At 68.3% G+C, this 115343-nt stretch carries 86 protein-coding genes and 1 tRNA gene (2 of these 87 only partly in view); 62 read left to right on the top strand and 25 right to left on the bottom strand.

Annotated elements, in window-relative coordinates; all coding sequences use genetic code 11:
• The 31 genes from RVX_RS16310 to mutY all read left to right on the top strand — a co-directional run.
• Positions 1-294 carry the 3' end of an iron-containing alcohol dehydrogenase family protein gene (locus tag RVX_RS16310; RefSeq protein ID WP_116307695.1) on the top strand. 783 nt of this gene lie to the left of the window's left edge, so only the last 294 of its 1077 coding nucleotides appear in the window; its start codon lies off the left edge, out of view; it ends in the stop codon at positions 292-294.
• A gap of 327 nt (positions 295-621) precedes the next feature.
• The gene (locus RVX_RS16315) at positions 622-1815 is read left to right on the top strand and encodes a DegT/DnrJ/EryC1/StrS family aminotransferase (RefSeq protein ID WP_116307694.1); all 1194 of its coding nucleotides are present in this window, start codon (positions 622-624) and stop codon (positions 1813-1815) included.
• 7 nt (positions 1816-1822) lie between these two features.
• Entirely contained in the window at positions 1823-3751 is a 1929-nt protein-coding gene (locus RVX_RS16320; protein WP_116307692.1) for a cytidylyltransferase domain-containing protein, read from the top strand.
• Complete coding sequence (locus tag RVX_RS16325; RefSeq protein WP_116307690.1) at positions 3748-4443, top strand: cytidylyltransferase domain-containing protein; 696 nt, start codon at positions 3748-3750, stop codon at positions 4441-4443. Before RVX_RS16320 ends, RVX_RS16325 begins: the two co-directional genes overlap by 4 nt.
• Before the next feature lie 233 nt (positions 4444-4676).
• Entirely contained in the window at positions 4677-5741 is a 1065-nt protein-coding gene (locus RVX_RS16330; protein WP_116307688.1) for an N-acetylneuraminate synthase family protein, read from the top strand.
• Between the two features lie 238 nt (positions 5742-5979).
• Positions 5980-7662 carry an LIC12162 family transferase gene (locus tag RVX_RS16335; RefSeq protein WP_116307686.1) on the top strand — a complete coding sequence of 561 codons (1683 nt, stop codon included), beginning with the start codon at positions 5980-5982 and terminating at the stop codon, positions 7660-7662.
• Positions 7663-7801: 139 nt separating this feature from the next.
• Positions 7802-8473, top strand: a complete 672-nt coding sequence (locus RVX_RS16340; RefSeq protein ID WP_116307684.1) for an acyltransferase — start codon at positions 7802-7804, stop codon at positions 8471-8473.
• 185 nt (positions 8474-8658) lie between these two features.
• Positions 8659-10194: a lipopolysaccharide biosynthesis protein gene (locus RVX_RS16345; RefSeq protein ID WP_116307682.1), complete on the top strand. Its 1536-nt coding sequence runs from the start codon at positions 8659-8661 to the stop codon at positions 10192-10194.
• A 269-nt stretch (positions 10195-10463) separates the two neighbouring features.
• Positions 10464-11243, top strand: a complete 780-nt coding sequence (locus RVX_RS16350; RefSeq protein WP_116307680.1) for an HpcH/HpaI aldolase family protein — start codon at positions 10464-10466, stop codon at positions 11241-11243.
• Between the two features lie 171 nt (positions 11244-11414).
• Positions 11415-12329, top strand: a complete 915-nt coding sequence (locus RVX_RS16355) for an NAD-dependent epimerase/dehydratase family protein (RefSeq protein WP_116307678.1) — start codon at positions 11415-11417, stop codon at positions 12327-12329.
• Between the two features lie 431 nt (positions 12330-12760).
• Positions 12761-13531 (top strand): 3-deoxy-manno-octulosonate cytidylyltransferase, encoded by a 771-nt coding sequence (locus RVX_RS16360; protein ID WP_116307674.1) that lies wholly within the window; start codon positions 12761-12763, stop codon positions 13529-13531.
• 10 nt (positions 13532-13541) lie between these two features.
• Complete coding sequence (locus RVX_RS16365; RefSeq protein WP_116307672.1) at positions 13542-14150, top strand: acyltransferase; 609 nt, start codon at positions 13542-13544, stop codon at positions 14148-14150.
• A gap of 168 nt (positions 14151-14318) precedes the next feature.
• Entirely contained in the window at positions 14319-15224 is a 906-nt protein-coding gene (locus RVX_RS16370; RefSeq protein ID WP_116307670.1) for a phosphoglycerate dehydrogenase, read from the top strand.
• Positions 15225-15564: 340 nt separating this feature from the next.
• Positions 15565-16206 (top strand): HAD family hydrolase, encoded by a 642-nt coding sequence (locus tag RVX_RS16375; RefSeq protein ID WP_116307669.1) that lies wholly within the window; start codon positions 15565-15567, stop codon positions 16204-16206.
• A 92-nt stretch (positions 16207-16298) separates the two neighbouring features.
• Positions 16299-18293, top strand: coding sequence for a TIGR04326 family surface carbohydrate biosynthesis protein (locus RVX_RS16380; protein WP_116307667.1), 1995 nt, complete (start codon positions 16299-16301; stop codon positions 18291-18293).
• Positions 18294-18551: 258 nt separating this feature from the next.
• Positions 18552-19868: a DegT/DnrJ/EryC1/StrS family aminotransferase gene (locus tag RVX_RS16385; protein WP_116307666.1), complete on the top strand. Its 1317-nt coding sequence runs from the start codon at positions 18552-18554 to the stop codon at positions 19866-19868.
• Between the two features lie 153 nt (positions 19869-20021).
• On the top strand, positions 20022-23189 hold the full coding sequence (locus RVX_RS16390) for an EAL domain-containing protein (RefSeq protein ID WP_116307664.1): 3168 nt from the start codon (positions 20022-20024) through the stop codon (positions 23187-23189).
• Between the two features lie 436 nt (positions 23190-23625).
• Positions 23626-24408 (top strand): glucose-1-phosphate cytidylyltransferase, encoded by a 783-nt coding sequence (gene rfbF, locus RVX_RS16395; RefSeq protein WP_116307662.1) that lies wholly within the window; start codon positions 23626-23628, stop codon positions 24406-24408.
• A 186-nt stretch (positions 24409-24594) separates the two neighbouring features.
• The gene (gene rfbG, locus RVX_RS16400; protein ID WP_116307660.1) at positions 24595-25704 is read left to right on the top strand and encodes a CDP-glucose 4,6-dehydratase; all 1110 of its coding nucleotides are present in this window, start codon (positions 24595-24597) and stop codon (positions 25702-25704) included.
• Positions 25705-25729: 25 nt separating this feature from the next.
• Positions 25730-26179, top strand: coding sequence for a dTDP-4-dehydrorhamnose 3,5-epimerase family protein (locus tag RVX_RS16405; RefSeq protein ID WP_116307658.1), 450 nt, complete (start codon positions 25730-25732; stop codon positions 26177-26179).
• 157 nt (positions 26180-26336) lie between these two features.
• Entirely contained in the window at positions 26337-27470 is a 1134-nt protein-coding gene (locus tag RVX_RS16410) for a DegT/DnrJ/EryC1/StrS family aminotransferase (protein WP_116307656.1), read from the top strand.
• A 150-nt stretch (positions 27471-27620) separates the two neighbouring features.
• On the top strand, positions 27621-28595 hold the full coding sequence (locus RVX_RS16415) for a glycosyltransferase family 2 protein (RefSeq protein ID WP_116307654.1): 975 nt from the start codon (positions 27621-27623) through the stop codon (positions 28593-28595).
• Positions 28596-29399: 804 nt separating this feature from the next.
• Complete coding sequence (locus RVX_RS16420; RefSeq protein ID WP_116307652.1) at positions 29400-29738, top strand: DUF6693 family protein; 339 nt, start codon at positions 29400-29402, stop codon at positions 29736-29738.
• A 319-nt stretch (positions 29739-30057) separates the two neighbouring features.
• Positions 30058-31311: an FUSC family protein gene (locus RVX_RS16425; protein WP_116307650.1), complete on the top strand. Its 1254-nt coding sequence runs from the start codon at positions 30058-30060 to the stop codon at positions 31309-31311.
• Between the two features lie 56 nt (positions 31312-31367).
• Positions 31368-31664 carry a SemiSWEET family sugar transporter gene (locus RVX_RS16430; protein WP_116307648.1) on the top strand — a complete coding sequence of 99 codons (297 nt, stop codon included), beginning with the start codon at positions 31368-31370 and terminating at the stop codon, positions 31662-31664.
• A 126-nt stretch (positions 31665-31790) separates the two neighbouring features.
• Positions 31791-32603 (top strand): ZIP family metal transporter, encoded by an 813-nt coding sequence (locus RVX_RS16435; protein ID WP_116307646.1) that lies wholly within the window; start codon positions 31791-31793, stop codon positions 32601-32603.
• 157 nt (positions 32604-32760) lie between these two features.
• Positions 32761-34722: a heavy metal translocating P-type ATPase gene (locus tag RVX_RS16440; protein ID WP_116307644.1), complete on the top strand. Its 1962-nt coding sequence runs from the start codon at positions 32761-32763 to the stop codon at positions 34720-34722.
• A gap of 348 nt (positions 34723-35070) precedes the next feature.
• Positions 35071-35817: a glutamine ABC transporter substrate-binding protein GlnH gene (gene glnH / locus RVX_RS16445; RefSeq protein ID WP_116307642.1), complete on the top strand. Its 747-nt coding sequence runs from the start codon at positions 35071-35073 to the stop codon at positions 35815-35817.
• A gap of 239 nt (positions 35818-36056) precedes the next feature.
• Positions 36057-36728, top strand: a complete 672-nt coding sequence (locus RVX_RS16450) for an amino acid ABC transporter permease (protein WP_007525002.1) — start codon at positions 36057-36059, stop codon at positions 36726-36728.
• Positions 36729-36911: 183 nt separating this feature from the next.
• The gene (locus RVX_RS16455; RefSeq protein WP_172596663.1) at positions 36912-37640 is read left to right on the top strand and encodes an amino acid ABC transporter ATP-binding protein; all 729 of its coding nucleotides are present in this window, start codon (positions 36912-36914) and stop codon (positions 37638-37640) included.
• A gap of 176 nt (positions 37641-37816) precedes the next feature.
• The gene (gene mutY / locus RVX_RS16460) at positions 37817-39103 is read left to right on the top strand and encodes an A/G-specific adenine glycosylase (RefSeq protein ID WP_116307638.1); all 1287 of its coding nucleotides are present in this window, start codon (positions 37817-37819) and stop codon (positions 39101-39103) included.
• A 137-nt stretch (positions 39104-39240) separates the two neighbouring features.
• On the opposite strand, the gene RVX_RS16465 is transcribed toward mutY, so the two are convergent.
• The 4 genes from RVX_RS16465 to RVX_RS16480 all read right to left on the bottom strand — a co-directional run bounded on the left by RVX_RS16465 (position 39241) and on the right by RVX_RS16480 (position 45604).
• Entirely contained in the window at positions 39241-41754 is a 2514-nt protein-coding gene (locus tag RVX_RS16465) for a GtrA family protein (protein ID WP_116307636.1), read from the bottom strand.
• 14 nt (positions 41755-41768) lie between these two features.
• Positions 41769-42890 carry a glycosyltransferase family 2 protein gene (locus RVX_RS16470; RefSeq protein WP_230404761.1) on the bottom strand — a complete coding sequence of 374 codons (1122 nt, stop codon included), beginning with the start codon at positions 42888-42890 and terminating at the stop codon, positions 41769-41771.
• Positions 42891-43178: 288 nt separating this feature from the next.
• Positions 43179-44405 carry an ABC transporter ATP-binding protein gene (locus RVX_RS16475; protein ID WP_116307634.1) on the bottom strand — a complete coding sequence of 409 codons (1227 nt, stop codon included), beginning with the start codon at positions 44403-44405 and terminating at the stop codon, positions 43179-43181.
• Positions 44390-45604, bottom strand: a complete 1215-nt coding sequence (locus RVX_RS16480) for a phosphotransferase (protein ID WP_230404760.1) — start codon at positions 45602-45604, stop codon at positions 44390-44392. Before RVX_RS16480 ends, RVX_RS16475 begins: the two co-directional genes overlap by 16 nt.
• Before the next feature lie 524 nt (positions 45605-46128).
• On the opposite strand from RVX_RS16480, the gene RVX_RS16485 reads away from it, so the two are divergent.
• From RVX_RS16485 to RVX_RS16505, 5 genes are all read left to right on the top strand, one after another.
• Complete coding sequence (locus tag RVX_RS16485; RefSeq protein WP_007525016.1) at positions 46129-46470, top strand: TraR/DksA family transcriptional regulator; 342 nt, start codon at positions 46129-46131, stop codon at positions 46468-46470.
• Positions 46471-46611: 141 nt separating this feature from the next.
• Entirely contained in the window at positions 46612-48555 is a 1944-nt protein-coding gene (locus RVX_RS16490) for a glycosyltransferase (protein WP_230404759.1), read from the top strand.
• Between the two features lie 112 nt (positions 48556-48667).
• Positions 48668-50035, top strand: a complete 1368-nt coding sequence (locus RVX_RS16495) for a protoporphyrinogen/coproporphyrinogen oxidase (RefSeq protein ID WP_116307628.1) — start codon at positions 48668-48670, stop codon at positions 50033-50035.
• A 36-nt stretch (positions 50036-50071) separates the two neighbouring features.
• Positions 50072-51142 carry a M24 family metallopeptidase gene (locus RVX_RS16500; RefSeq protein WP_116307626.1) on the top strand — a complete coding sequence of 357 codons (1071 nt, stop codon included), beginning with the start codon at positions 50072-50074 and terminating at the stop codon, positions 51140-51142.
• 305 nt (positions 51143-51447) lie between these two features.
• Positions 51448-51924, top strand: coding sequence for a DUF4911 domain-containing protein (locus RVX_RS16505; RefSeq protein ID WP_116307624.1), 477 nt, complete (start codon positions 51448-51450; stop codon positions 51922-51924).
• Positions 51925-52038: 114 nt separating this feature from the next.
• On the opposite strand, the gene RVX_RS16510 is transcribed toward RVX_RS16505, so the two are convergent.
• The 4 genes from RVX_RS16510 to RVX_RS16525 form a co-directional block, all read right to left on the bottom strand.
• Positions 52039-53505 (bottom strand): deoxyribodipyrimidine photo-lyase, encoded by a 1467-nt coding sequence (locus RVX_RS16510; RefSeq protein WP_230404758.1) that lies wholly within the window; start codon positions 53503-53505, stop codon positions 52039-52041.
• A 68-nt stretch (positions 53506-53573) separates the two neighbouring features.
• Positions 53574-54377: a response regulator gene (locus tag RVX_RS16515; RefSeq protein WP_116307843.1), complete on the bottom strand. Its 804-nt coding sequence runs from the start codon at positions 54375-54377 to the stop codon at positions 53574-53576.
• 378 nt (positions 54378-54755) lie between these two features.
• The gene (locus RVX_RS16520; RefSeq protein ID WP_116307621.1) at positions 54756-55724 is read right to left on the bottom strand and encodes a DNA polymerase III subunit delta'; all 969 of its coding nucleotides are present in this window, start codon (positions 55722-55724) and stop codon (positions 54756-54758) included.
• 187 nt (positions 55725-55911) lie between these two features.
• Positions 55912-57198 carry an adenylosuccinate synthase gene (locus tag RVX_RS16525; protein ID WP_116307619.1) on the bottom strand — a complete coding sequence of 429 codons (1287 nt, stop codon included), beginning with the start codon at positions 57196-57198 and terminating at the stop codon, positions 55912-55914.
• A gap of 379 nt (positions 57199-57577) precedes the next feature.
• Here RVX_RS16525 and RVX_RS16530 point away from each other — a divergent pair, with 379 nt between their 5' ends.
• A complete protein-coding gene (locus tag RVX_RS16530) occupies positions 57578-59206 on the top strand; it encodes a transglycosylase SLT domain-containing protein (RefSeq protein ID WP_116307617.1) in 1629 nt (542 codons plus the stop codon).
• Here the strand turns inward: RVX_RS16530 and RVX_RS16535 are convergent.
• A complete protein-coding gene (locus tag RVX_RS16535) occupies positions 59126-59503 on the bottom strand; it encodes a hypothetical protein (RefSeq protein WP_116307615.1) in 378 nt (125 codons plus the stop codon). The genes RVX_RS16530 and RVX_RS16535 overlap by 81 nt on opposite strands.
• Before the next feature lie 369 nt (positions 59504-59872).
• On the opposite strand from RVX_RS16535, the gene RVX_RS16540 reads away from it, so the two are divergent.
• From RVX_RS16540 to RVX_RS16610, 15 genes are all read left to right on the top strand, one after another.
• On the top strand, positions 59873-61165 hold the full coding sequence (locus tag RVX_RS16540) for an IMP cyclohydrolase (protein ID WP_116307613.1): 1293 nt from the start codon (positions 59873-59875) through the stop codon (positions 61163-61165).
• A gap of 545 nt (positions 61166-61710) precedes the next feature.
• A complete protein-coding gene (locus tag RVX_RS16545) occupies positions 61711-63918 on the top strand; it encodes a ribonuclease catalytic domain-containing protein (RefSeq protein ID WP_116307611.1) in 2208 nt (735 codons plus the stop codon).
• Positions 63919-64061: 143 nt separating this feature from the next.
• Positions 64062-64781: a glycerol-3-phosphate 1-O-acyltransferase PlsY gene (gene plsY, locus RVX_RS16550; protein ID WP_116307609.1), complete on the top strand. Its 720-nt coding sequence runs from the start codon at positions 64062-64064 to the stop codon at positions 64779-64781.
• Positions 64782-64868: 87 nt separating this feature from the next.
• Positions 64869-66347 carry a threonine synthase gene (thrC, locus tag RVX_RS16555; RefSeq protein ID WP_230404757.1) on the top strand — a complete coding sequence of 493 codons (1479 nt, stop codon included), beginning with the start codon at positions 64869-64871 and terminating at the stop codon, positions 66345-66347.
• A 419-nt stretch (positions 66348-66766) separates the two neighbouring features.
• A complete protein-coding gene (gene hpsG, locus RVX_RS16560; RefSeq protein WP_116307607.1) occupies positions 66767-69238 on the top strand; it encodes a (2S)-3-sulfopropanediol dehydratase in 2472 nt (823 codons plus the stop codon).
• A gap of 68 nt (positions 69239-69306) precedes the next feature.
• Positions 69307-70209 (top strand): (2S)-3-sulfopropanediol dehydratase activating enzyme, encoded by a 903-nt coding sequence (hpsH, locus tag RVX_RS16565; protein ID WP_116307605.1) that lies wholly within the window; start codon positions 69307-69309, stop codon positions 70207-70209.
• 677 nt (positions 70210-70886) lie between these two features.
• Positions 70887-71726: an amidohydrolase family protein gene (locus tag RVX_RS16570; protein ID WP_116307603.1), complete on the top strand. Its 840-nt coding sequence runs from the start codon at positions 70887-70889 to the stop codon at positions 71724-71726.
• A gap of 28 nt (positions 71727-71754) precedes the next feature.
• Positions 71755-72522 (top strand): SDR family NAD(P)-dependent oxidoreductase, encoded by a 768-nt coding sequence (locus tag RVX_RS16575; RefSeq protein WP_116307601.1) that lies wholly within the window; start codon positions 71755-71757, stop codon positions 72520-72522.
• Positions 72523-72580: 58 nt separating this feature from the next.
• A complete protein-coding gene (locus RVX_RS16580; RefSeq protein ID WP_116307599.1) occupies positions 72581-73585 on the top strand; it encodes a TRAP transporter substrate-binding protein in 1005 nt (334 codons plus the stop codon).
• Between the two features lie 67 nt (positions 73586-73652).
• The gene (locus tag RVX_RS16585) at positions 73653-74159 is read left to right on the top strand and encodes a TRAP transporter small permease (protein WP_116307597.1); all 507 of its coding nucleotides are present in this window, start codon (positions 73653-73655) and stop codon (positions 74157-74159) included.
• Positions 74160-75458 carry a TRAP transporter large permease gene (locus tag RVX_RS16590; protein WP_116307595.1) on the top strand — a complete coding sequence of 433 codons (1299 nt, stop codon included), beginning with the start codon at positions 74160-74162 and terminating at the stop codon, positions 75456-75458. It begins immediately after the preceding gene.
• A 193-nt stretch (positions 75459-75651) separates the two neighbouring features.
• Positions 75652-77031 (top strand): sigma-54 interaction domain-containing protein, encoded by a 1380-nt coding sequence (locus RVX_RS16595; protein ID WP_116307593.1) that lies wholly within the window; start codon positions 75652-75654, stop codon positions 77029-77031.
• A gap of 226 nt (positions 77032-77257) precedes the next feature.
• Positions 77258-77857: an IMP cyclohydrolase gene (locus tag RVX_RS16600; RefSeq protein ID WP_007525076.1), complete on the top strand. Its 600-nt coding sequence runs from the start codon at positions 77258-77260 to the stop codon at positions 77855-77857.
• A gap of 322 nt (positions 77858-78179) precedes the next feature.
• The gene (gene hflX / locus RVX_RS16605) at positions 78180-80000 is read left to right on the top strand and encodes a GTPase HflX (protein WP_116307591.1); all 1821 of its coding nucleotides are present in this window, start codon (positions 78180-78182) and stop codon (positions 79998-80000) included.
• A gap of 1476 nt (positions 80001-81476) precedes the next feature.
• A complete protein-coding gene (locus RVX_RS16610; protein ID WP_116307589.1) occupies positions 81477-83189 on the top strand; it encodes an FAD-dependent oxidoreductase in 1713 nt (570 codons plus the stop codon).
• 145 nt (positions 83190-83334) lie between these two features.
• Here the strand turns inward: RVX_RS16610 and RVX_RS16615 are convergent, their stop codons facing one another.
• Positions 83335-84234, bottom strand: coding sequence for a DMT family transporter (locus RVX_RS16615; protein ID WP_116307588.1), 900 nt, complete (start codon positions 84232-84234; stop codon positions 83335-83337).
• Between the two features lie 340 nt (positions 84235-84574).
• Positions 84575-85477, bottom strand: coding sequence for a methylated-DNA--[protein]-cysteine S-methyltransferase (locus tag RVX_RS16620; protein WP_230404756.1), 903 nt, complete (start codon positions 85475-85477; stop codon positions 84575-84577).
• Between the two features lie 358 nt (positions 85478-85835).
• On the opposite strand from RVX_RS16620, the gene RVX_RS16625 reads away from it, so the two are divergent.
• Positions 85836-86099 carry a hypothetical protein gene (locus RVX_RS16625; protein WP_116307584.1) on the top strand — a complete coding sequence of 88 codons (264 nt, stop codon included), beginning with the start codon at positions 85836-85838 and terminating at the stop codon, positions 86097-86099.
• 174 nt (positions 86100-86273) lie between these two features.
• Complete coding sequence (locus RVX_RS16630) at positions 86274-87905, top strand: glycosyltransferase (protein ID WP_116307582.1); 1632 nt, start codon at positions 86274-86276, stop codon at positions 87903-87905.
• 80 nt (positions 87906-87985) lie between these two features.
• Here RVX_RS16630 and RVX_RS16635 read toward each other — a convergent pair whose 3' ends face one another.
• The 13 genes from RVX_RS16635 to RVX_RS16695 form a co-directional block, all read right to left on the bottom strand.
• Positions 87986-89023 carry an extracellular solute-binding protein gene (locus RVX_RS16635; protein WP_116307841.1) on the bottom strand — a complete coding sequence of 346 codons (1038 nt, stop codon included), beginning with the start codon at positions 89021-89023 and terminating at the stop codon, positions 87986-87988.
• A 38-nt stretch (positions 89024-89061) separates the two neighbouring features.
• Positions 89062-89841: a spermidine/putrescine ABC transporter permease PotC gene (gene potC, locus RVX_RS16640; RefSeq protein WP_116307580.1), complete on the bottom strand. Its 780-nt coding sequence runs from the start codon at positions 89839-89841 to the stop codon at positions 89062-89064.
• A 1-nt stretch (position 89842) separates the two neighbouring features.
• Positions 89843-90814, bottom strand: coding sequence for a spermidine/putrescine ABC transporter permease PotB (gene potB / locus RVX_RS16645; protein WP_116307578.1), 972 nt, complete (start codon positions 90812-90814; stop codon positions 89843-89845).
• The gene (gene potA / locus RVX_RS16650; protein WP_116307576.1) at positions 90801-92000 is read right to left on the bottom strand and encodes a spermidine/putrescine ABC transporter ATP-binding protein PotA; all 1200 of its coding nucleotides are present in this window, start codon (positions 91998-92000) and stop codon (positions 90801-90803) included. The genes potB and potA overlap by 14 nt, the downstream gene beginning before the upstream one ends.
• A 799-nt stretch (positions 92001-92799) precedes the next feature.
• Entirely contained in the window at positions 92800-93732 is a 933-nt protein-coding gene (locus tag RVX_RS16655) for a polysaccharide deacetylase family protein (protein ID WP_116307574.1), read from the bottom strand.
• Between the two features lie 3 nt (positions 93733-93735).
• A complete protein-coding gene (gene aroE, locus RVX_RS16660; protein ID WP_420192387.1) occupies positions 93736-94668 on the bottom strand; it encodes a shikimate dehydrogenase in 933 nt (310 codons plus the stop codon).
• Between the two features lie 252 nt (positions 94669-94920).
• On the bottom strand, positions 94921-95802 hold the full coding sequence (gene hisG, locus RVX_RS16665; RefSeq protein WP_007525108.1) for an ATP phosphoribosyltransferase: 882 nt from the start codon (positions 95800-95802) through the stop codon (positions 94921-94923).
• A complete protein-coding gene (gene hisI, locus RVX_RS16670) occupies positions 95802-96203 on the bottom strand; it encodes a phosphoribosyl-AMP cyclohydrolase (protein WP_116307572.1) in 402 nt (133 codons plus the stop codon). Before hisI ends, hisG begins: the two co-directional genes overlap by 1 nt.
• 235 nt (positions 96204-96438) lie before the next feature.
• The gene (gene tsaA, locus RVX_RS16675; protein WP_116307570.1) at positions 96439-97581 is read right to left on the bottom strand and encodes a tRNA (N6-threonylcarbamoyladenosine(37)-N6)-methyltransferase TrmO; all 1143 of its coding nucleotides are present in this window, start codon (positions 97579-97581) and stop codon (positions 96439-96441) included.
• Positions 97582-97819: 238 nt separating this feature from the next.
• Complete coding sequence (locus RVX_RS16680; RefSeq protein WP_116307569.1) at positions 97820-98878, bottom strand: thiamine-phosphate kinase; 1059 nt, start codon at positions 98876-98878, stop codon at positions 97820-97822.
• A 30-nt stretch (positions 98879-98908) separates the two neighbouring features.
• On the bottom strand, positions 98909-101239 hold the full coding sequence (locus RVX_RS16685; protein ID WP_116307567.1) for an ATP-dependent helicase: 2331 nt from the start codon (positions 101237-101239) through the stop codon (positions 98909-98911).
• Between the two features lie 99 nt (positions 101240-101338).
• Positions 101339-102883: an alkaline phosphatase family protein gene (locus RVX_RS16690; protein WP_230404753.1), complete on the bottom strand. Its 1545-nt coding sequence runs from the start codon at positions 102881-102883 to the stop codon at positions 101339-101341.
• Positions 102884-103016: 133 nt separating this feature from the next.
• Positions 103017-103205, bottom strand: coding sequence for a tautomerase (locus tag RVX_RS16695; protein ID WP_230404749.1), 189 nt, complete (start codon positions 103203-103205; stop codon positions 103017-103019).
• Positions 103206-103503: 298 nt separating this feature from the next.
• On the opposite strand from RVX_RS16695, the gene RVX_RS16700 reads away from it, so the two are divergent.
• Together RVX_RS16700 and RVX_RS16705 are read left to right on the top strand one after the other, a co-directional pair.
• Positions 103504-103992, top strand: coding sequence for a hypothetical protein (locus RVX_RS16700; RefSeq protein WP_116307565.1), 489 nt, complete (start codon positions 103504-103506; stop codon positions 103990-103992).
• Positions 103993-104250: 258 nt separating this feature from the next.
• A tRNA-Leu gene (locus RVX_RS16705) sits at positions 104251-104337 on the top strand.
• A gap of 68 nt (positions 104338-104405) precedes the next feature.
• On the opposite strand, the gene RVX_RS16710 is transcribed toward RVX_RS16705, so the two are convergent.
• The gene (locus tag RVX_RS16710; protein WP_116307563.1) at positions 104406-107912 is read right to left on the bottom strand and encodes an AAA domain-containing protein; all 3507 of its coding nucleotides are present in this window, start codon (positions 107910-107912) and stop codon (positions 104406-104408) included.
• Positions 107913-108598: 686 nt separating this feature from the next.
• Here RVX_RS16710 and RVX_RS16715 point away from each other — a divergent pair.
• The 6 genes from RVX_RS16715 to RVX_RS16740 form a co-directional block, all read left to right on the top strand.
• Entirely contained in the window at positions 108599-109117 is a 519-nt protein-coding gene (locus RVX_RS16715) for a helix-turn-helix domain-containing protein (protein ID WP_172596637.1), read from the top strand.
• Between the two features lie 118 nt (positions 109118-109235).
• Positions 109236-112283 (top strand): M16 family metallopeptidase, encoded by a 3048-nt coding sequence (locus RVX_RS16720; RefSeq protein ID WP_172596636.1) that lies wholly within the window; start codon positions 109236-109238, stop codon positions 112281-112283.
• A complete protein-coding gene (locus RVX_RS16725) occupies positions 112280-113176 on the top strand; it encodes an ABC transporter ATP-binding protein (protein ID WP_116307557.1) in 897 nt (298 codons plus the stop codon). The genes RVX_RS16720 and RVX_RS16725 overlap by 4 nt, the downstream gene beginning before the upstream one ends.
• Positions 113177-113226: 50 nt before the next feature.
• Entirely contained in the window at positions 113227-113895 is a 669-nt protein-coding gene (locus RVX_RS16730; RefSeq protein ID WP_116307555.1) for a hypothetical protein, read from the top strand.
• Positions 113892-115196 carry a DUF4857 domain-containing protein gene (locus RVX_RS16735; RefSeq protein WP_116307553.1) on the top strand — a complete coding sequence of 435 codons (1305 nt, stop codon included), beginning with the start codon at positions 113892-113894 and terminating at the stop codon, positions 115194-115196. Before RVX_RS16730 ends, RVX_RS16735 begins: the two co-directional genes overlap by 4 nt.
• A gap of 31 nt (positions 115197-115227) precedes the next feature.
• Positions 115228-115343, top strand: partial view of a TonB-dependent receptor plug domain-containing protein gene (locus tag RVX_RS16740; protein WP_116307551.1) — the start only. It continues 2458 nt past the right edge of the window; the window shows 116 of its 2574 coding nt (coding positions 1-116); its start codon is at positions 115228-115230; the stop codon falls past the right edge of the window.

A 115343-nucleotide genomic window follows, 5' to 3' on the forward strand; every position in this document is an offset into this window, starting at 1 on the left:
ATCTCCGCCGGCCTCTCCGTGGTGCTGCACACCCACCACGGCATCGCCAACTGCTACGCCCTCAGCGTGCTGGGCGAATTCTACCCCGAAGACTACCCCAAGTACGCCCGGATGATCGAACGCCAGGGCGTCAACCTGCCCAAGGGCCTGTGCGCCAACCTCTCCGACGACCAGATGAAGGCCCTGGTGGCCTCGTCCGTGGTGCACGAAAAGCCGCTCATCAACGCCCTCGGCCCCGACTTCCGCAAGATCCTCACCGACGAGAAGGTCATCTCGCTGTTCAAGGCCATGTAGGGCCGCCTTTCCGGATTCTGAAAGAAAAGCATAACCGGGGGAAGGGACCCTTTGGAAAGGGTCTCCTTCCCCCGGCCCCCATCCCCCCAAACTTTTTAATTGGGGTAGATGGGCGAATGGGAACAAGCCGCCCCGAAAATGGCGTACACCACGCGCGAGGCGACGCGGCACCCACCACACCCACCCGCCTCCTGACCGATATCCGTTCCGGATCGCACGCAGTGCGAACCGGAACGGCATGAGGGGTCAAGGGGTCGCGGACCCCTTGCGGGGGTACGGGGGCAGCGCCCCCGTTCTCAACACCTTGCGTTGCAGGAGCATGGACAGATGGATATCAAGGTGAATTTCAGCGGCCGCGCCCTCTACTACACGGAGGACGAGATTGCCGTGGTGGCCGAGGCCATGCGCACGGCCGAGACCCTGACCCAGGGCCGGTACATGCAGGAGTTCCAGCGCAAGTTTGCGGACTACCTGGGCGTGGAGCACTGCTTTGCGGTGATGAACGGGGTGTCGGCGCTGGAGTTGTCGGCGCAGCTGTGTCGGTTCAAGCCAGGCGACGAGGTGGTCATTCCCTCGCACACGTTCACGGCGTCGGCGTATCCGTTCCTGAAGAAGGGCGCGAAGCCGGTGTGGGCGGACATCGACCTGAAGACCCGCGTGGTGACGGCGGAAAGCATCGAAAAGGTGCTCACCCCACGCACCAAGGCCATCGTGGTGGTGCATCTGTACGGCTATGTGGCGGACATGCCCGCCATCATGGAGCTGGCGCGTTCGCGCGGCATCCTGGTGGTGGAGGACACGGCCCAGTCGATCGGCGCGGACGTGGACGGCAAGATGTCCGGCAGCTTCGGCGACTTCGCCATCTACTCCTTCCACTCGCACAAGAACCTGACCACGCTGGGCGAGGGCGGCATGCTGGTGGTGCAGGACCCGGAACTGGCCAGGCTGGTGCCCGGGCTGCGCCACAACGGGCACTGCGGCTTCGACTACGAGCGGCCCGACTACTGGGTGCCCGCCATGGGCAACGTGGACATGCCCATGATCGACGGCGAGATGCTGTGGCCCAACAACTACTGCATCGGCGAGATCGAATGCGCGCTGGGCATCAAGCAGCTGGAGCGCATCGACCGCATCAACGCCGAAAAGCGCGAACGCGCCGTTCGCTTCATCGACGCGCTGGCCGACTATCCGGAGCTGGAGTTCCACCGGGTGGACACCACCCGGCACAACTACCATCTGCTGGCGGCCCGCATGACGGGGAACGACTCGGCCAACAAGCGCGACGCGTTCATCCGCACCATGTTCAACGACAAGGGCGTGAAGTGCGTGGTGCAATACTACCCGCTGAACCGCTACCCGTTCTACCAGCGCCTGGGCTACGGCGCGGCCGACTGCCCCAATGCGGACACGTTCTTCGACAACATGATCTCCTTCCCCTTCCAGCACTGGCTGACCGAGGCGGAATTCGACTACATGCTCGCCGCCACCAAAGACGTGCTCAACGGGCTGCGCAGGGGTTAGCGGCACCATGACCGCCCCCCGGCGCTGCATCGTCATCCCCGCCATCAAGAAGAATGCGGTCATCCCCGACCAGCTGGTGAAACGGCTGGCCGGGGTGACCCTGATCCAGCGCGCCATCGACACGGCCCGGTCCGTGGCCGAGGCGGCGGACATCGTGGTGGTCACCGACAGCCAGGAAATCGCCCTGGTCTGTGAGCGCAACGGCGTGCGCCACCACTACAACGCCAGCCTGCGCTTCACCTCGCTGGACATCGTGCGCGAACTGCGCGGCGTGCTGGAAGAACTGGCCGCCACCTACCCGTACCTGGTCATCTATCGGGCCAGCTGCCCGCTGCTGACCGGGCACGACATCGACGACGCCTTCGACCGCTTCGTGCGCGAAGGGGCCGACGTGCTGGTGACGGTGAAAAGCATCCGCCAGCGGGTGTGGGAAAAGCGTGACGGCAGCCTGGACGCCATCCTTGCGGATGAAGGGCCGGAAGACGGGGCGGACGACAGACCAGAGGACGGCCCCCAGCAGGACCGCGCCTCCGGCGACAGACCCTCCCCCAGCCGTGAAGTCTACGTGGAAAGCAAGGCCCTGGTCATGCTGCGCGCAGCAGCCCTGGCCCCCGGCGCGACACCCCGCGTGATGCCCTACTTCCTCAACGACCGGGCCATCGAGATCAACAGCTACCAGGACTGGTGGCTGTGCGAAAAGCTGCTGGAGCGGCGGCACATCGTGTTCGTGGTGGCCGGGTATCCTGCCATCGGCATGGGCCACGTGTTCCGCGCCCTGATGCTGGCCCACGAGATTTCCGACCACAAGATCACCTTCCTCTGCACCCGCGACAGCGAGCTGGCGGTCAAGAACATCGCCGCGCGCGACTACCGCACCTACATCCAGCAGACGGACGACCTTGCAACCGGGCTCGCACAAGACGTGCTGCGCCTTGCGCCGGACCTGGTGGTCAACGACATCCTGGACACCGACGCCAGCTATATGCTGCGCCTGAAGGCCGCCGGGGTGCGCACCGTGAACTTCGAGGACGAAGGCCCCGGCGCGGCCCACGCCGACCTTGTGGTCAACGCCCTGTACGAGGAAAAGCACGAAGACCCGCGCCTGCTCTACGGCCACCGCTACTTCTGCCTGCGCGACGAATTCATCGCCGGCGAACGCAACCCGTTCCGGCCGCAGCCCCGGCGGGTGCTGGTCACCTTTGGCGGCACCGACCACTCCGACTTCACCCGGCGCACCCTGGACATCATAGAGCCGCTGTGCCGCGAGCGGGGCATCACCATCAGCATCGTGGCCGGGCCGGGCTACGCCCACCGCGAGGCCATGCTGGCGCACGTGGACGCCCTGAACTCGCCGCTGGTGGAATTCACCCACGCCACCAACGTCATGTCGCGCAAGATGGAAGGGGCGGACATCGCCATCTGCTCCGCCGGGCGCACCGTGTACGAGCTGGCGCACATGCGCGTGCCCGCCATCGTCATGGCCCATCACGAGCGCGAGGCGCGCCACACCTTTGCCCGCGCCCGCAACGGCTTCGCCTACCTCGGCGTCATGCACCCCTTCCGCGAAGGGGCGTTGCGCCGGGCCTTCGCGCGCATGCTGGACGAAGACTTCCGCCGCACCCAGCACGGCCGCATGCAGCGGCTGGACTTCACCCGCAACAAGGCCGGGGTGGTGGCGCGCATCGGCGCGCTGCTGGCCCCCGCGCAGGCCGGGGCCGCCCCGCGCCGCCCCTCGTACATCGACGAGCTGCCCTTCGGCCCGGACTTCGACCTGCGCACCGCGCTCATCGAACAGTCCGCCAGCGTGGAAGGGGCCGTGCCCGCCAACGGGGGTTCCGCTGCTTCCACCAACACCCCGCTTTCGGGCGAGCCCGTGGCACCACCCACGTCAAACAAATCCGGCACGCCGCGCGGCCCCCACGGAGATTCCGCATGAGAACCGTCGCCCTCATCCAGGCCCGCCTGGGTTCCACCCGCCTGCCCTGCAAGACCATGCTCTCGCTGCACGGCCTGCCCGTCATCGACTGGGTGGTGCGCCGCACCCGCAAGGCGCAGCTTATCGACGAAGTGGTCGTGGCCACTTCCGACCGGCCCGAAAACGACGTGCTGGAATACCACCTGTCGCGCCAGGGCGTGGCCGTGTTCCGGGGGCCGGAAGACGACGTGCTGGAACGCTTTCGCCTGGCCGGCGCCGCCCACGGCGCGGAGCAGGTGGTGCGCATCTGCGCCGACAACCCGCTGATCTGGGGACCGGCCATCGACGACCTGATCCGCTTCTGGCGCAGCGAGAACGCCGCCGGGGCCTGTGACTACGCGTACAACCACATCCCGCGTGGCAACAGCTACCCCGATGGCCTCGGCGCGGAAACCCTGTCCTACGCGCTGCTGGCCGACATAGCGGCAAAGGCCACCCTGCCCGCCCACCGCGAGCACTGCCTGTCGTACATCTGGGACAACCCCGGCCAGTACCGCATCCGCACCTTCGACCCGGCCAACCCCGCCCTGCGCCGCCCCGACCTGAAGCTGGACATGGATACCCCCGAAGACTACCGCGCCCTCGCCCTGCTGGACATCCACCCGGACATCACCCCCGAAGAGATCGTGGCCCTTTTTCCGCCCAAGGGGTAAGCCACAAGAATGCAGGGGCGCTGCCCCTGCACCCCGCAAGGGGGCACACCCCCTTGACCCCTTCTTGTAGAGTATTCATTGCACAGGCCTTCCCCGTGCCCCCCACCCCCAATAAAAAGTTTGGGGGGGAGGGGTCCGGGGAGGGAGACCCTTTCCAAAGGGTCCCCTCCCCGGTTACTCTCCCACCCACAAGTTTCTTTCCCACCACCAGTCATTTCACAAGGAGCACGACCATGCGCCTGACCGAAATATTCAGCACCAAGCCTGTGTGCGCGGCGCGCGCGGGCATCCAGCGTCCGTACATCATTGCCGAGGCTGGCGTGAACCACGAAGGCAGCATGGACATTGCCAGGCGTCTGGTGGACGAAGCCTGCGCGGGCGGCGCGCACGCCATCAAGTTTCAGACGTACAAGGCGGCCACGCTGGCGTCCAAGGATTCCCCGGCCTACTGGGACACCACCAAGGAGCCGACCAAGAGCCAGTACGAGCTGTTCACCCGGCACGACAAGTTCTGGAAGGGCGAGTTCGAGGCGCTGAAGAAGCACTGCGACAGCGCGGGCATCGAGTTCCTGTCCACGCCGTTCGACGTGGAATCGGCGAAGTTCCTGAACGACATGATGGACGTGTACAAGATCTCGTCGTCGGACATCACCAACAAGCCGTTCATCGAGTTCCTGTGCGGGTTCGGCAAGCCCATCATCCTGTCCACGGGCGCGGCGCACCTGCACGAGATCGCCGAGGCCGTGGAATGGATAGAGGCCAAGGGCAACCCGCTGGCCCTGCTGCACTGCGTGCTGAACTACCCCACGGACGACGTGAACGCGGCGCTGGGCATGATTCCGGCGCTGCGCCAGCACTTTCCGCAGCACGTCATCGGCTACTCGGACCACACCCTGCCCCGCGACATGAAGGTGCTGGAAGTGGCCACCCTGCTGGGCGCGCGCATCCTTGAAAAGCACTTCACCCACGACAAGACCCTGCCCGGCAACGACCACTACCACGCCATGGACAAGGACGATCTGGCGCGCTTCAACGCCTCGCTCGACCGCATCCTGCCCATGGTGGGGCCGTTCACCATTTCCGCGCTGGAATCCGAGGCCCCGGCCCGGCGCAACGCCCGGCGCAGCCTGGTGGCGGCGCGGCCCATTGCGGCGGGCGCCGTGATCACCCGCGACGACCTGACCTGGAAGCGCCCGGCCCACGGCGTGAGCCCGCGCGAAATCGACGCGGTGCTTGGCAAGCGCGCCCGCGCCGACATCGCGGAAGACACCGTGCTCCAGTGGAGCCATCTGGAATAGGCGGCTGGCGAATCATCCGTTGACGAACCGGACGCGCCGGACACCATCCGGCGCGTCACGGGAGCATCGCGGGCGCGCTACGGGCGCGCACCCGACGCCCAACCGGAGCCTTTCCGATCACTGACCAGCCGTCTTCCGTGTACCGCACAACGCACTGACCGCCCGGCGGGCCATCATCCGGCCCACTCGCCGCCCCGCCGGACCTTCACGAAACACCGCGCCCCGCGCGCAGCCGCACATGACCCAACGCCGTACCCTCGTACTTGCCGTCGCCCCCGACAACGCCGCGCCCGACACCCATCTGATGGCCGGGCCGTGGTGCTTCCACGGGCGCGAGGACGCCTTTCCAGACTGGGACACCCGCTTCACCTTCGGCCCCGACCCGTACGCCACCGGCGACGAGGTGGCCGCGGCCATCGACGAGGCCAACAGCTACGCCATCGCCCGCATCCCCGATCTGGCCCTGCGCCTGGGCGCGCACCACGGCGCGGATCTGCCGCGCGACTTCTGGGACCTGACCCTGTACCCGTGGCTGACCTTGTGCTGCCAGATGCTGCACGAGCGCCAGCGCCGCGTGCAGGACATGATCCGCCTGTGGGGCAACGAGGAACTGGACGTCCCCCTGCTGCCCCGCGACTGCGAATTTTCCTTCGAGGACAGCCACCAGTTCATCCTGGCGGGCGCGCAGGACCAGCTGTTCAACTGGTGGGTGTTCTCGCGCATCCTTGAGCCGCAGTTGCCCGCCGCGTGGCGCGCCATCCATGCCGACCCGGTCGTCCGCCATTCCGGCGCGCCCGCCGAAGGCGGCCTGCGCGCGCTGGCGCGGCGGCTGCTGTACGCGCTGCCGTTCCCGCGCATCAAGGGTTTCTCAACCCTGCAATCGCTGGTGTTCTCCATGGCGCTGGCGGGGCCGCGCACCTGCGAGGACCGCACCATTCCGCTGGCCCAGCTCAAGGGGCGCATGCCGGTATGGCGCTTCGAGCCGGATGACGTCATCCTGCCGTCCATCCCCCGCGCGCTGTGCCAGCAGCGCCTGCCCCGCACCGTGCGGCAGTGCCGCCCGCGCACCCGCGTGGTCAACGTGGCCTCGTACCACGACGACGCCTACCGCATGCGCGTGGCCCTGGACCGCGCCGCCGGGGCGCGGCTGGTGTTCATCCAGCACGGCGGCAACTACGGCCACATCCGCGAATCCGCCGTGGTGCCCTACTACGAGTACCGCCAGCACGCCTTCGTCACCTGGGGCTGGACCAGCCACGCGCCGTTCCGGGGCAACTTCGTACCCCTGCCGCACGGCCAGCTGGACCGCCTCAAGGACAGCCACGCCGACCGCACCGGCGCGCTGGTGCTGGTGGGCGCGGAAATGAGCCTGCTTTCGTACCGGCTGGATTCGCGGCCCCAGCCGCTGCAATGGCTGGACTACCGCCGCGACAAGGCGCGCTTTCTCGCCGCCCTGCCCGACCACGTGCGCGCATCCGCCCTGTACCGGCCCTATTTCCAGACCATGAGCGGCCTGGACGACGGCCCGTGGGTGCTGCGCCGCTTTGCCGACGTGCGCCGCTGCGAAGGCAGCCTGGACGAGCACATGCTGGGCTGCCGCCTGCTGGTGCTGGACCACCACGGCACCACCCTGGAACTGGCCATGGCCGCCAACACGCCCACCGTGCTGTACTGGAACCCCGAGCACTGGCGCGTGGGCCGCGAAACAGCCGCCGCCCTGGCCGAACTGGCCGCCGTGGGCATCCACCACGCCACGCCCGACGCCGCCGCCGCGCACATCTGCCGCATCTGGCCCGACGTGCAAGGCTGGTGGCAGAGCGAAGCCGTGCAGCAGGCCCGCCGCAACTGGTGCGCCCAGTACGCCCTGACCACCCCCGGCAGCATCAACGGCATCTGGCTGGACGCGCTGCGCGGGTTGTAAGAGAATACCAAAAGGCCAAGACTTTCTGGGGGAAGGAACCTTTTAAAAAAGGTTCCTTCCCCCAGACCCCCATCCTCCCAAACTTTTCAGTTGGGGTACGTGGACAGCAGGCGCGAAAGAACGCGCAAAGGTCGGGGACATGGGCGGATTCATCACCAAGGCGCTGCGCAAGGTGCGCGAAGAGGGGCTGACCCCGCGCGACATCGTGTCATACGGTTGCATGGCCGTGCACCGCAACGCATCCTGCCTGTGGGGCACGGTGCGCATGCGGCTGAAGGCCGCGCTGTTCGGCGTACGGCTGGGCCACGGCTGCGAGTGCTGCGGCCCCATCATCCTGCAGCGCTGGCCGGGCAGCCGCATCGAACTGGGGCGCGGGGTGGGCATCATTTCCTCGTCCCGGCGGTGCACATCCGCCACCATCCACGCCCCCACCCGGCTGCGCACCTTTGCGGGCAGCGCCGCCATCCTCATCGGCGACGGCGTGACCATGAACGGCACGGCCATCACTGCCCGCTCGCGCACCATCCGCATCGGCAGGGGGACCATGATCGGCCCCAACTGCGTGATCACCGACTCCGACTTCCACGCCCCTTGGCCGCCGGAAACGCGCCTGACCACCCCGGCCTTCGAGCGCGACCGCGACGTGACCATCGGCGACAACGTCTGGCTGGGCATGCGCTGCATCGTCCTGAAGGGCGTGACCATCGGCGACGGGGCCATCGTGGCCGCAGGCAGCGTGGTCACCCGCGACGTGCCCCCCGCCACCCTCGTGGCGGGAACGCCCGCCCGCGTGGTACGACAACTGCCGTAGCTCCTGCGCCGCCCCTCATTTTCTTTTTCTCCGATGCAGTGTATGCGCTCGCGCATCATACGCACGACATATTTCCCGCTCCCATCACCCCATTTGAAAAGTTTGGGAGGATGGGGGTCCGGGGGAAGGAACCTTTTTCAAAAGGTTCCTTCCCCCGGTAACTCTTCCCCAACCAGCCCCACCCCATGACCCAACAAACCCTTGCCAAGCGATACGCGTTCAAGCTGCTGGCGAACGTGGCGTCCATCCCGGTGTACCTGACCATGGAGGCGGTGCTGCCGCGCGCCCTTGGTCCCACGGGGTACGGCAACTACAGCTTTGCCACGAACATGTTCCAGCAGTTCGCGGGGTTCCTGGACATGGGCACCTCCACCTGCTTCTACAACGCATTGTCGCGACGGCAGCAGGAATTCGGGCTGGTGTCGTTCTACGTGCGGGTGGCGGCGCTGGTGCTGGCCATCACCATGCTGTTCTCGCTGTCGGCGTTCGTGCCCGGCCTTGGACAGTGGCTGCTGCCGGACGTGCCCGCGTGGATCGTGCCGCTGGCGGCCTTGTGGGCGTTTTTGTCGTGGTGGGGCCGGGTGCTGCGGTCCATGAACGACGCGCTGGGGGTGACGGTATCCAGCGAGATTTCGCGCACGGTGCTGAACCTGGCCAGCGTGGCGGGGCTGCTGGCCCTGTTCCTGCTGGGCTGGCTGAACATGGGCACGTTGTTCGCGCACCAGTACGTGACGCTGATCGCGCTGGCGGTGGGCTATGCCATGGTGCTGCGCGGGGGCTGGCCCACGGTCAGCTTTCGCATGGACCGGGAAACGCGGCGGGCCTACACGCGCGAATTCGCGGACTACAGCACGCCGCTGTTCGTGCAGGCGCTGGCGTCCACCGTCTTTCTGGTGGCGGAACGCTGGCTGCTGCAAACCTTCAACGGCAGCGCGCAGCAAGGGTTCTTTGCCCTGTCGCAGAAGGTGGGCATGGCCTGCTTCCTGTTCGTTTCGGCCATGACGCCGCTGGTCATGCGCGAGTTGTCCATTGCCTGGGGCAAGGGCGACCGGACGGAAATGGGCAGGCTGATGGACCGTTTCGCGCCGCTGCTGTTCACGGTGGCGGGATATTTTTCGTGCTTCACGGCCATGGAGGCCCCGGCGGTGGTGCGCATCTTTGGCGGGGCGGACTACGCGGCGGCCATCCTGCCTGTGCAGATCATGGCCCTGTACCCGGTGCACCAGGCCTACGGGCAGCTTGCCGGGTCGGTGTTCTACGCCACGGGCCGCACCCGCACCATGCGCAACATGGCGGTGACGGAATACGTGCTGGGCTTCGGCCTGTCGTGGCTGCTGCTGGCCCCGGCGGACAAGTTCGGCTTCGGCCTTGGGGCCATGGGCCTTGCGGTAAAGACGGTGCTGGTCCAGTTCCTGTCCGTGAACTTCATGCTGTGGGTCAGCTCGCGGATCATCCCGCTGAACTACCTGCGCAACGTGGCGCATCAGACGCTGTGCCTGGCCTTTCTGGCCGGGGCGGCATGGGCCTGCCGCAGCCTGACCATTGCCGCGGGACTGGGGGACGCGCAGGACATCGTGCGCTTCTTCGTTTCCGGCGTGGTCTATTCCGCGCTGGTGGGCGGCGCGGTGCTGGCCGTGCCGCAACTGGTGGGTCTGACCCGGCAGGATCTGCGCGGGCTGGCCACGCGGGCGCTGGGGCGGTTGCGCAAGCCCGGGGCGTGATGCCGGAACAGTACGCCGCGCTCACGCAATACCGGCATATTGCACCCCGCATCGTGCGCGGATATACTGCCACGGCCTGAAAAACCCCCCTGCCAGGCCGCGCGGTGCGGCCCGCGCACGGGGGTCACGGGACACAGGGCGCATCACCGGCAGCAACAGCATGGCCGAAGCGCCCCCGGCCCGCGCGGTTCATCATCGACGGACGCCACCGCGCCCGCCCCACACCATCCGGCGGCATTGCCGCCGCACCGCACGCGAACGCAACCACAATGATCACCGCACGCGACATTCGGGAAAAGATGCGCCGGGGCCAAGCCACCATCGGCACCTGGATGCAGATTCCTTCCACCGACGTGGCCGAAATCCTCGGCCGGTCCGGCTACGACTGGGTGGCCGTGGACCTGGAACACGCCGCCTTCACCCGCAGCCAGTTGCCCGACGCCTTCCGCGCCATCGAGCTTGGCGGGGCCGCGCCCTTCGCCCGCGTGGCAGAAGCCACCCTGACCGACATCAAGGCATCGCTGGATTCCGGCGCGCGGGGCCTGATCTTTCCCATGATCGAAACCCGCGAACAGTTGGACGCCGCCATCGGCTGGGCGCTGTACCCCCGCACCGACGGTCCTTCCGGCGTGCGCGGCGTGGGCTACTGCCGGGCCAACCTGTTTGGCCGCGAGTTCGCGCCCTACGTGAACGAAACCGCCCGCGACACCCTGTTCGTGGCGCAGATCGAGCACATCCGCGCGGTGGACAACCTGGACGCCATCCTGTCCCACCCGCGCCTGGACGCCATCATGGTCGGCCCGTACGACCTTTCCGGCTCCATGGGGCTTACCGCGCAGTTCGACCACCCGGACTTTCTCGCCGCGCTGGACCGCATCGCCGCCGCCGCGCGCGCCCACGACGTGCCCATGGGCCTGCACATCGTGCAGCCCGACACGGCGGACCTTGCGCGCCGCATTGGCGAAGGCTACCGGTTCATCGCGTGGTGCATTGATGCGGTGTTTCTCTACCGCAACTGCTCGTGTCCGCCCGCTGGCGGCGCGGCGTAGTTCCGGCACCTGACTTGTCCCTTCGCTGACTGAAGGGCAGGACAATTCCGGGCCACGGCTCGACGCACAACACAGCAACCGAATCCATACGGCCCGCACCGCGCCCTGATGCGCAGCGGACCACCCCGCCCACCGGCGGCATGGGGCACAGCCCCGAAGGGATGCAGCACAATGAAGATCACCTTTTTCGGCGGGGCCGGGTTCCTCGGCTCCCACGTCTGCGACAAGCTCTCCGACGCCGGGCACGAGGTCACCATCGTGGACCTGCGGCCCTCGCCCTTCCTGCGGCCCGACCAGCGCATGGTTGTCGGCAACATCCTTGACGAGGCCGCCGTGGACGCCGCCATTGCCGGGGCCGACGCCGTGTTCAACTTCGCGGGCATCGCCGACATCGGCGAGGCCAACCGCAAGCCCGTGGACACCGCGCGCATCAACGTGCTGGGCAACGTCATCCTGCTGGAAGCCTGCCGCAAGGCCAAGGTTTCGCGCTACGTGTTCGCCAGCTCCTTGTACGTGTACGGCAAGTCCGGCGGGTTCTACCGGTGCAGCAAGCAGGCCTGCGAACTGTACATCGAGAACTACCAGGCCATGCACGGCCTTGATTACACCATCCTGCGCTACGGCTCGCTCTACGGCCCCCGCGCCGACCGCCGCAACGCCATCAACCGCTTCGTGGCGGAAGCGCTGGAAACCGGGGCCATCACCTACTACGGCAGCGCCACCGCCCTGCGTGAATACATCCACGTGGAAGACGCGGCCCTGTGCACCGTGGAAGTGCTGAAGCCGGAATACGCCAACGAAAACATCGTGCTCACCGGCAACCAGCCCATGCGCGTGGGCGACCTGTTCAAGATGATCGGCGAAATGCTGGGCAAGGACCTGAACATCGTCTACCAGCACGACCCCAACAGCGGCCACTACCAGGTCACGCCCTATGCCTTCATGCCCAAGGTGGGCAAGAAACTGGTGCCCAACCTGACCACCGACCTCGGCCAGGGCGTGCTGCGCGTGATGGAAGAAGTACACCGCGAACTGCACCCCGACATGCACGACGTGGGCGGCTACCTGCTGCCCCGCGAGGAGTAGCGAACGACCTAGATTTGGAGAGGAAGAGCTATCGGGGAGGGGACCTTTTAAAAAAGGTCCCCTCCCCGAGCCCCTCCCCCCCCAAACTTTTTAATTGGGGGGAGGACACTAGTCCCCACGTGTTTCCTACTCGCAAGAATTTCCGCTTATTAATCTGACAATGCCTTTCTTCCTTATACCCCGCAGCGGTCTTCCGCTGCGGGAGGCTGGTGCGGGGACGATGCAAGGAATTACGAGTTTTTGAGCCGGACAAGGCGGCGCGCGATTTTCGCGCGGAGCGTACTTTGGTACGTGAGCAGCGAAAATCAAGCGCCAACGCCGTCCGGCTCAAAAAGACGGATTCTGCAAGCAGCGTATCCGCAGCACCCTGAGCGCCACCACCGCCCCTAACCAGACATTTCCCGGCGCACCGCGCCGCCAAAGGAGCAGCCATGAACATCGTCGCCATCATCCCCGCCCGCATGGGCTCCAGCCGCTTCCCGGGCAAGCCCATGGCCGACATCCACGGCGTGCCCATGGTGGGCCACGTCACCTTCCGCACGGCCATGAGCCCCACCCTCACCGCCACCTACGTGGCCACCTGCGACCAGGAAATCTACGACTACGCCGAAGGCGCGGGCCTGAAGGCCGTCATGACCGGCGACCACCACGTGCGCTGCACCACCCGAACCGCCGAAGCCCTGCTGAAGATCGAGGCCGCCACCGGCAAGCGCGTGGACATAGTGGTCATGGTGCAGGGCGACGAACCCATGGTCACCCCGGACATGATCGACGCCGCCATCGAACCCATGCTGTCCGACCCGTCCATCAACGTCACCAACCTGATGGCCCGCATGGAAACCGTTGAGGAATTCGAAGACCCCAACGAAGTCAAGGTGGTGGTGGACCTGAACTCCGACGCGCTGTACTTCTCGCGCGAGCCCGTGCCCTCGCGCAAGAAGGGCGTCACCGACGTGCCCATGCAGAAGCAGGTGTGCATCATCCCCTTCCGCCGCGACTACCTGCTGAAGTTCAACGACATGCAGGAAACCCCGCTGGAAATCATCGAATCGGTGGACATGATGCGCATCCTCGAACACGGCGAAAAGGTGCGCATGGTGCCCACGGACAAGCGCACCCTCAGCGTGGACACCCCCGAAGACCTCGCCCGCGTGGTGGACATGATGGCCGAGGACACCCTGCGCCTCGTCTACTCGAAGTAACGGAGCCCCCATGCGCGCACGCCTTGCCGCCCTGGCCGAGGAACTCTGGCTGTTCCTGTTCGCGTGGATTCCCACCGTCATCGGCGTGGGCGCGCGTCTTGTCGCGTGGCGGCCATTGTTCCGACACTGCGGCCGGGCACGCTTCGGCCAGTCGCTGACGCTGCAGGGCTGCCGCAACATCTCGCTGGCCGACGGCGTGCGCATCGGCAAGGGCTGCCACCTGTACGCCCGCACTGGCGCGCTGGAGATGGACGAAAACGCGGCCCTCAACGTCAACGTGGTGGTGGACGCCGACGGCGGGCACATCCGCATGGGGGCGCACGTCACCGTGGGTCCCGGCACGGTCATCCGCGCGGCCAACCACAACTTCGACCGCACCGACGTGCCCATCATGTTTCAGGGCCACGAGTACGGCGAGATCACCATCGAGGACGACGTGTGGATCGCGGCCAACTGCACCGTCACCCCCGGCGTGCGCATCGGGCGCGGGGCGGTGGTGGGGGCCGGGGCCGTGGTCACGAAGGACGTGGAGCCCTACACCGTGGTGGGCGGCGTGCCCGCCAGGCCACTGCGCAAGCGCGGCGTGCATGAGCGGGCGGGCACGCCCCCAGACGCCTAGCCGGTCGCGCGAAGCGTCAAGCACACGCGAAACAACAGGCGCACACGCACAACAACAGGCGGGCCACCGGACGGCCTCGCGCCGCCCCGCAGATCAGGACGACAACGACACGCGCGACACACCGCGCGACAGCCAAGGGGCCATGCCCCCGGCAAAGGATAACGCATCATGAAGGTAGCCATCACCACCTCGTCGTTCGCCAAGTTCAGCGACGAACCGCTGCGCCTTTTGCGCGAGGCGGGCATAGAGTACGTGCTCAACCCCACGGGCCGCGCCATCACCGAAGACGAGGCCATCGAACTGTTGCAGGGCTGCATCGGCGTGGCCGCGGGCACAGAGCCGCTGACCCGCCGGGTGATGCAGGCCCTGCCGGAACTGAAGGTCATCTCGCGCTGCGGCACCGGCATGGACAGCGTGGACCGCGCCGCCGCCGCCGAACTGGGCATTGCCGTGCGCAACACGCCCGATGCGCCCACCCAGGCCGTGGCCGAACTGACCTTGGGCTACGCGCTGGACCTGATGCGCCTGGTCAGCCGCATGGACCGCGAACTGCGCGCGGGCACGTGGAAGAAGCGCATGGGCAACCTGCTGGCGGGCAAGAAGGTGGGCCTGATCGGCTTTGGCCGCATCGGCCGCGCCACGGGCAAGCTGTTCGAGGCCTTCGGCTGCGAAGTGGCCTTTGCCGACCCCTTCGCCGCAAGCGACACCAACGCCAGGATGGAACTGGACGCCCTGCTGGCCTGGGCGGACATCGTCTCGCTGCACTGCTCCAAGCCGGAAGGCGGCGGGTACATCCTGGACGAACGCCGCCTTGGCCTGATGCGCCCCGGCACGTGGGTGATCAACGCCGCGCGCGGCGGGCTCATCGACGAAGGCCCCCTGCACGCGCTGCTGGCCTCCGGCCATCTGGCCGGGGCCGCGCTGGACGTGTTCGCCAAGGAACCCTACGAAGGCCCCCTGCGCGACCTGCCCAACGTCATCCTGACCCCGCACATTGGCTCGTACGCCGTGGAAGCCCGCGTGAAGATGGAAACCGACACCATCCGCAACCTGCTGGACGCGCTGCCCAAATAAGCGGCGAACTCATCTCGGATTCGATGGAGGCGCCCCGCCCCCCTGCGGGCGGGCAAAATCATCGCAAACGGGATGGTGGAGTTGTTCCTCATACCCCGCGACGGGTTTCCGTCGCGGGAGGCTGGTGCGGGCGCGATACGCGGAATTACGATTTTTGCCCGCCGGGCCAGGCGGATCGACGTTTTTGAGCGCAGCGTACTTATGTACGTGAGCATCAAAAACGCCGAGCCAACGCCGCCCGGCGGCAAAAGGCGGATTCCGTGTGTAGCGCGCCCGCGCTACATCAGGACAAGCAGTCTGCCAAGGCTTTCGCCACCGCAGCACTGTCCCAAGGAGTACCATGCCCCTTTCCTGCATCGTCTTCGACTGCGACGGCGTCATCCTGGAAAGCGTGAACGTGAAGACCGAAGCCTTCGCCCGCGTGGCCGAACCCTTCGGCGCGGACGCACGCGACCGCCTGGTGGCCTACCACATGGAGCACGGCGGCGTGAGCCGCTACAAGAAATTCGAGTGGCTGTTCAGCGAAGTGCTGGGCCGCGAAATCACATCCGACGAAATGGACGACCTGGGCCGCAAGTACGCGGACTACGCCTTCGAAGGCGTGCTGAATGCCCCCATGGTGCCCGGCGCGTACGACGTGATCACCGCGTGGCACGGCCGCGTGCCGCTGTACGTGTGCTCCGGCGCGCCGCACGAGGAGTTGGTGCACATCCTGACCGAGCGCGGGCTGGCAAGGTACTTCGAGGCCATCTATGGTTCGCCCCCAGGCAAGACCGACGTGCTGCGCCGCGCCGTGGAAAAGGCGGCCGTGCCTCCGGCGGAAGTGGTGATGATCGGCGACGCCAAAACCGACATGACCGCCGCGGAGGCCGTGGGCACGCTGTTCTACGGCCGGGGCGAAGCCTTTGCCGCCACCCCGCATCCGTGGGGGCAGGACCTGACCGGCCTCAACGTGTGGCTGGAAGGCGTGGCAAAGGCCTAGGGGCGCCAATCCATCCTGCCTGCATTCCGGGAGCCGCACGCCGCACCGGCGCGGCTCCCCGCGCCGTTCGCACCCCCCGCAAAGGAGCCTCCGTGACCACCTTCATCCTGCTGGATGGACCAGACGCCCCGCCCCGCCCGCAACCGGCATCCGACGGCCTGCCCCCGGTGGTGGCCCACTGGGCCCGACGCAACGTGCCGCACGGCCATCTTTCCGTGCCCGCGCTGGTGGAGACGCACTTTGCCGACATCCGGCGCGAGTACATCACCTGGGCGCACGAGACGGGGCTGACCCGGCCCGCGCGTTCCACGCGCACCCTTCGGGAACTGCTGGCCGTGGGCGACACCTTCTCGCACTGGTGGTTCACCACGCTTGCCGAAAAGCATCCGAAAATCTGCCGCAACCTGTACGAAGTGACCAAGCTGCGCGCGCTGGAGCTGGCCATAGAGGACGCCCGCGCCGACAGCGTGTGCGCGGTTACCGACGACACGACGCTGGCGAACGTCCTGCTGCGGTTCTGCGCGGCCACCGGCCGCCGGTTCGAGTTGCATCCGACAGGCATGGGGGCCGGAAACGCCGCGGGCGCGGTAGCTCCCGCCGACGCCGCCCCCAGCTCGGCCAAACAGCGGCTGGCCGCCCTGTATTACCGCCTGCCCGCGCCGGTGCAGGCCGTTGCCCGTCTTGGCGCATGGCTGCTGCGCGAAAAGCGCCTGCTGCCTGCCGCGCCCGAGGCCACGGGCAAGGCCAGCCTGCCCGCGCATCCGCGCCCCGGCACCGTGGCCACCTATTTCCCCAACATCGACGTGCAGGCCGCCAAGCAGGGCCGCCTGCGCTCGCGCTACTGGGAAAGCCTGCACGACGCGCTGGACCCGGAACAGAGCGGCGCGCACGGGGTGACCTGGCTGTTCATCTTCGAGCCCACGCCGCACTACTCGCTGGCCGACGCCATCCGCCTGCGCGACGAATTCCGCGCCCGCAAGCAGGACGGCATCGCCTTCCACTTCATCGAGGAATTCCTGACCCCGGGCACCATCGCCCGCGAAGTAGCGCATTACTGCCGCATGGCCTTCCGGGCCGCGCGCCTGACCCGCCACGTGGCCGGGCAGTGCCGCCTGCCCGGTTCGCGCATGGACTTCTGGCCGTACATGGAACGCAACTGGGCGGAATCCACCCGCGGCTGGCTGGGCCTGCAACGCCGCCTGATGCGCGCCGCCTTCCGCAGTTACGCCGCCGTGTGCGCCCCGCAGGAGTGGACCATCTTCCCCATGGAAAACCACCCCTGGGAAAAATCCCTCACCCACGCCATGCACGAGGCGCGGCGCGGACCGGTGTACGGCACCCAGCATTCCACGGTGCGCCCCACCGACCTGCGCTACTACGAGGACGCCCGCGCCTTCGCCGAGCCGGACGCCGCCGCCACCCTGCCGGATCTGCTGTGCTGCAACGGCCAGGGCGCACTGGGACACATGCGCGACGCGGGCATGCCCGCCGAACGGCTGGGCGAGATCGAGGCGTTGCGCTACCTGTACCTTGCCAACGCGACTGCGGCCCCCGCCGCTTCCGCCAACGCTTCCGTCACCGATTCGGGCGACACCCCCGGCAAGCCCACCCTGCTCGTGGTCACCAGCTTCTTCATCGACGAGACCGATAACCAGCTCGACGTGCTGGCCGCCGCCGCGCGGGCCGGAACGCTGGACGGCTACGACGTGGTCGTCAAGCCGCATCCCAACCTGCCCGTGGAAGGCCGCCTTGCCGCGCGCTTTCCCGGTGGCGGCGCGCCCCGCGTGGTGAACACCCCCGTGGCCCAGCTGCTTGTTCCGGGCACCATCGTATGGGCGGCCAACTCCACCACCGTGGCGTTGGAAGCCGCCTACCAGCGGCTGCCCCTCATCGTGCAGACCGCCGCCAACGACTTCAACATGTGCCCGCTGCTGGGCGTGCCCGGCACCGCCTTCGTGGCCACCGCCGACGACCTCGCCGCCGCCCTGGCCCACCCCGCGCCGCCCGACCTGCCCCCCGGCTTCCTGGCCCTGGATCGCGGGTTGCCCCGGTGGCGGCGGTTGCTGGGTATTTCTAAAGAACAATAATTTGCGGGGGAGGGAACCTTTTGGAAAAGGTTCCCTCCCCCGCGCCCCCACCCTCCCAAACTTTTCAAGTGGGGTACGGTGGGGGGGCCGATGCCGTGTTTCGCGTGTCTTCCCCTCCGTTACCGGACACCAAAACCCAATTGAAAAGTTTTGGGGGATAGGGGATGGGGTCCGGGGAAGGGGAAAGGGACCTTTTCCAAAAGGTCCCTTTCCCCTTCCCCGGTTACCTCTCATCTTCCCCTCCCAAGGAGCCGACACATGCTGACCACCATCACCCGCAAGCTGAAGGAACTGACCCGCATGCTGGGTACGCGGCCCTACTACGGGTTCGTGACCGGGCACGGGTATTTGACGGAGGCGCAGGTGGCCGAGGTGCGGCGGGTGCTGGAGTCGCCCACGCAGGCGGCGGAGACGGTGGCGGAGTATGAGCGGCGCTTTGCGGCGGTGGTGGGCGAGGGGCGCGGGCTGGCCACGGCGGGCGGGCGCATGGCCCTGTTCGCCACGTTGCGCGCCCTGGGCGTGGGCGCGGGGCACGAGGTGATCCTGCCCGCGTTCACCTGCTCGGTGGTGGCCAGCGCGGTGCTGCGCACGGGCGCGACCCCGGTGTTCACCAACGTGGACCCGGCCACCTTCGGCACCGACCCGGACGCGGCGGCGAAAGCCATCACCCCGAAGACGCGGGCCATCATCGCGCAGCACAGCTTCGGCATTCCCTGCCGGGTGGGCGAACTGCGCACGCTGGCAGACGGCTGCGGGGCCGCGCTGATCGAGGACTGCGCGCTGACCGTGGGCTCCACGCGCGACGGGGTGGCCGTGGGCAACACCGGGGACGCGGCGTTCTTTTCCACGGACCATTCCAAGCCCATGAACACGGTGGTGGGTGGGTTCTTCTACACCCGCGATGCGGGGCTGTACGACGCGGTGGCCGCCCAGTTGAACGACGCGCCCACCCTGCCGGAAGCACAGCAGCGGCGGCTGTTCGGCCAGTTCCTGCTGGAGCGGCGGCTGGCCCGGCCCGCCAGCTACGGCCTGTACCAGCTGGCCATGTTGGGCAAGTCGGTGCTGCGGCGGCTGTCCGACCCCGGCATGACCTTTCTGGACGACGACTACGTGGTGGAGCGCACGGGCGCGTATGCCTACCCGGCCCGCCTGCCCGCCGTGCTGGCGCGCATCGGGCTGTTCGAGCTGGACCGCTGGCCCGCCGAGGCCGCCCGGCGCGAGACGCTGCTGCAACGCTACCTGACCGCCGCCTACGGAACGCCGCTGGCCGCGCACCTGCCCGCCGCCTATGCCGACCCGGCGCTGCGCATCGTGGCCCACCGGCTGGCCTTCACCCACCCCCGCGCCGACCAGTTGAAGTCGCTGATGGACGCGCGCGTGCACACCGCCTGGACGTGGTTCATGGACCCCATCGTGGGCGCGCGGGCCGGGTTGGCCTCATTGGGCTATGCCGCAGGGGCCTGCCCGGTGTCGGAACGGGTGGGCACGCAGGTGCTGAACTGGCCATGCGTGGTGGAACAGGGGGCGGAAGGCCCGCTGCTGGAATTCTTCGCGCAGGTGGCCAAGCAGGCGTAGCGCCGCCGTCCGGATACACCGGGCGTATCCAAACGCATCCGGGCAGTTGCCCGTTCCCTCGCGGCCCGGCGGCCGCCTGCCTGCCGCTTGACGCTGGACAGCGACTGCATCATGCTCACAGATAGCTCCGACTGCAATTCATAGACGCGACCAATGAACACAGGCGCACGGAACCAGCCTTCGTCCCCGGAAACGCCGGCACATCCTCCCGCCGCAACCGGCCCCCGCCGCAGCCTGCGTGGGGGGGCGGCCTTCGGCCTTACGGCCATCTTCTGCGCGCTGGGGTTGATCTGCGTGCTGGCCACCGGGGCACTGGTGGTTGGCAGGCTGGACGCCTTCGAACACGAACTTGCCGCAGCCAACGCCCGCCGAGCGGTCAACGCGTTGCAAAGCGACGTGCGCAGGCTGGATGCGCTGCTCAAGGACTGGGCCTGGTGGGATGATTCCTACCAGTTCATGGTCGACGTCAATCCCGCCTACATCGAAAGCAACATCACGCCCGAAGTCTTTCGCGACCAGCACCTGGACGCCATAGCCTATATTTCAAGCGACGGTCGGGCGGTCCACTCCGCCGCGCCGGACATTGTCAGCGGCGGCGTGGAAAGGGTCCATCCCGCCCTGCTCGCCTTCATGCGCCAAGCCGTCGCCACGCTGCCCCACACCGTGCAGCATGACGGGCTGTCCGGGCTGGTCCGCATCGGCGATGCCACCTGGATGGCGGCCTGCCGCCCGGTGCTCGATTCGCTGCAAAGCCGCCCCCCTCGTGGTTGGATATGGATGGCCCGTCTGGTCGATGATCCGTACCAGAAGGAGCTGGCCCGGAACACGGAACTGGAACTCGCCCTTGTTCCGGCCCTGCCCGATAACCTGCCCGCCAGCTTGCGCAAACTTGCCGATGCCTTCACTGACGTCCCCATGCGGGACAGGCCCGCACCGGAAACTCCCGTGGTGGGTGTGGACCGCCACACCATCTGGAGCGGCGCGCTGCTGTCCGACCTGAACGGCGGCGCTCCCCTGGCCGTCATCGTCCAGGCCCCCCGCGCCCTGGGCGAAACCGCGCGCAACATCGTGCACAGCGGCCTGCTGGTGGTGCTGACGCTCAGCATCCTTGCGTTGATCGCGGGCCTGCTGTTCCTTGACCGGCGGGTGCTGGCGCGGCTTGCCGCGTTGAGCGAACGAGTGGCCGCCAATGTCCCCGCCGCCAAGCTGGCGGGCATGCCCCAGGGCGGGGACGAACTGGACCGCCTTGCCGAGGTCACCGCCTGGGCCTTCCACGCCATCCGCGAGAACGAGCGGTTCCTGTCCGAAATGCTCGACGCCCTCAAGGTGGGCATCATGCTGGTGGACCGGGAGACGCGCACCATCGTCAGCATCAACCGCCATGCCTGCGCCCTGCTGGGCCGCACCACGGAAGAGGTGGTGGGCAGGCGCTGCCACCAGTTCGTGTGCCCGGCGGAAGAAGGCGCGTGCCCGGTCTGCGACCTGGGCCAGCCCGTGGACCATGCCAAGCGCACCCTGCTGACCTCCGGCGGCGAGATGGACATCCTGAAGTCCGTGGTGCCCATCTCTCGCGAGGACAGGGAATACCTGCTCGAAACCTTCATCGACATCAGCGACCTGGAACATACCCGACGCATGCTGGAGGAATCGGAGGAGCAGTACCGGGCCATGTTCCTGAACACCGGCACGCCCGCCATCCTCATCAACGAGGATACCTCCGTGGCGCTGGCCAACCCGGAATTCCTGCGCCTGGCCCGCGCGGACCAGGCCATGCTGGACCGCCACCCGTCATGGACCTGCTTCTTCCACGAACGCGACGTGCCCCGCATGCTGGGCTACCATGCAGACCGGCGCAACGGCGCGGCCGCGCCGAGGGAATACGAGACCCGGCTTATCGACGCCTCCGGCGGGATGCACCACGTGGCCATGACCGTGACCATGATTCCGCACACCCGCCAGTCCGTGGCGTTCATCCGCGACATCACCGACATGAAGCTGGCCGAGGCCCGGCTGCAGGAACTGGCCTTCACCGATTCCCTCACCGGCCTGCCCAACCGGCTGCGCGGGCTCGACAGCCTCAACGACATGCTGGCCGCCGCCCACCAGCGGCAGGGCGCGCTGGGCGTGCTGCTGCTGGATCTGGACGACTTCAAGCTGGTCAACGATTCCATGGGCCACGCTGCGGGCGACGTGGTGCTGATGGAGGTGGGCACGCGCCTGGCACGGGTGCTGGGGCCGGACGAGACCGTGGCGCGCCTTGGCGGCGACGAATTCATCATCGTCACCGCGTCGCAGGGCGGCAGCGAAGCCTGCGCCGACCTGGCCAAACGGCTCATCGGCGAATTCTCCACGCCGTTCCGTGTGGCGCATGCGGAAGTGTACCTTGGCGTCAGCATCGGCATCGCGGGATACCCCAAGGACGGCGACACCGGCGGCCAGTTGGTGCGCTGCGCAGACCTTGCCATGTACCGGGCCAAGGCGGCGGGCAAGAACACCTACCGCTTCTACACCCCGGAACTGACCCAGGCGGCCCAGCGCCGCCTGGAGGTGGACGCCGAATTGCGGCCCGCCATCGCCTTGGGCCACATCGTGCCTTACTACCAGCCGGTGGTGGACCTGGGCAGCGGCCGCATCGTGGGGGCAGAGGCGCTGGCGCGCTGGCGCAAGCCCGACGGCACGCTGGTGTCGCCCGCAGACTTCATTCCCGTGGCCGAACAGACCGGCCTTGTCACCAGCATCGACCTGGCCGTGCTCTCGCAGGCCTGCCCGCAGGTGCAGGCCTGGACCGAGGCGGGGCTGGGGCGGTTGCGCGTTTCGGGCAACATTTCGGCGCGGCATCTGCAACGGGGCAACCTGCCCGGCGACATTCGCGCCGTTCTCGAGGCCAGCGGGCTGCCCGCCGCGCAACTGGCCCTGGAAATGACCGAAACGGTGTACATGGAGAACATCGACAAGGCGCGGGCCATGCTTGACGCGGTGACGGAGCTTGGCGTGCGCATCGTGCTCGACGACTTCGGCACCGGCTACTCGTCGCTGTCGTACCTGCAATCGCTGTCCTTCGACCTCATCAAGATCGACCGTTCGTTCGTGAAGGATCTGCCCGACGCCTCGTCGCTGGCGCTGCTGCGGGCCATGCTGGGCATAGCGGCCGGGCTTGGCGTCACCTCGCTGGCCGAGGGCGTGGAAACCGTGGAGCAGTACGTGCTGCTGAAATCGCTGGGCTGCGGCCGGGGGCAGGGCTACCTGTTCTCGCCCCCGGTGCCCGCCGCGCAATTCGAGGAACTGCTGCGCGCACAGAAGGCGGGCAAGCGGTTTCCCTAGCGGGTCTTAAGGCGTCGTGGGGCGCGGCCCTGACCGCACGCGCCGAACCGCCGCGAAAATCACGCGCCGCACCTATGGACAAGCGCCACGCGCAAGCGTATCTAGCACGCCACGAAGAAGGGCCGGAAATTCCGGCGGAAACGCGGCGCGCCAGTGCGCCGCGCCGCCCCCGCAAGAACGGTCCCCCACCCGCGCGCGGAACGGAGGTTCCGCACGTCATCATGACGCCACCGCACCCACCCCACCCACTGCACCCGGCCAACAATTCAGGCGCATTCCACGCTTTTCACAGGGCGCGCCGCGTGCGCCGCGCGCACCGTGCGACAGGGCGCCCCCCGGCCCCGGCGGCATCGGCCGCAGGCCGTTCCGCAACGCCGCGCGTTCTGCTATAACGACCCGGACGACGACAGCACATTACCCCATCACGAGGTATCGCATGAAGGTCATCATCATGTGCGGGGGCAAGGGCACCCGCCTGCGCGAAGAAACCGAATTCAAGCCGAAGCCCATGGTCGAGATCGGCGGCCGCCCGGTGCTGTGGCACATCATGAGCATCTACGCCCGCCACGGCCACAAGGACTTCGTCCTGCCGCTGGGCTACAAGGGCGAGGTGATCAAGCAGTATTTCCACGACTACCGCATCCGCAACACCGACTTCACCGTGGACCTCGCCACCGGCGCCATGACCACCCACGAGTGCAACAGCTGCACCGACTGGAAGGTAACCCTGTGCGATACCGGGCAGGAAACCCTGAAGGGCGCGCGCATCAAACGGGTGGCCCAGCACATCGACACCGACCGCTTCATGGTCACCTACGGTGACGGCGTGTCGGACATCGACATCGACAAGCTGGTGGAGTTCCACAAGAAGTCGGGCAAGATCGGCACCTTCACCGGCGTGCGCATGCCCTCGCGCTTTGGCGCGGTGCAGACCGACGCGGACGGCAACATCCTGTCCTGGCAGGAAAAGCCGGTGCTGAACGAATACATCAACTGCGGCTTCTTCGTGTTCAAGCGCGAATTCCTCGACTACCTGGACGAGGACGAATCGTGCGACCTGGAAAAGCAGCCGCTGGAACGCCTTGCCGCCGACGGCCAGCTTTCCATGTACCCCCACGAAGGCTTCTGGGAATGCATGGACACCCTGCGCGACTGGCAGAAGCTGAACGCGATGTGGGACAAGGGCAGTGCGCCGTGGGCCAAGGGCTTCAAGGTATAGTTCAGACGGGCCTTTCGCCCGCTGGCTGCGCCTTCTGAACACTTCTCCGCAGCCCCTTTCCATGGCTGCCCGTCCATAATGAATGTTTAGGGGGATGGGGGTCCGGGGGAAGGGGACCCTTTACAAAGGGTCCCTTCCCCCGGTTCCCTCTCCGCCTCCCCCGTCGAGAATACGGAGAAACATACAATGTTTGCAGATGCCTATCGCGGCCGCAAGGTGCTGGTCACCGGCCATACCGGGTTCAAGGGGTCGTGGCTGACCGCGTGGTTGTTGCAGCTTGGCGCGGAAGTGGCCGGGCTGTCGGTGGACGTGCCCACCAGCCCCGCCAATTTCGATGAGTTGGGCCTTGGCGCGCGCATCACTGACATCCGCGCCGACATCCGCGACCGCGCGGCGGTGTGCAAGGCCGTGGCCGACTTCGCGCCCGAGGTGGTGTTCCACCTGGCGGCGCAGGCGCTGGTGCGCAAGTCGTACGACGACCCGGCGGCCACCATTGAAGCCAACGCCATGGGCACCCTGAACATTCTGGAAGCGGTGCGCTGCGCGCCTTCGGTGCAGGCCGTGGTGTGCATCACCTCGGACAAGTGCTACCGCAACGACGAATGGGTGTGGGGCTACCGCGAAACAGACCACCTTGGCGGCGAGGATCCGTACTCCGCGTCCAAGGGTTGCGCCGAGATCATCGCGCACTCCTACTTCCGCTCGTTTTTCAAGAACGGCGTGCGCTGCGCCACCACCCGCGCGGGCAACGTCATCGGCGGCGGCGACTGGGCGGCGGACCGCATCGTGCCCGACTGCGCGCGGGCCTGGGCCGCTGGCAAGGCCGTGCAGATCCGCAGCCCGTGGGCCACGCGCCCGTGGCAGCACGTGCTGGAACCCCTTTCCGGCTACCTGTGGCTGGGCGCGAAACTGCTGCTGAACGAGCAGGGGCCGTTCCCCCTTTCGGGCGAGGCCTACAACTTCGGCCCGGCGGCAGACGTGAACAACAACGTGGCCGAGGTGGTGGACGCCCTTGCCCCCTACTGGCCCGGCTTCGCCAGCGAAATGGACCGCGCCGGGCAGGCGGGCATGAAGGAATGCACCCTGCTCAAGCTGTGCTGCGACAAGTCGCTGGCCTACCTTGGCTGGCAGGCCACGCTGAACTTCGCCGAAACCATCCGCTTCACGGCGGAATGGTACCGCGCGTTCTACGCGCCGCAGGGTGCCGCCCGTGCGGACATGTACGCCTTCACCATGAACCAGATCGCGGAATACTCCGACAAGGCCGCCGCCAAGGGCCTTGCCTGGGCGAAGTAGCGCCCGACGCGCAAAGGATGCTGCCGTGAACGCCACGACCATCGACGGGGTGGTGACGCTGGACCTGCGCGTCATTCCCACCGAGGGCGGCCCCGTGCTGCAAATGCTGCGGCCCGATTCGCCCATGTTCATGAGCTTCGGCGAGCTGTACTTCTCGGAAGTGGAGCCCGGCGCGGTGAAGGCGTGGAAACGCCATACCCGCCAGACGCAGCACTTCGCGGTGCCCGTGGGGCGGATGAAGGTGGTCATCCACGACAGCCGCCCCGGCTCGCCCACCTTCGGCGTGACCGAAGAATTCCTGCTGGGCAGGCCGGACAACTACCGGATGCTGCGCATCCCCCCGCTGGTGTGGTACGGGTTCAGCGCGGTAAGCGAAACGCCCGCGCTGATCTGCAACTGCGCGGATTTGCCGCACGACCCCACCGAAAGCGAACGCGCCCCCAGGGATACGCCGGACATTCCGTACCGCTGGTAGGCGGCGGGCGGCAGGGTCGCCAGCCCCCCGCCGGTGCATCACGCATCCTTCGGCCCCGTGGTTCCCGCACGGCCACCACGGGGCCTACAGCGAATTTCCCGTCCACAACTTGCCACGCGGCGCTCCCGCGTCCGCGCCAACACCAGAGCGACACGCCATGACCACCCCCGCCTTGCGTCTTTCCCGGTCCATCGTGGGCCAGGCCGAAGCCGACGCCGTCAGCCGCGTCATCCTCGAGGACGGCTACCTCGGCATGGGCAACGAAGTGAAGCGCTTCGAAGAAGACATCGCCGCCTACCTCGGCGTGCCCGCGCAGAACGTGGTCACCGCCAACACCGGCACTGCCGCCCTGCACCTGGCCGTGCAGGCCGCCGTGCAGCCGGGGGCCGAAGTGCTGGTGCAGTCGCTGACCTTCGTGGCCTCGTTCCAGGCCATCAGCGCGGCCGGGGCCGTGCCCGTGGCCTGCGAGGCCCTGCCGGAAACCTGCACCATCGACCTTGCCGACGCAGAGCGCCGCCTGACCAAGCGCACCGCCGCCATCATGCCGGTGCACTACGCCAGCAACCCCGCCGGGCTGGACGCGGTGCACGCCTTTGCCCAGAAGCACGGCCTGCGCGTCATCGAGGACGCGGCCCACGCCTTCGGCTGCCGCCACGACGGCCGCATGATCGGCACTTTTGGCGACATCGCCTGCTTCAGCTTCGACGGCATCAAGAACATCACCAGCGGCGAGGGCGGGTGCATCGTCACCGCAGACCAGGCCGTGGCCCAACTGTGCCGCGACGCGCGCCTGCTGTCCGTGGCCAACGACACGGAAAAGCGCTTCTCGGGCCAGCGCAGCTGGGATTTCGACGTCACCCGGCAGGGCTGGCGCTATCACATGAGCAACATCATGGCCGCCATCGGCCGCGTGCAGCTGGCCCGCCTGCCCGGCGAATTCGCCCCGGCGCGGATGCGCCTGACCGCGCGCTACCGCCAGCGGCTTGCCGGCGCGCCGCACCTGGCCCTGCTGACCACGGACCCCCGCGACGTGGTGGTGCCGCACATCTTTCCGGTGCGCATCCTGGACGACAGGAAGCTCCACGTGGTGGACGCGTTGCAGGCCAAGGGCATTCCCACCGGCATGCACTACAAGCCCAACCACCTGCTGACCTATTACGGCGGCGGCGCGCAGTCCCTGCCCGTCACCGAAATGCTGGGCCGCCAGCTGACCACCCTGCCCCTGCACCCCGGCATGAGCGACGCCGACGTGGATATGGTGTGCGATGCGTTGCTGGAGGCGCTGGCGTAGGGGGCGATTTTTTTGACGCCTCCGGCGGGCAGGGGACTATCGCCCCCTGCACCCCCATCTTTGTCTGCCCGCTTGTGGCAGACAAACACAACTTCCGACAACTCTTCGAAAAAAACCGCCCCCGGTTCCTTCCCTGAGAAACAAACTGCCATGACCGACACCGCCGCCCACTCCGCCCCCCCCGCTCCCACAGTCAGCGTGATCATGAACTGCCTGAACTGCGGCGAACACCTGCGCGCCGCCATCGACAGCGTGTTCGCCCAGACCTTTGACGATTGGGAAATCGTGTTCTGGGACAATGGGTCCTCCGATTACAGCGCGGACATTGCCCAAAGCTGCGGCGACAAGGTGCGCTACTTCCGCGCCGAGCGCACCGTGCCGCTGGGCGCGGCGCGCAACCTGGCCATTGCCCGCGCGCGGGGCGAGTTCATCGCCTTTCTCGACTGCGACGACCTGTGGCATCCGGAAAAACTGGCCCGGCAGGTGGCGCTGTTCCGCGCCAACCCCGCCGTGGGGCTGGTGAGTTGCGACACGGTGATGTTCAGCGGCGACAAGGAACTGAGCCGCCAGTTCCAGGCCGCGCCGCCCGCGCGCGGCAAGGTGTTCCGCGAACTGATGACCACCCAGTGGATTTCCATGTCCTCCGCCGTGATCCGCCGCAGCGCACTGGACGCGCCGGGCATGGGCGGGCACTGGTTCGACGAATCGCTGAACGTGTGCGAAGAGGCGGACGTGTTCTATCGCATCGCCTGGGACTGGGAACTGGACCACGTGGATGCGCCGCTGGCCCGCTGGCGGGTGCACGGCGGCAGCACCACCTTCCGCAAGTTCGCCCAGTTCGCGGACGAGACGGAAGCCATCCTGGCCAAGCACATCCGCATGTACCGCGACTACGAGCGAGACTACGCCGACCTTGTGGCGCTGCTGCGCCGCCGCGCCGCGTTCCAGCGCGGGGTGGCACTATGGCGCGAGGGAAAGGGAAGCGAGGCGCGGGCGGCCATTGCCCCGTATGCAGGGTCTTCGCTGAAGTTTCGGCTATTCAGGATAGCGACGTTCCTGCCCGGCGGGATGTTTGACGCGGTGGCAGGGGTGTATTTCGCGCTGCCATCGTTCTTGAGAAGGTAGGGGCGGCGCGGTGGCGGGCTAAAGACGTGGAGTGGAGAGGAGTAGTGCCCTGATGGGTGCGGCCTCTACGAAGACACGCCAGCCTCCAAGCTCACCTTCGATTTCGTTATGCCTCCGGCGGACAGGGGGCCGTCGTTTCACGGCCCCCTGCCCGTCGGAGACATAGCGAAATCGTGCGGAATCAATAGGGCACAACTGCCTTCGTAGAAGCCGTGCCCAACAACGCCCCCCCAAAAAAACCTTCGCCATGGCGACGAGAGACGCGCGCGCATCGGCGGCACCGGCGGCAGATCGCCCGGAGGCGCACCGCGCCGAAGGGAAGCTGACGCCGAAGGGACGCCGCGCAGGACACCCCACGGTACGTACACACCCCGAACCTTCGCCATGCCACCGGGAGCAGCGCGCACATACGCATTCCGCCGGGCAGATCGCCCGAAGGCGCACCGCGCCGAAGGGAAGCTGCCCGGCAGGGAATGCGGTGCAGGATAAGCCGGGGGTCCAGGAGCTGCGAAGCCCCCCTGGAACGCGGGGGTGCAGGGGGCCGTCGTTTCACGGCCCCCTGCCCGTCGGAGACATAACGAAATCGAGCGGAATCAACAGGGCACAACTGCCTTCGTAGAAGCCGCGCCCAACAGCGCACCCCTTCCCCCTCCCCACCCCATCCCGCACTTCCGCCCCTCCACCCCGCTTGACCTCCACACACGCAACCATGCTATGGTACAACCATTCTTGGATCTTTCCCCCCGGCGCACCGGGCACCATGCGTCCCGCAAACACCCCCCTTCCCCCCTTACCGGAGGCCCCATGTTCCCCTTCACCACCGGCACCTTCCGCACCGACGTCACCATGGTCGAATGCTTCGGCCATGCCGTGCTGTGGTTCCTGATCACCCTGTGCACGCTGGGCATCGGCGTGTTCTTCTATCCGTATGCCCTGGCCAAGTTCATCATCAACCGCACCTACGTGGAGCGAGACGGCGCGCCGCGCCAGCGGCTGGTCTGCGACCTGGACCTGGCCGCGCAAGTGGGCCACGCGCTGATCTGGCTGCTGCTGTCCATCGTCACCTTCGGCCTGGCCTACTTCCTGTACCTGTACGGCGTGGGGCGTTACGTGGCCGCGCACACCCGCATCGAGCCCGCGTAGCCGCCTACGGCCGAAGCTCGCCGCGCACGCCTGCGCGGGAGGCCTTGCCCTTCCGCCCGCAGGCGCAGCGCATCCGGTGCCGCGTCCGCTCGAAACTGGCTCGAAACTGGCCCGCAACCGGCCTCGCGACGGCCACCGGTGCACCACCGCGACATCGTGCCCCACCCCGCTTGCCAGCCGCGCAGCCCCGGCGTATGTGGTGCCCTCCGGAATCGGTCGGAACTGGCGCGGCACGGGGCCGCATCCATATCCACGCCAGCCCCGCGCCCACGCCCCCTACCACCCCCAACTGCCGTCCACGCCAGCGACCGAGACCGCCATGCGTCGCCCCACCCTCGCCGACATATCCCCCGCTCACATCCGCCACGGGCTGAAGACCGGCATCGCCGCCGTGCTCGCCCTGGTGGTGGCCGACGTGCTGCACATCGAATACGGCTACTGGGCCGTCATTTCCGCCGTCATCGCCATGCAGATGAACGTGGCAGACGCCATCGAGATGTGTCTGTACCGATTCATCGGCACGGTCATGGGCGCGGTGATGGGCGTCATCGCCATAATGCTCTTTCCGGACACACCGGTATGGAACGGCGTGGCCCTGTTCGTGACCACCGGGCTGTGCGCCTTTCTCACCCGGTGGGACCCGCGCTACCGCATGGCGGCCATCACCGTGAGCATCGTCATCCTGGCCAGCGCGGGCCATGCCGGGCGCATCGACGTGGGCCTGTTCCGGGTGCTGGAAATCGCCATCGGCGTGGGCTGCGCCTTCGTGGTCACGGTAACGCTGTGGCCGGTGCGCGCGGCGGTGTCCCTGCGGCGCGACCTGGCCTCGCAGGTCGAAAACTGCGCCGACCACATGACCACCCTGGTGGACCGGTTCCTGGCCCGGCAGGCCCACGTGCCCGCAGACCTGCTGGACCCGCTGCTGCGCGCCACCCCGCGCAACCGCGAACGGCTTTCCAAGGTGCGCCGCCACGAATCGCTGATCTACTTCTACGACAACCAGCCGCTGGAAACGCTCTCCACCGTGGTGGAGCGCACCACCGACCATCTGCGGGTGATGCTGCGCAGCCTGAACGCCTGCGACGCCGACGGCTACGACATCATCATGGCCGCCGAAATGCGCGCCCTGGCGGAAACCGTGGCCCACACCCTGCGCCGCATGGCCGCCGCAACCACCGGCGTCACCGGCGCGCGGCCCGGCCTGGCCGGGATGGCGAAACGGTTCGGCCTGGGCGGCACGAACGCCCCTGCCGGAACGGCGGGCGAGGGCGGCACGAGCGGGCCGGACGGGCCGGGCGGTGCGGACGGGGCGGAATCCGCCCCCGGCGAGCGCCCCCGCGCCAACCGCGCGCTGGAAGACGCCATCGCCCGCGCCGACGCCCGACTGCGCGCCCTGCGCGAGGCCGGGGCCACCAGGCGCTTCGACCTGGCCATGCTCACCCAGTTCTACGCGTTCTACTATGCGCTGCGCCAACTGGCCGAAGACGTGAAGGTGCTGGCCGCGCGCATGGACGGGGAAGAAGACGACCATCGCGACCAGCGCAATCTGGGCCCCGGCGACGCCACGCCCTGACCCGCTGACCCGCTGACCCGCACGACAACACATCCCAGCCCCCGCCCGGAGGCCCCATGCCCGCGCCGACCACCGATTCCGCCACCCTGTCCACGCTGGTCGAGGTCATCGGCTACGTGGCGGGCCTGCTGACCTCGCTGGCCTACCTGCCCCAGGTGGTGCGCATCGCCCGCACCCGCTCCGCCGACGACATCTCGCTGCCCACCTTCCGGCTGCTGGCCGTAGGCGTGGCCCTGTGGCTGGTCTATGGCGTGGGCATCGGATCGTGGCCGGTCATGGCCGCCAACGCCGTGGGCCTGGGGCTGATACTGGCCGTGATCTGGCTGAAACTGCGCTACTCCCGCCGGGCGTAGCGCAGGCGTGGGCGGCGCATCACCGTCCCACCGCGCATCCACTGTGGACTACGGCCCGTTTCCGGGTATACTCGGCGCGTTGAAGCCTTCCGGCCGACTTCCCTCCACCCGCAACGGAGACCGGACATGCCCACCGCCTTCGCCGACCTCGATCCCGTCCTGCAGGCCTTCATCGCCGGGCTGTTCACCTGGGGCGTCACCGCCCTGGGGGCCGCGCTGGTGTTCCTGACCAAAAGCTTCTCGCGCAAGGCGCTGGACGTCATGCTGGGCTTTGCCGCCGGGGTGATGATCGCGGCCAGCTTCTGGTCGCTGCTGGCCCCCGCGCTGGAGATGTCCGAGCACCTCGGCCGCTGGTCGTTCGTGCCCGCCGCCGTGGGCTTCGTGCTGGGCGCGCTGTTCCTGCGGCTGGTGGACATGCTGCTGCCCCACCTGCACCTGCACAACCCCATCGAGCACGCCGAAGGCCTGCCCAGCACGTGGCAGCGCTCCACCCTGCTGGTGACGGCCATCACCCTGCACAACATCCCGGAAGGGCTGGCCGTGGGCGTGGCCTTTGGCGCCGTGGCGGCGGACCTGCCCTCGGCCTCGCTGGCCGGGGCCGTGGCCCTGGCGCTGGGCATCGGCATCCAGAACTTTCCCGAGGGCACGGCTGTGTCCGTGCCGCTGCGTCGAGAAGGGTTTTCGCGCATGAAGGCGTTCCTGTTCGGGCAGGCATCCGGCATGGTGGAACCCATCTCCGCCGTACTGGGCGCGGCGGCCGTGGTCTGGGCGCGGCCCATCCTGCCGTATGCGCTGGCCTTCGCGGCCGGGGCCATGATCTTCGTGGTGGTGGAAGAGGTGATTCCCGAGTCGCAGGGCTCGGGCTACGGCGACCTTGCCACCATGGGCGTCATTGCCGGGTTCACCCTGATGATGACCCTGGACGTGGCCCTGGGGTAGGTGAACCCCGGCAGCCATGCCTGCCAGCCCCCTCTTCAAACCCGGCGAGTTTCCCTTTTCATCCGGCCTGTTGCGCAGCCCCCCAGAAATACCTTGACGGTCAAACTATCTTGCACATAAAGAAGTTTGACCGTCAAACATTCTGGAGGCACACCCCGTGATCGGACGCTTCGCCTGCCCCGGCTCCTACCGGGAGCTCATTTCCTCGCGTGAAACCCTGCTCTGCCTGCTGGGCGGCATCCTGGCCGCCGTGTCCTGGGCCACCACTCTGGCGGGCGCGCCCGCATGGCTGGCCGCCGCGCTGGCGCTGGCCGGGGCCGCCATCAACGGCCTGCCCATCGTCAAGGGCGCGGTGGAAGGCCTGCTGGAAAAGCAGGTCAACGTGGACGAACTGGTGTCCATCGCCCTCGTGGCCTCGGTGGCGCAGGGCGAATACCTGTCCGCCGCCATCGTGGCCTGCATCATGAAGGCGGGCTCGCTGATCGAAGGCTTTCTCAGCGACGCCGCCCGCCGCTCCATCCGGGCGCTGGCCGAGGTCACGCCCGACACCGCCACCATCGTCGAGCCGGGCGGCCGCGAGCGCACCGTGCCCGCCGCCGAGGTGCGCGTGGGCCAGCACCTGCGAGTGCGCCCCGGCGAGCGCATCCCCGTGGACGCGGTGATCGTTTCCGGCGTCACCGCCGTGGACGAATCATCCATCACCGGCGAGCCGCTGCCCCGGTCCTGCGTGGCGGGCGACACTGTGCTGGCGGGCACCATGAATTACAACGGCGTCATCGTGGTAGAGGCGCAGCGCGTGGGCGAAGACACCACCATAGGCAAGGTGGTTCGCCTGGTGGAAGACGCAGAGGCCCACAAGCCCAAGGCCGCCCGGCTGGTGGACAGGTACGCCCGGTGGTTCACCCCGCTGGTGCTGGTCTGCGCCGCCGTGGCCTGGGCCGTGTCCGGCGAGACCTCGCGCGCCGTGGCCGTGCTCATCGCCGGGTGCCCCTGCGCCCTGCTGATGGCCGCGCCCACCGCCGCCGTGGCCGCCGTGGGCCGCGCCGCCCGCGCGGGCATCATCGTGCGCGGCGGGCAGGCGCTGGAAGGCGTGGCATCTGCTTCGCTGGTGCTGTTCGACAAGACCGGCACCCTCACGTTCGGCCGTCCGGAACTGGACGAGGTGCTGCCCGTGCCCCCCGGCGGCAAGACGGCCGACGGCGCGCCGCCCATCAGCGCCGACCGGCTGCTGGCCCTTGCCGCCGGGGCCGAGGCGGGCGGCACCCATCCCATCGCCCGGGCCATCGTGGCCGGGGCCGAGGCGCGGTCCATAGCCCCCGCCCCGGCCGAGGGCGCGTTCACCGAGGTGGGCGTTGGCGTGCGCGCCACCGTGGACGGCCACGCCGTGGAAGTCTGCGGCGTAACTGCCGAGGTGGAGGCGGAACTGGCCGAACGCGCCCCCGGCCTTGCGGCCCCGCTGGCCGCCCTGCGCGGGCGCGGAGCCACTGCCCTGCTGGTGCGCGTGGATGCTGCCCCAGCCGGGCTGCTGGCCGTCACCGACACCCTGCGCCCCGGCGCGCGCTCCGCCGTCAGCGGCCTGCGCACTGCTGGCCTGGCCCACGCGGGCATGCTGTCCGGCGACCATGAGACCGCCGCCGCGCGCATCGCGGCCGAGGCGGGCATTGATTACTGGCGCGCGGGCCTGAAGCCCGCCGACAAGCTTGCGGCCATCCGCACCCAGCAGCAGTCCGGGGCAACTGTCATCTTCGTGGGCGACGGCATCAACGACGCCCCCGCTCTGGCCGGGGCGGACGTGGGCGTGGCCATGGGCGGCGCGGGCACCGACGTGGCCCTGGAAACCGCCGACGTGGCCCTGACCCACGACGACATCGGCCGCCTGCCCTTCCTGGTGCGGCTGGCCCGCCGGTCCATCTCGCTGATCAAGATCAACATCGGGCTCGGCATGCTGTTCAACGCGCTGTCCATCCTGGGCAGCGGCTACGGCCTGCTCTCGCCGGTGGCGGCCTCGGTGTTCCACAACGTGGGCTCGGTGATCGTTGTCATCTCGTCCGCCAGCCTGGCCTTCTTCGACGACGGCGAACCCGGCCAGGCCGCCTGCCCGGCCCCGGAAAAGGCCTAGCCGAACACAGCCACAGGGCGAACCACGCCGACGCGCCTGCGGTCGGCGGCACGCCCCGCCCGCGCATCGCCAGAAACCGCACGGGCCGGAAAGGACACCCTTCCGGCCCGTTTGCCATTCCATCCACCTTCGGGAACTGCCTTTTCCGCCCGCCACGGCCAGACGCGACCCAGCCGCAGGCCCGACACGCAGCTCGCAGGGCCGCCCACCAGCCGCCGCTGCGCCCGCGCGACCTTGATTTCCCGCCCGGATTCTGCAATGCCTATCCGGTTCGCGCGCACGCCGCGCGAGCGCACCACGGGCCGTGCGCGCATCAGCGCCCGCGCCGCAACAGACCGGAGGAACCACATGAAGCGTCTCATCCAGATCGCCCTCGGCCTTGCCCTGGTGGCCGCGCTGTGCGCCCCCGCCATGGCCAAGAAGCTCGTCGTCGCGCACGACACCAACTTCAAGCCCTTCGAGTTCAAGGGCGAGGACGGCAAGTACACCGGCTTCGACATCGAACTGTGGCAGGCCGTGGCCAAGATCGTGGGCGTGGAGTACGAACTGCAGCCCATGGACTTCAACGGCATCATCCCCGGCCTGCAGACCGGCAACATCGACGTGGGCATCGCGGGCATCACCATCAAGGCCGAGCGCCAGCAGGTCATCGACTTTTCCGCCCCCTACTACGATTCCGGCCTGATGATCCTGGTGCGCGAAGGCGACGCCGCCATCAAGTCTGTGGAAGACCTGAAGGGCAAGATCGTGGCCACCAAGACCGCCACCTCTTCCGTGGACTTCGTGAAGGCCAGCGCCAGCGCCAAGGAAGTGAAGCTGTTCCCCAACAACGACGGCATGTTCTTCGAACTGATGAGCGGCGGCGCCGACGCCGTGGTGTTCGACATGCCCGTGGTGAAGGAATTCGCCATGACCGCCGGCAAGGGCAAGGTGAAGACCGTGGGCCCGCTGTACCAGGGCCAGTCGTACGGCATCGGCTTCCCCAAGGGCAGCCCGCTGGTGGCCAAGGTGAACGAGGCCCTCAAGAAGGTTAAGGCCGACGGCACCTACGACAAACTGTACATGAAGTGGTTCGGCTACGCCCCCGGCAAGTAGCCCCCGCCACGGCGTCCCCCTATGGGGATGCCACGGGCGCGCCCGCATGCCGCATGCGGGCCTGACCACCTGAACGGATGTGACGGGGATGGCCCACGGGCCATCCCCTTGCCCGTTCCCGCCCCGCGCGTCATGCCCGGGCCGGGCCGCATGCCCCGGCCGTGTCCGCACCGCGCGCCGCACCCGACGACCAGAAGCCGCCCGGCAAGGCTGCCGCGCGGCTTCCCCAAAGGCATTCCATGGCACTGGACTTTCAAGCAAGCGTCATGTGGGAAAGCGTGCCCCTGCTGCTCGGCGGGGTGCACCTGACCATCATCATCACCCTGGGCGGCCTGGCCATCGGCTTTGTGCTGGGCACCGCCACCGGGCTCGCCAAGACCGCGCGCGGCAGGCTGCCCCGCGCCGTGGCCGACATCTATGTGGAGGCCATACGCGGCACCCCGCTCATCGTGCAGGTGATGTTCCTGTATTTCGGCGTGCCGCTGGCCACAGGCATGCGCATTCCGCCGGTGACGGCGGGCATCATCGCCATCGCGGTCAACTCCGGGGCGTACATCGCCGAAATCGTGCGCGGGGCCATCGAATCCATCGACGTGGGCCAGTCCGAGGCGGGCCGCTCCATCGGCCTCACCCGCATGCAGACCATGCTCTACGTGGTGTGGCCGCAGGCCTTTCGCCGCATGATCCCGCCGCTGGGCAACCAGTTCATCATCTCGCTGAAGGACACCTCGCTGCTGGTGGTCATTGGGGTGGGCGAACTGACCCGGCAGGGACAGGAGATCATCGCCGTGAACTTCCGCGCCTTCGAGGTGTGGCTGACCGTGGCCGTGATGTACCTGGTGATGACGCTGAGCATCGCCCGCGTGCTGCGGGTATACGAACGCAGGCTCAACGCCCGCTTCGGCAGATAGGGGTTGCTTCCAAATTGTCCTTTCGCCCGTTGGCGTCGTCAAACTTCGTCTGCCATGTCAGTCGAATACGATAAGAGTATACTCCCTCATGGCAGGCTCGTTTTCCTTGCCAACGAACGAAAATCCTACTTTGGAAACAACCCCTGGAAGGGGGATACAACGATGAAGACATGTGAAACCCCCATGATCGAAATCCGCAACCTGCACAAGACGTTCGGGAAGAACGAAGTGCTGCGCGGCATCGACCTTACCGTCTGTCCCGGCGAGGTGGTGGTGATCATCGGACCGTCCGGCTCGGGCAAGTCCACGGCGCTGCGCTGCATCAACCGGCTGGAGGAAATCACCTCCGGCAAGGTCATCGTGGACGGGCACGACCTGTACGACCCCGCCACCGACATCAACTACGTGCGCACCGAAGCGGGCATGGTGTTCCAGCAGTTCAACCTGTTTCCGCACATGTGCGTGCTGGACAACGTGACCCTGGGCCCCATCCGCGTGCGCCGCACCCCCCGCGCCGAGGCCGACCGGCTGGGCCTGGCCCTGCTGGAAAAGGTGGGCCTGGCCGACAAGGCCACCGCCTACCCGGACCAGCTTTCCGGCGGGCAAAAGCAACGCGTGGCCATTGCCCGCTCGCTGGCCATGCAGCCCAAGGTGCTGCTGTTCGACGAGCCCACCAGCGCGCTGGACCCGGAACTGGTGGGCGAAGTGCTGGAAGTCATGCGCGCCCTGGCCCTGGAAGGCATGACCATGGTCATCGTCACCCACGAAATGGGCTTTGCCCGCGAGGTGGCCGACCGGGTCATCTTCATCGACCAGGGCCGTATTCAGGAGCAGGGGCCGCCGGACGAATTCTTCAGCGCGCCGAAAAACCCGCGTCTGCGAGAATTCCTGGGCCGCGTGCACCACGCGTAGGCGAGCCCTGCCTGGCGGGTAAACAGCCGGGCGCACGACCAGCGTTGCACGTGGTTTCGGCGTGATGCTTCAAGGGGGGAGCCGGACCAGACCGGTTCCCCCCATGCACGTTGCGGGCGTCGGCGTGCAGTTCCGCGCCTTGCCAGCCGCGCCGTGCGTGCGGTACATCCCCGCCCATGCCCGCCCGCGACACCTTCCCCCATTCCGCATGCGCCAGCGCCGCCGCTGGCCGGGCGGATGCCCAACCGGACCCCCAGCAGCACCGGTCCACGCCAGCCCCCGCACCCGCTCCCACGGTCCGACGCAACAGCCCCGCCGCCACCGTCGACACCGGCCAGCCCCGTGAACTGCCCACCGCCGCCTTTGCGGAGGCCTTTGCCACGGCCCTGCTGGACTGGTTTGCCATGCACAAGCGCCCGCTGCCGTGGCGCTTCGGCTACGAGCCGTATTCGGTGTGGATTTCCGAGGTGATGCTGCAACAGACCCAGATGGACCGGGGGGTGGACTACTTCCTGCGCTGGATGACCCGATTCCCGGACGCGGCCAGCGTGGCCGCCGCCAGCGAGGATGAACTGCTGAAGGCGTGGGAGGGGCTGGGCTACTATTCGCGGGTGCGCAACCTGCACAAGGCGGCGAAAGCCCTGGTGGAGCGGCACGACGGCGAACTGCCCGACGACCCGGAGGCCATCCGCGCCCTGCCGGGCATCGGCCCGTACACGGCCGGGGCCATCGCGGGCATCGCCTTCAACCGCGACGTGACATGCATCGACGCCAACGTGGAGCGGGTGCTGTCGCGGGTGTTCGACATCGACACCCCCGTGCGCGCCCAGCCCGCCGCCGGGCGCATCCGGGCGCTGGCCGCCGCGCTGCTGCCCACTGGCCGCGCCCGCGACTTCAACCAGGCGCTCATGGAACTGGGCGCGCTGGTCTGCCGCAAGAAACCGCAATGCGCTTCATGCCCACTGTCCGGCCTGTGCGAAAGCCTGCGCCTGGGCATTCCGCACGAGCGGCCCGTGCCGGGGCGCAAGCAGCCCATCACCCCGCTGGACGTGGCCACCGGCGTGCTGGTGCACGGCAACCGCATCTTCATCCAGAAGCGGCCGGACGAGGGCGTGTGGGCGGGATTCTGGGAATTTCCCGGCGGGTGCGTGGAAAAGGACGAATCGCCGGACGCGGCCATCGTGCGCGAATACGCCGAGGAAACCGCGTTCCGCATTGCGGTGCGCGACAAACTGGCGGTAATCCGCCATGGGTACACCACCTACCGGGTCACCCTGCACTGCTACCTGTGCACGCTGGACGGTGACATGCCCGGGGAACCGCCCGTGCCGCCGATACTGGACGCGGCCACCGAATACCGCTGGGTGGACTTCGCAGCGTTGCCGCGCTTCACCTTTCCGGCCGGGCACCGCAAGCTCATCGACCAACTGGCCACCGACCTGCGCTTCGCGCCGTACCGCTAGCGCATCCGCGCGGGGCCGCATCGTCCCTCTGCGGTACGACTCACGGTCTTCGCATCAAGCCGCACGCACGGGATTCCAAGGGGCGACAGCCCCTTGGCCGCCGGAGGCACCCAAAAACGGACACCCGCATGCGCCGCTTACGGACGGCGGAACACCACGAAGTGCTCCGTCTCGTCCACCGCGCGCCATTCCCGGCGCACCCGTGCGGGCACGGAATAGCGGGTGCGCTCGTACCCGTCCGGCGACACGGTGTCCATCTGGTCGCGCTCCATGAACACCACCACGTCGCGGGCCGCCAGCAGGCCGTACACCTCGTCCACCCGCCCGTTGATCTCGCCGTCCTGCAACCATTCGGCGGGCAGCGCGGGCCGGTCGCCGGTCAGCAGGTAGGCCAGCGGAAAGCCGGGCAGCGTCTTGTAGTTGGCCCCGTAGCGGGCGCGCAGGTCGCGCAGGTCGCGCAGGGTGCCCAGCAGCACGCCGTCCACCTTCACCCCGGTCAGGCGCGGAAACACCGCGCCCGCGTCGTGCGCCAGTTCCGCGCGCGAAAGGGGCCGCTGCGGAAACACGTAGGGATGCTGGTACCCGGCCCGAAACATGACCAGTCCGCAAACCAGGGCCACCCACGCCAGCGTGGCCGCCCGGCCCCCCAGGCGGGCATGCACCAGCATGGCCGCCAGCCACAGCGGCGCGGCAAAGAAGGCCGGGGTCTTGTAGCCCCAGCTGATGCCCGTGGACCACGCCAGCAGCAACCCCGCGCCCAGCAGCACGGCAGCCCGGCCCACGGGGGACACGGCTGGCGCAAAAAGGGATAGGGATGATGCGGGCGCGGCCCCCTCCGCCTGTTTGCCGCCGGACACCTTGCCAGCCCCCTCGCCGGACGCTGCCCCCGGTCCGCCGCCCACCGCGAAGGCCCCGACGAGGTCGCCGGAAAACACCACGCACGCCGCGCCCACGGTCACCAGCAGCAGCGGCCAGTCCGCCCCGTAGCCGATCCACGCCCGCGTGGAGCCCACCGTGTACAGGTAGTCCGCCGCCACCAGCAGCACGTAGAGCACCAGCGGCTGCACGCCGCCGCGCGGCCTGCCGTCCAGCACCGCCCACGCGCCCCACAGCAGCAGCGCCAGCGCGGGCAGGGGCAGATCCTGCGTCAGGTACAGCACGACGCCCGCCTGCAGCGCCTCGCCAAGCCCCGTCTGGCCTGTGGTCATGGCCCGAAAGGCGTCCCACGCCCCGGCAGCATGCAGCAGCCCGGAGAACACGGACAGGACCGCCGCCGCGCCCAGTAGTGCCAGGCAACCGTCGCGCCAGTGCAGCCCGCGCAGGCGCACCCGCAGGGGAACAGCAGCGGCATCGTGCGGGGTTGCGTTCACAGCGTCCGCGCCGCCCCGTCCACGCGCCCCGCGTCCAGCCACCCGCCCGGCCACCAGCGCGGCCACGGCCACGCCCAGCGGCATCAGCGCATACGACTGCTTGGTCAGCGCGCTGGCCGCCGCCAGCACCCCGGCAAGCAGCGGATGCCCCGCCGCCACGGCGTACAGCGCCCCCGCGCCGAACAGCACGCCTTCCACGGTGTGCCACGGCATGGGCGGGAAGGAATGCACCGACCACACGAAGCCCAGCGTGGCCAGCAGCGGCAGGGGTACGCCCAGGCGGCGCAGGTCCACGGCGCGGGCCAGGTACAACGCCCCCAGCCACGAGGCGGCCAGCATTTCGGCGTAGAATCCGGCCTTGCCCGCCAGCACGGAAAACCGCTCCGGCGTCAGCCACAGCCAGAAGGCGTGCCAGTACAGGGAGAGCGGCGGTTTGACGTAGAAGAAGTCGCGGTAGGGCACCTCGCCCTGCAGGATGCGCCAGGCGTGCCCGTAGAAGAAGCCGAAGTCGGTGGTGTCCATGCCGTAGGGCGCATAGACCGCCACGTAGAACGCGGGCACGGCCACGGCGAGAAGACTGGCCAGCCGAGCGGAGGTGAACAACGAACGTCCGCGCGGCGCACCGCGTTCACCGGCGGACAGGGCTTGTTCATCGAAGCACGCTCCGGCCTCGCCGCCCTCACCCCGCCGCCGGAAGCTGTACAGCTTGTGCCCCGCGAAATTGACCACGAACCCGGCCACGATGCCCGCGGCGTGGCAGCCGCCCTCCAGCGCCCGGCCCATGACCGGGGCAAGGACGGCGGCAAGACCCTGAGGCAGCACGGCGCGCCACGCGGCCGGGTCGTGCAGTGGAACGCCCGCGCCGCCCGCCGCCACGGGCCAGCCCGGCAGCAACGGCACGAGCGATTCCGCCACCCGCAGCGCGGCCACGGACACCACCCACACCACGGCCATGCCCGCGTGGGCCACCAGTACGAAGCGCAGGCACATGGCCGCATCCGGCCTGCGCACGCCGAAGGCGCGGCGGTACGACAGCAGGAACACGATGACCATGCCGGTGTACGTGGCCAGCAGCACGCCCGCCTCGAAGCCCACCAGTTCCGACCACGCGAAGCGCGACACGAAGTTGGCCAGCGTGCCGATGATCGATGCCTGAAGATACAGGAAGGCCTGCCGGGCGATGGCGGTATCCGGCGCGCACGGGCCGGGGGCGGGGGCGGCTGGACTCGCGCCCGTGGCTCCGACAGGTCCGGGCGGCGAAGGAAGGGTATCGTGGTCCATGGGGGCGCGGGAGATCAGCCGTGATGCGGGTCGGAACCGACGTGCGGGGCCACTTCGTGCGGGGCGGGGTGCACTCCCCCCGCCAGCGGCGCGCCGCAGGTGGGGCAGCACCCGGCGGGGAGGCATTCCGGGTCTTCAAAGCCCACGCGCCGACGCACCACATACTGCGGGCGTCGCTTGACCTCTTCGTACACCCGGCCGAGATATTCGCCGATGACGCCCAGCGAGACCATGACCAGCCCGCCCAGGGTCAGCAGGGTGACCATGAACGAGGCGTAGCCCGCCACCTGCACCCCGAACAGCAGGGTGCGCCCGGCGATGATGGCCGCGTAGACGAACCCGGCCAGGGCCACCCCCATGCCCAGGTAGCTCCACACCCGCAGGGGCAGCGTGCTGAACCCGGTGATGCCGTCGATGGCGAAATTCCACAGCTTCCACGGCTTCCACTTGCCCACGCCCGCCGCGCGCGGGGCGCGGTCGAAGCGCACGGCCACCTGCCGGAAGCCCACCCAGGTATACAGCCCCTTGGTGAAGCGCACCCGCTCGGGCAGCGCGTTCAAGGCGTCCACCGCCGGGCGCGTGAGCAGGCGGTAGTCGCCCGCGTCGGGCACGATGGGGTTGCCGCTCACCCGGTTGAACAGCCGGTAGAACAGCCGCGCGCTGACCCGCTTGCCCACGGTGTCGCTGTCGCGGGCGCGGCGCACGCCCACCACCACCTCTGCCCCGTCCTCCCACGCGCGCAGGAAGTCGGGCAGCACCTCCGGCGGGTCCTGCATGTCCACGTCCATGGGCACCACGGCGTCGCCGCACGCGGCCTGCAACCCGGCCGCCAGGGCCAGTTCCTTGCCGAAGTTGCGCGAAAGGTCCACCAGCTTCACGCGGGGGTCGCGGGCGTGCTCGTCCAGCAACACCTGCGCGGTGCGGTCACTGCTGCCGTCGTTCACGAACACGAACTCGAAGTCGTAGGGCTCGCGGTCGGCAATGGCCCGCACCGCCCCAAGAAAGATGGGGATGGCGTCTTCCTCGTTCAGCACCGGCACCACCAGCGAGACCATGCGGCGGGACGCGCCCCCGCCCGCAGAGGCCGAACGCGGGACGGACTGCGCGGCGGAACCGCCGGAACAGGCGGAAGACATTGCGGGTCGTGTTTCGTCCATGGGGTGCGGCATCATGCAAGGCCCATAGCCCATCGGGGCGATTCCGGCAATGCGACGAAAATGTAGCGCGGGCCGTCGTAACGTGGCCGGGCCGGAATCGCGGCCCGCGTCGCGGAGCGGGGGCTCGTTGCCGCCTGTCCGTCGCGGCGCGGAAAAGGGCTGCGCACTGCGGCAATGGGAACGGGGCAGATGCCGGACCCCGGCACGGCCGGGCTCGGCCGCGCTGCCGCAATGGCGGCATGCGGATGCAGCGGCCCGCCGAACACGCTACGCCAGTTCCACGCGCACCCGCGTGCCCTCCGGCATGTCCGCGCGCAGGGTGTGCACCACCAGTTCGGGGGCTGCGGCAAGGGGCTGCCCTTCCCCCCGCGCCGACGCCGAAACCGCCCTGCGGGCCGGAACCAGGGTCAGCCGGGTGACCTGCCCGGTGAACACCGCCCGCGCCACCACGGCGGGGCCGTCCGGGTCGGGGATGGCGGCCAGCCCTTCGGGGCGCAGGGCCAGGGGGGCGCAGTCGTCGCCGCCGCCGCACAGGCAGCCCCCCGGCAGGGGCAGACCGAAGGCCGTGCACGCCGGGCCGTCCAGCACGTTCACCGGCCCCAGGAAGCGCGCCACCTCAAGCGAGACGGGCCGCCCGTACAGTTCCGCCGGGGCGCCGAACTGGGCCAGCCGCCCGTGCAGCATGACCCCGATGCGGTCGGACACGGCGAACGCCTCTTCCAGGTCGTGGGTGACGCTGAGGGTGGTCACCCCGTAGCGGCGCACCGTGTCGCGCACATAGGCGGCCGTCTCCAGGCGCAGGGAGCGGTCCAGGTTGGCGAAGGGCTCGTCCAGCAGCAGCAGGGCCGGGTTGCATACCAGCGCCCGCGCCAGCGCCACCCGCTGGCGCTGCCCGGCGGAAAGGTGGGCCGGGTAGCGGTGGGCCAGATCGCCGATGCCGAAATCGGCCAGCATGTCCCCCGCGCGGTCGGCGCGGTCGCGGCGGCCCACGCCCCGCGCGCGCAGGCCGAAGGCCACGTTGTCGCGCACGGTCAGGTGCGGGAACAGCAGGTAGTCCTGAAAGACCAGGATCACCGAAGGGTCGCGCCCCGGGGGCGGGGTGACGGAAAAGCCGCCCGCGTCGTGCGGGTGCAGCCCGGCCAGTACCCGCAGCAGGGTGGTCTTGCCCACGCCGGAAGGCCCGACGAGGCAGGCCATCTCGCCCTGCGCCAAATGGAAGGTCACGCCGGAGAACACGGGGGCCGCCGGTGCGGTGCGCCCGTTGCTCCCGGCCTGTGAAGGAGAAGAAGCCCAGTCATGCCGGCCATGCAGATCGGGCCGGTCATGCAAACCTGGCAGATCGGGCCGGGCCTGCGGCAACGACGCGCGTGCCCCGCGCCGCCCTGCGGCAAGGCCCACGGCCCGTCCAACGGCGGCTGCCACAAGCCCCGCGCCGCCGGACGCGGCATCGCCCTCTCCGTACGAGGCGCACAGCCCCTCTACCGCAAGAACCATGCGATGTTCCCCAGATAGCGTTCGATGGTCCGGAAGGTGTCGGCGTGGGCCAGCGCCCGTCCGCCGCCCGCGTATTCGTGCCAGGCCATCAGGCACCACGACAGGCCGCGCAGCAGCACGGCGCGCACCAGAATGTCCGTCTTCACGGCGCATTCCTCCGCATCGGGCGCGGGGTGGCCCGCCGCGCGCAGGGCCGCCCGGTAGGCGTCCAGAAAGGCCGCGCGCGAGGCCGCGTCGAAGACATGGTCCGCCTTCCACAGGGTGGTGGTGGGCGACAGGAAGTGGCCAAGGTCCTGATAGCGGGTGGTGACCACCGCCTTTTCCCAGTCCACCAGCCATGCCCCGCAGGGGGCGGCAAAATTGCCGGAGGATGCCGCGCCATCGCCTTCGGGCACCAGAAAGTTGCCGGAATTGACCTCGGTATTGGCGATGACCGGGGCCTCGTCCGCGAACAGGTGGCGGGTATCCCCGGCCAGCCGGGCCACCCGGTCGCGGTACCCCAGCAGCGCATGGCGGGCGTGGATCATGCGCGGGGCCAGCGGATGCCCCACGTGGCGGTCCAGCAAGGCCGAACTTTCCGCCACGATGGCCCCCACCGGGTCCGGCTGCGCGGCCAGCATGCCGCGCGGCAGCGCGTGCGGCACCTGGCCCGGCGGGGGCAGCTCCACTGCCGGGGGCACGGGGGCCGCGTGCACGGCGGCAAACACCCGCGCGGCATGGCTGGCGTCGGTTCGGTAATCCAGCGCGCGGCCCGGCAGCCATTGCATCAGCAACGCGCCGCCGGGCGATGATGCGGCGACCGGGGCGTCTGCCCCCCGCGCCTGCCTGTCCGACAGGTCGGGCAGGTCCGGCAGATCGGGCAGCGGCGCAAGGGCCAGCGGGCGGGGGGTGGCCCCGCATGCCGCAAGCGCCCGCAGCGCACGGTATTCGTAGGAAATCTGGTCGGCCAGCCCCAGTTGGCTGCCCGCCGCGCCGCCCCGGTTGCTGCGCAGCACCACCGGCCCGGCCGGGGCACGGATCAGCCAGTTTTCGTGATATTCCCCGGCGGCCAGAAAGGATATGTCAGCTTCCGCTACCGGCCCGCCCAGCGCGGCGGCCCAGGCGCGGGGCGTGGCGGCGTCGGCCTCGTCCGGGACATCGCTCGGGACATCGTTCGGGGTGTGGTTCGGCGTATCGGGCGTGCCAAGCGTGTCCGACATGCAGGGCGCGGACGAAAATATCACGGGCCGGGCGTCGGCGCGCGCCGCGTTTTCCGCAACGCCCCCGTCCCGGTCCCGGACCATGCGCCCGAGAAATGTCGCCACCATCGCCGTCGTCCGCACATCCGCCTCCCGTGTCGATGCCCTGCCATAGCAGGAAGCCGCCGCCCGCTCAACGCAAGCCGCCCCGCCCGGCCCCCGCGCCGGGCGCGAATTTCCCTCCCCCCGCCCGCGCCAAACCCCGTCGCGTGAGGCCGAAGACCATCATGCGCCGTCAAGGGCTTGGAAAGCGCGGGCAAATGGGGTAGGGCTGAATTCTCGTCCGGATTCCCGTGCGGACGAAGTTCCGGCAATCCATGGCAGAACAAGGGCCGTGACGGCTGGTCGGCGCGTGCCGGTCCGCCCCACGGCGGTTTTCTGCGGCGTTTCGCCCGGCGTCGCCGCGCACCGCGCAGCCTTCCCGCGCGCCGCGACGAAACAAGCAACCACCGCCCTTCCCGCTCGCCCCGGAAGAGAGCACCACGATGACGCCCAACGACAGACAAAAACTCCGGGACAGGATCGTCGCCGATCTCGCCCGCATCGCGCAGGACATCGAGGCCCTGAAGGAACTGACCAAGCCGGTCCCCCCCGGCGCGGACGGCATGGACGAGGTGTCGCGCATGGACGCCATCCAGAACAAGAGCGTCAATGAAGCGGCGCTGGCCCAGTTGCGCAACCGCCAGGTGGGGCTGGAATACGCCCTGAAGCGCATCGACGAGGATGACCCCGACTTCGGCTTCTGCGTGGAATGCGGCGAGCCCATTCCGCTGGCCCGGCTCATGGCCATGCCCGAGGCCAGCCGCTGCGTGAACTGCGCGGACTGAACCCGCCCGCGCCGGATTCCGCCCCCTCCTTTTCGCCTCCGCGCGCCGCTCCGGCCAATCTCCCCCGAGGGGCGCGCCACCGGGCCTGCCACGGGGCATCCCGCCCCGCATGGCCCAGAAGTGTCACCGTGACAGGTAACCGTGCCGATTCTCCGTGCCGGGCCAGCACGGCTGGCCACCGACAGGGACGACGCCATGCCGCACGCCTCCCTCGCCATCGCCTGGCAGCGCTTGCCGCTGTGGCTGCGCATCCGCCTCGCGCACGGCAGCGTGGGCTCCGTGCACCGGCTGCGCTGCGCTGCCGACGCCATCGCCCGCTCGCAATCCCCCTCCGCCTCGCCCGACGCCCGCGTCGAAAAGGACACCCTGCTGCGCACCGGCCGCGAACTGCTGCTGGCCGCGTGGGAGGACGACCCATGCAACGGCCAGTTGGCCGGTCAGGCGCTGCTGCTGCACCAACGCATGCCCTGGCTGCACCCCGCGCTGGCCGTCCTGCTGGACGCCGTGCAGGGGGCGTGGCGACGCCCGGCGGACCTTGCCCGCTACGAGCGGCTGGCCGCCCAGGCCGACTGGGTGCGCCTGCAACGCCACGTGGACGCGGAACGCGAAGGCGACCCCGACAACCTGTTCTGGGTGCAGCAGGCCGTGGCCGTGGGCGAGCTGGCCGGAGACCTGGACTGGCTGGCCGATCATCTGGCGCGGGCCGAAGCCCGGCTGGCCCCGCCTTCCGGCAACGCGTCCCCCATCGCCCCGCTGTTCGCCCATCTTTCCGGCTGCCTGGAAGCCAACCGCGCCGCCGGGGCGGACGAGTCCACCGCCGCCAGCCGCCACGCCGCCGCGCTGGCCCGCTTCCGCACCGCCGCCCATGCCGTATCGGGAATGCCGCACGGTGACGTCACGCCCGGCCCCGGCTGCTGGCTGGCCCCGCTGGAGCATGCCGCGCACTGCCTGGCCCGCCTGGGCGACGTGGTCGCCGCCCTGCCCCTGTGGGACGCGGTGCTGGCCGCCCGGCCCTGGCACGCCAACCTTGCCCTGCGCGCCCACGACGCCTGGCGCGGCGCGGACGCCCCGGAGGCCGCGCCCGCCGGGTCCACCGCCGTGCTGCTCTATTCGTGGAACAAGGCGGCGGAACTGGACACCGCCCTCACCCACCTGGCCCCCAGCCTGCCGGACATGGCCCGCATCGCCCTGCTGGACAACGGATCCACCGACGGCACCGGCGACGTGGTACGCGCCTGGGCCGACCGGTTCGGCGCGGACCGCTGCACCGCCGTGCACCTGCCGGTCAACGTGGGGGCCGCCGCCGCGCGCAACTGGCTGATGCGCCTGCCAGAGGTGGCCGTCTGCGACTTTGCCGCCTATCTGGACGACGACGCCGCCGTGCCGCCCGACTGGCTGCGCCGCCTGGCCGGGGCCGTGCGCCGCCAGCCGGACGCCAGCGCCTGGGGCGGGCGCACCCTGGACTGGCACGCCCCGTACGTGGTCCAGTCCGCAGACCTGCACCTGACCGCCCACTTCCGCGCGCCGGAGGGCACCCCGGCGGACCTCGCCCCCTTTGCCGACGACACCCCGCCCACGCCCGATGGCGAAACCGGGCACCCGCGCCCCGACGCCCTGTCGCCCGACGTGGCCTTTTCCCCCGCCCGCGCCCACGCGCTGCCCTTCTCGGTCAGCGACCTGCACGCCCAGGTCACGGACATGGGCCGCTTTGACTATTTGCGGCCATGCATCTCGGTGACGGGGTGCTGCCACCTGTTCCGCACCGCCGAACTTCTGGCGGCCGGGGGCTTTGCCCTGCCCCTGTCGCCCTCGCAGTACGACGACCTGGAACACGACCTGCGCCAGGCCCGCGCCGGGCGCATGGCCTGCTACACCGGCTTTCTGCCCGTGCGCCACATGAAACGCAGCGGCAAGGCCGTGCGCTTGGGCGCGGCCCAGTTCGGCAACGGCCTTGGCAACCGCTACAAGCTTTCCGGCATGTTCGACGCGGCCGAAATACTGGCCATGCGCCGCCGCGAATTCGAGGCGCTGGAACGCGATTTGCTGCGCAAGCTGGCGGCGCTTTCCGCGCGCACGGGTTCCTGACGGCCGTCGGCCGCCATGCGCCCGGCGCACCGGCGCGCCCCGCCCTGCCTTTGCGGCGCATGGGCCACACGGCAACCGCGCGAACGCACCGCGCGCACACGCAGGACACCGCATGCACGTAAAATACCTGATCATCGGCGCAGGCCCCACCGGCCTTGGCGCGGCCCACCGGCTGGCGGAACTGGGCGAACAGTCCGTGCTGGTGCTGGAATGCAACCCCTACGCGGGCGGGCTGGCCGCCAGCTTCCGCGACAACGCCGGGTTCACCTGGGACATCGGCGGGCACGTGGTGTTCTCGCACTACACCTACTTCGACGACCTGGTGGCCGGTCTGCTGGACGGCGAATACCTGGAGCACATGCGCATCGCGCGGGTGCGCATCGCCGAACGCTGGGTGCCCTACCCCTTCCAGAACAACATCCGCCACCTGCCCAAAGACATGCAGTGGGAATGCGTGCAGGCCCTGCTGCCCGGCCGCAGGCCCGAACAGCACCCCGCCAACTTCGCGGAATGGTTCGAATACGTCTTCGGCGCGGGCATCGCCAAATATTTCATGCGGCCCTACAACTTCAAGGTGTGGGCCACCCCCGCCGAACTGATGAGCTACCAGTGGATCGGCGAGCGGGTCAGCGTCATCGACCTGGAAATGGTGCTGCGCAACCTGGTGCTGCAACTGGACAACGTGAGCTGGGGCCCCAACAACCTGTTCCGCTTTCCGCTGCGCGGCGGCACCGGCGAAATCTTCACCCGGCTGGCCGCCCGCCTGGGCGACAGGGTGCGCCTGAACACCGCCGTGGCTTCGGTCGATCCGGCGAGCCGCACCGTACACACCGCCAACGGCGAATCCATCACCTACGAGCATCTGCTGTCCACCGGCCCGCTGGACCTGCTGGTCCGCGACCAGATCGGCGCGGGCCCCGCCGCCGCCATGGTGGGCGACGACCTGCGCGCCGCCGCCGGGCAGCTGGCCCGCAACGGGGTGTTCGTGGCCGGGGTGGGCGTGGACGGCATGCGAGATGACGACACCTGCTGGATGTACTTTCCCGAATCCAACGCGCCCTTCTACCGCCTTACCAACTTCCACAACTACTCGCCCAACAACGCGGCCCGGCCCGGCCACCAGCGCGCGCTGATGGCCGAAACCTCGTGGTCCGCGCACAAGCCGGAACAGCTGGACACCCTGATGGACAAGACCGTGGAGGGGCTTGTAAACACCTCCATGCTCCATCCGGACGAACGGGAGCGCATCGCCTCGCGGTGGTCCATTGCCGTGGACTACGGCTACCCGGTGCCCACCCTGGGCCGCGACGCCGCCCTGCGCACCCTCCAGCCGTGGCTGGAAGCGCACGGCATATACTCGCGCGGACGCTTCGGCGGGTGGAAGTACGAGGCCGCCAACATGGACCATTCGGTCATGCAGGGCGTGGAATGGGCCGGGCGCATGGTGCTCGGCGAAGAGGAAACCACCTACAAGCTGTGATGCGGCCGCCCCCCGGCGTCGCCATCCGAGACCACCATGAATGCACAACGCTACGAGGCGCGGCGCGAAACCCTGCGCGCCGCCATGCGCGCCAAGGGGTTGTCCGCCCTGCTGGTCAGCCACGCGGCCAACCGCTTCTACCTTTCCGGCTTCGAACTGCACGACGTGCAGCTGAACGAGAGCGCCGGGTACCTCATCGTCACCGCCGACGGCAACGACTGGCTGTGCACCGACCCCCGCTACCTCGACGCGGCCCGCCGCCTGTGGCCCGAAGAGCGCGTGTTCATCTATTCCGGCGACGCGCCGGGCCAGATCAACGGCCTGCTCAAGGACAAGGTGCGCGGCGCCGTGGGCTTCGAGGCGCGCGCCGTGACCCTGGACTTCTTCGACAAGGTCTCCCCCGGCCTGACCATGGAGCGGGCCGACGGCATGGTCGAAGAGATGCGGGTGATCAAGGAGCCCGAGGAAATCGAGCTGATGCGCCGCTCGGCCGCGCTGAACCACCGGCTCATGGAATGGGTGCCCACCATCCTCGTGCCCGGCCGCACCGAGGCGGAAATCGCCTGGGACATCGAGAAGTTCTTCCGCGAAAACGGGGCCAGCGAGCTGGCCTTCTCCAGCATCGTGGGCGCGGGCACCAACGGGGCGCTGCCCCACTACGCCCCCGGCGACGTGCAGCTGACCGAAAACTGCCCGGTGCTGGTGGACGTGGGCGCGCGGCTGGGCCTGTACAACTCGGACCAGACCCGCACCTTCTGGGTGGGCGACAAGCCCGCCGACCACTTCACCCGCGCGCTGGAGCAGACCAAGGCCGCGCAGGCCAAGGCCATCGAGATCATGCGCCCCGGCCTGCCCGTGGCCGACGCCTACCGCGCCGCGCGCGCCTACTTTGAAGAACAGGGCGTGGCCGCGCAGTTCACGCATGCCCTGGGCCATGGCATCGGGCTGGAAACCCACGAGCCGCCCAGCCTGAACCCGCGCAACGAAATGGTGCTGAAAACCGGCATGATCGTGACCGTGGAACCCGGCCTGTACTACCCCGAATGGGGCGGCATCCGCTGGGAATACATGGTGCTGGTCACCGAGGACGGGGTGGAGATCCTCTAGCCCCGCCCGCCGACGGAATCCGCAACGCACGCGCCCGGCCCTCGCGAGGGGGCCGGGCGTTTTGCGTGACCGGCGGCAAGAAAACCACGGCCACATGTCGCCGGGCGCACCGCTGGACAATCCCGGGGCAAACTCGGGACGATCTTTCGGCGGGCGGCCGGAGAGAGGCGGACAGGCAACGCGCGGCGAAATGCCACGCTGCCGCCGGGGACCTGCCTTGACAAGCACGGCCCGGCGGGGCACCTCCCCCGTACCGCCGTGCGCGTCCCGCACGGCCCCGCCAACCGCCGCCCGCAGGAGACCCCGTGGCCCGCAAACGCCCCCGCAAGCCCTCCCCGCCGCTGCCGCCGCCGCGCGCATCGTCGCGGCTGTACGCGCGCATCGCACCCCGGCACATCGCCATGTTCCGCTTCCTGCTGGAGGCCCAGGACAACCTGGGCTACATGACCGTGCTCGATCGCGGGATAGGGGGTGGCGGGGGAGACACGGACGGCGGCCCGAACGGCCCGGAGGGTCTGTCCGCCGCCGCCCATGACGGGGCCACGGAACGAAGCGCCGCAGGAACGGGAGCCGACGCGCCGGGCAACGGCACCGTCAGCGGTTCCTCCGGCACGGGGGCCGACGCGGTGCTCAAGATCGTGTTCTCGCCCCACCAGGAACGGGAGATGCGCGCCTTTCTCGACGGCATGCGCGCCACGGTTCCCTTCTCCATCTTCGAATCGCCGCTGCGCGCACAGCCCGGCCTGCCCGGCCAGGCCAGCCCGACCAGCCAGACCAGCTAGATCGGGCAGACACCGCACGACAAACGGCCGGGCCGCGCCATATGCGCGCCCCGGCCGTTTCATGCCTGCATTTCCCTCACCGGGCTTCGGCCGCATGACCGCCCGGCGTCCTGCTCAAAACAGCGTGCCCTGTTCCCCCTCGCCGCCGCGCAGGGCCTGCATGCGCCGGATGTACGCGTTCACGTCGAACTTGGTGCGCGCGCCGTTGTAGGTCATGGAGCGGATGGAGCCCTGCACGGGCCGTTCCCCCCACGGGCGATCATGCACCCCTCCTGTTGACCAGGCGATGCCGGTGTAGCCGTTGCTGTCGCGCCCATCCAGAAAGTAACGGTCGTTCAGGGCCACGGCCGCGCGCACGGCGTCTTCCGGCGTGGGCGACCACAGCAGTATCTGCTTGGCCCAGTACATGCGCAGGTAGCCGTGCATGCGCCCCGTGACCACCATTTCCGTCTGCGCCGCGTTCCACAGCGGGTCGGCCGTGCGGGCGGCGGCAAGCTGGCCCTCGTCGTACAGGGCCGGGCGCGCATCGTGGCGGTGCTTGTCCAGGGTGGCCCGCGCCCAGTCGGGGAAGCAGGTGGTGGCGTCGTAGTCCTGCGCGTGCAGGCAGAAGTTGTCGGCCAGTTCGCGCCGCACGATCAGCTCTTCCAGGAACGCGTCGCGGCACTCGTCCGGCGCGTCCCCACGGGCCTGCGCCGCCAGGGCCGCCCGCTGGGCGGACAGCATGCCGAAGTGCAGGTACGGCGAAAGGCCGGACACCCCGCCCGCGTTGGGGTCGTTGCGCAAATGGTAACGATGCAGACGGGTGCGGACGAAGTCGCCCAGCGCGGCATGGGCCGCATCCTCGCCGGGCTCCACGGCGGGGATGCCCGGCAGCGGCCCCACCTCGCCCACGGCGCGGTCCACGGCAAGGTTGTCGCGCAGGGCCGCCCAGTCCACGTCCGGTACGGGCAGCGTCCAGCGCACGGGCGGCGCGGGGGGCAAGGCAGGGAGGGGAACAAGAAATTCCGGCAGCAAGCGGTGGATTTTCGGGCGCAGGGTGCGGGCCGCGTATTCCCGCTTGGGCGAGGCCACGCGGCAGGGCACCACGTTGCGGCCGTCCACCTCGTGCAGGGGGCAGAACCCCGCCAGCCCCCGCGCGGCGGAGGCCAGCCACGCCCGCTTCACCCGCAGCACATCGAAATCGGTAACCACCAGCGACGCGCCCACCGCGCGGGCGTAGCGCACCGCCTCTTCCGGCGGGTTGCCGCGCAGCACCACCAGGGGAATGCCCGCCGCCGCAAGATGACGCTCGGTTTCGGCCATGCCGCGCAGCAGAAAGCCGAACTGGCGGATGGTGGCCCCCAGAAAGGTGTCGGCCAGACACCACACCACGGCCAGCGGCGCGCCCAGCCGGGCGGCCTGCGCGTGGGCGTGCAGCAGCGCCCAGTTGTCGCGGGCGCGATGCTCGCGGTGCATCCAGTACAGCACCGGGCCACGGCCACTATCCCGGCGGGCGGCGCTGTCGCCATGCAGGACCGCGACGCGGCGGGGGTCCACCACCGGCAAACGACCCGATTGCGGATATGTGTCCTGCGGCGCCATGACATCCTCCCCTTGCCGGAGGGCTGCCGCCCGGCGCTCCCTGTTCCGGAGCGTGCCGCGCGGACGGTTCAGCGCGTTTCCAGCGTCTCCATGCACGACCGGAGGTCGCAGATCATGTCCAGCACGTCCATGTTGTGGTTGACGCGCCAGTAGAACTCCTCGACCTCGAAGGGCTTGGTCAGAAAATCGTTGGCCCCGTTCTTCAGGAACTGGGCCGTCAGCGGCCCGGACCCCACCGAGGACACCCCGATGATGGCCACCCGGTCCATCTTGTGGCGGACGCGCAGTTCGCGCACCAGTTCGATGCCGTCCATGTTGGGCATCTGATAGTCGGTGATCACCAGGCGGATATGGGGGTTCTCCTCGAACACGGCCAGCGCCTCCACCCCGTCCGCTGCGTCCAGCACGCGAAAGCGCTGCACTTCCAGCAGCTTCTTGATCTGGGCGCGTTGGGTGCGCGAATCGTCCACCACCAGCGCCGTGATGAACTGGTTCTTGAACACCCGTTCCAGGCTGGCCACCATGGGGTCCATGTCCTGGATGGAGCCCTTGAAGAAATAGTCCACCACGCGCCGCTCGATGAACCGGCGGCGGATTTCGTCATTGAAGGTGGCGGTAAGCACGATGGACGGCACCTTCCAGGCAAGGCACAGGTCCACGGCCTCGCCGTCGGGCGCGTCCGGCAGGTTCAGGTCGATGACGGCGATGAAGACCTGCTGGCCGTGGTCGCGCAGCAGGGTTTCCGCCTCTTGCATGGAATGGGCGATGAGCGTGTCGAACTGGGTCAGCGCCTGGATTTGCTTGCGGATGATCTTGGACTGCACGTTGCTGTCCTCGATGATCAGCACCGTGCGCGGCGCTTCTGCGGTCATGTTCATGCGGCCTCCCCGGCGCGGTGAACGTCTGTATGAATGGCCGGATGCTACACGCTCGGCAGGGGGCGCGCAATGCCGCGCGGGCCGCGCCCGGCAAAAAGCGCGCAGAAAAATCGTTATGTTACAAAGCGTTGCCATCAGTCCGCATACGGGCATTCCCTGCCGGGCACGGCGGGGCGGACCGAGGCCCGCGAGCGCTGACGCCCGCCCGGCGGGGGATACGGCGACAGCGTGAGCCGGGGAGGAATGAAAAACGGGGAAGACCTGTTTCGCCCTCGAAGGCAGCCCCGCAAACGATCAGGCTTGGCGGTGCATTCCCGAAGCAGGGGGGGGCAGGCGGGGGCTGCCCGCACGAAAGGGACTATCCGGGGCTGTCTACCGCACGCCCAGGAACAACCGCGTGGCCAGCCAGTCCATGACCAGCGCGGGGTTCACCGGGCTGGGGCTGAGGGACAGCGCCTCCTGCGCGGCGGCCAGGGCCTCGTCGCAGCGGCGCAGCCGGGCCAGGTCCATGCGCTCGGCCAGCAGGCGGCCCAGGGGGTCTGCGGCGCGCCCGGCCAGCACGTCGGCCAGGGTACGCTGGCAGTGCAACACCACGGCGGCGGCAAGGGGGGCGTCCAAGTCGCCCTTGCGGGACGTGCGTTCCATCCAGCCGCCGCCGGTCTGGATGAACTCCACCAGCGCATCCAGCCAGCCGCGCACCGCCGGGGACGGCGGGGCGGCGTCGGTGGGCCAGGCCAGGGTGAGCACGAAGCTGCGCGACACCAGCGTGGGCAGCAGCCGTTCGCGCTGGGGGGCCAGCAACACGAAGCAGGTGGTGGGGCGGGGTTCCTCCAGCGATTTCAGCAGGCCGTTGGCCGCCTCCACGCGGGTGTGGGCGTCCACCAGCACCACCACGCGCCTGCGGGCCTCGCGCGGGGGCTCGCCCAGCAGGCCGCGCAACGCGCGCACGTTGTCTATGGAAAAGGAACCTTCTTCGGCGCTGGGCTTGTTGCCGTCCAGCACGATGAGGTCGCGGTGGCCGCCCCCGGCCATGCGCAGGCACGACGGGCAGGCCAGGCAGGGGCGCGCGCCTTCCGTGCCATCGCCGTCTGGGGCCTCGCAGTTCAGCAGCGCGGCCCAGTACAGGGCCAGGGCCATGCGCTCCGGCGCGGCGCCGCCCTCGGCCAGCACCACCTGCGGCGGCGCGGCGGCCAGCGCGTGCAGATGGCCCACGGTGCGCTGGTGCCGGTGGGCCAGCAGCGGGGCCACGGCCTCGCGCGGGTCTTGCGGCGCGGGCGGGGCATCCGTTGCGGCGGCAGCGGCGCGGCCGCGCTTGGGTGCTGCGGTGGTGTCGTTGGCCATGATGGTTCCGATACTGGTGTGAAGCGGGTTCCGGACGGACGGGCCATGCTACCCGAAGGCGCGGGGGGCCGTCCATGCCTGTTGTCGGCCCCGGCCACGGGGCCACGCCGCCGCGCGATGGCGCGCCCGCAATGAAAAAGGGGCGGCACGGGCCGCCCCTTCATGATGGATGCTTGTGCCGCCGGAGCTACCAGCCCCGGCTGATGGTCTGGTCGCGCTCCGGACCCACGGACACCAGGCTCACGCGCACGCCGGTCAATTCCTCGATGCGGGCGATGTAGGCGCGGGTGGGCGCGGGCAGGCTTTCCCAGGTGGTGCAGCCGGTGATGTCGTCGTCCCAGCCGGGCATGGTCTCGTAGACCGGGGTGACGTGGGCCATGCCGTTCTGCTCCTGCGGGGCCACGGTGATGGTGGACCCTTGGTATTCGTAGGCGGTGCAGATCTTCAGTTCCTTCAGGCCCGACAGCACGTCCAGCTTGGTCAGGGCGATGTCGGTGGGGCCGTTCAGGCGCACGGCCTCGCGCAGCACCACGGCGTCCAGCCAGCCGCAGCGGCGCTTGCGGCCCGTGGTGGCCCCGAATTCGTGCCCCTTCTGCTGCAGGTAGTCGCCGGTGTCGTTCAGCTGCTCGGTGGGGAAGGGGCCAGCGCCCACGCGGGTGGTGTACGCCTTGACGATGGCCACGATGCGGTCGAGCCTGGTGGGCGCGACGCCGCTGCCCGCAGAGGCGTTGCCCGACACCGTGTTGGACGAGGTGACGAACGGGTAGGTGCCGTGGTCGATGTCCAGGTGGGTGCCCTGCGCGCCTTCGAACATCACGTGCTGCCCTGCCGCCCAGGCCGCCTCGATCTCGGCGGTGACGTCGGCCAAGTGGGGCACAATGCGCGGGGCCACGGCCATGACTTCATCGAACACCGCGTCCACGGTCATGGCTTCGCCGCCGTACAGGCCGACCAGCAGGGCGTTCTTTTCCAGCAGTGCGGCCTCGATCTTGGCGCGCAAAAGTTCGGGCATGCCAAGGTCGGCGGCGCGGATGCCGATGCGCGACATCTTGTCCTCGTAGCAGGGGCCGATGCCCCGGCCGGTGGTGCCGATCTTGGATTCGTTGGACTTGTGGCGTTCGCGGGCCACGTCCAGCGCCTTGTGATAGGGCATGATCACATGGGTCTTGCGGCTAATCATCAGCCGCGCCGGAGAAACGTCGATGTCCTTGCCGCGCAGGGTTTCCACCTCGCGACAGAACACCTCGGGGTCGAGCACCACGCCGTTGCCGATGAGGCATTTCTTGCCCGCGTGCAGGATGCCCGAAGGAATGAGGTGCAGGATGTACTGCTTTTCGCCCACCAGCACGGTGTGCCCGGCGTTGTTCCCGCCCTGGAAGCGCACGATCACGTCGCACTTGCGGGTCAGCAGATCAACGATCTTGCCCTTGCCCTCATCGCCCCACTGGGCTCCCATCACGACCACGTTTGACATTTCCCACTCCTTGTGACATTGAGTGCCACCCTGCGGCCATAGGCGCTTGCCGAAGGCACGCAGAAAAGGCATCATGTCTTATCCCGTGACTTCTTGGAAGTCAACGAAACTGCTGCCGATCCGGCATCGGCGGCAAAAAATCGCCCGCACGCGGACACGCAGGAACCTTTCGGCGGGGCCAAAGCCCTCCGAAAAACGGCGCGCAGCGCCGCTTCCGCAACGCCGCACAACCCACGGCCCGACGGCCACCCCCGCGCACGGAAGCCCGGCCCGCCACAGGCGCACGCCCCTTCCGCCCCCCGACCGCACCGGCCTTCGCGCACCCGGCCACGCATCTTCTCCGCCTCGCTGCTCTCCCCCCGTCGGTCCACCGTAGCCCATGCACGATCATATCTTTACCACCAGGGAACGCTTTGCGCTGTTCGGCCTCGCCATTGCCCAGGCGTTCCTGCTGCTGCTCATCCTGCTGCCCGCGCCCCGCCATTCCGAGGTGCTGCGCGTGGCCGCTCCCGCCCGCGAGCGCGTGCAGACGCGCCTTTCGCCCTATGGTCCCGGTTTTGAACAGGAACTGCTGACCGCCTTCTGCACCCGCTACGGCTACGAACTGCGCTGGGTGAAGGCCGACGACCGGGCCGAGGCCCTGCGCCTGGTGGCCGACGGCTACGCCGACGTGGCCGTGGGCTTTGGCGCGGTTGCCGGCGAGGACGGCGAGTCCCGACCCGGCCCGGCCGCGCTCGACGCGGCTTACGGTGACGGCGCGGCGGCCCCGCCCCCCGACGCTGCCGAAGCCGACGCGGGCGACGCCCCCGGCTTCACCCTGGCCACGCTGCTGGCCCGGCTTGCACCGGGCGCGGACAAGACTCCGCCCTCCGGCCTGGTGGCCAGCCCCGCCTATGACCATGCCCGCCCGGTGCTGGTGCGCTGGCCCGAGGTGGACCCCGCCACTCCCGCCAACGCCGTGGACCGCGACAGGGGCGACGGCCTGCGCTCGGCCCTGCTGCTGACCAGTTGGGAAACGCCCGGCGGCCCCGTGTTGCCGGGGCTGCTGCACCCCGCCGGAGGCCCGGCCACCTCCAACGCCCCCGGTACCACCGACGCCCCCCGGCACGCGGTGATCGCTGGCGACTCATGGCGGCTGTGGCAGCCCTTCGTGGCCGAGCCCACGGCGGGTCGGGCCACGGGCAAGCCTCTCTCCTACCGCTGGCACTGGCGCGGCGACGACGCCCCCCTGGCCCCCCGGCTGGCGGAATTCTGGCGGATGCGCATGGCCCCGGCAGACACCCTGCTGGACGACCTGACCGAGCGCTACTTCGGCTTTCTGCCCGAATCGCTGGGCATGCCCGACGACGGCGATTACGCCGGAACCTCCGGATATGCGGACATCTTCGACCTGATGGACCTGATGACCGTGGTGGCCGAAAAACTGCCCAGCCACGCCCCCGCCATCAGCCGCGCGTCCGCGCAAAGCGGCATCGACCCGCTGCTGCTTTCCGCCGTGATCTTCCAGGAATCGCGCTTCGACACGTCCGCCCGCAGCAAGACCGGGGTGCGCGGCATCATGCAGCTTACCCAGAGCACGGCCCTGCTGCTGAAGGTGAACCGCATGAACCCCAGCCAGTCCATCCGGGGCGGGGCGCGCTACCTGCGCATGCTGTGGGAAAGCCTGGACGACCTGAACCTGGACCCGTGGGACCGCTGGTTCTTCACCCTGGCCGCCTTCAACCAGGGGCCGGGGCACCTGCGCGACGCCATCAGGCTGAACCGCGACCTGGGCGGTTCCGGCCGCACCTGGCGCGAACTGAAGGACACCTTTCCCAAACTGGCGCGGCCCCGCTACCACGTCCGCACCCGGTACGGGTACTGTCGTGGCTACGAGGCCGTGGCGTTCGTGGAAAGCGTGCGCTACTACTATTACATACTCAACGGGCTAGTCGCCCTCTCGCGGCCGGAAGCTGAGCACCTTGCGCCGCTTCTGGGCACCGTTCCCGTCCGCTGGCCCTCCGTCTAGGGCGGGGTCGTTCTTGTCCGCTCCGGCTCCGGGCACCGGCTCAAGGTTGAAGGCCATGCGCGGGGGCACGCCCAAGGGTTCGCCCTCGGGCCGGGCCGCGGCGGCCCAGTGGTGGTTGAAGAGCTGGTTCTTCCAGCGCACCGCCTGGATCAGGCAGAGCACCAGCGACGCCTCTTCCCACCGCTTGGTGGGCTCGAAGCGGTCCACCACGGCGGCGTAGCGGTCCCACAGCGACATCAGCGACGCCTCGTCGTAGGCGTTCAGTTGCTGTGCCAGCTTTTGCAGCATGCGCTCCATGGGGTCATCGCTCCTTCATGCGGGGTGGTGTGGGGGCGGCCGGAACGCCGAGCGTCCGCGCCATTGCAGTGGCCGCGCCGTGCCCCCGCAGGCTACGCCAATCCGGATGCCGGTTCAAATGGAAATTGCCCGCCCTTGCGGGCTGTGCTAGCATTCCGCCTGTCGCAGCCCGGAAGGCGACCGCGCCCCGCCCCGTGGCGGGGCGTTGCGCATGCCGCAGCAGTTTCCGCCCCCGATAACGCCCTTTCCGCCCGGCCTCGCGGCCGGGCGCAGGCCCGCCGTACCCGGCACGCCGCACCCGGCCGCAGTCCTGCCGCCCCGGATGCGCCCCGCGTGGCCGGGCCGCGCCGCCCCCTGCCGGAGCCCGTCATGACTTCGCCGAAGCCCGCCAGCCTCAAGGACATGTACCGCACCCTTCAGGACGATCCGTTTCCGGATTCCCTTACCCTGACGCTGGGCGACACCACCCTGACCTACCGCAAGCGCACCTGGACCATCGACGGTGAACGCAAGGGCCTGCGCTACGGCGAAAACCCCGACCAACCCGCCGCCCTGTACGAACTGGCCGAAGGCGGACTGACCCTTGGCGGCGTGGCCTTTCGCGCGGCCGGGCAGGGCCTGGTTTCGGCCATCGCCGAAGAACACATGGTGCAGGCGGGCAAGCACCCCGGCAAGACCAACCTGACCGACGTGGACAACGGGGTGAACATCCTGCAGTACCTGGCCGCGCGCCCCGCCGCCGTGATCCTGAAGCACAACAACCCCTGCGGGGCCGCCTGGTCCAATGATGGCGTGGCCGACGCGCTGGACAAGGCCTACCGGTGCGACCGCATCGCCGCCTTCGGCGGGGCCGTGGTGGTCAACCGTCCGCTGGACCGCGCCGCCGGCGAACTCATCGCCGCCAACTACTTCGAGGTGGTGGCCGCGCCCGACTTCGAACCCGGTGTGCTGGAGTTGCTGCAAACCCGCAAGAACCTGCGCATCCTGCGCATGCCCGGCCTGGCCAAGCTCGAACATTTCGCCGACGCGCCGTTTCTGGACATCAAGAGCCTGACCGACGGCGGCATGGTCATCCAGCATTCGTTCCGCAACCGCATCCGCACCGTGGCCGACTTTCTGCCCGCCGAAGCCACCAGCAAGGACGGCGTCACCGTCACCGCCCGCGCCCCCTCCAAGCAGGAGGCCGACGACCTGCTGTTCGCCTGGGCCGTGGAATCGGGCGTCACGTCCAACTCGGTCATCTTCGTGCGGGGCGGGGCCACCGTGGCCATCGGCACCGGCGAACAGGACCGCGTGGGCTGCGTGGAACTGGCCATCCACAAGGCCTACACCAAGTACGCAGACTCGCTGGCCTTCGCCGCGCACAACTGCTCGCTGTACGACCTGAAGCAGAAGGCCGCCAGCGACCCGGCCCTGGCCGACTCGCTGGCCGACATCGAACGCCGCACCCGCGATGAACGGGGCGGCCTGCCCGGCACCGTGCTGGTCTCCGACGGGTTCTTCCCCTTCCGCGACGGCGTGGACGTGGCCCTGGCCCAGGGCGTCGCCGCCATCGCCCAGCCCGGCGGCTCCATGCGCGACCACGAGGTGATCATGGCCGTGAACGAGGCCAGCCCGCAGGTGGCCATGGTGTTCACGGGGCAGCGGTCGTTTAAGCATTAGGGCGTGCCCGCAACGTGTTCTTTCGCCCGCTGGCTTCGTCAAACTGCGCCTGCCACTCCGTCGAATACGAAAAGAGTATACTCCGTCATGTCAGGCTCGTTTTCCTCGCCAGCGAACGAAATCTCCACGTTGCGAACACGCCCTCCCGTGCGCCACACCTGACGCAGGCAAAACCAAGACAACCCTTGTCCTGAAATTGCCTTTCTTCCTTATACCCCGCAGCGGTCTGCCGCTGCGGGTGGCTGGTGCGGGGGCGATGCAAGGAATTACGAGTTTTTGTGGCCGGGCAAGGCGGCGCGCGATTTTCGCGCGGAGATCGGCAGCCGTTGGACGAGCGCAACGCGCGAGTCATACGGATGGCGAAAGCAACGCTGTACCGGCGTACGTGAGCAGCGAAAATCAAGCGCCAACGCAGCCCGGCCCAAAAAGACGGATTCCGCCCGCAGCGCACCCGCGCTGACAGGACGCACAGCGCTGACATAGCGCGCCTGGGGCAGCCCAACAACCAACGCTCCGGCCTCACTGAAACAAACCAAGCGGGAAACATGGCGGCACCATCCGGCATCGTGCGCTACCCCGGCCCGGGGTGCATCGTGGAATTCATGCAGGGCAACCGCCCCATAACGGCCTGGGTGCTCGAAGAGCAGGCAGGCAAGCTGCGCCTGCTGCTCGCCAACCGCCGCGAAACCAAACTCACCGCCAACCGCCTGCTGCCCTGGTCCGGCCCGGTCTACTCCGGCGACTACGGCCGCCAGCAGATCATCGACCTGCTGGAACTGCACCGCCAGCGCCGCGACGACCGCGAAACCACGCTCGACCCGCTGGACCTCTGGACCCTGGCCCAGGGCGAGGTGGACCGCGCCTCGCTGGAATGGTTCGCGGAACTGCTGTGGGAAACGCCCGAGGTGGACGATCTCGCCGCCCTGGGCCGCGCCATGCTGTCCTGCAAGACCCACTTCAAGTTCCAGCCGCCCGACTTCGAGGTGTACACCGCCGAAAAGGTGAACGCCCGCATGGCCGAGCAGGAGGCCACCCGCCAGCGCGAAGCCCTGGTGGCCGCCGGACACGAATTCGTGCGCATCCTGTGGGACGTGCACTCGCGCCGCCGCACCCTGCCGCCGGAAACATCGCCGGAACGCCCCGCCCCGGACATCGCCGAACAGCTGGCCGCGCTGGTCATGACCCGCCTGGCCGACCCGGACGACCACGACTCCGAGGCGGTCTGGAAGCAGGTGACCAAGGGCCTGCCCGACGACCCGCACCTGGCCCTGCACCTGGCCAAAACCTGGGGCCTGGTGCCCGAACACCACAACTTCTGGATGGACCGCGCGGGCTACGACCCCGGCAACGGTTGGGCCGCCCACCACGCGGGCGACATCGCGGCCCTGCGCGGGGCCGTGGAGTCCGCCCGGCGCCAGCCGCTGGCCACGCCGTTCGTCTCCATAGATTCGGCCACCACCCGCGACATCGACGACGCCTTCCACATCGAGCCGCGCGGCGACGGGGGCTTTCGCCTGTGGCTGGCCCTGGCCTGCCCGGCCCTGGCCTGGCCCTACGGCAGCGAACTGGACAAGGCGGTGCTGCGCCGCGCCACCAGCATCTACCTGCCGGAAGCCACCCACCACATGCTGCCCGAGGAACTGGGCATCGGCTTCTTCAGCCTGCTGGCCGGGCAGGACCGCCCCGCGCTGATCCTGGCCATGGAAGTGGCCCCGGACGGCGAACTGCAATCCTGCGTGCCCAGCGGGGCATGGGTGCGCCTTGCCGCCAACCTCACCTACGAGGCCTGCGAGGCATGCCTTGCCGCCGTGGCCCCGCCCGAGGCGGCCCCGAACCCCGACGACGACCTGATGGCGGCCATGCTGGCGGGCGATGCGGACGCCACGGACGACGCAGGCGACGCCACCGCCGCGCCCCTGCCCCTGCCGGACAACGCGGCCGCGCCCCATGCGGAGCAACTGGCCGTGGCCGACAGGCTGGCCCGCGCGCTGCAGTCCCACCGCATCGGGCGCGGGGCGGTGATCATCGAGCGCGACGACCCGAAAGTGACGTTGTCCGGCGAGGGCGCGGCCACCGTCGTGGAGATCGTGGACCAGCCCGCCGCGCCCCGCAGCCAGTCCATCGTGGCCGAGATGATGATCCTCGCCAACGCCGGGGTGGCCCGCTGGGCCGGTGAGAACCGCGTGGCCCTGCTGCACCGCACCCAAGACGTGGGCATCCCCCGCGAATACGCCGGGGTGTGGCGCGCCCCGCACGAGGTGGCGCGGGTGGTCAAGGCCCTGGCCTCGTCCCTGCTGGAAACCTCGCCCCGGCCCCACGCGGGCATCGGGGTGCCCGCGTACAGTCCGGTCACCTCGCCGCTGCGCCGCTACCCCGACCTGATCAACGAAACCCAGGTGCTGCACGCGCTGGCCACCGGGCAGGGCCGCTGGACCCGCGAGGAACTGGACGCCATGCTGCCCCTGCTGAACGCCCGGCTGGACGCGGCGGGCCAGGTGCAGCGTTTTCGCCCGCGCTACTGGAAGCTGCTGCATTTCCGCCAGAAGGGCGACAAGACCTGGTGGTCCGCCGTGGTCACCGAAGAAAACGACGCCTTCGTCACCGTCAGCCTGCCGCGCGAACAGCTGTTTTTGCGCGGGCGGCGCGCCACTTTCGGCGACAAGGTGAACCCCGGCCAGCACTTCCGGGTGCGGGTGGGCAAGATCCATCCGCTGAACAACGAAATCCAGATACTGGACGCGGAAGAAGAGTGACGGCATTGTGACCCGGCGCGGCCCGCGTTGCGGCCCAAGCTGCGGCCCAAGTCGCGAAAAGGACGCGCAGCCGAACCCGATGACGGCGCACGATACCGCGACGACATTCCACCCACCCGCCAGCCCCCGCAGGAGGCACGACCATGGGTAACCTGCTTTGGATCGCCATCGCCTACATCATGGGCTCCATCCCCTTCGGGCTGGTGTTCGCCCGCACCTTCTGCGGGGTGGACCCGCGCACCGGCGGCAGCCGCAACGTGGGGGCCACCAACGTGGCCCGGCTTTGCGGCACCAAGTGGGGCGTGGCCACCCTGGTCTGCGACGCGCTGAAGGGCGCGCTGCCCGTGGCCATAGCCCTGTCGTTCAGCGATTCCACGTTCTTCCACAGCCTGACGGCGCTGGCCGCCCTGCTGGGGCACCTGCATTCCTGCTTCCTGGGCTTCAAGGGGGGCAAGGCGGTGGCCACCACGGTGGGCGTGTTCATTCCGCTGGCCTTCTGGCAGCTGGTGCTGGCGGGCATTGCCTGCATCGCGGTCATCTGGCGCTCGGGCTTCGTCTCGCTGGGTTCGCTGACCCTGGTCACGGCCCTGCCGGTGTTCCTGCTGGTGTACGGCAAGTGGAAACTGCTGCCCCTGGCGCTGGTGGTCATGGCCCTGGTGTACTGGAGCCACCGCGAGAACATCGGCCGACTGGCGCGCGGCGAGGAAAAGCCCTGGCAAAAGAAGCACCACGATGCGGCGCCCACCGGCTGCGCGGCTGACGACGCCACTCGCACCGCTTCGACCGCCCAGGCAGACGGCCAGGCCCCCTGCGGGTGCGGCTGCGCCGCGCACGGCGAACCCGGCGCCACGCCGGAAAAGTAGCTTTCACGGCGCCGCCCCGGCTTTGTCGCCGGTGCCACGGCAGGCGCCACAACTGCTGCATTGCACGATTTCAAGGAGACCGGCCCCATGCCCTGTCCCACATCCTGTCCCGCACCCGGTCACGACTTTCCGGCCGCGCGCACGCGGATGGAGTACGTCTGCCTCGGCTGCGGAGAGCGCCGCGGCATCGACGAACTGCTGTACACCTGCCCCAGTTGCGGCGGAGTGTACCTGCTGGAAGACCTCGATTTCGACAAGCTCGCGGCCCAGCGCTCCGGCCCCGAATGGCGCGCCCTGTTCGACGCCCGCGCCGCCACCCGCACCACCGCCCTGCGCGGCATCTTCCGCTTCTATGAGTTGATGGCCCCGGTGCTGGAGGAAGAGGACATCGTGTACCTGGGTGAAGGCAACACCCCCATCATCGAGGCGGCCCCCGTGCTGCGCGATGCAGTGGGCATTCCCTTCGCCTTCAAGAACGACGGCCAGAACCCCAGCGCCTCGTTCAAGGACCGGGGCATGGCCTGCGCGTTCAGCTACCTGAAGGCGCTGGTGCGCAAGCACGGCTGGGACGAGGTGCTGACCGTGTGCGCCTCCACCGGCGACACCTCGGCCGCCGCCGCGCTGTACGCCTCGTACGTGGGCGGGCCGGTGAAGTCGGTGGTGCTGCTGCCGCACGGCAAGGTCACCCCGCAACAGCTTTCGCAGCCGCTCGGCAGCGGTGCCACGGTGCTGGAAATCCCCGGCGTGTTCGACGACTGCATGAAGGTTGTGGAACACCTTGCGGAAAATTACCGGGTGGCCCTGCTGAACTCCAAGAACAGCTGGCGCATCCTGGGGCAGGAATCCTACGCCTTCGAGGTGGCCCAGTGGTACGGCTGGGACATGAAGGGCCAGTGCGTGTTCGTGCCCATCGGCAACGCGGGCAACGTCACGGCCATCATGGCGGGCTTCCTGAAACTGCTGCGCCTTGGGGTCATAGACGCGCTGCCACGGGTCATCGGCGTGCAGTCGCACCATGCCGACCCGGTGTGGCGCTACTACAGCCAGCCGGACCCGGCCACCCGCACGTACGCGCCCGTCACCGTGCAGCCCAGCGTGGCCCAGGCCGCCATGATCGGCAACCCGGTATCCTTCCCGCGCGTGCAGGCGCTGGCGGACAGGTTCATCGCCGAAGGTGGCGAGCGCGCCTTCAGCGTGGTGCAGGTGACCGAGCAGGAGATCATGGACGCCATGATCCGGGGCAACCGCCACGGGCACATCGCCTGCACCCAGGGCGGCGAATGCCTGGCCGGGCTGATCAAGGCCCGGGAACTGGGGCTGGTGTCGCCGGGCGAGCACGCCGTGCTCGACGCCACGGCGCACAGCCTGAAGTTCGCGGGCTTCCAGGACATGTACTTCACCAACAGCTTCCCGCCCGAATACGGCGTGACCCCGGACCCCAGCCTGGCCAACGCGCCCGCGCTGGTGGTCAGCCCGGACGACAAGGCCCGCCTGTCGCCCGAGGCCTACACCCTGGCCGCCGCCGAGGCGGTGGTGGCCAGACTGGGGCTGGCGAAAAAGGCGTAGCGCCGGGCGCGGGGCCACGCGCCCCGCCGGTTGCCATCACGCCCGCGCACGCAACGCGGCGCACGGAGTTCCTCCGTGCGCCGCGTTTTCATTCCTGCCTCCCTCACACCCCTCTCCCACACCCTGCCGTGCAGACCCCTCTGGCAACGGTCGCGTTTTTGCGACCCATCCGTCTTGTGCCATTCTGCACAATTCTAATCATGGGCCTGGAATGATTATTAAAAAAATCATCGCGCCGCATTTCTGCAACATCCGACGCTGCGACCCCAACGGGCAACACCCCGGAAAAATGCACGCAATATTCTGGAATAAAACACTTTACATGCATGGCACGCTCAATGCTTATGCCCGGCCAGTTCATGCATGTGCCGTGCATCCGCAACATCACTCACATGGGCCATGGCCCAGGGAGACCCTACATGACCACCTGCTGCCTTTCCCCCCAGGAAGTGCGCCTGCAGAGCCCGGAACCGAACAAGGCCGGGCGCGAGCGCGTCTACGGCATTCTCGAGACCTTCCAGTACCAGGTTCCGTTCATCGACGTGGAGCGCGCCCGCTACTTCACCGAATCCATGCGCACCACCGAAGGCCAGCTGCTGGCCCTGCGCTGGGCCAAGGCGCTGAAGAACTGCGCCGAGAAGATGACCGTGTACATCACCCCCAACCAGCTCATCGCGGGCCGCGCCGGTCAGTTCGGCCGTTACGGCATCTTGTACCCGGAAATCGACGGCGACTTCTACGGCGTGGTCATGCGCGACCTGCCGAACCGCGCCAAGAGCCCGTTCCGCATCTCGGACACGGACATCAACATCATCCTTGATGAAATCGCCCCCTACTGGGAAGGCAAGACCTACCACGAGCACCTCAACGGCGCCCTGCCCGAGGAACTGCGCAACGTCACCTACACCGACGACTCGGGCCTGAAGTCCAAGTTCGTGGTCAGCGAAACCTCTTCCTACCGTTCCGCCCTGCAGTGGGTGCACGACTACGAAAAGGTGCTGCAACGCGGCATGCTGGACATCCAGGCCGAAATGCGGGCCCGCATGGAAAAGCTGGACCCGGACAGCCCCATCGACAACTGGGAAAAGAAGCCCTTCCTCGAAGCCATGGTCATCGTGTGCGACGCCTTCATGATCTGGGCGAAGCGCCACGCCGACCTCGCCCGCAAGCAGGCCGCCGCCGAAAAGAATCCCGCCCGCAAACAGGAATTGCTGAACCTTGCCGACATCTGCGAGCGCGTGCCCGCGCACCCCGCCCGCACCTTCCACGAGGCCGTGCAGTCGCAATGGTTCGTGCAGATGTTCTCGCGCATCGAGCAGAAGGCCAGCGCCATCATCTCCAACGGGCGCATGGACCAGTACTTCTACCCGTACTACGCCAAGGACCTTGCCGAAGGCCGCATCACCGAAGAAAGCGCCATGGAGCTTCTGGAGTGCATGTGGGTGGAGATGGCGCAGTTCATCGACCTGTACATCAACCCCACCGGCAACGAGTTCAACGAAGGGTACGCCCACTGGGAGGCCGTGACCATCGGCGGGCAGACCCCCGACGGCCATGACGCCACCAACGACATGACCTACCTGTTCCTGCGTTCCAAACGCGAATTCCCGCTGAACTACCCCGACCTCGCCACCCGCATCCACTCGCGCTCGCCTGAACGCTTCCTGTACGAAGTGGCCGAGACCATCAAGGACGGCTCCGGCTTCCCCAAGCTGATCAACGACGAGGAAATCGTGCCGCTGTACGTGGCCAAGGGCGCGCCCTTCAAGGACGCCCTGGACTACGCCGTGTCGGGCTGCACCGAGGCCCGCATGCCCAACCGCGACACCTACACCTCGGGCTGCGTGTACATCAACTTCGCCACGGCCATGGAAATGACCATGCACAACGGGCGGATGCTGAAGTACGGTCAGGACGACCTGGTGGGCCTGGAAACCGGCGACCCAACCACCTTCACCACCTGGGAACAGTTCTGGGAAGCCTACAAGGCCCAGCACATGAACCTGCTGTCCAAGGCCTTCACCCAGCAGTACGTGGTGGACTGCCTGCGCCCGCAGCACTTTGCCTCGCCCTTTGCCTCGGTGCTGCACGACCTGTGCGTTGAAGACTGCAAGGACCTGCAATCGCCCAAGATCGAAGGCGGCGTGGACTTCTCGTACTTCGAGTTCCTGGGCTACGGCACCGTGGTGGACTCGCTGGCGGCGGTCAAGAAGCTGGTGTTCGAGGACAGGAAGGTGACCATGGCCGAGTTGGTGGCCGCCCTGCAAAACGACTTCGAGGGGTACGAGCCCCTGCGCGCCCTGATGCAGTCGGCCCCCTGCTACGGCAACAACCTGCCCTACGCCGACGCCATCGCCAAGGAAGTGGACCGCATGACCCAGGTCTTCGCGGAAAAGTACTCCAGGATCCGGGGCGTCAACTGCGACGTGCGCTACGTGCCCATCACCTCGCACGTGCCCTTCGGCAAGGTGGTCAGCGCCACCCCCAACGGCCGCAAGGCGTGGACGGCCCTGTCCGACGGTTCCTCCGCCTCGCACGGCGCGGACCACAACGGCCCCACGGCGGTGCTGCTGTCCAACTACAACTCCAAGAACTGCGACCTGAAGAACCGTGCCTCGCGCCTGCTGAACATCAAGCTGTCGCCCAAGTGCGTCTCGGGCGAGGCGGGCACCCGCAAGCTCGTGGACATCATCCGCAGCTGGTGCGACCTGAAGCTGTGGCACCTGCAGTTCAACATCATCAACAAGGAAACCCTGCTCAAGGCCAAGGCGGACCCCAACAAGTACCGCGGGTTGCTGGTGCGCATCGCGGGGTACAGCTCGTACTTCTGCGACCTGTCGCCCGACCTGCAGGACGACGTGATCAACCGCACCGAACACGACGAAATGTAGCATCCGCTTTCGCAGGGGGAAGGCCACCGGCCTTCCCCCTTCTTCGCCGCCGCAGGAAGAGGCACCCCATGCAGGACAAGGAACAGACGGGCATCGTCTTCAACATGCAGAAGTATTCCGTGCACGATGGCGCGGGCATTCGCACCATGGTCTTCTTCAAGGGCTGCCCGCTGCGCTGCGCGTGGTGCAGCAACCCGGAATCTCAGCGCACCATGCCCGAACGCGGCTTCAATGGGCGCAAGTGTCTGTCGCCCGCCGTGTGCGGACGCTGCATTCCCGCCTGTCCCAAGGGCTGCATCCTCGACATCGAGGGCCTGCTGGCCATTGATCGCACCCGCTGCGACGGCTGCCTGGCCTGCGCCGGGGCCTGCCCCTCCGGCGCCATGAGCGTTTACGGCCAGCGATTGAGCGTAGCCGAGGTGCTGGAGACCGTGGAACAGGACGCGGTGTTCTACGCCCGGTCCGGCGGCGGCATGACCCTGTCCGGGGGCGAGGTGATGCAGCAGCCCGAGTTCGCTTTAGCCCTGCTGCGCGAGGCGCGCCGCAGGCGCATCAACACGGTGATGGAAACCTGCGGCCACTGCGACGGCGACATGCTGGCCGAAGCCTGCCGCTATCTTGATTCCCTGATCTTCGACATCAAGCAATTGGATGCGCAACGGCACAAGACCGGAACCGGCGTGGGCAACGAACGCATTCTCGAAAACTTCGCACGCGTGTGCCGCGAATTTCCCGAGTTGCCCATACTGGTCCGCACCCCGGTCATCCCCGGCTTCAACGATGCCGAGGACGACATCCGGGCCATCGCCCGGTTCCTGCCCAAGCGCGCCAACCTGGTCTACGAGTTGCTGCCCTACCACCGCATGGGCCAGGCCAAGTACGAATTCCTGGGCCGCGCCTTTCCCATGGGGGGCACGCAACTGGCCGACGGCCTCATGCGCCGCCTTAAGGAAGTGGCCCTGGCCCGCTGAATCGACAGCCCGGCCGCCTCGGCCAACCATTGATCCGCCGTCCCCCCCACCCTGAAGCGCAGCGCCCCCGTCCACACGCCGGGGGCGCTGCCTTTTTCGCAGCGTCGCCCACTGTCGCCAGTGAAAGTAGTGCAAAAAGGCACATTCACCACACCCCAACGTTGCAAACCCGCAACACACACCATCACCACAGGACAAATTATAAATAAATTCGTACTGTTACAGAGCAAAACGCAAACAGTCGCAATTTTGCACTGTCGCGTTGCCGCATCGCCGCCACGAAAACACGAAACCCTCCGCTGTTTCAAAAACGAAATTCCGGTATGTTGCATAAATAATACTAACAGTCACCACTCGCGATAACCGGTACCTCTCCCCGCATTACGCCCTCCAGAGCTCACACCTCTGACGCGGGAGGGACCAGCCCACGACCCACACAACACCTAACCACATAAAACTACAGCCTTTATAGGTATCGTTGCGATTACCCGCATCATTCTTCGGGCTCATTCGCGCCATTGTTCACAAAGGCATCCTTCTTGCTCTTCCCACTGCACCCGCCCCGTGGGCGGGCAGCGCGATGCACGGGGCGGCACCCCCCTGCACCGGCAAACGCACATGGCACCGCATGAACGTTCGATCATGGCGTTTGAATTCCACCGCAATGGAGATTGCCCGTGAAAGTCATAGACTTCCGCTTTCGGCCGAACACCCCGGATGCCGTCAACGGCATGCTCGCCCACCCGGTGTTCGGCGATATGTTCACCCTGTTCAAGTATGCGGACCGCGCATACGCCCAGTCGCTTGAAGATATCGTGCAGGACATGGACGCCCACGGCGTGGTGAAGGGCGTCATCACCAGCCGCGACGCCGAGACCACCTACGGTCTCGCCTCCGGCAACCCCGGCGTGCTCGCCATCACCAGGCGCTTCCCCGACCGGTTCATCGGTTTCGCCGGGCTGGACCCGCACAAGGGCATGGCCGCCGTGCGCGAACTGAAAAGCATGGTGCTGGAGCACGGCATGCGCGGCGCGGCCACCGACCCCTACCTGGCCCGCATCCCCGCCGACCACGCCCGCTACTACCCCATCTACTCCGCCTGCTGCGAACTGGACGTGCCCGTGGTCATCACCACCGGCCCCGGCACCCTGGTGCGCGGCGCGGTGATGGAAGACGGCCACCCCCGGCACATCGACCGCGTTGCCGCCGACTTCCCGGATCTGAAAATCGTCATCAGCCACGGGGCCTACCCGTGGGTGGACGAGGCGATCATGGTTGTGCACCGCAATCGCAACGTCTACATGGACCTTTCGGAATACGAGAACTCGCCCTTCTCCGAAGGCTACATCAAGGCCGCCAACACGCTCATCGGCGACAAGATACTGTTCGCAAGCGCCGCCCCCTTCCTGGATTTCCGGGGGCAGTTGGAGGTCTATCGGCAGTTGCCGTTCACCGACGAGGCGCGGGCGAACATCATGTTCAACAACGCCGAGCGCCTGCTGGGCCTGAACGCCTGATGCGCCCCACAAGCAACGGAGGGAACGCATGAGCGACACATCGCTGTTCGACCTTTCCGGCAAGACCGCACTGATCACCGGTGGCAACTCCGGCCTTGGCGAGGCCATGGCCGCGGCCTTGGGGCGCGCCGGAGCACGCGTGCTGCTGATGGCCCGGCGCGAGCGCGAACTGGACGAGGCGGCCGGCCGCCTGAAGTCGCTGGGCGTGGACGCGCTGGCCCTGCCCGCCGACCTCGCGGACCTGCCCGGCATCGCCGACCGCGCCGCAGAGGCGCAGCGGCTGCTGGGCCGGGTGGACATCCTGGTCAACGGGGCCGGGGTCAATCTGCGCCAACCATTTGAAACCGTCACGCCCGAGGCGTGGCGACAACAACTGGACGTAAACGTCTCCGCCCCGTTCTTTCTCACGCAGGCCCTGGCTCCGGGCATGCGCGAGCGCGGCTGGGGTCGGATCATCAACATCGGCTCGCTGACCTCGTACCGCGCCATGCCCGACGGCGCCCCCTATGGCACCGCCAAGGGCGGCATCGTGCAACTGACGCGGGCCATAGCCCAGGCATGGGGACCGCACGGCATCACCTGCAACGCCATCGCCCCCGGCTTCTTCCCCACGGCGCTTACCGCGCCAGTGTTCCAGAACCCGGACGCCGTGGCCCGCAATGCTGCCCAGACCTGCCTCGGCCGCAACGGCCAACTGGAGGACATCCACGGCGTGGCCGTGTTCCTCGCCAGCGAGGCATCCGCGTACATCACCGGCCAGACCATCATGCTGGATGGCGGCTTTACCGCCCGCTAAACGAACACCACCCGCGCGCCCCCACCGGGCGGGCGCGCACACCCCGGAGGATACAGACATGAATCGACTCCTGGCCCTGCTCGCCGCTTTGGCCCTCATGCTGTCGTGGTCTGCCGCGTCTGAAGCAACGGAGTACAAGCCCATGACCATCATGGCGGCCACCGCCAACCCTGAAGGCAGCCTCCACGTGGTGGGTCTGACCAAATTCAAGGAAATCATCGAAAAAGAATCCGGCGGGGCCATTGCCGTCAAACTGTTCACCGGCGGCTCCATGGGAGACGAACAGTCCAACGTGAAACAGCTGCGCGGCGGCGAATTGCATATCTCCGCGCTGGCCGCAGGCAACCTGACCCCCTTCGCGCCTCGGGCCACGCTGGTGGTTCTGCCGTATCTGTTTCCAAAAATCGAAGACGCATACGCACTTTTGGGCAACGACAGCTTCTTGTCCGAGCTGGGTGACGCCGTTGCCAAGCAAAGCAAGACCCGCCCGTTGGCATGGCTGGTTGGCGGGTACCGGGTACTGACAAATTCCAAGCGCCCGGTGACCCAGATGTCCGACCTTCAGGGATTGAAAATTCGCGTCCCCGCCGTGCCCATCCAGCTGGAATCGTTCCGTTCGTGGGGTGTCGAACCGCACCCCCTGGCATGGTCGGAAACCTTCAATGCCCTGCAGCAGGGCGTGGCTGACGGACAGGAAAACCCCCATTCCATCAACCGCGACCAGAAGTTCTGGGAAGTGCAGAAGTACATCACCGATCTGCACTACATGCTTTGGGTCGGGCCGCTGCTGGTTTCCGAAAGCTGGTACTCCAGGCTGCCTGCGGAAACCAAGTCGCTGGTGGACAAGGCCGCGCGCGAAGCCGCGCGCTACGAGTGGACGTGGGCAGCGGAGCAGGACAAGGCCGCGCTCAAGACCTGCCTTGAACGCGGCATGAGCATCCACAAGCTCTCCGATGAGCCCGCCTGGATGGAAAAATCCCGTGCCCTGTGGCCCCAATTCCACGAAGCCATTGGCGGCAAGGAGCAATTGGACAAGGCCCTCGCCATCATCGCCAACAACTAGATACACCGGGGCCGGGCCATGCACGCCCGGCCCCGACGCCCCCGATGCCTGACGCAACGGAGAGACCATGACACTGCTCAAGAAATGCTACGACAACCTCGAAGAATATATCTGCGCCCTTCTCGTCGCCACGATGGTGTGTTGCCTTTCCATCCAGGTGATCATGCGCATCATCACGGGCTCTTCGTTCGCATGGACCGAAGAACTTTCGCGCTACAGCTTCATCTGGTCCGTCTACGTTGGAGCGGCGCTTGCCGTGAAACGCAACGCCCATGTGCGCATCACCGCCCAGTTTGCCTTCCTTTCTTCACCCGCGCGGCTGGCGGTAAGGGGAGCCACCGACATCCTGTGGATCGCCTTCAATCTCTACTTCGCCAGCGTCAGTTTCGATGCCATAGGCGAGGCTTTGGCATTCCCCGAAATCTCCCCCACCCTCGGCGTGGTGAAAGGATATGTGGAAATGATCATTCCCGCGTGCTTCATACTGACCAGTTGGCGCATTGCCGAGCAATACCTGGTCCACTGGAGAAACGGCACCCTGTACGACCTGGTGAACTACGAGGAGGCTGCGTAAATGACGCCTCTCGAAATCACGTTACTCGCTCTCGTTGGGCTGCTTGCGCTCGGTGTTCCCATATTCATGTCTCTTGCCATTGCCGCCGCAGCGGCGCTGATGACCAATGACCTGCTGCCCATCTCCATCCTGCACAACACGTTATTCGACGGGCTGAACATCTTCCCCCTGCTTGCCATACCGTGTTTTGTCGTTGCCGGCACGCTGATGGAGTATGGCAACATCACGCACCAGATCGTGGACGTGGTAAAACAGATGGTGGGGCGCATGTACGGAGGACTTGGCATAACCACCATTGTCGCCTGCACGTTTTTCGCCGCCATTTCCGGCTCTGGCCCAGGCACCGTGGCCGCCGTTGGCACCATCCTCATCCCGGCGATGCTCCGCAACGGTTATTCCAAGGAATACGCTGCTGCCGCCGCCTCGTCAGGGGGCACCATAGGCATCCTCATTCCGCCCAGCAACCCGATGATCATCTATGCAATCATCGGCAACCTGTCCGTCACCGCCATGTTCACGGCGGGCTTCATACCCGGGTTCATCGTCTCCGCCGCCATGATCGCCACCGCCTTCCTGCTGGCCAAGCGCTCCGGCTTCAAGGGGGATGAGAGTGCCCCCCCATTCGCGTGGCGCCACTTTTGCGCAAGCTGCCGGAAATGCGCCTTCGCGCTGGCGACCCCCGTCGTCATCCTCGGCTCCATTTACACCGGATACGCAACGCCCGTGGAAGCATCGGTGGTTGCCATCATCTGGGCGCTGTTCGTCGGCATCGTCATTAACCGAGCCCTCAAGTGGGAACATGTCGTGAAGGCGCTGCTGGAAGGCGCGATGGTGTGCGGCGCGGTGCTGCTTATCGTGGGCACGTCCACGCTTTTTGGCAAAATCCTGACATATGAAGAAGCGCCGCAACGCCTCGCCAATCTCGTCCTGGGATTCTCCGATTCGCCAGAAGTGGTTCTTCTGCTTATCATCGCGCTGCTTTATGTTCTTGGCATGTTCATGGAGACCCTCTCCACCATCATCATTCTGGTGCCGGTACTGCTGCCGATGATCATCAAGCTCGGCATCGATCCGATCCACTTTGGCATCATCCTCGTCGTCACCAACAACGTGGCGATGCTCACGCCGCCGCTGGGGGTCAACCTGTTCGTCGCCTCCCGCATCACCAACCTTTCTGTGGAACGCACATCGGTCGCGGTGTTGCCTTATCTTGCCGCACTGACCATCTGCATCCTTCTCTTCACGTTCTGCCCCGCCATAAGCACGTGGCTGCCCTACACCCTCGGCTACGGCCAATAGCCCAGGAAACGGGACACACGAGACAGCACGTCTTCCCCCAGCCTCCCGACCCGCCTGCGCGGGTCGGGAGGCTCCTGTTGCAGGATGGACAATGCACCGAGTGATGGGTCATAGCCCCTCCATGCGGCGACAACACCTCGTCAGCGACACGCCACGATTCGAAACGGACGCTCCAACTGTCAGAGGACATCCAATGTTTTCGCAGTATTTCGACCAACTGCTGGACACCTTCAGGGACGCCATCTGCATCACCGACCGGACGGGGGTCATCGTGTACCTCAACCGACGGCACAGCGAGCTGACCGGCATCCCGAAGGAGGATCTGCTCGGCAAGTCGGCCATCGAGATGGTGCGCCACGGGGTGTTCGACATCGTCCTGAACCCCGAGATCGTGAAAACCCGGCAGGGCACCACCACCATCCAGAACGTCTCCAACGGCCGCAAACTGATCCTCGACGGCAGCCCCATCCTGGACCGCGAGGGCGAGGTGGCCTTCGTGGTCACCTTCATGCGCGACGTGACCACCCTGGTGGAGCTGAAGCGCGAACTGGCCGCGCAGAAGGAACTGCTGGACGCCTTCCAGAAGCTGAACAACTTCGACCAGGAACGCACCGAAAATTACCCGCAGATGATGCACAGCGCCGTCATGCGCAACATCTGCGAACAGCTGGAAGGCATCGCCGAAACCGACGCCACGGTGCTGCTGCTGGGCGACACCGGCGTGGGCAAGGACGTGCTGGCCCGGCGGCTGCACTCGGTCAGCCCGCGCGCGGGCAAGCCGTTCATCAAGGCGGACTGCGCCAGCATTCCCGCCAACCTCATCGAGACGGAGCTGTTCGGGTACACGCCGGGCACCTTCTCCGGCGGCAACCGGCACGGCAAGATGGGCCTCATCGAGGCCGCCGCCGGGGGCACCCTGTTCCTCGACGAGATCGGCGAGCTGCCCATGCCCATGCAGTCGCGCCTGCTGCGCCTGCTGCAAGACCGCGAGGTGATGCGGGTGGGCTCCACCACCTCATCCAGGGTGGACGTGCGCATCGTGGCCGCCACCAACAAGGATCTGGAAAAAGAGGTGCGCGACGGGCGCTTTCGCAGCGACCTGTACTACCGCCTGAAGGTGGCGGTTGTCCGCATCCCCCCGCTGCGCCAGCGCAAGGCGGACATCGTGCCGCTGGCGCAGGGCTTTCTGAAATTCTACTGCTCCAAATACCGCCGCAGCCTGGCCCTGTCGCCCCAGGCGGAGGACGCCCTGCGCGAACACGGCTGGCCCGGCAACGTGCGCGAACTGGAAAACCTGATGCAGGGGCTGGTGGTCACCTGCCAGCGCAACGTCATCGAACCGCGCGACCTGCCCTTTGTCCGCCCCGCGCAGGCCAAGGCCGCGCCATGCGCCAGCGCCGGAGCGGGGGTGGACATCGAGGGGCGCAGCTTCAAGGACATCATGCACGAACTGGAAGGGCGCGTGCTGCGCCAGGCGCTGGCCCGCTACGGCACCATCGCCGAGGTGGCCAAGCAGTTCGGCGTGGACCGCAGCACCATCTTCCGCAAACTGAAGGGCGGGCAGGAAGACTAGTCGGCTGCAGAGTTGCGGGTTCCCCCGCCGCTTGTCCGCGCATGCGCCCGGCCCCGCCATTGCGCCGTCCGCAACCGCATTGCGGTTCATGCCGGGGCGGACGACGCACACCGACACCGGGCAGGCGAGCGGCCCCGCACGCCACGGCCCGCGCCGCTCACGCCCTTGCGCTGCCGCACGTCTTCTGGCACTGCCAAGTGATCATTTACGCGCACAAGGAGTATGCATGGAGTTCCTGCCCATCAAACGGGCGCTCATGAGCGCCACGGACAAGAGCGGCCTGGCCGACTTCGCGGCCTTTCTGGCGGGCAACGGCGTGGAACTCGTCTCCACCGGCGGCACGCGCCGCATGCTCGAAGGCGCGGGGCTGAAGGTCACCCCCGTCAGCCGCGTGACCGGCTTTCCCGAAATCCTCGGGGGCCGGGTGAAGACGCTGCACCCGCACATCCACGGCGGCGTGCTGGCCGACAAGGACAACCCGGAGCACGTGGCCACGCTGCGCGAACTGGGCATCGCCCCGTTCGACCTGATCTGCGTGAACCTGTACGACTTCGCCACCGCCGCGGCCAAGGGGCTGGACCTCAAGCAGGCCGTGGAGGAAATCGACATCGGCGGCCCCTGCATGCTGCGCGCGGCGGCCAAGAACTACCACTCCATCCTCGTGCTGCCCTCGCCCGCGTACTACGGCCGGGCCATGGAGGAAATGCGCGGCAACTCCATGCGCGTGGGGCTGGAATTCCGGCGCGAGATGTCGGTGCTCACCTTTGCCGCCACGGCGGCCTACGACCGGATGATCGCCGATTATCTGGCGGCGGCTGCCCGTTAGGGCCGTTGTCTCCGTTTCGACTGCCGACCGGGCGTCCGCAAGGGCGCCCGGTTTTGTCATGGGGCGGAATCCGCTCGGCCTGCATCCCACGGCGGCCAGTTCGCCAGCCCGGCAGCCGTGCGGAGGCCCTGTTTCCGCCGCTTCCCCGTGCCGCCCCTTCCGCGTATGATGGGTTTTCGCGCCGGGCAGCCGCCCGAGCGCCCCATTTCCATCCCGCCAGCGCAGGAGCACTCCCATCGCCAAGGTTCTCGGCAACACCCAGGGGCTCAAGCCCAGCCACGTCAAGGCCCTGACCCGCCTGTACCAGCGCCGCTTCCCCTCCGTGGGCGGCTATTCGCACGAGCAGGCCCGCGAACTTGCCGCGCTCTCGCGCAGCGTGGGCCGCCAGGTGGCCCTGCTCATCGACCGGCAGGGCCGCGTGGAAATGGTGCTGGTGGGCGACACCGGGGCCATCACCATTCCGGAACTGCCCCGCGCCCGCACCGGCTCCGGCCGCCTGCGCGGCCTGCGCCTGCTGCACACCCACCTGGGGACCGACCTGCTTTCGCAGGAAGACCTGATGGACCTGCTGTTCCTGCGGCTGGACGGCTTTGGCGTGCTGACCGTGAACGAATGGGGCGAACCGCTCACCTTCCAGCAGGCCCACCTGCTGCCGCAGGCCGTGGACGGCAAGCCCTACCGGGTGCACCCGGCCCAGCCGTGGGACCGCGTGGACGCGGACATGGTGGCCCAGGTGGAGGCGCTGGAAGAGGAAATGGCCCGCGCCGCCAGCGACGCGCGCGCGGCGGCGCCCGCCCGCAAGACAGGCACGGCGGGCATTGCCGCAGGGGCCGTGCCGCAGGGGCGCAGTCACGCCGAGCACATTGCCCGCACCGCCGCCCTTGCCTCCGAGGATGACGGCCCGGCCGCGGTGCTGGTCAGCGTGTCCACGGCCCCCCGTGCGCTTCAGGAACTGAACCTGACCGAACTCGTGGAACTGGCCCGCACCGCCGGGGTGCGCTGCGCGGGCACACTGATCCAGCGCGTGCCCTCGCTGAACCCGAAGTTCATCCTGGGCAAGGGCAAGCTGGCGGAACTGGAGGTGCTGGCCCTGCAGGGCAACGCCACCATGATCATCTTCGACGGCGAGCTTTCCCCGGCCCAGCTGCGCAACCTGGCCGACGTCACCGAACGCAAGGTGCTGGACCGCACCCAGCTGATCCTGGACATCTTCGCGCAGCACGCCACCACCCGCGCGGGCAAGCTGCAGGTGGAGATGGCCCAGCTGAAGTACACCCAGCCCCGCCTGGTGGGTAAAAACCGCGCCATGGACCGCCTGATGGGCGGCATTGGCGGGCGCGGCCCCGGTGAAACCAAGCTGGAAACCGACCGCCGCCGCATCCGCGACCGCATCGGGCGCATCAAGGACGAACTGGAATCGCTGCGCCGCCAGCGCGCCTATGCCCGCGCCCGGCGGGCCAAGCAGCGGGTGCCGCTGGCCTCGCTGGTGGGCTACACCAACGCGGGCAAGTCCACCCTGCTCAACGCCCTGACCAACAGCGACGTGCTGGCCGAGAACAAGCTGTTCGCCACGCTGGACCCCACCACCCGCCGCCTGCGCTTTCCGCACGAGCGCGAACTGATCCTGGCCGACACCGTGGGCTTCATCCGCAACCTGCCCAAGGAACTGCTGGAAGCCTTCCGCGCCACGCTGGAGGAACTGGAGGCGGCCGACCTGCTGATCCACGTGGCCGATGCGGGGCACCCGGAACTGGACCGCCAGTTGGCCGCGGTGGACACCATCCTCACCGACATGGAGCTGCACGAAGTGCCGCGCCTGCTGGTGCTGAACAAGTGGGACACCCTGGACGAGGCCACGCGCGAAACCCTGCGCGCGGTGCACCCCGACGCCATCACCCTGTCCGCCGCCACGCGGCAGGGGCTGGGCGACCTGGTGACGGAAATCGCGGGCCGCATCGACTGGGAGCGCGACCTGCGCCCCTGCGGCAAACGCGGGGACAAGGGGAGTGGCGCGGGCGATGCGGACGGCAGCGATGATGCCTGCCTCGCCGCCGACCACTATGACGACGACAAGGACAGGGACGAGGACGGGACGGACGCCGGATACGACTGGCCGGACATGGAATCCGACGTCGTGCAGTAGCCGGGCCTGCCCCCGGCGCGGCGCGGCGCGGCCGCGCCCTTCCCGAAGCGCGAACCCCGCTCACCCGGCTCGCATCCCGTGGTTTTCACGGCGCGCGTCCGTGCGTGCATCCGGGGTGTTCCTCGCGGCCGCGTCAGCTGTCCTGCCCCCACGGCCAGTACGGCTGACGGCGCATGGGGCAACCCCATGCATCGTGCGGGCGCACAGTGCCGCATACCAGCGCGCCGCCCTCTGCATTGACGCAACATGCCGCCATTGCTCCGGGTATTTTTTTGAAGAAAAATACCCTTTTGCTACGCCATGTTGCACTTGCCGCATTTGCGCCGTGCAGCATGCGCGCATGCGCATATCCATGTCCATCAATGGATGCGCCATGTTGCAACACACCGCAGCATGCAGGAAAATGCCATGCATCCGCCGCAATAGTGCCTTCACAACGCCACACCCCCTTTACAGCAGGGCGACACGCAGCTACCTTGTAATCACCGGCGGAAAAGATCGACCTAGCCAGTGGGTCGGCATCCCGCCGGAGTACGCAGCGATGCCGAGGGCGTCGCGAGGTTCGCAACCAGTGCACAGAGCGCTCGCAGCCTGCGCCGGAAGCAGGCGGAGCCCAGCCGAGCCACGGCACGACGCACGGAACGCGGCTAGGGTGAGCAAGCGAAGAACACCATCGGAGGACTGTTCTGGCAGAGATTTACCCCCATAACGGCAAAGCGAGTTGCCCCCGATGAATAGGGACACGGAAGATAATCCCTAACAGGCGTGCAGCAGAGATCCCGGCGCAAAGCGCGGAATCTCCCGGATATCCGGAGCGGCACGCCTTTCCTTTTGCCGTTTTCCGGCCGCCACGCCGCCCGCAGTCGCCAGCCTGCTCCCGCCCCCCGCCTTCATGTCCCCCGCCTTCATGTCCTTGGTTCCTGCCATCCTCGCCAATCCCTGCCCTTCCTTGCCCGGTCTTGCCCCCGCCGACAGGTAGTGGCGAGTCGCGCCGCAATTTTCCCTCACGCTGCCAGCGCGTGCCCGAACCGCACGGCAATCCTGCATCATCCACTCCTGCACGGCACGCGTGCAACGGCTCGGAACCCACTTTTTCTTCCACACGCCTGGAGTGAGCACACGCAGACCTTGCCACGCGGCGCGAAAGCGCCTAAATCATACCCAGACGGTAGGCAATAACCCCACTCGCGTGGGGTATTTCACGCCGTCGTCCCGGCGTTGCGGCAGCACGCTGACTGCATGGCGTCACCGGAAATGGCCGATTCCACGCAGCCATCTTGACGGCCGCGCGCGCCTGGGGCAGTGCACCCCCTTGCGGGGGCCGAACTTTTCCGATCGTTTCGCACCGCGTCGCCGCCGCTGACCCATGTTCCGGCCAGCCCCGGCGCATCCGCGCAAGCCCGAACAGACGCGCGACCCCGCGCCGCGCGCCGCACCCCGCGCCGTCACCCGCGCGCAGCCCACGGAGGTTCCAGCATGTCCAAGCACGTCGTCGTCATCGGGGCCGTGGCCCTTGGCCCCAAGGCCGCCTGCCGTTTCAAGCGCCTCGCCCCTGACGCCAAGGTCACCATGATCGACCAGTCGCCGCGCATTTCCTACGGCGGCTGCGGCATCCCCTATTTCGTCTCGGGCGAGGTCAACAACATCGACGCGCTGCAAGCCACCCCCTACAACGTGGTGCGCGACCCCGAATTCTTCCGCATCAACAAGGACGTGGACGTGCTGACCGAAACCCGCGCCGTGTCCATCGACCGCGCGGCCAAAACCGTGCTGGTGGAACACCTGCGCACGGGCGAGCGTCAAACCCTGTCCTATGACAAGCTGGTGCTGGCGCTGGGCAGCCGGGCCAACCGGCCGCCCGTGGAAGGGCTGGACCTCGCGGGCGTCACCGCCGCCACCAACCTGGAAGAGGCGGAATTCATCCGCAATGCCATGGCCGGGGGCACGGTGAGCAACGCCGTGATCGTGGGCGGCGGGTTCATCGGCCTGGAGATGGCCGTGGCCCTTGCCGACATGTGGGGCATCGGCGTGACCGTGGTGGAACTGGCTGACCGGCTCATGCCGGGCTTCTTGTCCTCCACCCTCACCCGCATGGTGCGCCACGACCTGGAGAAGAACGGCGTCACCGTGCTGACCGGCGAGAAGGTGGTGCGGCTGGAAGGCGACGACGGAGCCGTGGCCCGCGTGGTGACCGACAAGCGCACCCTTGACGCGGAACTGGTGATCATGGCCGCCGGGGTGTCGCCCAACACGGCCATCGCCAAGGCCGCCGGGCTGGATACCGACCCGCGCGGCGCGCTGATCGTCAACGACCGCATGCAGACCAGCGACCCGGACATCTATTCCGGCGGCGACTGCGTGACCATCCCCAACCTGATCACCGGCAAGCCCGGCTTCTTTCCGCTGGGGTCCATGGCCAACCGCCAGGGCCGCGTGGTGGGCACCAACCTGGCCGGTGGCGACGCCACCTTCCCCGGCGCGGTGGGCAGCTGGGTGGTCAAGCTGTTCGAAATCTCGGCCTGCGGCGCGGGCCTGACCATAGAAACCGCCCTGCGCGAAGGCTTTGACGCCATCAACGTGCATGTGGAGCAGTTCGACCGGGCGCACTTCTTCCCGGAAAAGACCATCATGTCGTTGGAACTGGTGGTGGAAAAGGCCACCCGCCGGGTGCTGGGCATCCAGGGCGTATCCACCCTGGGCGACGCACTGACCGCGCGCATCAATGCCGTGGCCACCATGCTGGCCGACAAGCCCACCATCGAGGACATCAGCAACGCCGAAATCGTGTACTCGCCGCCGTTCGCCTCGGCCATGGACATCCTGAACGTGGCGGGCAACGTAGCCGAGAACATCCTGGAAGGCCGCGCCAGAGTCATCGACCCCGAAGAATTCGAGCGGCTGTGGAACGAGCGCGCCAGCAACGACACGGTGTGCTTCATCGACACCCGGCTTGCGGGCAATGCCGTGCCGTTCCTCGAAAAGTACCCCGATCACTGGAAGAACATTCCCGAAGAACAGATCCACGAAAGGCTGGGCGAAGTGCCCACCGACCGCACCGTGGTGCTGGTGTGCAACACCGGCCTGCGCGCCTACGACGCCCAGCTCATGCTGGCCAAGGAAGGCGTGACCAACACGGTCAGCGTACAGGGCGGCATGGTGGCCATGCACAAGATCGGGGCGGATATCTAGCACGCAGGGTACGGAAGCACTCAAGGCGCGCACCAACCGCCGCATCCATTTCCGCAAAGCAATACGGCGGGCAGGAAACACGATTCCTGCCCGCCGTCACTTTTTCATTCAGGGAGAAATCCTTACAGGGACGCCCTGTTTTTTCCTATCCGGGCATCCGTCCCCGGAACAGCTGGCGCAGGTCCAGCAGCAACACAAGGCCGACCACGATGCACGCGGCCCCGGCGGCCATGGCCGGGGTGATGCGCTCGCCAAGGAACAGCGCGCCCCAGCCCATGCCGAACACGGGAATGAGCAGGGTGACGGTGAGGGCGCGCGCCGGACCGGCATCCTCCACCAGCCGGAAGTACAGCAGGTAGGCCACGGCCCCGCAGACCAGGGCCAGGGTGACGGTGCAGGCCAGCACCAGCGGAGTGAGCAGCGCGGGGTCGTGCACGGCGGGCGCGGGCCACAGGGGCAGGACGGGCAGCAGGGTCAGCGCCGCGCCGATCTGGCTGCCCGCGGCCACCGCGCCGGGGCGAATGCCCGCGCCGTGCAGCTTGATGTACGTGGCGGCAAGGCCATAGCACAGCGGCGCGGCCAGACCGGCCCCCACGGCCAGCAGCACCTGCGGGGTCGGCCGCACCGGCCCCACCCCCACCATGACGGCCACCCCGGCGATGCCGAGCGCCAGCCCGGCAACGCGGGCCGGGGTGACCCGCTCGCGCAGCCACACCGCCGCGCAGATCACCCCGAACAGCGGTGCCGTGGCATTGAGCACGGCGGAATAGGCCGCCGGAATGTGCAACGCGGCGTAGGCGAACAGCGCGAAGGGCACGCCGGAATTCACCGTGCCCACGATGGCGAAGAAGCGCCAGTGGACGCGCAGGCCAATATCCATGCCGGTGGTGCGGAACCAGGCGAACAGGGCCAGGCCCGCCAGCAGCACGCGCAGTTCCGCGGTCAGCAGCGGCCCCATCGCCGGGGCCACCAGCCGCATGAACAGGAACGACGAGCCCCAGATGGCGGCCAGCAGCAACAGACGAAGCAGATCGACGGGACGCATGTTCCCTCCCGAGGGAAGACAGGTGACCCCGCCCCAATCGAACGGTCGGTCACGACGGGGGACGGCACTCCGACGCGCGTTGCGCCTGCCGGAGCTGCCCGAAACGGCGGGAATGACGACATCGAACAAAGTGCGGTGATGGGCTGCGGCGTGCTTGCGCCTTCTCGTTCGTCGTCGCCGGGCCTTCCTTCCGCAAGCGGCGGGCAGGCCCATGGCGCTGCGGCCTCCCTCCCCTGCCGCCCGTATCGGCCTGATCCGCCTTGCGGTCAGCCTCTGGATGGCGGACGGCGGAGACGGCGCGCGCGTGGCTGCGGGATGGCCGGGGGACGGCGCTATGCAGTCACCCGCCTGGCATTCGGGCGGATTCGCGGCGCAGCAGTTCGGCTTTTCGATCCACCCCCCAACGGTAGCCTGTCAGCGCGCCGTCTCGGCCCAGCACGCGGTGGCAGGGCACCACCACGGCCACGGGGTTGCGGGCGCAGGCGGCGGCCACGGCGCGCACCGCCTTTGGCCTGCCGATGCGCGCGGCAAGCTGGCCGTAGCCCAGGGTAACGCCGGGCGGCAATTCGCGCAGGGCGCTCCATACCGCGTGCTGGAAGGCGGTGCCGCGCACGTCCAGCGGCAGCGCGGGGTGCGCGCCCCCATGCTCGACAAAGGCCACCACCGTGCCCAGCCACTGCTGCACCTCGCCGCTGGGGGTGTGCAGTTCGGCGCGGGGAAAGCGGTGTTGCAAGCCGGAAAGCAGGGCTTCACGGTCATCGCCGATGTCGATGGCGCACACCCCGTCCTGCGTGGCGGCCATGACCAGCCAGCCCAACGAGGTTCGCGCGGCGGCCACGGCCAGGCGCTGGCCGGGCGCGCCCTTGCGGTAGCGGGCCGGGGTCATGCCCAGCATGCCGTGCGCATCCTCGTACACCCTGCTCGGCGAGCCGAACCCGGCCTCGTAGATGGCCTCGGCGACGGGCGTGCCCCGTTCCAGCGCGCCGCGCAGGCGCTGCTCGCGGCAGGCCTGCTGGTACTCGCGCGGAGAGACGCCCACCAGCCGGGTGAACACCCGTTGGAAATGGCTGGGGCTCAGGCCCGCCGCCTCGGCCAGTTCGGCCAGGGGCACCGGCTCCGCGCGCTCGCGCAGGGTGACGCAGGCGGCGCGCACCAATGCCAGGCGCGGGTCGTCGGACCGTGGGGCGGGGGCGGGCGCGGCGGGCTTGATCGCGGCCCCGGCATGGCGGATGGGCGTGTCCATGACGGCAACATAGGGCCGCCGCGTTTGCTTTTCCATCCGAATCTTGCGCTGTCCCCATGCCGGGCCGGAAAAATTTTCGCCCCCTCGCCCTGCCCCATCCTCTCCCCGAGAACCCCGCCCCTGCTCGATGGAAGGCGCACCCCCCGGTCGCACTCCCGCGCAGGGGCCATCGTCACATGGCGTGCCGCGTGGACGAGGCCATCCGATGCGGGTATGCAGGGTCAGGGGTATTGTGCAAGGGGTATCGTTGGGAAGTACCGCTGGCGGGCGCAACCTGCGTCCGGACGCTGCCGGTCACGACCGGACATGCGCCGGAACTCCCCCATGGGGGCTGCCGCACGGCGGCCCGGGAGGCACCATGGAAGACGAGGCTGGATACCTGGCGATGCTGGAACGGCAGATGGACGAAGCCATGGCGCGCCTGGCCGATGCCTGCCGCGATGAACAGGGCTGCGCCGCTCCCGATGGCGACGGTGCGAACGCCGAAGGCGCGAAGCAGGCCGCCCGGGCCGCCTGCGAACAGGCCGAGGAGGCCGCCCGCTCCACCTACGAGCAGGAATGGTCCAAGGTGTGGGGTGTGGTGCGCCAGCGCAAGCACAAGGGGGGCCGTGGCGGCGGGTAGCCCTGCCCTCGCGTCCATCCCGGCATCCCGGCGGCCTGCGCCGCTGGCGGCACCACCCGGCGCAAGCCCGATCCGGGAGCATCGCGGCAGGAACTGCCGTTTTCCGCTGGCGCGAAACGTGCATTCTCCGACATGGCCCGACAACCCGCCGCCCGCGCAATTGCCGGAGATGCCATGCACTACAGGTATCTTCCCCCCGGCCTTCAAACCGAACTGGAAGCCCTGACCGTCGATGACGCCATCGGCCATCTGCGCAACCATCTCGGCAATTTCCTGCTCGACGCCACGCTCTGCGTCCACTACCTGAATCGTTTAGCCGCCGAATCCGGGGGACTTCAGACCCCCCGCCAGGTGGCGTGGCTGCGCTGGCTGGTGCGTGCCTATGCCCGGTTGGCCCCCTTCAACGAACAGGCTGCGGTGCTGGCCGCACGGGTGGACGGCAGCCCGGAAGACACCCCCCTGCACCGGGCGCTGGCCAAGGTGCGCATCCCCGATCCCATGCGACAGCGGGTGGAACAGACCGCCAACCAGCCCCCGGCCGAGGCACGCGACTTGCTGCTTCGCCTGTTCCGCGACATGCCCTTTTCCGTGGACATCGCCGATCGCCTGCTGCTCCTCGACCTGCAACTGGGAACTCCCCCCGGCGAGGGCTGGCACGAATCGCTTCGCTGCCCGCCCCTGCTGCGCGGCATCTTCGACCGCGAGCGGTTCCGGATGTGCATGCTGCACGGCAGCGACGCCCTGGCGCTGGAACTGCGCGACCAGACTCGCGACGCGGGCGCGGGCGCCCCCGGCTGGCTGAACTGCGCCGCGGAACTGGCCGTGCGCACCAATGACCGGGCCGAAGGCATGAACTTCTACCGGGCATCGCTCCGCCTCGACCCCACGCAGATTCCCGTGGCCCTGCGCCTGCGCGAACTGGAAGCCCCCTTCGCCCCCCTGCCCGATGCGCTGACCGCCTCCACCGGCCCACTCGCCATCTTTCTGTATTCCTACAACAAGCGCGATCTGCTGGAGCAGACGCTGCGCTCGCTGGCGGCCTCGGACACCGGCAACGCCACCATCACCCTGCTGCTGAACGGCTGCTCCGACGGTTCCTCCGAAATGGCGGCGGGCCTGAACGCCAGCCTGTTCGGCGGACGCATGGACATCATCGACCTGCCCGTCAACGTGGGCGCGCCTGCCGCACGCAACTGGCTGCTGCACACGCCGCGCGGGCGAAACGCCGCATACGTGGCCTTCCTGGATGACGACGTGGAGGTTCCCGCCACCTGGCTGGCCATGCTGGTATCCGTGCTGCGGGCCAACCCGCGCGCGGGCGTGGCCGGGGCCAAAACCGTCTTTCCCGGTGCGCCGCGCCGGTTGCAGTACCTTTACCGCACCGTGTCCGTGGCCCAGCCGGGCCTCTTGCGCATCAGTCTGAGCACCCCCAGCTTCAACTACGACGGTGGGTTCTACGATTTCATCCGCCCCACGGCCAACGTCATGGGCTGCTGCCACGTGTTCACCCGCGCCGCGCTGGACGCCGTGCGCGACTTCGACATCCGCTTCTCGCCCTCTCAGATGGACGACATCGCCCATGACCTGGACCTGTGCCTGCACGGCTTCGAGGCCGTATACTGCGGCCTGGTCGCCTGCGTGCACCACCAGATGTCGGGCGTGGGCATCGGCAACGTGCATGCCGCCCGCATGGGCAACGTGCTGGGCAACGATGTGAAGTTCTACTACCGCTTCGCCGAACAGCTGGACGCATTGCGCCAGCTCACGGCGCGCCACGCGGTGCCCGACCTGCCCCCCGGCGCGTGACGCGCCCACCCACGCAACAACGAAAGGACGCCGGGTCTCGCGACCCGGCGTCCTGCATTTTCTGCCCTGAAGCTGACGGCCTAGCTGCCGGTTTTCAGCATCTCCCAATACTTTTCATACACTTCCAGCGCGTTGCCCACGCTGTTGGTGAACTCCGCGTTCTTCAGGTCCGCGTCGGTGGGAGAGGTGATGCGGCTCTTGGCCAGCTCCGGCGAAAGGATCTTCTGGGCGCCCACGTTGGGGGTGGAGTAGTTGTATTCCTCCACGCATTCCTTGGCCACGTCGGGCCGCAGCAAAAAGTCGATGAACTTGTGGGCGTTTTCCTTGTGCTTGGCCCCCACGGGGATGGCCAGGCTGTCCACCCACAGGGGCACGCCTTCCCTGGGGTAGACGTACACCAGGTTCTTGTTCTCGCTGGCGGCGATGTAGGCGTCGCCGTTCCAGATCAGGCCCGCGGCCACTTCCTCGCTGATGAAGGCCTGCTTGCTTGCGGTCACGTCGAACACGCGCACGGCGGGCAGCAGCTTCTTCAGCCATTCGTAGGCGGCCTTGATCTCTGCCTCGTTGGTGGAGTTCACCGAATAGCCCAGCGCCTTCAGGGCCACGCCCATGGAGTCGCGCTGGTCGTCGGACAGGATGACCTTGCCCGCGAACTCGGGGCGGTTCAGGTCGTTCCAGCTGGTGATGGAGGCCGGGTCCACCACCTTCTTGTTCACCATCAGCCCCGCCGAACCCCACATGTAGGGCACGGAGTATTCGTTGCCGGGGTCGAACGGCTGGTCCAGCACCTTGGGCGAAAGGTTCTTGAAATTCTTCAGCCTGGTCTTGTCGATCTTGGCCAGCAGCCCGTCGTCGCGCAGCATGGAGATGAAGTAGGTGGACGGCACGACCACGTCATAGCCCACGCCCTTCAGCAGCTTGATCTTGGCGTACATGGCCTCGTTGGATTCGTAGGTGGTGTACACCACCTTGATGCCCGTCTCCTTGCTGAACCTGTCGAGCACCGACTGGGGCACGTATTCCGACCAGTTGTAGACGTGCAGCACCTTTTCTTCCGCCGCCACGGCGGGGCGCGCGAACATCGTCGCCGCCAGCACCGCCAGGGCAAGGCCCACCATCACCAGCGCGGCGCGGGCCGCGTGCAGCTTCGTGCGCATCATTTCCTCCTCGTCCTGGTAAGGGTTTGTGCCAGCAGCACCAGCACTATGGTTACCGTGAACATCACCGCCGACAGGGCGTTGATGTCCGGCTTCACGCCAAGGCGCACCATGGAATAGACGCGCAGGGGCAGCACCTCGAAGGTGGGACCGGTGACGAAGAAGCTCACCAGCACGTCGTCCATGGACAGGGTGAACGACAGCAGCCACCCCGCCGCCACGGCGGGCGCGGCCAGGGGCAGCAGCACGTGGCGGAAGGCCCGCCATTCCGACGCGCCAAGGTCGCGTGCGGCCTCGATGAGCTGCTCGTCGAACTCGGCCAGGCGCGCCAGCACCGTCACGGTGACGAAGGGCAGCGCCAGGGTGACGTGGGCGGCCAGCAGGGTCCAGAAGCCCAGCTGCACCCCCATGGCGATGAAGAAGATGAGCAGCGAGATGCCCATGACGATGTCCGGCGACACGGTGAGCACGTAGATGCACCCGTGCAGCACCTTGCGCCCCGGAAAACGGTAGCGCCGGATGCAGATGGCCGCCAGCGTGCCCAGCACCGTGGCGATGGTGGCGGCCAGTGTGGCCACGGACAGCGAGTTGAGCGCGGCGTCCACCAGCGGGCCGTTGGCGGCCAGGGCGGAATACCACTTCAGGGTGAAGCCCTTCCATTCGGTGGTGTAGCGCGCGTCGTTGAAGGAATAGACGATGACCACCAGGATGGGCACGTACAGGAAGGCGTAGACCAGCCAGACCAGCCACGTGCGAAGGGTGCGCAGGCGCAGGGTCATGTCATGCCCTCCCCCGCGCCCTGTGCGCACCGTCCGCGCCATGCGTCATGTCGTCGCCGTCCTGCATGTCGTGACCGCCGTCGGGCGTGCGGCCGGCAGTGGCCGCGCCGGTATCCGCGCCCTTGCGTTCGCGCAGGGCCACCCGGCGGCTGCTGAGCCAGTAGCCGATGATCATCAGCACCAGCAGTGCGGTCATGATGGTGCTGGCGGCGGCGCCCAGCGGCCAGTCGCGCGCGACGAGGAACTGGTTCTTGATGAAGTTGCCGATGAGCATGCTCTTGGCCCCGCCCAGGATTTCCGGAATGTAGAAACACCCCAGCGAGGGCAGGAACACCAGCATGCACCCGGCCACGATGCCCGGCAGGGTCAGCGGCAGCGTGACGTGCCAGAAGGCCCGCAGGCTGCTGGCCCCCAGGTCCTTGGCCGCGTCCAGCAGCCGTTTGTCCAGCTTCTCTATGGACGCGTACAGCGGCAGGATCATGAACGGCAAGAGCGTGTAGGTAAGCCCGGTGAACACGGCGAACTCGCCGTACATGAACGACACCGGCTCGCTGACGAGGCCCAGGGCCATGAGCACGTTGGAGGCGATGCCCTGCGACTTCAGGATGATGATCAGCGCGTAGGTGCGGATGAGCGAGTTGGTCCAGAACGGGATGACCACCAGCAGCAACAGCCACGGCCGCAGCCCGCGCCGGGCCGTGGCCACGGCGTAGGCGAACGGGTAGCCGATGAGCAGGCACACCAGGGTGCTGGCGGCGGCCAGCCACAGCGATTCGCCCAGTATCCTGACGAACACCGGATCGGCGAGTCGGGCGTAGTTGTCCCACGTGAACACCAGGCTCACGAAGTCCGACTCGCCCCGCTCCAGAAAGGTGACCAGCAGCAGACCGAGGTTGGGCAACAGGGCGAACAGCCCCAGCCACAACCAGACCACGGCGATGCTGGCGGTGCGGAAAGGTCTACGCCGCGTCATCGGGCAGCAGGACCTCCCATCCGTCCACCCAGCTTACGGCCACGCGCTCGCCGGGGTTGTAGTTGATGTCCTCGTCGTCCTCGTTGAAGAACTCGGCCGCCATCAGCCGCTGCCCGTCATCCAGGGTGATGACCAGGTCCACCGTGGCGCCCTTGTACACCGATTCCTCGATGCGGCCCCACAGGTGCGGCCAGTCCGGGGTTTCCGCATCCGCAATGCGGTCGATGCGCAAGTCCTCGGGCCGCAGCAGCACCTGCACCGCATCGCCGGGGGCCAGTCTGCGGGGCGAACGCACCGGAAACACCGTGCCGCCCACGGTGGCGTCGTACAGGTGTTCGCCGGGCTTCAGGTCCGGCGGCAGGGCGGCGTGTTCCGGCGTACCCGGCGCGGGCGGGGCCAGGGGGGTGCCCGGCGCGGCGGACCAGTCCAGCCGCACGGCGTCGATGCGGCCCGGCAGGGCGTTGATGTCACCCACGAAGCGCGCCACGTACATGTTGGCGGGCTCCTCGTAAATTTCCTTGGGCGCGCCGATCTGCTCTATGCGGCCCTCGTTCATCACCACCACCCGGTCGGACATGGCGAACGCCTCTTCCTGGTCGTGGGTGACGAACACGAAGGTGATGCCCAGTTGCCGTTGCAGATGCTTGATTTCCAGTTGCATCTGCTTGCGCAGCTTGAAGTCCAGGGCGCTGAAGGGCTCATCCAGCAACAGCACCAGCGGGTTATTGATGACCGCGCGGGCAATGGCCACGCGCTGCTGCTGCCCGCCGGAAAGCTGGCGCGGCTTGCGGTCGGCGAATGTTTCCAGATGCACCATGCGCAGGGCGTCGTGCACGCGGCGGGCCGTCTCATCCGCCGCCACGCCCTGCATCTTCAGCCCGAAGGCCACGTTGTCGCGCACGGTCATGTGCGGGAACAGCGCGTAGTTCTGGAACACGGTATTCACCTGGCGCTGTTCGGGGGGCACGCGGTTGACCACCTGGCCGTTGATGCGCACCTCGCCCGCCGTGGGCTGCTCGAAGCCCGAAAGCAGGCGCAGGATGGTGGTCTTGCCGCAGCCCGACGGCCCCAGCAGGGTCAGGAATTCGCCGTTGCGGATGGTGAGGTCTATGGAGTCGAGCGCCACGGTGTCTTCGAACGTCTTGGTGACGCCGCGCAACTCGATGATGTGTTCCTGGTCTGCCATCGTCGCCTCTTGGTGTGCTCTGTCGGGGGGCTGCCCCGGATGGCCCTTGCGGACCGGAAAGCCGTCGGGAACGGATCGGGAACCGTCTGCGCCGTGCCCGCGCGCGGGGTGCGCGCGGCTCCGGAGTATCCGGAGCGGCGTTCCGAATCGACGCCGCCGGATGCCGCATGCATGCCGCCCCGGCACAGGGGGCCGGGCAGTGGGCAAGTGCGGCGCCGGTGCGCCGTGGCGCATCGCACCGGGAGCCGGTACGTCGTACGTCGAGGTAAGGGGGACGGAATCGCTACGCTGCGGGATGCGGGGCGCGCCGGTTACCAGCGCGCACGGGCCAAGGGGCCGGCATCGCCGGCCACGGGCGTTCGGGCGTTGCCGGAGCGGCGAAGCCCCAGATTGCGCACCCGGTGCACCGGCCGGGATGAAAGGATGACCTGCGAGCAGCGTATCATGCGTTCGTCTTCCGTCATGCAGCCAGCCTTGCGGCCGGTGGTGTGACTGGCCGTGCGTCCAGAACTGGCGCGGGCCGGAAGGGGGTCGTTCGGGGTTTGTGTGCCATGCGAGGGGCAGGGTGACAAGCAAAAAAACACCCCTGGCCGCAGGGGGCTTGCCGCAGGCAGGGCCAGCTTGCCGGAACGTCTCCGGACGCCACCGAGGCCCCGCCCTTCGGGAGTCCGCCCCCCACTGCGGCAGCACCGTCCAACAGTGCAGCATACCGTAGAAATCACTGCCTGCGGAAGCCACGTTCGCTCCTCGCGGCTTCCGCTTTCGAGCCCCCATGCCGTGCCGGGGGCCGAACACCCGGTTATCGGCTCGCCGCGCCCGCCGCGCCCGCCGCGTCGGACAGGCGCACGAAGCGCACCCCCCGCCGCAGCAGTTCCGGCAGGGCCATGCGCAGCCCCGCGCCGGCGCCCGCGCCCGGCCTGTTCATATGCAGCAGCAGGATGTCGCCGTTGCGGGCGGCCAGCAGGTTGCGGGCCACGGCCGGGGCGGGCAGCGTGGCCCCGGCATCGGTCGCCACGGTGCAACCGGTGACGGTCTGGCCAAGGTCCGCCGCAATGCGCACGGCCACCTCGTCGCAGAACAGGGTGGCGGCCCGGTAGAAGCGCGGGCGCTTGCCGGTGAGCACGGCCAGCCGCCGGGCGCTGGATTCCACCTCGTCCACGAATCCGGCCACGGAACGGGTGCCCCGGATGCCATAGGCCGCGCGCCCGGTCACCGAAGCGGGCCGATGGCGCGCGCCGTGGTTGGCTATTTCGAACAGCGGGTCGGCGGCGAGGTCGGCGGCCTCGGCGGGGTGGGCGTTGAGCCACGGCCCGGCCAGGAACAGCGTGGCGGGCACGCGCAGTTCGCGCAGCAGGGCAATGATGGAGATATCGTACCCGCCGCCGCAGGCGTCAAAGGTCAGGGCCACTGTGGCCGGGCCGTTCTTGGTCATGGCGGAGGCGGGCAGGCGGGTGAGCGTGCCGGGCAGTGCCGGTCCCCACTGGGCGGGCTGCTGCCCACCGTAGCGAGCCGCGAGGCGGGCTGTCAGTTCCGGCAGGGGCAATGCGGCCAGTTCCGGTTCCGCAGAACGCGCTGTCGGCGGGCACAGCAGGACAAACAGCGCGGCCAGCAGCGCCAGCACGCCCCGCGCCCGGCCTTGCCGGGACGAGGGCGCGGACACGCGCGCGGACAACGGCCAAAGCCGGGGCGTGCCCCAGAGGGCGATGCGGCCCTGCCCGCCAGCGGCGGTCACGGCCTAGCCTTTCCCCAGGCCGGGCAGTTCGCACTGGCCGCAGGCGCGGCCCACGGCAACGTCGCCGAAGCCCAAAGCCACGGCAACAAGGGTGCGCGCGCCCTCGGCGGGCAACTCACGGCCGGTCCACAGACGGAACTGCTCGCGCCCCTGCTCCACGAACATGGCCAGGCCGTCCTGGGTGTCCCAGCCCGCGCTAGCGGCCTCGGAAAGGAAGCGGGTCCGCAACGGATTGTAGACAAGATCATAGGCAAGCCCGCGCCCCCCCGCAGCCTGGGCGGCAAAGCCCTGCGCGGGATACGCGGTATCGCCCTGCCGCTCGCCGGACATGCCCATGGGGGTGGTATTGACGACCAGGTCCGCGCCCCAGGCCCCGCGCGCGTCCCAGTCCACCACCGCCGCGCCGAATTCGGCGGCCAGCGGCGCGGCCTTTTCCGGGTTGCGCCCGGTGACGGCCACCGCGCCCACCACGCCCTCTCCGTCGGGGCCAAGCTCGTGCAGCCCGGCCAGCACGGCGCGGGCCGCGCCGCCGTTGCCCAGCACCAGCGCCCTGGCGCACCGCCACCCTGCCGCCGCGCGCTGGCGCAACGGGGCCAGAAAGCCGGTGACGTCGGTGTTTTCGCCCAGCAACCGACCGTCGCGCCAGTACAGGGTGTTCACCGCGCCCACGGCGCGGGCCCGGTCGCTGACGCCGTCCAGCAGGGGCAACACGGCCTGCTTGTGGGGAATGGTGACGCTGGCCCCGCGGATGGGCAGGGTGCGCACGGCGGTGATGAAGTCGCCCACGCGGCCCGGCTCCAGCGGCCAGGCCATGTACACGGCGGGGATATCCAGCAGGCCGAAGCCCCAGTTGTGCAGCAGGGGACTCATGGTGTGGCCCAGGGGATGGCCGATGATGCCGTAGAGTTCGCGGGGCAGGAACAGTTGTGCGGGCATGGGACGGCCTCCGGCGGACGGGGCGCTGCACTCTGCATCTTTGCGCCGCTGGTATGCAGCGCAAGTCGGTCGCCACCCTGCTCGTTTTGCAACAGGCAGCCTGTTGCCTTTCGAAGCCATTCTTTCCGTGCGGGAGACAACTGGAAAAGGGGCAGGCCACATCCCCACCAATAGAAAATTTAGGGGGGAGGGGTTCGGGGAGGGAGACCCTTTTTAAAGGGTCCCCTCCCCGATATTCATCTTCATTTTTAACTAAATGACCTTGTTCAGCGAATACTCGATGATGCCTTCGGCACCGGCGGCGCGCAGGCGGGGGATGAGGTCGCGCACCACGCCGTTGTCCACCACGATTTCCACGGCGAACCAGGTGCTGTCGCGCAGCCCGGCCACGGTGGGCGAATTGAGGCTGGGCAGCTGGTCGAGCACGGCGTCCAGGTTGCCCGAGGGCACGTTCATCTTCAGGCCCACCAGCGAATCGGCGCGCAGCGCGCCCTGCAGCAGCAGGTCTATCTGCTCGATCTTGGCGCGCTTCCACGGGTCTTCCCAGGCGGCCTTGCTGGTGATGAGCACGGTGTTGGTCAGCAGCACCTCTGCGATGATGCGCAGGCCGTGGGCCTTGATGGTGGTGCCGGTTTCGGTGACCTCGACGATGGCGTCGGCCAGGCCTTCCACCACCTTGGCCTCGGTGGCGCCCCAGGAATACTGCACCTTGACGGGGATGCCCGCGTCCTCGAAGTAGCGGCGGGTAACGCCCAGCAGTTCGGTGGCGATGGTGCAGCCCGCAAGGTCCTCGGGCCGCACGTAGGGCGAATCGCCGCCCACGGCCAGCACCCAGCGGGCCGGGCGGTTGCTGACCTTGGAGTAGACCAGGTCGGACACCACGACCACGTCGGCCCCGGTTTCCAGCAGCCAGTCCTTGCCGGTCAGGCCCACGTCGAGCACGCCGTCCTCGATGTAACGGGGAATTTCCTGCACCCGGCAGAGGCGCGCGGTCAGTTCCGGGTCGTTGATCTCGGGGAAGTAGTTGCGGTGATGCTTGCGAATCTTCCACCCGGAGCGGGCGAACAGGTTCACGGTGGCTTCTTCCAGCGAGCCCTTGGGAATGCCGATCTTCAGCATGTTGTTGCCGGACATTATTTGTAGACCTCCTTGGGGTCGAACACGCGGGGCGAGCAGATGACGGGTTCGCCGTCTTTCAACTCTCGGTAGAAACAGCTGCGGTACCCTTCATGGCAGGCCGCGCCGCCCTTCTGTTCCACGAGCAGCAGCACGGTGTCGCTGTCGCAGTCCAGGCGCACGGCCTTGATATGCTGGGTATGGCCCGACGTGCCGCCCTTGTGCCACAGCCGCCCACGGCTGCGGCTGAAGTAATGCGCCTCGCCGGTGGCGAGGGTGGCGTCCCATGCCTCTTCGTTCATCCAGGCCATCATCAGCACTTCGCCGGTGGCGGCGCACTGGGCGATGGCGGGCACGAGACCGTTCATTTTCGCGAAATCGGGGCGGAAGCCTTGTGCGGCGTCGGAAGCCTGAGCCATGTGCGATGTCCTCGCGCGGGGAAATCCCCAAGGGGGTTGCGGGGCAAGGCCCCAAAAAGGTTTCGGGGGCGCGGCCGGAACGATGGCGGGCAGCGACGAACAGTGCGTTTGCCCCATGCACGGCCGCAAGGTGGCGAATCTAGCCGTTCCGTGTGACGGACGCAAGGCGCTGTGGGGCGCGAGCGCCGTGAACGCGCCCCACGGCCACCGCCGACACCCGACGGCCCGTCCTTGGTCAATCCCGCACCTTGGCGTGGGCGGACAGCACCGCCAGCTGCACCCCGGCCAGATGCTCCAGTTCCTCGGCCAAGGCCAGGGCGCGGGCGGCGGAAGGCCCGGTGCAGCACAGGCCGTGGCGTTCCATCCACACCGCGTCGCGGGTGGCGGCTGCCGCCGCCACGGCGTCGGCCAGTTCCTGCGTGCCGGGGGCGTGGGGGGGCGCGAAGCCCAGTTGGACGCGGAGCAGTTCCGATTCGTAGATGGGCAGACGCAGCATGTCGTCCGGGCCGACAAGCGTCCCCAGGGCCAGCAGGCGCGGGGGATGGGTGTGCACCACGGCCATGGCGTCCGGCCTGGCGCGGTAGATGGCCAGGTGCATGGCCCCTTCGGACGAGGGTTTGCCCCCGGCCAGCACCGTCCCGGTGGCGATGTCCACCAGCGCGAGGTCGCCGGGGCCAAGGTCTCCCTTGGCCGCACCGGAACAGGTCATCAGACAGGCAGCCCCCAGGCGCAGGCTGGCGTTGCCGTTGAACCCGGAATACAGCCCGCGCTGCCAGCCGCGCAGGCAGATGCGCCGCAGTTCGTCGGCATGCCCTTCTGGAATGCCCTCGCCCCACGGCGAGGGTGCGGAACCGGAGATGACGCCTGGTTGCGTAGTGCCTTTCGCATTACCAAACGCCCCACTGATCGTCATACGATTCGTATCACTGCCATCGCCCACTGCATCATCGGGTGCCGGTTCCGGCTGACGCTGGCGGTACGAGGTCTTGATGTCGATGACCGGCGTACCGTCCAGCGCCTCCAGCGGGGCCACGCGCAGGCGCATGGAGCCGTCCGCGCCGGGGGCCAGCTCCAGCAGGCGCACCTCGTGCAGGCCCACCGGGTTGGGCCGTGCTGGAGAGCGGGTGTTGAACACGCCACGCTTGGGGCGCTTCATGTCGCCACGCGGGTGCACGGACAGCACGCTGCGGTCGGCGCGGTGCAGCCAGGTGAGCAGGGTCAGTGACAGACCGGGCGTCAGGGTGTCCAGGCCGGGCACGTAGGGCGCGGCAATCTCCACCCACGCCTCGGGCGCGCCCTCGTCGCCCTGCTTGGGGCACTGCGCAAGGTCGGTGAGCGGCGACACTATGACGCCGATGGGCCGCAGGATTGTGTCCATATGCTCCGCTCCTTGATTGCCGGGGGACTTGAATACTGGGTCTGGCAACCCCCATTGGAAGTTTTAGGGGGAGCCTTAGCCGTTATGCGAGTCTTCGAGCATTACGGATAAAGACAGCAAGACGGGGGTGCGGGGAGGAGACCCTTTTCACGCCTTGCGGACGCCATCCGTACGGCTCGGGGACTCGCCTACGGCTGCCGCAAAAGGGTCCCTCCCCCGTGAATTCTTTATCCATCTTTTACCCCGAAAAATGGTCGAACCCGGCGGTCGCGGGCAGGTCGCCGTTGACCAGCACCACGCCGTCGGCGGTGACCTGGCCGAGCAGGGTCAGGCCGGGCACGGCCTCGCGCACGGCATCAAGCATGCCCGGGCGGCAGCTGCCCAGCAGGGCGTAGTCCTCGCCGCCGATGAAGGCGATGTCCACGGGGTCGAGGTCGTTGGCCAAGGCGTAGGCGCGCACCTCGTCGGGCTGGGCTTCGGGGTCCATGACCAGTTCGGCCCCAAGGCCGCTGCCACGGTCCGCGCCGATGAGCCGGGGCAGGTCGCGCACCAGCCCGTCGGACACGTCCATGAGCGCGATGCGCGCGTCGCCAGTACCGCAGATAGCCGCCAGCGCCAGCCCCGCCGCCACCTGCGGGCGCGGCCGCAAGTGGGCGCGGCACGCTTCCGGGTACAGGTGCGCGGCCTCGCCGCCCATGCTTTCCAGGGTCAGCAGGCCCACACGCGCAAGGCCGGTGCGGCCAACCAGAAACAGCGGGTCGCCCGGCAGGCAGCCACCCCGGCGCAGGAAGGGCGATGCGTCTTCGCCACCAGCCTCCGCGCCGTTTCCGTGCCCGTCCCGGTCCGCACTGTCCGCCTGCGCCGGGCGCGGCGCGGGGCCGCCCCATACCGTGATGCACAGGGACAGCGCGTCGCCCCGGGTCAGGTCGCCCCCTGACAGGGCCATGTCGTGCTCGCGCGCCAGCGCGGCCATGGCCGCCAGCATGGAGTCGCAGAATTCACGCGAAAGATCGGCGGGTGCGGTGAGCGCCAGGCTGAAGCCCAGCGGCCGCGCCCCGCAGGCGGCCAGATCGCTGATGTTCACGGCCAGCGCCTTGTGGCCGATGTCCGCCGGGCTGAAGTAGCTGGTGCGGAAGTGGGCGTGCTCGTTGAACAGGTCGGTGCTCACGGCCATGCGCGGCGGGCAGGCGATGACGGCGCAATCGTCGCCGCGCCCCACGCGCAGATGGGGATGGGCGTTGGTGAAGTGGCGGTCGATGGCGGCGAGGAAATCGTCCTCGGAGGCAAGCCGGGTCATGCGAAGGCTCCTGGTCAATCAGATTCCGGTTCAGTCGGATTCCAGCGTCAGGTATTCGGCCATGATCACCTTGAGGCCGAAACCGGGAAAATTCACGCGGTACTTGTCGGGCGGCAGATGCTGCACGATCTTGCCGCGCCCGAAGATGCGGTGGGTGCAGTAACCGCACTGCCCCGCCGGGGCGGTGCCCCCGGAAAGGGGCGAAGGCGCGGCGGGCTGTGCCGGGGGCGATGCCGGTAAGGGCGACGCCGGACGGGCTGCCGCCGCCCCGGCCCTGCCCGGTACGGTCCCTTCCGCGAACATGGGCGGCCGGGGAATGCCGGGCGCGCCGTCGAAGCGGCCTGCCCCCATGGGCTGCGTGAACCCGCCGCCACCGTTCCTGCCGCCGCCAAACCCCGCCGCCCGCTGCCCGTTCTGGACATCGCGGCGCATCAGGCCGCCGGAATAGCTTTCATGCTGCTCGTCGAACAGGTGGGCGGGCAACTCTCGCACGAAGGGGCTGGGCACGGCGGGCTGGTTGCCGCCGTCGCCCCGGCTGTACAGGCTGGCGGGCACGAACAGGCACAGCTGGTCGCGGGCGCGGGTGCAGGCCACGTACATCAGCCGCCGCTCTTCCTCGAAGTCTTCGGCGCGGGCAATGGCGTGCCGCGAGGGAAAGCGCTCTTCCACCAGGTCGATGAGCAGCACCGCGCCCCATTCCAGCCCCTTGGCCGAATGGATGGTGGACAGCACCACACTGTCGCGGTTTTCCTCTTCTTCACCGGGGTCTTCCAGCGACAGGTCGGAGATGAACAGATCCAGGTCGCGGTACGACGCGGCGATCTGCAGCAGTTGCTCCAGCCCCTGCTGCCTGCGCGGCCAGTCGTCCGGGAAGGCGGCCTCCATGCGCGGCTTGTAGTGCTCCATCACTTCTTCGAGCAGCGAGGTGGGCGTGTGCGGCCGCTTGCGCAGGCCGTCCAGCAGGTCCAGGTCGGCGCGCAGTTCCGGGTGGCGGGTGCAGGCGCGGCGGGTGGCCTCGGCATCGCCCAACCGGGCGATGTCGTACAGCTTCAGGGTGGTCTTTGGCCCCACCCCCTTGGACATGGCGGCCACGCGCTGGAAGGCGGGCAGGTCCAGCGGGTTCAGCACCAGGCGGGCATAGGACAGCACGTCCTTGACGTGGGCCGCCTCGGAGTAGCGCAGCCCGCCGTACTTGCGGAACTTCACGCCCAGTTTGTTCAGCTGCACTTCCACATGGTACGATTGGTACCCAGCCCGGAACAGCACGGCGATGTCGTGGGGCGGGTAGCTGCGCAAAAATTCCACGATGCGCGAGACCACCAGCGAGGCCTGGGTCAGGTCGCTGAGCGGGCGCACCACCAGCGGCCTGTCGCCCCCTTCGCGCGCGGCGAACAGCTTCTTGCGGTAGGCTTGCGGGGCTTCCGCCAGGATGGCGTTGGTCAGGTCCAGCACCGGCTGCACGGAACGGTAGTTTTCTTCCAGCTTGATGACATGCGCGCCGGGGAACAGCCTGGGAAAATCCAGGATGTTGCGCACGTCCGCGCCGCGAAAGGCATAGATGGACTGGGCGTCGTCGCCCACGGCCATGATGTTGCCGCCCTCGCCCGCCAGCAGGTGCACCAGCCGGGCCTGCACCAGGTTTGTGTCCTGGTATTCGTCCACCATGATGTAGCGGAACTTGGCGCGGCACCAGTCCAGCACGTCGGCCCGTTCGCGCAGCAGGCGCTCCAGCTCGAACAGCAGGTCGTCGTAGTCCAGCAGGCCGTGTTCGCGGCGGTAGGCGTGGTAGGCGGCGGCGATGCGGCCAATGCCTTCGGCGTGCACCAGCAGATGGTACGCCTCGCGCCGGATCACCTCGTCGATGTCCAGTTCCTTGTTGCGGGACTTGCTGATGAGCCCCACGATGTTCTGGGTGCGCGGGAAGGACCGGTCGCCCTTGCCGACACCCAGGTTTTCCTTGCAGTGGCGCACCGCGTCCACGATGTCCGCGCCGTCCATGACGGTAAGGTCGCCCGCCTCGTAGCCGGATGGGCGAAACTGGCGCAGCACCGAGTAGGCGAAGGCGTGAAAGGTGCCGCCCTGCACCCCGGTAACCCCATGCACGCCGCCATGCACGGCGGCGGTGGCGCTGTGCTCCAGCAGCCGCCCGGCCCGGTGCAGCATTTCTCGCGCGGACTTGCGGGTGAAGGTCAGCAGCAGGATGGAGGAGGCGGGCACGCCCTGCTCCACCAGATTGGCCAGCCGGTAGACGATGGTGCGCGTCTTGCCGCTGCCAGCCCCGGCAATGACCAGCACCGGACCTTCCAGGGTGGTGGCGGCCTCGTACTGGGCAGGGTTCAGTTCTTTTCGATAATCTATCATACAGCTACCGGATGGTGGTCGGTGTGTTTGCGATATAAACGCTTGCGAGCCACTACACAGCGCGCCAATAGCTCGCAGCTATCGGTAAGCGTCGAAACTTTACCCCTTCGGATGCACGTCACCAGAGCCAGCATCCGGCATCCCCGGCGTGCCGTCGGACGGTGCCGCCGCCCCGCGCCCCCCCGTCTGCCCGAATAGGCCGGAGAGGGTGGCCGGATAGCCCACGGTACGCGGCGGCGCATCCAGCCCGAAATGGCGCAGAACTATCGCGCCCGCATCGCGCACCGAAACGGGCGCGAGGCCGTCCGGCTGCGCATCGTACCAGAAGGCGTCGTCCGGGGTGTGGGTGCCGGTGCGACCGTACTGCTCCGGCAGGCCGAAAACCTGCGCGCGGTTCCACTTGGCTTTCAGGTCGAAGCCGTATGCGGGCACGCAGACCAGGTCCGGCGCGGCCCAGCGCATGGGCGGGACGTCGACGGCCCCGCGCGCTCCCGGCGACACCATGCCCGGCCCGGAAAGCCCCGCCCCCGGCGCTTCCGGCCCGTACACTTCGTCGGCCGCCAGCACGGCCCGGAACACCGGCGCGCCCTCGAAAGTCAGTTGCGAAAGATCGTGCCGCAGCCGTTCCGCCAGCGCGCGCCCCTGCGCGTCGTCCAGCATGCCGTCCGGAAAGCGGCGACGGGTGCGCAGGTAGATGCGGCCTGGGTCCAGCGCGAAGGCCGCGCTATCCGGGTGCAGGGTGGCGGCGTCCAGTTCGTGGCACTGCTCCACGCCGCCGGGCGTGACCTGCCGCAACAGCCCCTGCCCGCGCAGCCAGGCGTTCAGGTCCACCTCGGCGCGCACCGGGCCGAAGCCGTGGTCCGCCAGCGCCAGCAGACGCACCGGACGGCCGTCGCGCGCGGCAAGGGCCTTGGTCAGGTCCAGCACCTCGCCCACCAGCGCATCCCACTCCGCCAGAAAATCCATGCACGCCGGATGCAGCGGGTGGGCCTCGTCGGTCACCGCGTCCCACAAAAAGTGGAACAGCCGGTCGGTTTCCGTCAGCACCAGCACGAACAGGTTCCACGCAAGGTCGGGCCACAGCAGGCGCAGCGCGGCGCGGCGGGCGGCCAGGGTGGCCCGCAGTTCCGCCAGCAGGTGGGCCGGGTCCGACCCCCCACGCGCGGTGTCGGCCTCCAGCCGGTAGCCCGCCCCGGCCAGCGGACCCAGCAGGAACGGCGGGTGCACCGCCCGCGCAAGGTCGTGCGCCACGAACCCGGAAATCAGCATGCCCGGAATGGGCCGCGCCGGGTAGGTGTTGGGCAGGTTGATGACCCGGCTGGTCAGCCCGCACTCGCCCAGGCGGTCGAAGATGGTGGGCGCGGCCACCTGCGAGAAGTCAGCCAGCGACAGTTCGCGCGTGGTCACGTTGAACCGCGTGAAGCCGAACACCCCGTGCGTTTCCGGCCCGGCCGCCGTGTAGAACGAGGTCCAGTTCACCGGCGAGAGGTCGGGAAGCTCGGCGGCCATGGCCGACGCGTTGGGGGATGCGGCGATGCGGGCGAGGTTGGGGGTGCGGCCCCGCGCGCAGAGGTGGCGGGCCAGCGAGAACGGCAGGCCGTCCAGCCCGAGCACCACCAGACGGGGGCGCGTGTCCGTGTGCATGCCCTGCCTGTAGCAGATGGGGGGGCGATGCGCCAGCGGCGCGGGGTGCGCGGAGGGGCGGTGCCGACGCCATCCGCCCGACGAGCTGGGCACGACGGGCGCTGCACGGCGAAAGCGTCCATCCCCCCTGCGGCTACGCCCCGCGCTTGCGCCGCGCGGTGATGGTCTCGCCGCCCACGCCCCAGTTGTCGGTGTCCAGCTCGTCGATGGTCACCACGGTGACTGACGAATACGGCAGTATGGCCCGGCGCTCCGGACACGTCCAGCCTCTGCGGATCTGCCCGGAGGGCTGGCACCTGCCCCCGCCGCTGCCGCATTGCACACGGACCGCAGCGGTTTTGACGCCCGAAACGGGCTCGGCTATATCATTGGGGTATCCGTGGGTTTCGGCTTACGTTCGCATGGGGCCGAAAACACTGCCGGAGAGCACACGTACAGGGACATTTCGCGGCGCGCCTCGTGCCCGACCGGGCTGTGACCGGACCGACCGGACCGACCGAGCCGGCACGGCACCTCTCGATGCACGGCAGCGCCCGCATTCGGCGCATCTCGCGTGCCCCCTGGCTGACAACGAACACGACCGTTCGGGACGCCCCGCGTCCCACATGCAAGGACCGACCATGGCCAAATTCGACTGCGAGCTCTTCGGGCACTTCGTGTACGGGCCGGAACTGAGCTACAACGACCTGCTGGCCCGCGAAGCGGAGCTGGTGGACGCCATTCACGCCGCGCTGGACGCCAGCGGCGGCGAGCACATCGACTTCACCCCCACCGGCGACGCCCTGCGCGTGCAGTGCGTGTTCGCCCACCACGAGGAAGCGGCCTTTCACACCGCGTGCGCCGCCGTGGCCCCGCTGCTGCGCGGCGACGTGCAGGGACGCATGCTGTTCGTGGACAAGGGGCTGGACCTGCTGCACCTGTACCTGCTGGCCGACGGTCGCTGGCGCGAATCCGGCCTGCGCCTGCCAAGCGCCCGCGAGGGCCTGGCCACCCACGCGCAAAAAGACCCGGCGTTGGCCGTGGTGCCCACCACCACGCCCAAGCCGGGCGCGGCCCGCGCCAAACGCGGCAAGAACGGCGGCAAGCCCGCCGGTAAGCCTGCGGGGTAACACCCACCGGGCGTTTCCTCGCAGTCCGCGTCCATTGACTGGACGCCTTGACCAGATGTCTTGACCAGACGCGCGGGCCGAATGCACTGGCCGAATGCACTGGGCGGATGCTGTCGCCGACACGCAAATCGCCCCCCCCACCCCGGACGCCGTCATCTGACGCCCTGCGGAGTCGCACCCCGCGCATCCTGCCCCTCCGCCACCCCGACATTGACGGCAACCGGCCCGCATACTAGGGTTTCGGCCCAATCCCACCGTGCCCGGATGGCGGAACTGGCAGACGCAAGGGACTTAAAATCCCTCGGCCTCACGGCTGTGCGGGTTCAATCCCCGCTCCGGGTACCAGGAAAGAAAAAAGGCTTGCGGCCACACACCGCAAGCCTTTTCATGTGGCATGCACGATTCCGGCATGGCTACACCGGCAACAGTTCCTCTCGCAGCCTCGACACGTCGCAGCCCTGGTACAGTATCGAATGTTCCCTGCGGGCCATGCCGTCCCGTCGGGCGGACAGCCAGTTGAACGAGCCCTCCACCAGCGTGTGGTCGTCCACGATCAACGTCTTGTTATGCAGGCCGTTGACGAACCTCAGCCGGGCACCTGCGGCCTCCAGGGCCTGCGCCAGCTCGTCCAGCCTGTCCTGCCTGTTCTGGCAGCCAGCCAGCGCCAGCCGCGCGTCGGAAAAGACCTCCACCGCCGCGCCTCGCCCACTGGCGGCGCGAATCATCTCCAGTACGCCGTCCGCGTCGAGCGCGTGCGCCCCCAGAAACGGCGAAACGATCACCAGCCGCTCCCGCGCAGTGTCGAAGGCCCCGCGCAACGCGGCCCTGTGCTGCTCCAGCGTCGTCAGGTGCTCGATGCGCCCCTCCATGGGGCGCGGGGCCAGCCGGAAGTCTTCCAGTTCGCCGCCCTGAATGACGCATTGCAGGTGTTTTCCGAGAATCTGCGATGGTCGCCCCCCTCCCGGTTCGAACAGCCCCATGTTCCCGAACACGAGAAAGGAATGCTTTGCCCGCGACACGGCCACGTTAAGCATGTTCCGCCCCCGGTCGAAGAAGGGGACCGCCACGTTGCCGGGGCCGTACACGGGCGAAAAGATCACGATGGGCCGTTCCGCGCCCTGAAGCTTGTGCACCGTGCCCACCACCATTTCCGCATGGTCGCGTTCACGCAGGCATTCGCACATGCTCACCCGGATGGACTGCACCTGACTAGCGAACGGCGTCACGATGGCCACGATGTCCGCCAGCGATGCCGCCTTGTACCGATCGAGAATCCTGTCCCGGTTGCCAGCCAGCCATTGTGCGATGTTGCGCGCCTCGTAGGGGTTGTGCCAACTGCCGTTCTTCTTTCTGCCGGTGGAAGGGATGTGCGCATAACCCAACGGGGGAAAGAGATAAAAATCGTCCGGCTCCTGCCGGGTCAGCACTTCCAGGTGCGGGTACACGAGCTCCTTGCAGTAGCCGATGATGTCCTTGTGGCACCGGCGGTGCTCCAGCAGATACATGCCGCGTTCTTCAGCGGGCCGCCCATTCAGGATGCAGTGGTACGGGCTGGCGTCCTGGGCCATGCGCATGGCGCTGCCCCTGGACGCGGCAAGACCGATGGGCATGTCCTCCTCGTTCCCGGCATGAATCCCGTGGCGCCGCATGTTGCCAAGGTCAACGGACGTGGGAATCTGGTACACGGGCTCGATCTGGTACACGTCGCCCACCACCAGCCCCCGCTTTGCCAGAGCGAACACCGCAGCGGCCTTGTCCGGCCCCGCCTGGCCCGCCTCGTCGAGGATGAGCAGGTCGATGAACTCGTACAACGGCCCGCCGGACGTGGCGAAAAACTTGGGCACCATGAACAGGGTGGACACGATGCACGGCGTGAGCATGGCGATGCGCTTCAGCCGTTCCGCGCCGCGTATCCTGCCGCGCTCGGGGGCGGACACATCTTCCAGCCACAGACCTTCATAATAGTGTACGGCCAGCAGGAACAGTTCAAAGCGCGCGGTGCGGTCTAGCCGGTCCAGCAGGCGGTACAGCCCCTGACGCGTGAATTCCAGGTCGCCCTCCGCAAGGTGCAGCGTCTCGGCCAGGGCGGCACGGCGCGCGGCCATTTCCTGCAACAGCGCGACCTGCCGCGCATCTTCCTGCCGAAGCTGCGCATCTGCCCGCGCCAGGTCCTCCAGTTCTGCGGACAGCGCGTGGTGGTGTTTGCGAACGGCGTCCAGCAGGGCATCCACGTGCGCGCCCACCTCGCCGAGGTTTTTCGGAGGCGCGGGCAATTCCAGGCGATGCTGCAACACAAAGGCTTTTGCCCGCGCGGCAAGGCGGTCCTTCACGAACCCCATGGCCCCCAGCAGACTTTCGACCAGGGATTGCCCGGCAATGGCGGTGGCCGCCTCTTGCGCCATGGTCGTCGCGCGGTCCTGCTCCCCGGCCACTTGCGCCAGTTCTTCGGCCACGCTCGCGGCCCTTGCTTCCCCGTGTGCCAACGATTCCTTTATTTGAATCCGTCGCGCGTCCACCTCCGCCATGCGCGCGCCGTCGCGCAGGCATTGCGTCCACGCGGCAAGGGCCTGTTGCATTGTGTCAGTCACACGCAACATGCGTGCGCGCAGATCGTCGCGAATGGCGGCCAATGCGGCCCTGGGGTTCCCGGCTGGCGGGGGCGTGCCGGAAAAACGGGAATAGTGGGTCAGGTAATCGGACAGGGCCCGTTCGACATATTCCGGCGTTTCGACCCCCTCGAAAAACCCCTTCAGTTCGTAGCCACCGCCCACCCAGGCCAGCGCCATGGACAGGAAGGGGTTGCCCTCTTTGCCCAGTTCCTTCTGCCTGGCGTCCGAAACGGCATAGGCCCCCAGGCTGTCAACGCCTGCAGGCAGCCAGCGGACCTCCAGCGGATTGGCGGACTCCGCCTTGAGCACCGCGCCGAAATCCCTGATGACGTTGGTCACTGCCTGATTGTTGGACGACGTGGCCACGATGACCGGCGGTTCGGGCCTGCCGTCCCCGGCGTCCACCACCGCCTTCACCCACAGCGAGGCGATGGCGCTTTGCAGCAAGGTGGTCTTGCCGGTTCCGGGGGGGCCATTCACCGCAAGCACCTCGCCATTCCTGGTGGAAAGGAAATGGTGAATCGTCTCCCGCTGGCTGGGCCCCAGCCCGAAGGCACCACTCATCTGGCCAAGGTGCAGCCGCGCCGCCACGTCCGCTTCCTCTTCCAGGGTCAGCAACGGGCGCGGCTTCTGGCAACCCCCAACGAAACTCTGGTAGGCACCGGGAAGCTCGTCCCGTTGCAGCACGGCATCGTACAGCTTCTTGATGTTGCTCGCGGCTCCGGACTGCCCCTTGTCCATATAGACCCGCGGCTCCCGGCACACGGCATAGGGCATGTCGCCCAATTGCACGTTGCCCAGCTCGTCGAAGCCGATCAACTCCTGCAACATGCCGGTGCAGAATTCGTGATACCGATCCCAGCCCAGTTGCGCGAAATGCTGGCTGTTGCGCGCGATGTACTCTTCCACGGCGTCCACGGAGGTGAAGACAATGTTGGTCGTCGACACCACCGGGTCCAGATAATCCCGGATGAACCACGGCATGATGCGTTCCTGCGCGGACAGCCTGCCGTCCCGCAAGAGGACGCACGGCACGAGCATGGGCGTGACGACTTCCGGAGCCCTCCAGTATGAAGAGCCGCGCACATAACCCCGCTGGAACCGCACGGGGGCAATCAATATCCGCTGTTCCGGCGCATTGCCCAGAATCTCTTTCGCAATGTCTGGGGGAAACACCCCCATCCGGAACTGCTCATCCGTGATGGGCAGGTACGATTCGCTGCCCCGACTGCTGTCCACCTTGTCAAGAATCAATTCATCCGCAAGCGTGTCGCGAAAATACCGGGTAATGCTGCGAGCCGGTTCGTGCATGAGAGTGTGCTTACCTGTCGTGACGGTTATTGAATACCACGCAACGCGCACAACCGCGCGATCACCTGAGGCCACCCGCGCACCGCCTATACATGAGAATGCCCCCAGGGGAAAGAAACGCCTCTACGCACTTCCCGCTTTCAGAAGCCCCCCTACGCTTATTTCCGGCTCATGCCGGATTGTTTCAAAATGTTCAGAAGATTGAGCCCCCCAGATAAGACCCGTGTGCGAGTTCGGGATAAAAGTGATGTTGAAAATCAGTCTCAATCATGAGACCTCATCAATAAACGCGAGCAATCAGTTCGGAACCGTCTGCGTTCCGACGGCGATACGCACCTGCCCCATCAAGGGATATGGATGCGCTCAGCCTCGAAGAGAGATGCATGACCATACGTCCAGTGTTTTCATTCTACCCACCAGGCCACCAGCGTGAATGCACCCCGCCGAGTGTCGTCTCGACCATGCTGGTGAATCAGACACATGCGTGTGTTCATCAACTGGCAATCACAGCACACACACCGTGCTGCATGCTGCTTTCGGAAAACAGCGGGGCGATTTCAGCTGTCATTGCCCATGATGCCGATATCCCCGCCAAGGGCGGGCGGCATGAAGTCTCCATTCCATTGACGCCCGGCAGGCCCCACCGTCTGACAATCACGGGTTTGCGCCGTGAAGCGACAGGAGAGATGCAGGAGAATATTCCCTCGCTGATGGTGGTGTCGGCAACTCCCGAGATGCTGCTGCAGATCGAATCGCTGCGTGAAGTCAAGACAAGCAAGCCCCAGTCGCTGTGGGCTGTCGGTCAAACACTGGTACTGCTGGCGTTGGTGGCTGATTCGCTTGTTTCGCATTCAACAAGGTGCAAGCCGGAGCATCTCGCAACCGAAATACTCGAGCAGCATCTTTCCAACCCTCCGTCCATCGCGGAGCTGGCCTCGCTGTGCAGCACCAGCAGGGCGACCCTGGCGCGCAGGTTCCGTTCCGCGTTCGGCATGACCGTCCGCGAGTACCTGCGCAGCAAGCGGCTTGAAGCCGCCCGCGCCCTGCTGGCCCGCGAAGGTATGTCGGTGACCGAAGCCGCCCTGGCCGTGGGCTACGACAGCCTGCCGTCCTTCTCGCGCGCGTTCCACGCCCATTTCGGCCAGCCCCCCGTGGCCGTCCGCAACGCCTCACGCACCCCGGCGGAGCGGTCGCGGTCCATGTAGCCCCTTCCGAAACCCCGGAATGTCGACACGCGGGCCAACGCCCGTCGGCACTCGTCCGTGGCTTACGCGGACTCTTCGGCATCCTTCGCACGCCTTCCAAGGAGCGTTTGTCACCGCCATGTCCATCTCGCGCACCCACGTTCTTCTGCCCGCCCTGTTGGCCACGCTGCTGTGCTGCGCCCTTGCCGCCTGTTCCGGCAGGCCTGGCGCGCCCTCGTCGGCCACTGTCGGCGCGTCCAGTCCGTCCGATGCATCGGGCGCACCCCAGGCCATCCCCTTCAACTGGTACGACGGGGCGTGGCCGCATGAACGCGCCTCCGCGAATGATCCGGCCCTTGCCCCGCACGACGGGGCCCAGTTCGGACGCCTGCCCAACGGCATGCGCTACCTGATCGTGCCCAACGCGCGCCCGGCCGGGCGCGTCAGCCTGCACTTCAACGTGCAGGCCGGATCGCTCATGGAAACCGACGATCAGCTCGGGCTCGCCCATTTCCTCGAGCACATGGCCTTCAACGGCTCCCGCCATTTTCCGCCCGGCGCGCTGATCCCCTTCCTGCAGCAGAACGGCATGTCCTTCGGCGGCGACGCCAACGCCCACACCAGCTATGCCGAAACGGTGTACACCCTTGATTTGCCCGCCGCCGACGCCGCCGTCATCGACAAGGGGCTGCTGGTCATGCGCGACGTGGCCGACGGCATGCTGCTGCGCCCGGAAGAGGTGGACAAGGAGCGCGGGGTCATCCTTGCGGAAAAGCAGGACCGCGACACCGAAAAGAGCCGCTCGGCCCGGGCGCGCCGCAACGCGCTGTACGCGGGCACCCGCTACGCCAACGAAACCATCGGCAGCGAGGCCGTCATCCGCGCCGCCGACAGCACCCGCCTGCGCGCCTTCTACGACGCCTGGTACCGGCCCGAACGCATGGTGCTGGTGATGGTGGGCGACGTGGCCCCGGCCACTGCCCGCGCCGCCGTGGAGCGCGCCTTTGCGGACCTTGTCGCGCACGGCCCGGCCGTGCCCATGCCGGACCTTGGCGTGCCCGCCCACGCCGGGGTGACCGCCTCGTTCGACCCCGCCGACGAGAACGGCGCGTCCGTTTCCGTCACTGCCATGCACGCGCCGCGCGCCTTGCCCGACTCCCCGGCGGTGCAGCGCGCCCAGCTCATGGACGCCTTGGCCCAACACGCCTTTCAGGGCCGCCTGCTGACGCGCGCGTCCGCCCAGGCCTCGCCGCTGCTCGGCGCGCACGTGGCCTTCGCCAACGCCTTCGAGATGGTCGAAACCTCCACCGTGGCCGCCCGGTGCGCCCCGGAACGCTGGCAGGACGCGCTGACCCTGGTCGAGCAGGAACTGCGCGCGGCGCTGGAAGGGGGCTTCACCGACCGGGAATTCGAGGACGCCCGCAAGTTCTACGTGGCCCGGTTCGAGGCCATGCTCCGTGAGCGGGACAACCGCACCAGCGGCGACATCGCCAAGGAGGCCGTGGCCACCCTGAACGCGGACCGGGTGTTCCAGTCCACGGGGCAGACCTGCACGCTGGTGCTCGGCCTGCTGGGTTCCGCCACCCGGGCCGACGTGGAGGCCGCCTTCCGCCAGCGCTGGGCCACCGGCAATCGCCTGCTGCACGTGGCGGGCGCGCCCTCCCTGCGCCACCTGGGCGACGGGGCCGGGCAAGCCATCGTCGAGGCATGGTCGCGCAGTGCCGCCGCCCCGGCGCGGCGCAGCGTGGCGGACACCTCCGTCACCTTCCCCTATCTGACGGAACCGGACCATGCCGCACCGGTGGCGTCCGACCAGCGCGCCAACCTCGCCGCGACCAAAAGCGTGACACTTGAGCGCCGCACCGTGCAACTGGCGAACGGCATGGCCCTGCACCTGCTGCCCACCCCCTTTGAAAAGGGCCGCTTCGCCGCCACCCTGCTGTTCGGCGAAGGGCGACGCGCCCTTTCCGCCGATGACGACCGCGTGGCCCGCGCCGCCGAGCGAGCCCTGCAGGAAGAAGCCCTGGGCCGCCTTTCGCGCGAGGCGTTCCGCAGCCAGCTTGCCTGGCGCCTGAACGGCGTGGCCGAACGCCACGAGGACGACGTGTGCGCCATCCGGGTTGGCGGCAACACCCAGGAACAGGACGTGGCCATCACCGCGCTGTGGACCCAGTTCCGCGACCCCATGGTGACCGAGGCCGGCCGCATGCGCGCAATGGAAGCCCTGAAGGCGGAGCGCAAGCGCGCCACCGCACGGGTGGCCATGGAGGCCTCGCGCGAATTCCTCTACGGCGGCACGCGCAATCTGGACGTACTGGACGAGGCGGACATGGCCGCAGTTCCGCTGGAGCGCATGCAGGCCTATCTTGCCGCCACCCGCGCGGCCGGGCCACGCGCGCTGGTTGTGGTGGGCGACTTCGACGCGGACGCCATGGTGGCCCGCGCCGCGCGCCTGTTCGCGGACGCCGCGCCCGTGCGCCCCGCCCCGTGGAGCGCGCCTGATGTGCCCTTCCCGCACGGGCGCTCCCGCACCGAGCATGCCGAGGACCCCGCAGGCTCCTCGGTGCTCGTGGCGGCCTGGCGGCGCGACCTTCCCGATGAGACGGACCGTCCCGCCCTTGCCGTGCGACGCTTGCTGGCCGCCGCGCTCAACGACGCCCTGCGCGAAGAGGTGCGCGAACACCTTGGCGCGGCCTACGCCCCGCGCGGCATGTACCGGCACGACACGGAGTTCGGCGGCTTCGGCATGTACACGGCCACGGCCCGCACCGACGCGGCCACTATCGGCACAGTACGCGAAGCCGTGCGCCGGGTTGCGGACCGACTGGCCAGAGGCGACGTGCCCAAGGGCACGGCCAAACGCCTGCGCGGGCCCATCCTGACCGCCCTGTCCACCGCCGCCACCTCTAACCAGCACTGGAACGGCCTGCTGACGCAGGAGGCAAGGACCGGCAGGCCCCACCTGGCCTGGAGCGAGGGCTTTCCCGCCCTGCTGCGGGCGGTGACCGACGCCGACCTCGCCCGCGAGGCCGCCCGCGCCTTCGGCACGCCGGGCGCGGACCTGGCCGTGATCGGGGAACCTGCCGCCGTGACCGCATCCGTCCCCAGCCTGTCCGCTACATCCACCACGGCGCCCGGCGTCCCCGCCACCCCCGGCGCCGACGCGACCACGGAGGCCCTGCGATGACGGCCATGATCGAATGCCGGGGCTTGCGCCACGGCTACGGCGAAAAACCCGTGCTGCACGGGCTGGACTTCACGGTGGAGAAAGGCGGGGTATTCGGCCTGCTGGGCCGCAACGGCGCGGGCAAAAGCACCACCATCAACATCCTGATGGGCTTCCTGCAGCCGCAGGCCGGCGAATGCCGGGTGCTGGGCCATTCCAGCCACTCGCTGCCCCCAGCCGTGCGCGCCGACATCGGGCTGCTGCACGAAGGGTTCATCCAGTACGACTTCATGACCATCAAGGAAATCGAGCGGTTCCACGCCCCGTTCTACCCCCGATGGGAAAGCCGGGTGTTCTGGGAACTGGTGGACAGGCTCGACATCCCCCCCGACAGGCGGGTGTCCCGCATGTCCTGCGGGCAGCGCTCGCAAGTCGTGCTGGGGCTGATCATGGCCCAGAACCCCCGCCTGATGATTCTCGACGACTATTCCATGGGCCTGGACGTGGGCTACCGCCGCCAGTTCCTCACCCTGCTGCGCGCCTACGTGCGCGAGCGGGGCACCACGGTGCTGCTTACCTCGCACGTGGTGCAGGAACTGGACCGCTTCGTGGACAGGATGATCGTGCTGCAACGCGGGCGCGTGGTGGCCGACTGCCGCCGCGACGAGTTCATGGCCAACTTCCGCCAGTACCGTCTGCCCTTCGGGCCGGAAGTGGAACGCCTGGTGGCGAATGGGCCAGGCGGCGTCATCGTGGGGGTCGAGGACCAGTCCAGCCACGTGGCCGTATACGCATACGCCACGGCGGAGGAAATGGCAGCCCGACTGACCGGGCTGGGGCTGCCCGCCGACGGGCTGACCGAAGTGCCCATGACCTTCGAGGACGCCTTCATCGGCCTGACCGGACGCGAATGACGCCCCAACAAGCAGGTCCGGCCACGCTCCGGACCATGGAGATCGCACCCATGCTGCGCGCCTTGCTGCTCAAGGAATGGATAAAGCTGCGCCTGCCCGGCTGGCTGCCCCTGGTGGGCATTGCCGTGGCCCTGGCGGACGCATGGATGACCATGCGCGCCATCCGCAACAACCACGGGGCCGTCCCGCTGTGGTCCATGCTCATCTACAAGCAGGACATCTTCTTCGGCATGCTGGTCTACATCCTGCCGCTGTCCGGGGCCTGGCTGGCCGCAGTGCAGTACTGGCGGGAATGCTCTGGCCGTCGGCTGCGCCTGCTGTTCCACCTGCCCGTGCACCACCGCGTGGCCCTGTTCGCCCCGGCCGCCGTGGGGCTGGCCGCGCTGGCCGCGCTGACCGTGGTGGAACTGGGCGGCTTCGCCCTCCTGCTGGCCTCGTTCGACCTGCCCGCGGAGCTGGCCGGGGCCATGCTGCGCACGCTGCTGCCCTCTGCCCTTGGCGGGGCAGTGGCGTACCTTGCCGTGGCCGCCGTGCTGGCCGAGCAGTTCACCCCGCGCCGTCTGGGCATGGGCATGGCCGGGCTGATCTACGTCACGCTGCTCACCCGCACCTTCGGGTACGGCGGCATGGATGCCAGCCTCTGGCTGTACGCGGCGGCCTGCCTGCCGTGGCTGCTGCCGGTAGAGGCCGCCGCCCTGCGCGTGAAGGAGGGGGCATGAACCTGCACGTCGCCCGCCTTGCCGCCGCGCTGGTCATGTGCGCGGCCATGTCCTGGCTCATTCCCGACGCCTACCGCCGGGCCACCAACCCCGAGCGCATGTGGTCCTCCGCCTTCTACAGCGCGGTTATCGACCGGTTCATGATCCGCACGGACACCTCCAGCGCCTCGGAATACTCCGACGAGGACGGCAAAACCTATACCCTGCGCGACTTCCGCCTGTTGCTGCCGTTCCTCTATTTCGCGGACCTCGAGAAGCAGAAGCAGTTCCCGGCCACGGTGACGGGCACGCCCGTCACGCCCGAGGCGGCGCGCCAGGCCATGCAGAGCCTGCAACTGCGCCCGCGCGACTGGAACCGTGACCAGCCGCCCCTGCACGTGCTGCTGGAAGCATCGCCCACGGGGGCGAGCCTTGGGCTGCCCCCGGACGTGTTCCGGCTGGAGGCGGACGGCATCACCTTCATCCGCTGCGCCGACGGCTCCGTGAATGCGGAAAAGTCCGCCAACTTCCGCGACGCCATGAACGCGGCCGGTGTGGCCTGGCCGCTGCGCGGCCTGGGGGGCAACCCCACGCCCCTGAAACCCTTCGACGAAGGCTACCTGCTGGTGGACGGCAAGGGGGCGGTGTTCCAGCTCACCATGGTGCGGGGCGAGCCCGCCTGCCGGGCCACCGGTCTTGCGGTGGAGGGCAGGGTCCGCGCCGTGGTGGTGGACGAGCACCCCCGCAAGGAGTTCATCGGGGCCATCGTCACCGATGCCGCCGTGTACCTCGTCATGTACGGGAATACCCTGACGCGCCTGCCGCTGGAGGGGTTCGACGCTTCCGGCAGCCTCGCGCAGGTGCGCAGCGACCCGCTGCACCGCACCGTGGCCACCGCCGACGTGCGCGACCGCATCAACCTGCCCACGCGCTACGTGGCCGTCACGCCCGCCTACGCGCCCGTGCGGCGCTTCAACCTCGGCCTGCCCGCCCCGATGCGCGAACGGCTGGCCTTCCTGCAGGACATGGGATCGGCCCTGTCGCCCTTCGCCGTGCGCCAGTTCGCACCCGAAGAGGGCCGCATCCTTTTGCGCGTCGAGCCCGCCGCTTCACTGCCGATTGCCACACTGGGCTGCGTGGCCGCCACCCTGCTGCTTCTGGCGGGGCGGCGCTGGCAACGCCAGCGCGTACACCCCGTGGAAATGCTGGTCACGCTGGCCTTCGGCCTGCCGGGCCTTGTGGGCGTGGCGCTCTTCGGCCCGGTGGGGGTCACGCCCCCGCCTTCATCGCCGCCCGGCGGCCGCCAGCCGTCCTGTAGTTGAAAATAACATCCGTTTTCAAGAGGAGGAAACCATGAAACGCATCCCCGCGCTGGCGCTGGCCGTGCTGCTCGCCCTTCCGGGCGCGGCCTTCGCCGCCGAGGCCCCGAGCATGGAGGACATGCCCGGCGTCACGGCCCCGTCCGGTTC

Source organism: Nitratidesulfovibrio sp. HK-II, from assembly GCF_003402415.2.
Classification (GTDB): domain Bacteria; phylum Desulfobacterota; class Desulfovibrionia; order Desulfovibrionales; family Desulfovibrionaceae; genus Cupidesulfovibrio.

Bases quoted from the DNA above. Each gene is read 5' to 3' on its own strand.
- RVX_RS16485 (WP_007525016.1), top strand. From the start codon at position 46,129: ATGACGCCCAACGACAGACAAAAACTCCGGGACAGGATCGTCGCCGAT.
- RVX_RS16340 (WP_116307684.1), top strand. From the start codon at position 7,802: ATGGGCGGATTCATCACCAAGGCGCTGCGCAAGGTGCGCGAAGAGGGG.
- hisG (WP_007525108.1), bottom strand. From the start codon at position 95,802: ATGTCCGGCAACAACATGCTGAAGATCGGCATTCCCAAGGGCTCGCTG.
- RVX_RS16690 (WP_230404753.1), bottom strand. From the start codon at position 102,883: ATGCACACGGACACGCGCCCCCGTCTGGTGGTGCTCGGGCTGGACGGC.
- RVX_RS16415 (WP_116307654.1), top strand. From the start codon at position 27,621: ATGACCGACACCGCCGCCCACTCCGCCCCCCCCGCTCCCACAGTCAGC.
- RVX_RS16350 (WP_116307680.1), top strand. From the start codon at position 10,464: ATGATCACCGCACGCGACATTCGGGAAAAGATGCGCCGGGGCCAAGCC.
- hpsH (WP_116307605.1), top strand. From the start codon at position 69,307: ATGCAGGACAAGGAACAGACGGGCATCGTCTTCAACATGCAGAAGTAT.
- tsaA (WP_116307570.1), bottom strand. From the start codon at position 97,581: ATGGACACAATCCTGCGGCCCATCGGCGTCATAGTGTCGCCGCTCACC.
- RVX_RS16420 (WP_116307652.1), top strand. From the start codon at position 29,400: ATGTTCCCCTTCACCACCGGCACCTTCCGCACCGACGTCACCATGGTC.
- RVX_RS16575 (WP_116307601.1), top strand. From the start codon at position 71,755: ATGAGCGACACATCGCTGTTCGACCTTTCCGGCAAGACCGCACTGATC.
- RVX_RS16325 (WP_116307690.1), top strand. From the start codon at position 3,748: ATGAGAACCGTCGCCCTCATCCAGGCCCGCCTGGGTTCCACCCGCCTG.
- RVX_RS16700 (WP_116307565.1), top strand. From the start codon at position 103,504: ATGGCCAAATTCGACTGCGAGCTCTTCGGGCACTTCGTGTACGGGCCG.
- RVX_RS16515 (WP_116307843.1), bottom strand. From the start codon at position 54,377: ATGACCGCAGAAGCGCCGCGCACGGTGCTGATCATCGAGGACAGCAAC.
- RVX_RS16630 (WP_116307582.1), top strand. From the start codon at position 86,274: ATGCACTACAGGTATCTTCCCCCCGGCCTTCAAACCGAACTGGAAGCC.
- hpsG (WP_116307607.1), top strand. From the start codon at position 66,767: ATGACCACCTGCTGCCTTTCCCCCCAGGAAGTGCGCCTGCAGAGCCCG.
- RVX_RS16715 (WP_172596637.1), top strand. From the start codon at position 108,599: ATGCAGGAGAATATTCCCTCGCTGATGGTGGTGTCGGCAACTCCCGAG.
- RVX_RS16355 (WP_116307678.1), top strand. From the start codon at position 11,415: ATGAAGATCACCTTTTTCGGCGGGGCCGGGTTCCTCGGCTCCCACGTC.
- RVX_RS16710 (WP_116307563.1), bottom strand. From the start codon at position 107,912: ATGCACGAACCGGCTCGCAGCATTACCCGGTATTTTCGCGACACGCTT.
- RVX_RS16500 (WP_116307626.1), top strand. From the start codon at position 50,072: ATGAATGCACAACGCTACGAGGCGCGGCGCGAAACCCTGCGCGCCGCC.
- potB (WP_116307578.1), bottom strand. From the start codon at position 90,814: ATGACGCGGCGTAGACCTTTCCGCACCGCCAGCATCGCCGTGGTCTGG.
- RVX_RS16455 (WP_172596663.1), top strand. From the start codon at position 36,912: ATGATCGAAATCCGCAACCTGCACAAGACGTTCGGGAAGAACGAAGTG.
- RVX_RS16635 (WP_116307841.1), bottom strand. From the start codon at position 89,023: ATGGTGGGCCTTGCCCTGGCGGTGCTGGCGGCGACGATGTTCGCGCGC.
- RVX_RS16610 (WP_116307589.1), top strand. From the start codon at position 81,477: ATGTCCAAGCACGTCGTCGTCATCGGGGCCGTGGCCCTTGGCCCCAAG.
- RVX_RS16510 (WP_230404758.1), bottom strand. From the start codon at position 53,505: ATGGCGCCGCAGGACACATATCCGCAATCGGGTCGTTTGCCGGTGGTG.
- RVX_RS16375 (WP_116307669.1), top strand. From the start codon at position 15,565: ATGCCCCTTTCCTGCATCGTCTTCGACTGCGACGGCGTCATCCTGGAA.
- rfbG (WP_116307660.1), top strand. From the start codon at position 24,595: ATGTTTGCAGATGCCTATCGCGGCCGCAAGGTGCTGGTCACCGGCCAT.
- RVX_RS16365 (WP_116307672.1), top strand. From the start codon at position 13,542: ATGCGCGCACGCCTTGCCGCCCTGGCCGAGGAACTCTGGCTGTTCCTG.
- RVX_RS16600 (WP_007525076.1), top strand. From the start codon at position 77,258: ATGGAGTTCCTGCCCATCAAACGGGCGCTCATGAGCGCCACGGACAAG.
- RVX_RS16390 (WP_116307664.1), top strand. From the start codon at position 20,022: ATGAACACAGGCGCACGGAACCAGCCTTCGTCCCCGGAAACGCCGGCA.
- RVX_RS16585 (WP_116307597.1), top strand. From the start codon at position 73,653: ATGACACTGCTCAAGAAATGCTACGACAACCTCGAAGAATATATCTGC.
- RVX_RS16725 (WP_116307557.1), top strand. From the start codon at position 112,280: ATGACGGCCATGATCGAATGCCGGGGCTTGCGCCACGGCTACGGCGAA.
- glnH (WP_116307642.1), top strand. From the start codon at position 35,071: ATGAAGCGTCTCATCCAGATCGCCCTCGGCCTTGCCCTGGTGGCCGCG.
- RVX_RS16520 (WP_116307621.1), bottom strand. From the start codon at position 55,724: ATGGCCAACGACACCACCGCAGCACCCAAGCGCGGCCGCGCCGCTGCC.
- RVX_RS16345 (WP_116307682.1), top strand. From the start codon at position 8,659: ATGACCCAACAAACCCTTGCCAAGCGATACGCGTTCAAGCTGCTGGCG.
- RVX_RS16385 (WP_116307666.1), top strand. From the start codon at position 18,552: ATGCTGACCACCATCACCCGCAAGCTGAAGGAACTGACCCGCATGCTG.
- RVX_RS16425 (WP_116307650.1), top strand. From the start codon at position 30,058: ATGCGTCGCCCCACCCTCGCCGACATATCCCCCGCTCACATCCGCCAC.
- RVX_RS16315 (WP_116307694.1), top strand. From the start codon at position 622: ATGGATATCAAGGTGAATTTCAGCGGCCGCGCCCTCTACTACACGGAG.
- RVX_RS16465 (WP_116307636.1), bottom strand. From the start codon at position 41,754: ATGGACCACGATACCCTTCCTTCGCCGCCCGGACCTGTCGGAGCCACG.
- RVX_RS16735 (WP_116307553.1), top strand. From the start codon at position 113,892: ATGAACCTGCACGTCGCCCGCCTTGCCGCCGCGCTGGTCATGTGCGCG.
- RVX_RS16495 (WP_116307628.1), top strand. From the start codon at position 48,668: ATGCACGTAAAATACCTGATCATCGGCGCAGGCCCCACCGGCCTTGGC.
- RVX_RS16480 (WP_230404760.1), bottom strand. From the start codon at position 45,604: ATGTCGGACACGCTTGGCACGCCCGATACGCCGAACCACACCCCGAAC.
- potC (WP_116307580.1), bottom strand. From the start codon at position 89,841: ATGACCCTGCGCCTGCGCACCCTTCGCACGTGGCTGGTCTGGCTGGTC.
- plsY (WP_116307609.1), top strand. From the start codon at position 64,062: ATGGGTAACCTGCTTTGGATCGCCATCGCCTACATCATGGGCTCCATC.
- RVX_RS16450 (WP_007525002.1), top strand. From the start codon at position 36,057: ATGGCACTGGACTTTCAAGCAAGCGTCATGTGGGAAAGCGTGCCCCTG.
- RVX_RS16475 (WP_116307634.1), bottom strand. From the start codon at position 44,405: ATGGTTCTTGCGGTAGAGGGGCTGTGCGCCTCGTACGGAGAGGGCGAT.
- RVX_RS16595 (WP_116307593.1), top strand. From the start codon at position 75,652: ATGTTTTCGCAGTATTTCGACCAACTGCTGGACACCTTCAGGGACGCC.
- RVX_RS16680 (WP_116307569.1), bottom strand. From the start codon at position 98,878: ATGACCCGGCTTGCCTCCGAGGACGATTTCCTCGCCGCCATCGACCGC.
- RVX_RS16470 (WP_230404761.1), bottom strand. From the start codon at position 42,890: ATGTCTTCCGCCTGTTCCGGCGGTTCCGCCGCGCAGTCCGTCCCGCGT.
- RVX_RS16430 (WP_116307648.1), top strand. From the start codon at position 31,368: ATGCCCGCGCCGACCACCGATTCCGCCACCCTGTCCACGCTGGTCGAG.
- RVX_RS16625 (WP_116307584.1), top strand. From the start codon at position 85,836: ATGGAAGACGAGGCTGGATACCTGGCGATGCTGGAACGGCAGATGGAC.
- RVX_RS16370 (WP_116307670.1), top strand. From the start codon at position 14,319: ATGAAGGTAGCCATCACCACCTCGTCGTTCGCCAAGTTCAGCGACGAA.
- RVX_RS16320 (WP_116307692.1), top strand. From the start codon at position 1,823: ATGACCGCCCCCCGGCGCTGCATCGTCATCCCCGCCATCAAGAAGAAT.
- RVX_RS16435 (WP_116307646.1), top strand. From the start codon at position 31,791: ATGCCCACCGCCTTCGCCGACCTCGATCCCGTCCTGCAGGCCTTCATC.
- RVX_RS16540 (WP_116307613.1), top strand. From the start codon at position 59,873: ATGACTTCGCCGAAGCCCGCCAGCCTCAAGGACATGTACCGCACCCTT.
- RVX_RS16615 (WP_116307588.1), bottom strand. From the start codon at position 84,234: ATGCGTCCCGTCGATCTGCTTCGTCTGTTGCTGCTGGCCGCCATCTGG.
- RVX_RS16685 (WP_116307567.1), bottom strand. From the start codon at position 101,239: ATGATAGATTATCGAAAAGAACTGAACCCTGCCCAGTACGAGGCCGCC.
- RVX_RS16720 (WP_172596636.1), top strand. From the start codon at position 109,236: ATGTCCATCTCGCGCACCCACGTTCTTCTGCCCGCCCTGTTGGCCACG.
- RVX_RS16620 (WP_230404756.1), bottom strand. From the start codon at position 85,477: ATGGACACGCCCATCCGCCATGCCGGGGCCGCGATCAAGCCCGCCGCG.
- RVX_RS16530 (WP_116307617.1), top strand. From the start codon at position 57,578: ATGCACGATCATATCTTTACCACCAGGGAACGCTTTGCGCTGTTCGGC.
- thrC (WP_230404757.1), top strand. From the start codon at position 64,869: ATGCCCTGTCCCACATCCTGTCCCGCACCCGGTCACGACTTTCCGGCC.
- mutY (WP_116307638.1), top strand. From the start codon at position 37,817: ATGCCCGCCCGCGACACCTTCCCCCATTCCGCATGCGCCAGCGCCGCC.
- potA (WP_116307576.1), bottom strand. From the start codon at position 92,000: ATGGCAGACCAGGAACACATCATCGAGTTGCGCGGCGTCACCAAGACG.
- RVX_RS16580 (WP_116307599.1), top strand. From the start codon at position 72,581: ATGAATCGACTCCTGGCCCTGCTCGCCGCTTTGGCCCTCATGCTGTCG.
- RVX_RS16330 (WP_116307688.1), top strand. From the start codon at position 4,677: ATGCGCCTGACCGAAATATTCAGCACCAAGCCTGTGTGCGCGGCGCGC.
- RVX_RS16535 (WP_116307615.1), bottom strand. From the start codon at position 59,503: ATGGAGCGCATGCTGCAAAAGCTGGCACAGCAACTGAACGCCTACGAC.
- hisI (WP_116307572.1), bottom strand. From the start codon at position 96,203: ATGGCTCAGGCTTCCGACGCCGCACAAGGCTTCCGCCCCGATTTCGCG.
- rfbF (WP_116307662.1), top strand. From the start codon at position 23,626: ATGAAGGTCATCATCATGTGCGGGGGCAAGGGCACCCGCCTGCGCGAA.
- RVX_RS16545 (WP_116307611.1), top strand. From the start codon at position 61,711: ATGGCGGCACCATCCGGCATCGTGCGCTACCCCGGCCCGGGGTGCATC.
- RVX_RS16335 (WP_116307686.1), top strand. From the start codon at position 5,980: ATGACCCAACGCCGTACCCTCGTACTTGCCGTCGCCCCCGACAACGCC.
- RVX_RS16590 (WP_116307595.1), top strand. From the start codon at position 74,160: ATGACGCCTCTCGAAATCACGTTACTCGCTCTCGTTGGGCTGCTTGCG.
- aroE (WP_420192387.1), bottom strand. From the start codon at position 94,668: ATGCCCGCACAACTGTTCCTGCCCCGCGAACTCTACGGCATCATCGGC.
- RVX_RS16525 (WP_116307619.1), bottom strand. From the start codon at position 57,198: ATGTCAAACGTGGTCGTGATGGGAGCCCAGTGGGGCGATGAGGGCAAG.
- RVX_RS16360 (WP_116307674.1), top strand. From the start codon at position 12,761: ATGAACATCGTCGCCATCATCCCCGCCCGCATGGGCTCCAGCCGCTTC.
- RVX_RS16730 (WP_116307555.1), top strand. From the start codon at position 113,227: ATGCTGCGCGCCTTGCTGCTCAAGGAATGGATAAAGCTGCGCCTGCCC.
- RVX_RS16410 (WP_116307656.1), top strand. From the start codon at position 26,337: ATGACCACCCCCGCCTTGCGTCTTTCCCGGTCCATCGTGGGCCAGGCC.